Annotated in this window: 99 protein-coding genes and 3 tRNA genes (2 of these 102 running past the window's edge); 48 read left to right on the top strand and 54 right to left on the bottom strand. The window is 66.9% G+C overall.

The genetic code is table 11. From position 1 onward, the window contains the following. Window positions 1-974, top strand: partial view of an asparagine synthase B gene (gene asnB / locus AC1DCU_RS08960; protein WP_032975805.1) — the 3' portion only. It extends 718 nt beyond the left edge of the window; the window shows 974 of its 1,692 coding nt (coding positions 719-1,692); its start codon lies off the left edge, out of view; it ends in the stop codon at window positions 972-974. A gap of 108 nt (window positions 975-1,082) precedes the next feature. Beyond that, entirely contained in the window at window positions 1,083-2,471 is a 1,389-nt protein-coding gene (locus AC1DCU_RS08955; RefSeq protein ID WP_032975806.1) for a cation:proton antiporter domain-containing protein, read from the top strand. A gap of 117 nt (window positions 2,472-2,588) precedes the next feature. Here AC1DCU_RS08955 and AC1DCU_RS08950 read toward each other — a convergent pair whose 3' ends face one another. Next, window positions 2,589-4,919 (bottom strand): penicillin acylase family protein, encoded by a 2,331-nt coding sequence (locus AC1DCU_RS08950; protein ID WP_442251033.1) that lies wholly within the window; start codon window positions 4,917-4,919, stop codon window positions 2,589-2,591. A gap of 125 nt (window positions 4,920-5,044) precedes the next feature. Here AC1DCU_RS08950 and bfr point away from each other — a divergent pair, with 125 nt between their 5' ends. After that, entirely contained in the window at window positions 5,045-5,533 is a 489-nt protein-coding gene (gene bfr / locus AC1DCU_RS08945; protein WP_025877631.1) for a bacterioferritin, read from the top strand. Between the two features lie 253 nt (window positions 5,534-5,786). Here bfr and parC read toward each other — a convergent pair whose 3' ends face one another. Then, the gene (parC, locus tag AC1DCU_RS08940) at window positions 5,787-8,030 is read right to left on the bottom strand and encodes a DNA topoisomerase IV subunit A (protein ID WP_032975808.1); all 2,244 of its coding nucleotides are present in this window, start codon (window positions 8,028-8,030) and stop codon (window positions 5,787-5,789) included. A gap of 59 nt (window positions 8,031-8,089) precedes the next feature. Continuing rightward, window positions 8,090-8,998, bottom strand: a complete 909-nt coding sequence (locus tag AC1DCU_RS08935) for an AraC family transcriptional regulator (RefSeq protein ID WP_032975809.1) — start codon at window positions 8,996-8,998, stop codon at window positions 8,090-8,092. Between the two features lie 145 nt (window positions 8,999-9,143). Here AC1DCU_RS08935 and emrR point away from each other — a divergent pair, with 145 nt between their 5' ends. From emrR to emrB, 4 genes are read left to right on the top strand one after another with little or no spacing between them, the layout of a single operon-like run. Beyond that, the gene (emrR, locus tag AC1DCU_RS08930) at window positions 9,144-9,587 is read left to right on the top strand and encodes a multidrug efflux system transcriptional regulator EmrR (RefSeq protein ID WP_025877626.1); all 444 of its coding nucleotides are present in this window, start codon (window positions 9,144-9,146) and stop codon (window positions 9,585-9,587) included. After that, window positions 9,584-11,077, top strand: a complete 1,494-nt coding sequence (gene emrC / locus AC1DCU_RS08925; RefSeq protein ID WP_032975811.1) for a multidrug efflux transporter outer membrane subunit EmrC — start codon at window positions 9,584-9,586, stop codon at window positions 11,075-11,077. Before emrR ends, emrC begins: the two co-directional genes overlap by 4 nt. 11 nt (window positions 11,078-11,088) lie before the next feature. Then, window positions 11,089-12,267, top strand: a complete 1,179-nt coding sequence (gene emrA, locus AC1DCU_RS08920) for a multidrug efflux MFS transporter periplasmic adaptor subunit EmrA (protein WP_025877623.1) — start codon at window positions 11,089-11,091, stop codon at window positions 12,265-12,267. A gap of 8 nt (window positions 12,268-12,275) precedes the next feature. Further along, entirely contained in the window at window positions 12,276-13,862 is a 1,587-nt protein-coding gene (gene emrB, locus AC1DCU_RS08915) for a multidrug efflux MFS transporter permease subunit EmrB (protein ID WP_025877622.1), read from the top strand. 188 nt (window positions 13,863-14,050) lie between these two features. On the opposite strand, the gene AC1DCU_RS08910 is transcribed toward emrB, so the two are convergent. Then, window positions 14,051-14,137 (bottom strand) — tRNA-Leu (locus AC1DCU_RS08910). 50 nt (window positions 14,138-14,187) lie between these two features. Then, window positions 14,188-15,099, bottom strand: a complete 912-nt coding sequence (locus tag AC1DCU_RS08905) for a LysR substrate-binding domain-containing protein (protein ID WP_032975813.1) — start codon at window positions 15,097-15,099, stop codon at window positions 14,188-14,190. A gap of 96 nt (window positions 15,100-15,195) precedes the next feature. Between AC1DCU_RS08905 and AC1DCU_RS08900 the strand changes: the two genes are divergently transcribed. Then, entirely contained in the window at window positions 15,196-15,942 is a 747-nt protein-coding gene (locus AC1DCU_RS08900; RefSeq protein ID WP_032975820.1) for a sulfite exporter TauE/SafE family protein, read from the top strand. A 60-nt stretch (window positions 15,943-16,002) separates the two neighbouring features. Here AC1DCU_RS08900 and AC1DCU_RS08895 read toward each other — a convergent pair. Both AC1DCU_RS08895 and AC1DCU_RS08890 read right to left on the bottom strand, forming a co-directional pair. After that, window positions 16,003-16,089: transfer RNA gene (locus AC1DCU_RS08895), tRNA-Leu, on the bottom strand. 159 nt (window positions 16,090-16,248) lie between these two features. Further along, window positions 16,249-16,333 (bottom strand) — tRNA-Leu (locus tag AC1DCU_RS08890). Window positions 16,334-16,461: 128 nt separating this feature from the next. Here AC1DCU_RS08890 and rnr point away from each other — a divergent pair. The 3 genes from rnr to rlmB all read left to right on the top strand — a co-directional run bounded on the left by rnr (window position 16,462) and on the right by rlmB (window position 20,447). Next, window positions 16,462-18,921, top strand: coding sequence for a ribonuclease R (gene rnr, locus AC1DCU_RS08885; protein WP_025875411.1), 2,460 nt, complete (start codon window positions 16,462-16,464; stop codon window positions 18,919-18,921). A 167-nt stretch (window positions 18,922-19,088) separates the two neighbouring features. Continuing rightward, complete coding sequence (locus tag AC1DCU_RS08880) at window positions 19,089-19,574, top strand: GFA family protein (protein ID WP_025875409.1); 486 nt, start codon at window positions 19,089-19,091, stop codon at window positions 19,572-19,574. A 129-nt stretch (window positions 19,575-19,703) separates the two neighbouring features. After that, window positions 19,704-20,447: a 23S rRNA (guanosine(2251)-2'-O)-methyltransferase RlmB gene (gene rlmB, locus AC1DCU_RS08875; protein ID WP_025875407.1), complete on the top strand. Its 744-nt coding sequence runs from the start codon at window positions 19,704-19,706 to the stop codon at window positions 20,445-20,447. Window positions 20,448-20,593: 146 nt separating this feature from the next. Here the strand turns inward: rlmB and AC1DCU_RS08870 are convergent, their stop codons facing one another. From AC1DCU_RS08870 to AC1DCU_RS08860, 3 genes are read right to left on the bottom strand one after another with little or no spacing between them, the layout of a single operon-like run. Then, entirely contained in the window at window positions 20,594-22,033 is a 1,440-nt protein-coding gene (locus AC1DCU_RS08870; RefSeq protein WP_442251034.1) for an efflux transporter outer membrane subunit, read from the bottom strand. Next, window positions 22,030-23,988, bottom strand: a complete 1,959-nt coding sequence (locus AC1DCU_RS08865; protein WP_032975817.1) for a MacB family efflux pump subunit — start codon at window positions 23,986-23,988, stop codon at window positions 22,030-22,032. The genes AC1DCU_RS08870 and AC1DCU_RS08865 overlap by 4 nt, the downstream gene beginning before the upstream one ends. Continuing rightward, complete coding sequence (locus AC1DCU_RS08860; protein WP_025875401.1) at window positions 23,985-25,223, bottom strand: efflux RND transporter periplasmic adaptor subunit; 1,239 nt, start codon at window positions 25,221-25,223, stop codon at window positions 23,985-23,987. Before AC1DCU_RS08860 ends, AC1DCU_RS08865 begins: the two co-directional genes overlap by 4 nt. 205 nt (window positions 25,224-25,428) lie before the next feature. Here AC1DCU_RS08860 and AC1DCU_RS08855 point away from each other — a divergent pair, with 205 nt between their 5' ends. The 3 genes from AC1DCU_RS08855 to AC1DCU_RS08845 all read left to right on the top strand — a co-directional run bounded on the left by AC1DCU_RS08855 (window position 25,429) and on the right by AC1DCU_RS08845 (window position 30,789). Continuing rightward, complete coding sequence (locus AC1DCU_RS08855; RefSeq protein WP_032975821.1) at window positions 25,429-26,157, top strand: response regulator; 729 nt, start codon at window positions 25,429-25,431, stop codon at window positions 26,155-26,157. Between the two features lie 6 nt (window positions 26,158-26,163). Beyond that, a complete protein-coding gene (locus AC1DCU_RS08850; RefSeq protein ID WP_025875397.1) occupies window positions 26,164-27,555 on the top strand; it encodes an ATP-binding protein in 1,392 nt (463 codons plus the stop codon). A 213-nt stretch (window positions 27,556-27,768) separates the two neighbouring features. Further along, window positions 27,769-30,789 carry a two-component regulator propeller domain-containing protein gene (locus AC1DCU_RS08845; protein WP_442251035.1) on the top strand — a complete coding sequence of 1,007 codons (3,021 nt, stop codon included), beginning with the start codon at window positions 27,769-27,771 and terminating at the stop codon, window positions 30,787-30,789. Between the two features lie 346 nt (window positions 30,790-31,135). On the opposite strand, the gene rnt is transcribed toward AC1DCU_RS08845, so the two are convergent. The 16 genes from rnt to AC1DCU_RS08765 all read right to left on the bottom strand — a co-directional run bounded on the left by rnt (window position 31,136) and on the right by AC1DCU_RS08765 (window position 45,132). Continuing rightward, a complete protein-coding gene (gene rnt / locus AC1DCU_RS08840) occupies window positions 31,136-31,720 on the bottom strand; it encodes a ribonuclease T (protein ID WP_032951815.1) in 585 nt (194 codons plus the stop codon). 291 nt (window positions 31,721-32,011) lie between these two features. Further along, window positions 32,012-32,533 carry an HvfX family Cu-binding RiPP maturation protein gene (locus tag AC1DCU_RS08835; RefSeq protein WP_442251036.1) on the bottom strand — a complete coding sequence of 174 codons (522 nt, stop codon included), beginning with the start codon at window positions 32,531-32,533 and terminating at the stop codon, window positions 32,012-32,014. Between the two features lie 23 nt (window positions 32,534-32,556). After that, a complete protein-coding gene (locus AC1DCU_RS08830) occupies window positions 32,557-33,312 on the bottom strand; it encodes an HvfC family RiPP maturation protein (protein WP_280884153.1) in 756 nt (251 codons plus the stop codon). Further along, a complete protein-coding gene (locus AC1DCU_RS08825) occupies window positions 33,305-34,180 on the bottom strand; it encodes an HvfB family MNIO-type RiPP peptide maturase (protein WP_442251037.1) in 876 nt (291 codons plus the stop codon). The genes AC1DCU_RS08830 and AC1DCU_RS08825 overlap by 8 nt, the downstream gene beginning before the upstream one ends. Beyond that, window positions 34,167-34,517: an HvfA family oxazolone/thioamide-modified RiPP metallophore gene (locus AC1DCU_RS08820; protein ID WP_442251038.1), complete on the bottom strand. Its 351-nt coding sequence runs from the start codon at window positions 34,515-34,517 to the stop codon at window positions 34,167-34,169. The genes AC1DCU_RS08825 and AC1DCU_RS08820 overlap by 14 nt, the downstream gene beginning before the upstream one ends. A gap of 180 nt (window positions 34,518-34,697) precedes the next feature. Then, window positions 34,698-35,405, bottom strand: a complete 708-nt coding sequence (phoU, locus tag AC1DCU_RS08815) for a phosphate signaling complex protein PhoU (RefSeq protein WP_049465163.1) — start codon at window positions 35,403-35,405, stop codon at window positions 34,698-34,700. A gap of 64 nt (window positions 35,406-35,469) precedes the next feature. Then, window positions 35,470-36,300 (bottom strand): phosphate ABC transporter ATP-binding protein PstB, encoded by an 831-nt coding sequence (gene pstB / locus AC1DCU_RS08810; RefSeq protein WP_025875381.1) that lies wholly within the window; start codon window positions 36,298-36,300, stop codon window positions 35,470-35,472. Window positions 36,301-36,319: 19 nt separating this feature from the next. After that, window positions 36,320-37,183, bottom strand: coding sequence for a phosphate ABC transporter permease PstA (gene pstA / locus AC1DCU_RS08805; RefSeq protein ID WP_032951813.1), 864 nt, complete (start codon window positions 37,181-37,183; stop codon window positions 36,320-36,322). Then, window positions 37,183-38,151: a phosphate ABC transporter permease subunit PstC gene (pstC, locus tag AC1DCU_RS08800; RefSeq protein ID WP_025875378.1), complete on the bottom strand. Its 969-nt coding sequence runs from the start codon at window positions 38,149-38,151 to the stop codon at window positions 37,183-37,185. Before pstC ends, pstA begins: the two co-directional genes overlap by 1 nt. An 82-nt stretch (window positions 38,152-38,233) precedes the next feature. Continuing rightward, window positions 38,234-39,322, bottom strand: coding sequence for a phosphate ABC transporter substrate-binding protein PstS (pstS, locus tag AC1DCU_RS08795; RefSeq protein ID WP_025875376.1), 1,089 nt, complete (start codon window positions 39,320-39,322; stop codon window positions 38,234-38,236). 481 nt (window positions 39,323-39,803) lie between these two features. Then, window positions 39,804-40,823 (bottom strand): phosphate ABC transporter substrate-binding protein PstS, encoded by a 1,020-nt coding sequence (gene pstS, locus AC1DCU_RS08790; protein WP_025875374.1) that lies wholly within the window; start codon window positions 40,821-40,823, stop codon window positions 39,804-39,806. Between the two features lie 136 nt (window positions 40,824-40,959). Further along, window positions 40,960-41,739 (bottom strand): PA3715 family protein, encoded by a 780-nt coding sequence (locus AC1DCU_RS08785; RefSeq protein WP_442251039.1) that lies wholly within the window; start codon window positions 41,737-41,739, stop codon window positions 40,960-40,962. 110 nt (window positions 41,740-41,849) lie between these two features. Next, window positions 41,850-43,061, bottom strand: coding sequence for an OprO/OprP family phosphate-selective porin (locus AC1DCU_RS08780; protein WP_025875370.1), 1,212 nt, complete (start codon window positions 43,059-43,061; stop codon window positions 41,850-41,852). A gap of 229 nt (window positions 43,062-43,290) precedes the next feature. After that, the gene (gene nth / locus AC1DCU_RS08775; RefSeq protein WP_025875369.1) at window positions 43,291-43,980 is read right to left on the bottom strand and encodes an endonuclease III; all 690 of its coding nucleotides are present in this window, start codon (window positions 43,978-43,980) and stop codon (window positions 43,291-43,293) included. Beyond that, on the bottom strand, window positions 43,980-44,333 hold the full coding sequence (locus AC1DCU_RS08770) for a hypothetical protein (RefSeq protein ID WP_032975654.1): 354 nt from the start codon (window positions 44,331-44,333) through the stop codon (window positions 43,980-43,982). Before AC1DCU_RS08770 ends, nth begins: the two co-directional genes overlap by 1 nt. Window positions 44,334-44,337: 4 nt before the next feature. After that, the gene (locus tag AC1DCU_RS08765) at window positions 44,338-45,132 is read right to left on the bottom strand and encodes an enoyl-CoA hydratase/isomerase family protein (protein WP_025875367.1); all 795 of its coding nucleotides are present in this window, start codon (window positions 45,130-45,132) and stop codon (window positions 44,338-44,340) included. Between the two features lie 166 nt (window positions 45,133-45,298). On the opposite strand from AC1DCU_RS08765, the gene AC1DCU_RS08760 reads away from it, so the two are divergent. The 3 genes from AC1DCU_RS08760 (at window position 45,299) to AC1DCU_RS08750 (ending at window position 47,829) form a co-directional block, all read left to right on the top strand. Beyond that, window positions 45,299-46,000 (top strand): FKBP-type peptidyl-prolyl cis-trans isomerase N-terminal domain-containing protein, encoded by a 702-nt coding sequence (locus AC1DCU_RS08760; protein WP_025875366.1) that lies wholly within the window; start codon window positions 45,299-45,301, stop codon window positions 45,998-46,000. A gap of 129 nt (window positions 46,001-46,129) precedes the next feature. Continuing rightward, window positions 46,130-46,933, top strand: coding sequence for a CoA pyrophosphatase (locus tag AC1DCU_RS08755; protein ID WP_032975658.1), 804 nt, complete (start codon window positions 46,130-46,132; stop codon window positions 46,931-46,933). Further along, on the top strand, window positions 46,930-47,829 hold the full coding sequence (locus AC1DCU_RS08750) for a sulfurtransferase (protein WP_032975659.1): 900 nt from the start codon (window positions 46,930-46,932) through the stop codon (window positions 47,827-47,829). The genes AC1DCU_RS08755 and AC1DCU_RS08750 overlap by 4 nt, the downstream gene beginning before the upstream one ends. A gap of 175 nt (window positions 47,830-48,004) precedes the next feature. On the opposite strand, the gene AC1DCU_RS08745 is transcribed toward AC1DCU_RS08750, so the two are convergent. Next, window positions 48,005-48,571, bottom strand: a complete 567-nt coding sequence (locus tag AC1DCU_RS08745; RefSeq protein WP_032975661.1) for an N-acetylmuramoyl-L-alanine amidase — start codon at window positions 48,569-48,571, stop codon at window positions 48,005-48,007. A gap of 72 nt (window positions 48,572-48,643) precedes the next feature. Here AC1DCU_RS08745 and AC1DCU_RS08740 point away from each other — a divergent pair, with 72 nt between their 5' ends. Both AC1DCU_RS08740 and rlmKL read left to right on the top strand, forming a co-directional pair. Further along, a complete protein-coding gene (locus AC1DCU_RS08740; protein WP_025875362.1) occupies window positions 48,644-49,171 on the top strand; it encodes an alpha/beta hydrolase in 528 nt (175 codons plus the stop codon). Window positions 49,172-49,315: 144 nt separating this feature from the next. Then, window positions 49,316-51,454, top strand: a complete 2,139-nt coding sequence (gene rlmKL / locus AC1DCU_RS08735; RefSeq protein ID WP_025875361.1) for a bifunctional 23S rRNA (guanine(2069)-N(7))-methyltransferase RlmK/23S rRNA (guanine(2445)-N(2))-methyltransferase RlmL — start codon at window positions 49,316-49,318, stop codon at window positions 51,452-51,454. Between the two features lie 121 nt (window positions 51,455-51,575). Here the strand turns inward: rlmKL and AC1DCU_RS08730 are convergent, their stop codons facing one another. The 7 genes from AC1DCU_RS08730 to aptA all read right to left on the bottom strand — a co-directional run bounded on the left by AC1DCU_RS08730 (window position 51,576) and on the right by aptA (window position 60,376). Then, window positions 51,576-51,905: a DUF3325 domain-containing protein gene (locus AC1DCU_RS08730; RefSeq protein WP_442251040.1), complete on the bottom strand. Its 330-nt coding sequence runs from the start codon at window positions 51,903-51,905 to the stop codon at window positions 51,576-51,578. Beyond that, window positions 51,902-53,530: a PepSY-associated TM helix domain-containing protein gene (locus AC1DCU_RS08725; protein ID WP_032975663.1), complete on the bottom strand. Its 1,629-nt coding sequence runs from the start codon at window positions 53,528-53,530 to the stop codon at window positions 51,902-51,904. The genes AC1DCU_RS08730 and AC1DCU_RS08725 overlap by 4 nt, the downstream gene beginning before the upstream one ends. Then, complete coding sequence (locus tag AC1DCU_RS08720; RefSeq protein WP_032975664.1) at window positions 53,527-53,847, bottom strand: DUF3649 domain-containing protein; 321 nt, start codon at window positions 53,845-53,847, stop codon at window positions 53,527-53,529. Before AC1DCU_RS08720 ends, AC1DCU_RS08725 begins: the two co-directional genes overlap by 4 nt. 108 nt (window positions 53,848-53,955) lie before the next feature. Beyond that, complete coding sequence (locus AC1DCU_RS08715; RefSeq protein WP_032975665.1) at window positions 53,956-56,181, bottom strand: TonB-dependent siderophore receptor; 2,226 nt, start codon at window positions 56,179-56,181, stop codon at window positions 53,956-53,958. 488 nt (window positions 56,182-56,669) lie between these two features. Continuing rightward, window positions 56,670-57,956 (bottom strand): DUF445 domain-containing protein, encoded by a 1,287-nt coding sequence (locus AC1DCU_RS08710; protein WP_025875354.1) that lies wholly within the window; start codon window positions 57,954-57,956, stop codon window positions 56,670-56,672. Window positions 57,957-58,075: 119 nt separating this feature from the next. After that, entirely contained in the window at window positions 58,076-58,960 is an 885-nt protein-coding gene (locus AC1DCU_RS08705; protein WP_025875352.1) for a ParB N-terminal domain-containing protein, read from the bottom strand. Window positions 58,961-59,023: 63 nt separating this feature from the next. Continuing rightward, on the bottom strand, window positions 59,024-60,376 hold the full coding sequence (aptA, locus tag AC1DCU_RS08700) for an omega-aminotransferase AptA (RefSeq protein ID WP_032975670.1): 1,353 nt from the start codon (window positions 60,374-60,376) through the stop codon (window positions 59,024-59,026). Between the two features lie 154 nt (window positions 60,377-60,530). Here aptA and AC1DCU_RS08695 point away from each other — a divergent pair, with 154 nt between their 5' ends. After that, window positions 60,531-62,027, top strand: coding sequence for an aldehyde dehydrogenase (locus AC1DCU_RS08695; RefSeq protein ID WP_032975672.1), 1,497 nt, complete (start codon window positions 60,531-60,533; stop codon window positions 62,025-62,027). Between the two features lie 6 nt (window positions 62,028-62,033). On the opposite strand, the gene AC1DCU_RS08690 is transcribed toward AC1DCU_RS08695, so the two are convergent. Further along, window positions 62,034-62,687, bottom strand: a complete 654-nt coding sequence (locus AC1DCU_RS08690; protein WP_235189913.1) for a hypothetical protein — start codon at window positions 62,685-62,687, stop codon at window positions 62,034-62,036. A 147-nt stretch (window positions 62,688-62,834) separates the two neighbouring features. Here AC1DCU_RS08690 and AC1DCU_RS08685 point away from each other — a divergent pair, with 147 nt between their 5' ends. Then, window positions 62,835-64,115: an MFS transporter gene (locus AC1DCU_RS08685; RefSeq protein ID WP_442251041.1), complete on the top strand. Its 1,281-nt coding sequence runs from the start codon at window positions 62,835-62,837 to the stop codon at window positions 64,113-64,115. Here the strand turns inward: AC1DCU_RS08685 and AC1DCU_RS08680 are convergent, their stop codons facing one another. Next, entirely contained in the window at window positions 64,116-64,577 is a 462-nt protein-coding gene (locus AC1DCU_RS08680) for a bacteriohemerythrin (protein ID WP_025875341.1), read from the bottom strand. A gap of 85 nt (window positions 64,578-64,662) precedes the next feature. Next, complete coding sequence (locus AC1DCU_RS08675) at window positions 64,663-66,006, bottom strand: diguanylate cyclase (RefSeq protein ID WP_032975733.1); 1,344 nt, start codon at window positions 66,004-66,006, stop codon at window positions 64,663-64,665. Window positions 66,007-66,264: 258 nt separating this feature from the next. On the opposite strand from AC1DCU_RS08675, the gene AC1DCU_RS08670 reads away from it, so the two are divergent. Continuing rightward, entirely contained in the window at window positions 66,265-66,594 is a 330-nt protein-coding gene (locus tag AC1DCU_RS08670) for a hypothetical protein (protein WP_235189914.1), read from the top strand. Between the two features lie 82 nt (window positions 66,595-66,676). Here the strand turns inward: AC1DCU_RS08670 and AC1DCU_RS08665 are convergent, their stop codons facing one another. Continuing rightward, window positions 66,677-68,287, bottom strand: a complete 1,611-nt coding sequence (locus tag AC1DCU_RS08665) for an MASE1 domain-containing protein (protein ID WP_258954209.1) — start codon at window positions 68,285-68,287, stop codon at window positions 66,677-66,679. A gap of 198 nt (window positions 68,288-68,485) precedes the next feature. Then, a complete protein-coding gene (locus AC1DCU_RS08660; RefSeq protein WP_425602675.1) occupies window positions 68,486-69,763 on the bottom strand; it encodes an NAD(P)/FAD-dependent oxidoreductase in 1,278 nt (425 codons plus the stop codon). Between the two features lie 161 nt (window positions 69,764-69,924). On the opposite strand from AC1DCU_RS08660, the gene AC1DCU_RS08655 reads away from it, so the two are divergent. The 3 genes from AC1DCU_RS08655 to AC1DCU_RS08645 all read left to right on the top strand — a co-directional run bounded on the left by AC1DCU_RS08655 (window position 69,925) and on the right by AC1DCU_RS08645 (window position 73,278). Next, the gene (locus AC1DCU_RS08655; protein ID WP_282280272.1) at window positions 69,925-70,686 is read left to right on the top strand and encodes a gamma-glutamyl-gamma-aminobutyrate hydrolase family protein; all 762 of its coding nucleotides are present in this window, start codon (window positions 69,925-69,927) and stop codon (window positions 70,684-70,686) included. Continuing rightward, window positions 70,683-72,077 carry a glutamine synthetase family protein gene (locus AC1DCU_RS08650; protein ID WP_025875326.1) on the top strand — a complete coding sequence of 465 codons (1,395 nt, stop codon included), beginning with the start codon at window positions 70,683-70,685 and terminating at the stop codon, window positions 72,075-72,077. The genes AC1DCU_RS08655 and AC1DCU_RS08650 overlap by 4 nt, the downstream gene beginning before the upstream one ends. Before the next feature lie 91 nt (window positions 72,078-72,168). Further along, window positions 72,169-73,278 carry a polyamine ABC transporter substrate-binding protein gene (locus AC1DCU_RS08645; protein ID WP_032975677.1) on the top strand — a complete coding sequence of 370 codons (1,110 nt, stop codon included), beginning with the start codon at window positions 72,169-72,171 and terminating at the stop codon, window positions 73,276-73,278. Here AC1DCU_RS08645 and AC1DCU_RS08640 read toward each other — a convergent pair. Beyond that, window positions 73,275-74,675, bottom strand: a complete 1,401-nt coding sequence (locus AC1DCU_RS08640; protein ID WP_051584953.1) for a flavin-containing monooxygenase — start codon at window positions 74,673-74,675, stop codon at window positions 73,275-73,277. The genes AC1DCU_RS08645 and AC1DCU_RS08640 overlap by 4 nt on opposite strands. Before the next feature lie 267 nt (window positions 74,676-74,942). Between AC1DCU_RS08640 and AC1DCU_RS08635 the strand changes: the two genes are divergently transcribed. From AC1DCU_RS08635 to AC1DCU_RS08605, 7 genes are all read left to right on the top strand, one after another. Then, a complete protein-coding gene (locus AC1DCU_RS08635; protein ID WP_032975679.1) occupies window positions 74,943-76,118 on the top strand; it encodes an HlyD family secretion protein in 1,176 nt (391 codons plus the stop codon). Next, a complete protein-coding gene (locus tag AC1DCU_RS08630) occupies window positions 76,115-77,671 on the top strand; it encodes a DHA2 family efflux MFS transporter permease subunit (RefSeq protein ID WP_282280269.1) in 1,557 nt (518 codons plus the stop codon). The genes AC1DCU_RS08635 and AC1DCU_RS08630 overlap by 4 nt, the downstream gene beginning before the upstream one ends. Further along, window positions 77,671-79,224 carry an efflux transporter outer membrane subunit gene (locus AC1DCU_RS08625; protein WP_051584955.1) on the top strand — a complete coding sequence of 518 codons (1,554 nt, stop codon included), beginning with the start codon at window positions 77,671-77,673 and terminating at the stop codon, window positions 79,222-79,224. Before AC1DCU_RS08630 ends, AC1DCU_RS08625 begins: the two co-directional genes overlap by 1 nt. 110 nt (window positions 79,225-79,334) lie before the next feature. Next, window positions 79,335-80,471 (top strand): ABC transporter ATP-binding protein, encoded by a 1,137-nt coding sequence (locus tag AC1DCU_RS08620; RefSeq protein ID WP_032975681.1) that lies wholly within the window; start codon window positions 79,335-79,337, stop codon window positions 80,469-80,471. Beyond that, entirely contained in the window at window positions 80,468-81,400 is a 933-nt protein-coding gene (locus AC1DCU_RS08615; protein ID WP_032975682.1) for an ABC transporter permease subunit, read from the top strand. The genes AC1DCU_RS08620 and AC1DCU_RS08615 overlap by 4 nt, the downstream gene beginning before the upstream one ends. Then, entirely contained in the window at window positions 81,397-82,239 is an 843-nt protein-coding gene (locus AC1DCU_RS08610) for an ABC transporter permease subunit (RefSeq protein ID WP_025875316.1), read from the top strand. The genes AC1DCU_RS08615 and AC1DCU_RS08610 overlap by 4 nt, the downstream gene beginning before the upstream one ends. A gap of 63 nt (window positions 82,240-82,302) precedes the next feature. Further along, entirely contained in the window at window positions 82,303-83,667 is a 1,365-nt protein-coding gene (locus AC1DCU_RS08605) for an NAD-dependent succinate-semialdehyde dehydrogenase (RefSeq protein WP_117309949.1), read from the top strand. An 88-nt stretch (window positions 83,668-83,755) separates the two neighbouring features. On the opposite strand, the gene AC1DCU_RS08600 is transcribed toward AC1DCU_RS08605, so the two are convergent. The 7 genes from AC1DCU_RS08600 to AC1DCU_RS08570 all read right to left on the bottom strand — a co-directional run bounded on the left by AC1DCU_RS08600 (window position 83,756) and on the right by AC1DCU_RS08570 (window position 90,080). Next, a complete protein-coding gene (locus AC1DCU_RS08600) occupies window positions 83,756-84,790 on the bottom strand; it encodes a magnesium and cobalt transport protein CorA (protein WP_442251042.1) in 1,035 nt (344 codons plus the stop codon). Between the two features lie 6 nt (window positions 84,791-84,796). Beyond that, entirely contained in the window at window positions 84,797-86,038 is a 1,242-nt protein-coding gene (locus AC1DCU_RS08595; protein WP_442251043.1) for a lipoprotein N-acyltransferase Lnb domain-containing protein, read from the bottom strand. After that, the gene (locus AC1DCU_RS08590) at window positions 86,035-86,916 is read right to left on the bottom strand and encodes an HlyC/CorC family transporter (protein WP_032975685.1); all 882 of its coding nucleotides are present in this window, start codon (window positions 86,914-86,916) and stop codon (window positions 86,035-86,037) included. Before AC1DCU_RS08590 ends, AC1DCU_RS08595 begins: the two co-directional genes overlap by 4 nt. A gap of 64 nt (window positions 86,917-86,980) precedes the next feature. Beyond that, on the bottom strand, window positions 86,981-87,532 hold the full coding sequence (locus AC1DCU_RS08585; protein ID WP_032975686.1) for a hypothetical protein: 552 nt from the start codon (window positions 87,530-87,532) through the stop codon (window positions 86,981-86,983). 117 nt (window positions 87,533-87,649) lie between these two features. Then, window positions 87,650-88,135: an rRNA maturation RNase YbeY gene (gene ybeY, locus AC1DCU_RS08580; protein WP_032975687.1), complete on the bottom strand. Its 486-nt coding sequence runs from the start codon at window positions 88,133-88,135 to the stop codon at window positions 87,650-87,652. A 56-nt stretch (window positions 88,136-88,191) separates the two neighbouring features. Continuing rightward, a complete protein-coding gene (locus AC1DCU_RS08575) occupies window positions 88,192-89,058 on the bottom strand; it encodes a hypothetical protein (protein ID WP_235189917.1) in 867 nt (288 codons plus the stop codon). Window positions 89,059-89,096: 38 nt separating this feature from the next. Next, on the bottom strand, window positions 89,097-90,080 hold the full coding sequence (locus AC1DCU_RS08570; RefSeq protein ID WP_032975688.1) for a PhoH family protein: 984 nt from the start codon (window positions 90,078-90,080) through the stop codon (window positions 89,097-89,099). Between the two features lie 364 nt (window positions 90,081-90,444). Here AC1DCU_RS08570 and AC1DCU_RS08565 point away from each other — a divergent pair, with 364 nt between their 5' ends. From AC1DCU_RS08565 to AC1DCU_RS08555, 3 genes are read left to right on the top strand one after another with little or no spacing between them, the layout of a single operon-like run. Further along, on the top strand, window positions 90,445-91,401 hold the full coding sequence (locus AC1DCU_RS08565) for an HlyD family secretion protein (protein ID WP_032975689.1): 957 nt from the start codon (window positions 90,445-90,447) through the stop codon (window positions 91,399-91,401). Window positions 91,402-91,421: 20 nt separating this feature from the next. Then, on the top strand, window positions 91,422-92,345 hold the full coding sequence (locus AC1DCU_RS08560; RefSeq protein WP_032975691.1) for an ABC transporter ATP-binding protein: 924 nt from the start codon (window positions 91,422-91,424) through the stop codon (window positions 92,343-92,345). Beyond that, a complete protein-coding gene (locus tag AC1DCU_RS08555) occupies window positions 92,342-93,454 on the top strand; it encodes an ABC transporter permease (protein WP_032975692.1) in 1,113 nt (370 codons plus the stop codon). The genes AC1DCU_RS08560 and AC1DCU_RS08555 overlap by 4 nt, the downstream gene beginning before the upstream one ends. A gap of 165 nt (window positions 93,455-93,619) precedes the next feature. Here the strand turns inward: AC1DCU_RS08555 and miaB are convergent, their stop codons facing one another. Both miaB and AC1DCU_RS08545 read right to left on the bottom strand, forming a co-directional pair. Then, window positions 93,620-95,038, bottom strand: coding sequence for a tRNA (N6-isopentenyl adenosine(37)-C2)-methylthiotransferase MiaB (miaB, locus tag AC1DCU_RS08550; RefSeq protein ID WP_032975693.1), 1,419 nt, complete (start codon window positions 95,036-95,038; stop codon window positions 93,620-93,622). Window positions 95,039-95,198: 160 nt separating this feature from the next. Then, on the bottom strand, window positions 95,199-95,819 hold the full coding sequence (locus AC1DCU_RS08545) for a glutathione S-transferase family protein (RefSeq protein WP_032975694.1): 621 nt from the start codon (window positions 95,817-95,819) through the stop codon (window positions 95,199-95,201). Window positions 95,820-95,899: 80 nt separating this feature from the next. Here AC1DCU_RS08545 and AC1DCU_RS08540 point away from each other — a divergent pair, with 80 nt between their 5' ends. The 7 genes from AC1DCU_RS08540 (at window position 95,900) to AC1DCU_RS08510 (ending at window position 102,016) form a co-directional block, all read left to right on the top strand. After that, window positions 95,900-96,868 carry a helix-turn-helix transcriptional regulator gene (locus AC1DCU_RS08540; RefSeq protein ID WP_248149605.1) on the top strand — a complete coding sequence of 323 codons (969 nt, stop codon included), beginning with the start codon at window positions 95,900-95,902 and terminating at the stop codon, window positions 96,866-96,868. 46 nt (window positions 96,869-96,914) lie between these two features. Beyond that, the gene (locus AC1DCU_RS08535; RefSeq protein WP_442251044.1) at window positions 96,915-97,853 is read left to right on the top strand and encodes a lytic transglycosylase domain-containing protein; all 939 of its coding nucleotides are present in this window, start codon (window positions 96,915-96,917) and stop codon (window positions 97,851-97,853) included. Window positions 97,854-98,084: 231 nt separating this feature from the next. Continuing rightward, window positions 98,085-98,705 (top strand): ubiquinol-cytochrome c reductase iron-sulfur subunit, encoded by a 621-nt coding sequence (petA, locus tag AC1DCU_RS08530; RefSeq protein ID WP_025875286.1) that lies wholly within the window; start codon window positions 98,085-98,087, stop codon window positions 98,703-98,705. After that, window positions 98,705-99,964, top strand: coding sequence for a cytochrome b (locus AC1DCU_RS08525; protein ID WP_025875284.1), 1,260 nt, complete (start codon window positions 98,705-98,707; stop codon window positions 99,962-99,964). The genes petA and AC1DCU_RS08525 overlap by 1 nt, the downstream gene beginning before the upstream one ends. Next, complete coding sequence (locus AC1DCU_RS08520; protein WP_025875282.1) at window positions 99,957-100,706, top strand: cytochrome c1; 750 nt, start codon at window positions 99,957-99,959, stop codon at window positions 100,704-100,706. The genes AC1DCU_RS08525 and AC1DCU_RS08520 overlap by 8 nt, the downstream gene beginning before the upstream one ends. 134 nt (window positions 100,707-100,840) lie before the next feature. Then, entirely contained in the window at window positions 100,841-101,476 is a 636-nt protein-coding gene (locus AC1DCU_RS08515; protein ID WP_025875280.1) for a glutathione S-transferase N-terminal domain-containing protein, read from the top strand. 84 nt (window positions 101,477-101,560) lie between these two features. Then, window positions 101,561-102,016, top strand: coding sequence for a ClpXP protease specificity-enhancing factor (locus tag AC1DCU_RS08510; protein ID WP_032975698.1), 456 nt, complete (start codon window positions 101,561-101,563; stop codon window positions 102,014-102,016). A 37-nt stretch (window positions 102,017-102,053) separates the two neighbouring features. Here AC1DCU_RS08510 and AC1DCU_RS08505 read toward each other — a convergent pair whose 3' ends face one another. The 4 genes from AC1DCU_RS08505 to AC1DCU_RS08490 all read right to left on the bottom strand — a co-directional run bounded on the left by AC1DCU_RS08505 (window position 102,054) and on the right by AC1DCU_RS08490 (window position 104,684). Then, window positions 102,054-102,404: a DUF3301 domain-containing protein gene (locus AC1DCU_RS08505; RefSeq protein ID WP_025875275.1), complete on the bottom strand. Its 351-nt coding sequence runs from the start codon at window positions 102,402-102,404 to the stop codon at window positions 102,054-102,056. A 69-nt stretch (window positions 102,405-102,473) separates the two neighbouring features. Beyond that, entirely contained in the window at window positions 102,474-103,454 is a 981-nt protein-coding gene (locus AC1DCU_RS08500) for a DUF2272 domain-containing protein (RefSeq protein WP_025875273.1), read from the bottom strand. Window positions 103,455-103,566: 112 nt separating this feature from the next. After that, the gene (gene nadC, locus AC1DCU_RS08495; protein WP_032975701.1) at window positions 103,567-104,418 is read right to left on the bottom strand and encodes a carboxylating nicotinate-nucleotide diphosphorylase; all 852 of its coding nucleotides are present in this window, start codon (window positions 104,416-104,418) and stop codon (window positions 103,567-103,569) included. After that, the gene (locus tag AC1DCU_RS08490; protein WP_025875269.1) at window positions 104,415-104,684 is read right to left on the bottom strand and encodes a Trm112 family protein; all 270 of its coding nucleotides are present in this window, start codon (window positions 104,682-104,684) and stop codon (window positions 104,415-104,417) included. Before AC1DCU_RS08490 ends, nadC begins: the two co-directional genes overlap by 4 nt. Window positions 104,685-104,742: 58 nt before the next feature. Between AC1DCU_RS08490 and purE the strand changes: the two genes are divergently transcribed. Together purE and AC1DCU_RS08480 are read left to right on the top strand one after the other, a co-directional pair. Beyond that, window positions 104,743-105,246, top strand: a complete 504-nt coding sequence (purE, locus tag AC1DCU_RS08485) for a 5-(carboxyamino)imidazole ribonucleotide mutase (RefSeq protein WP_025875268.1) — start codon at window positions 104,743-104,745, stop codon at window positions 105,244-105,246. Continuing rightward, window positions 105,243-106,391, top strand: a complete 1,149-nt coding sequence (locus AC1DCU_RS08480; RefSeq protein ID WP_032975702.1) for a 5-(carboxyamino)imidazole ribonucleotide synthase — start codon at window positions 105,243-105,245, stop codon at window positions 106,389-106,391. The genes purE and AC1DCU_RS08480 overlap by 4 nt, the downstream gene beginning before the upstream one ends. Before the next feature lie 216 nt (window positions 106,392-106,607). Here the strand turns inward: AC1DCU_RS08480 and AC1DCU_RS08475 are convergent, their stop codons facing one another. Then, window positions 106,608-107,186: a superoxide dismutase gene (locus AC1DCU_RS08475; RefSeq protein ID WP_032975704.1), complete on the bottom strand. Its 579-nt coding sequence runs from the start codon at window positions 107,184-107,186 to the stop codon at window positions 106,608-106,610. A 119-nt stretch (window positions 107,187-107,305) separates the two neighbouring features. Here AC1DCU_RS08475 and grxD point away from each other — a divergent pair, with 119 nt between their 5' ends. The 4 genes from grxD to ppnN form a co-directional block, all read left to right on the top strand. Further along, on the top strand, window positions 107,306-107,626 hold the full coding sequence (gene grxD / locus AC1DCU_RS08470) for a Grx4 family monothiol glutaredoxin (protein ID WP_025875264.1): 321 nt from the start codon (window positions 107,306-107,308) through the stop codon (window positions 107,624-107,626). Continuing rightward, window positions 107,623-108,420, top strand: coding sequence for an SDR family NAD(P)-dependent oxidoreductase (locus AC1DCU_RS08465; RefSeq protein ID WP_025875262.1), 798 nt, complete (start codon window positions 107,623-107,625; stop codon window positions 108,418-108,420). The genes grxD and AC1DCU_RS08465 overlap by 4 nt, the downstream gene beginning before the upstream one ends. A 208-nt stretch (window positions 108,421-108,628) precedes the next feature. Beyond that, window positions 108,629-111,865 carry a TonB-dependent receptor gene (locus AC1DCU_RS08460; RefSeq protein ID WP_032975706.1) on the top strand — a complete coding sequence of 1,079 codons (3,237 nt, stop codon included), beginning with the start codon at window positions 108,629-108,631 and terminating at the stop codon, window positions 111,863-111,865. A gap of 252 nt (window positions 111,866-112,117) precedes the next feature. After that, window positions 112,118-113,211 carry the 5' portion of a nucleotide 5'-monophosphate nucleosidase PpnN gene (gene ppnN / locus AC1DCU_RS08455; protein ID WP_025875258.1) on the top strand. 295 nt of this gene lie beyond the right edge of the window, so 1,094 of the gene's 1,389 nt are visible here — the first part of the coding sequence; it begins with the start codon at window positions 112,118-112,120; its stop codon lies off the right edge, out of view.

Below are 113,211 nucleotides of genomic sequence, written 5' to 3'. Positions count from 1 at the left end.
GCGGGCTGGATTCGTCGCTGGTTGCCGCCGTGGCAGCACGTTATGCGCGTCGTCGCATCGAAGATGGCGGGCAGAGCGAAGCGTGGTGGCCGCGCCTGCATTCGTTCGCCATCGGCCTGAAGGGCTCGCCGGATCTGGCCGCTGCTGCGGTGGCCGCCGAAGCACTGGGCACGGTCCACCACGGCTTCGAATACACCTTCGAAGAAGGCCTGGACGTGCTGCCGGAGGTGATCCGCCATATTGAAACCTACGACGTCACCACCATCCGCGCCTCCACGCCGATGTTCCTGCTGGCGCGCCGGATCAAGGCGATGGGGGTGAAGATGGTGCTGTCCGGCGAAGGCAGCGACGAGATCTTCGGCGGCTATCTGTACTTCCACAAGGCACCGGACGCGCGCGAATTCCACCAGGAACTGGTGCGCAAGCTCGACGCCCTGCACAACTACGATTGCCTGCGCGCCAACAAGTCGATGATGGCCTGGGGCGTGGAGCCGCGCGTGCCGTTCCTGGACCGCGAGTTCCTCGACGTGGCGATGCGATTCGATGCCGCGCACAAGATGGTCGGCGCCGGTTTTGGTGGTCGCCGCATCGAGAAGGCGGTACTGCGCGAAGCCTTCCAGGGCTACCTGCCGGACAGCATCCTGTGGCGGCAGAAAGAGCAGTTCAGCGATGGCGTCGGCTATGGCTGGATCGATGGCCTGAAGGCGCACGCCGAAGCACAGGTCAGCGACCGCGTGTTGGCTGCGGCCGACAAGCGCTTCCCGCACAACCCGCCGCAGACCAAGGAGGCGTACTACTACCGTCACCTGTTCGAGCAGTTCTTCCCCAGCCATGCGGCGGCTGAAACCGTGCCGGGCGGCAAGTCGATCGCCTGTTCCTCGCCGGCAGCGATCGCCTGGGATGCCAGCTTCGCCGCCGCCGCCGACCCATCGGGCCGCGCCATCGCCGGCGTGCACGAGCAGGCCCTGGCCTGATCGGCCGCGCCGAGCGGCAGCCACACGGGTAGCGCCGGGCCATGCCCGGCGAGCCCTGCAGCGCATGGGCGGCGAGGGACGTATCATCAGCCCCCTGCACATTGGGGAATGTTCATGGACGTACAGACCGGAGGTCCCGTGAGGCCGACGAAGTGGGCTTGGCGCTACCTGGTGTGGGCCGGCGTGCCGCTGCTGGTCGGCCTGCTGCTGGCGCGCTATGCGGGCCCCGGGCTGCCGACGGTGGCCAGCAAGGCCGAAGCCGTGGTCGGCAGTGACTGGGCACATCACCTGGCCTCGCCGCTCGGCCTGTTCCTGCTGCAGCTGCTGGTGCTGCTGCTGGTCGCCAAGGGCGCCGGTGCGCTGTTGAAGCGTTTCGGCCAGCCGGCCGTGATCGGCGAGATGGCCGCCGGCCTGATGATGGGGCCGCTGTTGCTGGGCAGCCTGCTGCCGCAGGTGCACGGTGCACTGTTCCCGGCCGCTTCGCTCGGGCCGCTGGGTATGCTCAGCCAGCTGGGTGTGCTGATGTTCCTGCTGGTGGCTGGTGCCGAACTGGATCTGGGCGCGCTGCGTGGGCGCCGTCGATTCGCCTTCACCGTCAGCCACGCAGGCATCGCGGTGCCGTTCGTGCTTGGTGTGGTCCTGGCCATCTGGCTGTACCCGCAGCATGGCCCGCAGGGCGTGGGTTTCACCGCGTTCGCGCTGTTCGTCGGTATTTCGATGAGCATCACCGCTTTCCCGGTGCTGCTGCGCATCCTCGCTGATCGCGGCATCACCCACACACCGCTGGGGCAGACCGCCATCGCCTGCGCGGCGCTGGGCGATGCTACCGCGTGGTGCCTGCTGGCGCTGATCGTGGCGGCAGCGCAGGCCACCGGCTGGTTGCCGGCCAGCCTCAACCTGCTGTGCGTGGTGGCGTTCATCGCGCTGATGCTGGGACTGGTGAAGCCGTGGTTCGCCCGCCAGACCATCGCGCCGGGTCGCGAAGGGCGCTGGCTGCTGGGCATCCTGCTGCTGTCGCTGGCCAGTGCGCTGGTCACCGAAGTGCTCGGCATCCATGCGCTGTTCGGCGCCTTCGCTGCAGGCGTGGCGGTGTCGTCCAACGCGCAGCTGCGGCACCTGCTGGTGGCCAGGGTCGAACCGTTCGCGGTGACGCTGCTGCTGCCGCTGTTCTTCGCCATGACCGGCCTGCGCATGCGCGCCGATGCGTTGCAGACCAGTGACATCGCGTTGTGCGTCGTGGTGATCGCCATGGCCACAGTGGGCAAGCTGCTGGGCACCTGGAGCGCGGCGCGCAGTACCGGCATGACCTCGCGCGAAGCGTGGCGACTGGGTGCACTGATGAATACCCGCGGGTTGATGGAGCTGATCGTGCTCAACCTGGGCTACGAGCTGGGCCTGCTTGGCGACCGCCTGTTTGCGGTGCTGGTGATCATGGCACTGGTGACCACTGCGATGACCGGGCCGCTGTTGAACCTGATCGAGCGCCGCAAGGCCTGACCCGGTCGCGCCCGGTGGCGGTGCAGGGCATCCCCCGCGGCCTGATGGCAGGGTAGTGCCGGCCGCTGGCCGGCAGCCACGCACACGCGGCGGGCATCATGCCGTGGCCGGCCAGCGCTATCGCGCCGGTAGCAGCGTCAACGTGTGCTGCGCCTTGCCGGGCAGGAACGGGGTGGGGCGGCCATGCACCCAGTCCTCATGTCCGGCGCCCCAGTACGGCGACAGCGGATGGCCGCTCTGCCCACCCGGCATGTGCACGATGCCATCGGCCTCGTGGCCGGGCGAGACCACCATGCGCTGCGAGGCGCCGAACGCCGGCGTCTGTACACGCGGCATGTCACGGTCGCCGGGCAGGGGATCGGCCGGCATGCACAACCAGCGGCTGGCGAAGGCGGGCAGGGCGCGCGCGACCGGATGGCAGATCGCTGCGGTATTGCGCTCGCCCCAGATGCGGTGCGCCAGCGGCCCCTGCGCGGACAGCTCCGCTTCGGTACGGCGCGCCGCATCGGCCAGCAGCGCATCCCAGTTCGTGTACGCGGGCGGCAGCAGGTTGGCCGGGCGCTGCTGCAGCATCGGCCAGGCCACGCCTTCCAGCTGCGCCAGTCGCGGTGCCAGGAAATCCTCGCCCAGCGGTGCCCGGGCCGGTGCCAGCAGCGCATCGGTCAACGTGTCGAGTACCTGTGTGCGGAACTCGCGCACCACCCGGTAGCTGACCGAATCGATCGCGGCGCGACCCTCCCAATGGCTGCTGACCGTGCCCAACCGCTTCAGTGCCGGATCGTCGCTGTGTTCGACCACCTGGTGCAGCAGCACCCACCAGCGCTGCAGGAACACCGCGCGGTCGTCGAGCTGGATCGCCAGCAGGTCGTGCTCGTCGAAATGCTCCTGCGTGGCCAGCAGGTCGCGGATCTGCCGTCCGCGTGCGCCGAGGTCGTAGCCACCATTGCCGACCGTGGCCAGCGTCGCCTCGTCCACCACGCGGCTGTTGGCCGTCCACAGCCGATGCGAGGCGGGGTCGACCAGGCTCGGCGCGGCGTCGCTGCGGATCGGCCACGGCGCGCAGCCCGGGTTGCGGTGATTGTCATTGAAGCCCAGCGGTGTACAGCCCGGGCCACGGTCAGGCCGCGCGCCGATCAGGCGCCACGCGATACGCCCGCTGCGGTCGCCGATCACCAGATTCTGCGCGGGAATGCCGGCATGGTCGGCAATCTGCAGGGCCTGGTCCAGATCGGCGGCCCGTGCCATGTCGGCGAAGTCCATGCGCACCGCGCCCGGCAACTGCGCGACCCAGCGCAGGGCGTCGCCTCTGCCATCGGCGTGGGTGTGCAGGATCGGTCCCCACGCGGTTTCGCGTACCGGGAAACGCACGTCGGCACCGCCGGCCACGACGATCCGTTCCTCGTGCACGGTCACTGCAGCGTCCGCTGGCTCGGTGCGGAAGTCGGCAGTGTCGATGTAGCTGTTGGTGAAGCCCCAGGCCACGTGGCCGTTGCTGCCGACGATCACCGCCGGCACGCCCGGCAGCGAGAATCCGCTGACGTCGACCTGGCCACCCGCAGCCTGTGGATCGGGGTAGCGCAGGCGCACACGGAACCACAGGCTGGGGGCGCGCAGGCCCAGGTGCATGTCGTCGGCGACGATCGCACGGCCATCGGCGGTCAGCGCGCCGGCCACGGCGAAATTGTTGCTGCCGACCGCGTCGGCATCCTCGGCAGCCGCGCCGGTCGCGGCCTTCAGCGTGCGCAGGTCCAGCTGGCTGGCATCAGGCAGGGGGGCGTTGCCACGGGCAGCGCCGACCAGCGGCGCATCCCACTCGCTGCCGTCGTGCGCCAGCAGCGCATGCAGTGCCGGTGGCACCACCGCGCGGATGCGCTCCAGGGCGAGTTCGGACTGGTTGCTGGGGTCCTGCAGGTCGGCGTACATGGCCAGGCCTGCCAGCACGCTGTCGCTGGCCTGCCACGGTTGGGGCGCCTGCCGCAGCAGCAGGTAGGCCCATGGCCGTACCGCCAGGCTGCCCAGGCCCTGGTTGACCCCGTCCACATAGGCGCGCACGGCCGCAGGGTCGCTGCCCAGTGCGTCCTGCAGATGGGCCTCGGTGCGCGCGCGCAGGCGGTGTACGCGCATGCGCTTGTCGGCTTCGATCGCCTTCGCTCCGAACAGGGCGGACAGTTCACCCGCGGCACTGCGCCGCATCAGGTCCATTTCGAAATAACGTTCCTGCGCGTGAACACGGCCGAGCGCCCGCAGGGCATCAGTCTTGTTGCCGGCGGTGATGGTGACCACCCCCAGCGCATCGCGCTCCACGGTGACCTTGGTGGCCAGCCCGGGCAACGGGCGCTCGCCGTCCAGTTCGGCCAGGCTGCCGCGCAGCAGCAACCACAGGACCAGCACCGCGAGCAGCACGATTGCCACCAGCACACCCAGAATCCACCGCCACGTACGACGCATTACAGGTCCTTTCCGAGCAGGTCGGCCGATTGTAGCCGCAGGCGCAACTGCGACTGATTCCGATTAGATCACCGTATTTCCAGATGGGGCACCATGGGCGCCATCGATTCACAGGAGCTCCCCCCATGAAAGGCAACCCGGACGTCATCGCCTGCCTGAAGGAACTGCTGCGCGGCGAACTCGCCGCCCGCGACCAGTACTTCATCCACTCCCGCCGCTACGAGGACCAGGGCCTGTTCGCGCTGTACGAACGCCTGAACCACGAGATGGAGGAAGAGACCCAGCATGCCGACGCGCTGTTGCGCCGGATCCTGTTCCTGGGCGGCGACCCGGACATGCGCCCGCATGCCACCGAGCCCGGCAAGACCGTGGAGGAGATGCTGCGCAAGGACCTGGACACCGAATACGCGGTGCGCAACAACCTCGCCGCCGGCATGAAGCTGTGCGAGGAGAAGGGCGACTACGTGAGCCGCGACATGCTGCTGGCGCAGTTGAAGGACACCGAGGAAGACCACGCCTGGTGGCTGGAGCAGCAGCTGGGCCTGATCAAGCGCATCGGCCTGGAGCTGTACCAGCTGAGCAAGATCGACGGCAGCGGCGCCCCGGCGCACTGACCCCGATTGTCGTAGCGCCGGGTCATGCCCGGCTCTACCAGGAGCGCAAAGCAACGTCGCCCGCCAGCACCGGAGCACCGCCAGCCAGCCTTCGCCCGCCAGCTGCTCCACCGCCCGCCAGCCGACAAACAAAGAAGCCGGGGAATGCCCCGGCTTTTTTGTGTCTGATGCTCCGTTCCCGGTAGCGCCGGGCCATGCCCGGCGGGTTCCCGGTTGCCGGGCAAGGCGTGTCAATCAAGGTTGACACCTACCATCATTCGACCGACAACCCTTCCACCTTCTGCCAGCCACGCGGCAGCAGATGGCCACGGGTGGCGCGGGCGCCCAGATAGGCGTCGAGCTCGTTGAACTTCAGCCCCATGGTGCGCTGGCCGCTGCGGACCTGCAGGGTCTGGCCGGGGCTGATTGCCACGATGGCGACCACGCGTTCGGTGGCGAGCTTGGCCTTGGGGATCTCGATGATCTTGTTGCCCTTGCCCTTGTCCAGTTCCGGCAGGTCGTTGGCGGCGATCGCCAGCAGGTTGCCCGAACTGGTCACCGCGACGATGCGGTCGGTAGCGACGTTCGCCACCACCGATGGGGTCAGTACCGATGAGCCCGCCGACAGGTTCAGCATCGCCTTGCCGGCCTTGTTGCGACCGATCAGGTTCTCGAAGCGGGTGACGAAACCATAGCCGTGGGTCGAGGCCAGCACGAAGCGCGTATCTGGTTCGGCGCTGGCCAGGGTCACGAAGCTGGTGCCCGCAGCTGGCGAGAAGCGGCCGGTCAGCGGCTCACCGTTGCCGCGTGCCGAGGGCAGGGTATGCACCGGCGTGGAGTAGGCGCGGCCTTCGCTGTCCAGGAACGCGACCTGCTGGGTGCTGCGCGCACGCACTGCACCCTGCAGCGCATCGCCATCGCGGTAGGACAGGGTCGAGGCATCGATGTCGTGGCCCTTGGCGGCGCGGATCCAGCCCTTCTCGGACATCACCACCGTCATCGGCTCGCTCGGTACCAGCTCGGTCTCGTCGATGGCCTGCGCGGCCTGGCGCTGCACCAGCGGCGAGCGGCGCTCGTCGCCGAACTTCTTCGCATCGGCCTGCAGCTCGTCGCGGATCAGCTTCTTCAGCTTGGCCTTGCTGTCGAGGATGCTGAGGATCTTGTCGCGCTCCTTGGCCAGTTCGTCCTGCTCGCCGCGGATCTTCATCTCTTCCAGGCGGGCCAGCTGCTTCAGCTTGGTTTCCAGGATGTACTCGGCCTGGTCTTCGGACAGGCCGAAGCGTGCGATCAGCGCCGCCTTCGGTTCGTCCTCGGTACGGATGATGTGGATCACCTCGTCCAGGTTGAGGAACGCCACCAGCAGGCCTTCCAACAGGTGCAGGCGACGCTCGACCTTCTGCAGGCGGTGCTGCAGGCGGCGGGTGACGGTGCTGCTGCGGAATGCCAGCCATTCGCTGAGCAGCGTCTTCAGGTTCTTCACCTGCGGACGGCCGTCCAGCCCGATCACGTTGAGGTTGACGCGGTAGCTGCGCTCCATGTCGGTGGTGGCGAACAGGTGCCCCATCAACTGCTCGGCGTCGACGCGGTTCGAGCGCGGCACCAGCACCACGCGCACCGGGTTGGCGTGGTCGGACTCATCGCGGATGTCTTCCAGCCACGGCAGCTTCTTGGCGCGCATCTGCGCGGCGATCTGCTCGATCACCTTCGACGGCGACACCTGGAACGGCAACGCGGTGACCACCACGTTGTGCGCTTCCTTGATGTAGGTGGCACGCGCACGCACGCTGCCGTTGCCGGTCTCGTACATGTTCCGCAGATCGTTGGCCGGGGTGATGATCTCGGCGTTGGACGGATAATCCGGACCCTTCACGTGCTCGCACAGGTCGCGCACGCTGGCATCCGGATCGTCCAGCAGGTGCAGCAGCGCGCTGACGATCTCGTTGAGGTTGTGCGGCGGCACATCGGTGGCCATGCCCACGGCGATGCCGGTGGTGCCGTTCAGCAGCAGATGCGGCAGGCGTGCCGGCATCCAGGTCGGTTCCTGCAGGGTGCCGTCGAAGTTCGGTGCCCAGTCGGTGGTGCCCTGGCCCAGTTCGCCCAGCAGTACTTCGGCGATCGGGGTCAGCTTGGATTCGGTGTAACGCATCGCCGCGAACGACTTCGGGTCGTCGCTGGAACCGAAGTTGCCCTGGCCTTCGATCAGCGGATAACGGTACGAGAACGGCTGTGCCATCAGCACCAGCGCTTCGTAGCACGCGCTGTCGCCATGCGGGTGGTATTTACCGATGACGTCACCGACGGTGCGTGCGGACTTCTTCGGCTTGGACGCGGCATTCAGGCCCAGCTCGCTCATCGAATAGATGATGCGGCGCTGCACGGGCTTCAGGCCGTCGCCAATGAACGGCAGGGCGCGATCCAGGACCACGTACATCGAGTAGTCGAGGTAGGCGCGTTCGGCGTACTCGCGCAGCGGCAGTTGTTCGAAACCGTGGAACACGGGGCGGGCAAGATCGGTCATGCGGCGTTGTTACCTATGTCGGGAGGCGGTGACGGCGGTCGCCGCTCTCAATCCAGTGATTATCCGGATGCGGCGGGGGATGCCAAGCCGCGTGCAGGGTCAAGGCCCGGTTCCAGGCCGTGGCCGGCCCGTGCCAGGTAGCGTCCGGGCGGTAGCCCGAAGTGTCGCCGGAACACGGTGACGAAGGCGCTGGCGCTGCTGAAGCCCAGTGCGTGGGCGATGTCAGCCACGCTGCGGCCCTCGCTGAGCTGCCGCAGCGCCTCGGCCAGCCGCGCCTGCTGGCGCCATTGCGCAAAGCTCAGGGTGGTCTCGTCGCGGAAATGGCGGGTCAGGCTGCGCGGCGACAGGCCGGCCCAATGCGCCCACTGCGCCAGGCCGCGCTCGTCGGCCGGGTCGGCCAGCAGCTGCGAGGCGATCTTCAGCAGGCGCCGGTCGCGCGGCATCGGCAGGTGCATGCGCTGGCGCGGCGCGGCGCGTATCTCGTCCAGCAGAACGTTGATGATGTGCTGCCGTTCGCTGGTGCTTTCGTAGTCCTGCGGCCAGTCACAGATGCGTTCGGCCACTGCCTGCGCCAACCGCGAGATGCCCAGCACGCATGGGTCGGCGGGCAGTTCGGCGCACAGCGGTGCGGCCAGCACCATGCCCCAGCCGCGCAGGGGGCCATCGATGTGGACCGTATGCGGCTCGGCCGGCGGCATCCAGCCCGCCGAGCCTGGCGCCAGCGACCAGGTGCCATGCGAGGTGCGGGTGGTCAGCAGGCCGCGTTCGACGCAGATCAGCTGCGCGCGGACGTGGTGATGCCAGTCCACTTCGCGGGCCAGCCCCTGCGGGCTGTCGAAGCGGAAGGCGATGACCGGCGGGCCGTCATTGCGCTCGAACCAATCCAGTGCTTCTTCGCGCAGCAGGGTGGCAGGGCCGGGTTCGCCCGCCTTCACGTGGGCCGGGGGTGGCTTGAATGTGACATTCATTGGCTGGATTGTACTACCGGGCCAGTTGGGGGCGCCATTAAGGTGGCGCCTTCACCTGATCCAGCCCACTGCTGCAACACAGCATTTGATGCCAGATCGAATATTTCCATTGAGAAATATTTTTTTTGGAAGAGAATGCTCCCCCATGATCTGTCCTGCAACCACTCCCCCCAGCTTCGGCCTGCTGCTGCGCCAGGTGCGCGACGGCCTGGTCCGTCAGCTCGACGCGTCCATGGCCGAAGAAGACCTCGGCATCGGCTTCACCCACTACATCGGGCTGAAGGTGCTCTCGAACATGGCGCCGTGCACGGCCAACGAGCTGGCCCAGGCCATCGACCAGGTGCCCAGCGCGGTCACCCGCCTGCTGGACAAGCTGGAAGCGCTCGGTTGCGTGCGCCGCGAGCCGCATGCGCAGGACCGGCGTGCACTGCAGATCGTATTGACCGATGAAGGCCGCGCGCTGTGGGCGCGGTTGAAGCTGCGCGGCGACGCGGTGATGGATTACGCCCTGCGCGATCTGTCCGCCGACGAACGCACGCAGCTGCTGTCCCTCCTGACCCGAATCCGCGATTCCCTGACAACCCCATGAACCCGATCCCGCATCCCACTCTCCGCCGCTCCGGGCGCGCGCTGCTGGTTTCAGCGCTGGCCCTGGCCTTGGCCGCCTGCGCAAGCAGCCGTGGCCTTGACCCGCAGGGCCACGTGCTCGACGTGGACAGCCTGCACAGCGAACGTACCCTGGCCGACAGCGACCTGAGCGCAGCCGGTTTTCCTGCCCAGGACTGGTGGAAGGCACTGGGCGATGCGCAACTGGATGCGCTGATCGCCGAAGGCCTGGCCGGCCATCCGAGCCTGGACGCCGCCGACGCGCGCCTGCGCCAGGCACAGTCGCAGGTCGGCACCGCGCGCGCCGATCGCCTGCCCAGCCTCTCCGTGTCCGGTGGCTACACCGGCCTGCGCCTGCCCGAATCGATGGCTGGCGATGAAATCGGCGGCCACTACGCCGGCAGCAGCCAGATCGCGTTCGACTTCAGCTACGGCATCGACCTCTGGGGCGGCAAGCGCGCCGCCTGGGAGGCTGCCGTGGATGGCGCCCACGCCGCCACCGTCGAGGCCCAGGCCGCGCGCCTGAACCTGTCCACCGGCATCGCCCAGGCCTATACCGACCTGGCCTACGCCTGGCAGCTCAACGACGTGGCCGAAGAAGAACTGGCGCGCTCGCAGAAGTCGCTGCAGCTGACCCGGCAGCGTCGTAGTGCCGGCATCGACAGCGACCTGCAGGTGCGCCAGGCCGAAGCCCGCGTGCCGGCCGCACAGCAGCAGTTGCTGGCGGCGCAGCAGCGCATCGATGCCGGGCGCACGGCGCTGGCCGCGCTGGTCGGCAAGGGCCCGGACCGCGGCCTGTCGATCGAACGCCCGCGGGCGATGAACCCGCTGGCCCTGCAGTTGCCGGGCGTGGTGCCCAGTGAACTGCTCGGCCGTCGCCCCGACATCGTCGCCGCGCGCTGGCGGGTGGAAGCGGCCGACAAGCAGATCAAGGTCGCCAAGACCCGGTTCTACCCGAGCCTCAACCTGACCGCGCTGGCCGGCGTGGTCGCACCGAATGTCGGCGACCTGCTGCAGAGCAGTTCCAGCTTCGCCTACATCGGCCCGGCGCTGAGCCTGCCGATCTTCGAAGGCGGCAAGCTGCGGGCCAACCTGGCCAACACCGATGCGCAGTACGACCTGGCCGTGGCGAACTACAACCAGGCGGTGCTCGATGCACTGCGCGACGTGGCCGACCAGGTCAACGCGGTGCGCTCACTGGCGCAGCAGGCGCAGTCGCAGCAGCAGGCGGTGGATACCGCACGCGCTGCATTCGACCTGGCCCAGCAGCGCTATCGCGCTGGCATCGGCAGCTACCTGGACGTGTTGACCGCGCAGTCCACCCTGCTGCAGTCGCAGCAGCAGCTGGCCGGCCTGCAGTCGCAGCAGCTGCAGACCTCGGTGCGCCTGAGCAAGGCGCTCGGCGGTGGTTTCCAGCCCAGTGACGCTGATGCCGCACCGCTTGCTTCCCATTCCGATTCCTCGCATTCCTGAAGACGCCTGCCATGAGCCAGACCCAAGACACTGCGGCCCCCGCCGCCCCCAACCGCCGCGGCAAGCTGTTGCGCGGCCTGTTCGTGATCGTCGTGCTGCTGCTGGCGGCACTGGCGCTGTGGTACTTCATGTTCGGCCGTTGGTTCGAAGAGACCGACGACGCCTACGTGCAGGGCAACCAGGTGCAGATCACCCCGCTGGTGGCCGGTACCGTGGTCGCCATCAACGCCGATGACGGCATGCGCGTGGAGCGCGGCCAGCTGCTGGTGCAGCTGGACCCGGCCGATACCTCGGTGGCCCTGCAGCAGGCCGAAGCCAACCTGGCCAAGACCGTGCGCCAGACCCGCGGCCTGTACCGCAGCGTCGAAGGTGCGCAGGCGGACTTGAACGCACGCCAGGTGACCCTGAAGCGCGTGCGCGACGACTTCGCACGCCGCAAGGGCCTGGCCGCCACCGGCGCCATCTCCAACGAAGAACTGGCCCACGCCCGCGATGAGCTGGCAGCTGCCGAAGCGGCCGTGGCCGGTTCGCGCGAGACCGTCGAGCGCAACCGCGCACTGGTTGATGACACCGTGATCGCCACCCAGCCGGATGTGCAGGCTGCCGCCGCGCAGCTGCGCCAGGCCTTCCTCAACAATGCACGTTCGGGCATCGTCGCGCCGGTCACCGGCTATGTCGCCCGTCGTTCGGTGCAGGTTGGCCAGCGCGTGCAGCCGGGCAATGCGCTGATGGCGGTGGTGCCGACCGAGCAGATGTGGGTCGAAGCCAACTTCAAGGAAACCCAGCTGCGGCACATGCGCCTGGGCCAGGAAGTGGAGCTGAAGTCGGACCTGTATGCCGGCGACGTCAAGTACAAGGGCCGCATCGACAGCCTGGGCCTGGGCACCGGCTCGGCGTTCTCGCTGCTGCCGGCGCAGAACGCCAGCGGCAACTGGATCAAGATCGTGCAGCGCGTGCCGGTGCGCATCGCCATCGATGCCAAGCAGCTGGCCGAACACCCGCTGCGCATCGGCCTGTCGATGAAGGCCGAGGTGAGCCTGCGCGACCAGAAGGGCGAAGTGCTGCCGAGCGCAGCCGCCAAGGGCACGGTGTTCGACACCGACGTGTACGCCAAGCAGCTGCACGATGCCGATGAGGTGATCCACACGATCATCCAGGGCAACCTGCCGCAGCAGTCCAAGGCGAGCTGAGGTCGGCCATGTCCGCACAAGCTCCAGCTGCGCCCGGCTCTCCGGGCGCACCGGCGGCGCCGGGTGCGGCCGCTGGATTCCTGCCACCCAGTGTGGCCCTGTGCACCGTGGGCCTGGCGATGGCCTCGTTCATGCAGGTGCTCGACACCACCATCGCCAACGTCTCGCTGCCGACCATCGCCGGTAATCTTGGCGCCAGTTCGCAGCAGGCGACGTGGGTCATCACCTCGTTCGCGGTCAGCACCGCGATCGCGCTGCCGCTGACCGGCTGGCTCAGCCGTCGCTTCGGCGAGCGCAAGCTGTTCGTGTGGGCCACGCTGGCCTTCGTGATCACCTCGCTGCTGTGCGGCCTGGCCCAGAGCATGGGCATGCTGGTGCTGTCGCGTGCGCTGCAGGGCTTCGTCGCCGGCCCGATGTACCCGATCACCCAGTCGCTGCTGGTCTCGATCTATCCACGGGAGAAACGCGGGCAGGCGCTGGCGCTGCTGGCGATGATCACCGTGGTGGCGCCGATCTGCGGGCCGATCCTCGGTGGTTGGATCACCGACAACTACAGCTGGGAATGGATCTTCCTGATCAACGTGCCGCTGGGCATCTTCGCTGCGCTGGTGGTGGGCAACCAGTTGAAGGGGCGCCCGGAGCACGTCGAGAAGCCGAAGATGGACTACGTCGGCCTGGTCACCCTGGTGATCGGCGTGGGCGCATTGCAGCTGGTACTCGACCTGGGCAACGACGAAGACTGGTTCTCGTCGATGAAGATCGTGGTACTGGCCTGCGTTGCCGTGGTGGCGCTGACCGTGTTCCTGATCTGGGAGCTGACCGACAAGGACCCGATCGTCGACCTGAAGCTGTTCCGGCACCGCAACTTCCGTGCCGGTACGCTGGCGATGGTGGTGGCCTACGCGGCGTTCTTCAGCGTGGCCCTGCTGATTCCGCAGTGGCTGCAGCGCGACATGGGCTACACCGCGATCTGGGCCGGTCTGGCAACAGCCCCGATCGGTGTACTGCCGGTGATCATGACCCCGTTCGTGGGCAAGTACGCATCGCGTTTCGACATGCGCATGCTGGCCACCATCGCGTTCGTGGTGCTGTCGATGACCAGCTTCCTGCGTTCGGGTTTCAACCTGCAGGTGGACTTCCACCATGTGGCCGGCGTGCAGCTGATCATGGGCATCGGCGTGGCGCTGTTCTTCATGCCGGTGCTGCAGATCCTGCTGTCGGACCTGGATGGTCGTGAGATCGCGGCCGGTTCGGGCCTGGCCACGTTCCTGCGTACGCTGGGCGGCAGTTTCGCGGCGTCGCTGACCACCTGGCTGTGGGCGCGTCGCACGCAGGTGCATCACGCGGACCTGACCGAGCACATTTCGGCCTATCAGCCGGGCATGCAGGACCAGGTGGCGGCGATGGGGCAGGGCGACCTGCAACATGGCGCGGCGGTGCTGAACAACATGATCAACCACCAGGCATCGCAGATGGGCTTCAACGACATCTTCTTCCTGCTGGGCTGGATCTTCCTGGCGATCATCTCGTTCCTGTGGCTGGCCAAGCCGCCCTTCGGTGCGGGCGCGGGTGCCGCCGCCGGTGGCGGGCACTGATCGATCGCTGTTGCTGAAAAACAAAACCCCGCCGGAAGGCGGGGTTTTTGTTTGCAGTGCATCCACGCAGGCATGCGAATTCCAGTAGATCCACGCCATGCGTGGATGGACTGCCGCGCAGGCGATCGCGTTTCGAATACCGGACATGAAAAAACCCGCTTGCGCGGGTTTGATCATTGTCTGAGTCATGGTGCCCAGGAGAGGACTCGAACCTCCACGAAGTTGCCCCCGCTAGCACCTGAAGCTAGTGCGTCTACCAATTCCGCCACCTGGGCGACTCAGGAGGAGAATTTTGCAGGAAGGCTGGATATGTGTCAACACCATTTCACACATTTTTTTCTGCACCGGCTTCCGCGTCCACATCCAGATGCAGCAGCAGGCTGCGCATCGGTGGCGAGAGCGATTTCCAGTCGGCGAACGCGGCGCACAGCCGGCGTTGTGCCCATGCGTTGCCGAGTGCAACGGCGACGATGCCGGTGGCCCGCCGATGTTGCCGCGCGATCGTGCGCGGCGCGATGCCCACGCCGATGCCATGGCCCACCATCGTGCACAGGCCTTCAAAGGTCTTCATGCGGATGCGCACGTCGAGCGTGCGTCCGGCCTCTGCCGCCAGCTCTTCGATATAGGTCTGCAGCGCATTGCCGTCGGCCAGGGCAACGAAGGTCTCGCCCAGCACATCGCTGAAGTCGAGCGAGCGTCGCGCGGCGAAGCGATGGCCAGCCGGCAGCAGCATCATCAGCGGGTCTTCCGCAACCACATGGCGGTGCAACCCGTCGGCGGGGACGGCGTCACTGATGATGCCGGCCTCTGCCTGGCCGGCACGGATCGCGCGCACGACTTCATTGCTGGTGCGTTCGTGCAGTTCCACGCGCAGGCGAGGGCGCTCTGCCAGCCATGGGGCCAGCCGCGCGGGCAGGTAGTTGGTCAATGCCGCGGTGTTGGCGTACAGGTGCAGCGTGCCGCGCGCACCGTGGGCGAACGCCTGCAGTTCGCCGCGCAGCTGCGCCTGCTGCTGCAGGATCAGGCGCGCGTGATGGGCCAGTGCGGCACCCGCTTCGGTGAGGCTGATGCCGCGCGGGTGACGGGTCAGCAGCGCCGTGCCAGCGTCGGTTTCGATGGCGCGCAGGCGTTCGCTGGCCGATCCCAGTGCCAGATTCGCCTCCATCGCGCCGGCGGTGATGCTGCCGGCTTCGGCCACCGCCAGGAACAGGCGCAGATCGGCAATGTCCAAGCGCATGTCGTTTGCTCCGCTCGGCCCTGCCTTCGGCTGGTCCGAAGGCGCAGGCGGGAAGACCGCATTGTGCGCGCCTGCGGCGCCGGCTCCAATGGCGGCATGAACGAGACGACATACTTCTATGGGTTGCTGGTGGTGGTGTTCGTGCTGGCCGGGGTGGTCAAGGGCGTGACCGGCATGGGCCTGCCGACGGTGGCGATGGGATTGCTGGGCGGCGCGTTGTCGCCGGTGGCGGCGGCCTCGATGCTGTTCATTCCCACCTTCGTCACCAATGCCTGGCAGTTGCTGTCCGGGCCATCACTGGGCCGCACCCTGCGGCGGCTGTGGCCGATGATGCTGTCCGTGGTGGTGGTGACGCTGGGCTCGGCCGCGCTGCTGGTACGGGTGGATCGTGATGCCTCGCGCGCCGCGTTGGGCGTGGCGCTGGTGGTGTATGCGCTGTACGCACTGGTGGCGCCGGTGTTCCGCGTACCGCAGCGGAGCGAGCGCTGGCTGGGGCCGCTGGTCGGGGCGGTGTCCGGCGTGGTCACCGGCGCCACCGGCGTGTTCGTCATGCCGGCGGTGCCGTACCTGCAGTCGCTGGGCCTGCAGCGCGAGGAGCTGGTGCAGGCACTGGGCCTGGCGTTCACCGTCTCGACGATCTCGCTGACCACCGGGCTGGTGCTCAACGGTGCGTTTGGCGTGCAGCAACTGGGATTGAGCGCGCTGGCGGTGCTGCCGGCGCTGCTGGGCATGTGGCTGGGGCAGGTGATCCGCCAGCGCATCAGTGCGCGCGTGTTCCGTGCCTGCTTCCTCGGCTTCCTGCTGCTGCTGGGCCTGGAGCTGATGCTGCGTTCGTGGTGGTGATGCCGACCGGACGCCAGACAAGAAAAAACCCGCTTTCGCGGGTGTTTTTCATTCTCGACATGGTGCCCAGGAGAGGACTCGAACCTCCACGAAGTTGCCCCCGCTAGCACCTGAAGCTAGTGCGTCTACCAATTCCGCCACCTGGGCGTCGAGGAGGAGAATTATGGGGTGCCGTGACGGAGGTGTCAACACCCTTCTGAAATTCCTGCGTCCAACGCGCTCAGTAGATCCACGCCATGCGTGGATGGGTGCGGCAGCCGGATTACAGGCAAAAAAAATCCCCGCCGAAGCGAGGAGTTTTTTCGTTGGTGCCCAGAAGAGGACTCGAACCTCCACGGTTTTACCCGCTAGTACCTGAAACTAGTGCGTCTACCAATTCCGCCATCTGGGCGTTCCAGAGGCGCAATTGTGAAGATGAACACGCAGGCTGTCAACGATTTTGTGAACGTTTTTCACCCGATTGTTCAAAGACGGGCGCTGACCCGTTCTGCACGCCCACAGCGGCTACCATGGAGGGCGATGACTACCAAAAAACCAAGCAAGGGCGGGAGCAAGTCCCGCAGTGAAGCCCCCAACAAGGGCACCAAGCAGGGCACTGCCCGCAACAACAAGCCGGGCAAGCCGTTGCCGGGCTGGCTCCCCGCACTGGCCGAAGGCGGTGCACCGCCTCCGGGGCGTGGCCGCCGCAACGCCGAGCCGCCGGGCCCGGCAACGGGTCGCAAGCTGCCACCGGCGGGCAAGGTGATCGATGATCCCTACGCCTCCCGCGAAGCGGAAAAGTACGAACAACCCATTGCCAGCCGCGAGGCCATCCTGGCCCTGCTGGAACGCTGCGAAGGGCCGCAGACGGCTGAGGAACTCGGCGCGCGCCTGGGCCTGACCGCACCGGACCGTGCCGAAGCGCTGTCGCGCCGGCTTGGCGCCATGGTCCGCGACGGCCAGCTGGTGCAGAACCGCCGCGGCGGCTTCGCGCCCATCCAGACGTTGAACCTGGTCACCGGCGTGGTGATCGCCAATCCGGAAGGGTTCGGCTTCCTGCGCCCGGTCGAGGGCGGTGACGATCTGTTCCTGCCGCCCTATGAAATGCGCAAGGTGATGCACGGCGACAAGGTGCTGGCACGTGTCACCGGCATTGACCACCGCGGCCGTCGCGAAGGCAGCATCGCCCGCGTGCTCGAGCGCGGCATGACGCGCCTGATCGGCCGCTTCAGCGTCGAGATGGGCATCAACTACGTGGTGCCCGATGACAAGCGCATCCAGCGCAACGTGCAGGTACCGCCGGACCAGACCGGCGGCGCGAACGATGGCCAGCTGGTCGTCTGCGAACTGACCCAGGCACCGGACAGCCGCCGTCCGCCGATCGGTCGCATCATCGCCGTGCTCGGCGACAAGCTGACTGCCTCGCTGGTGGTGGAAACCGCGATCCACGGCCACGAGCTGCCGTTCGAGTTCCCGCAGGAGGTGCTGGACGAAGCCGCCTCGGTACCGCTGGTGGTCGAGCCGGCGATGATCGGCGGCCGCGTCGACCTGCGCAGCACGCCGCTGGTGACCATCGATGGCGAGGACGCCAAGGACTTCGACGACGCGGTGTACTGCGAGCCGAACGCCGATGGCTTCCGCCTGGTGGTGGCCATTGCCGATGTCTCCAACTATGTCCGTCCCGGCACGCCGCTGGACGATGAAGCACAGAAGCGCGCCACCTCGGTGTACTTCCCGGGCTTCGTGGTGCCGATGCTGCCGGAAACGCTGTCCAACGGCATCTGCTCGCTGATGCCGAAGGTCGACCGCATGTGCTTCGTCTGCGACATGCAGATCGACCGCGAGGGCCAGGTGACCGGCTCGCGCTTCTACGAAGCGGTGATGAATTCGCATGCGCGCCTGACCTACACACAGGTGTGGCAGGCGGTGGGCGAGGACGATGCCGGTGCGAAGGCCTTCATCGGCGACCTGCTGCCGCAGGTGCAGCGCCTGCACCAGCTGTACAAGGTGCTGTCCAAGGCGCGCAGCAAGCGTGGCGCGATCGAGTTTGAAAGCAGTGAAGTCCGCTTCGTACTCGACAACCGCGGTGAAGTCACCCAGGCCGGCATGCTGGTGCGCAACGATGCGCACAAGCTGATCGAGGAATGCATGATCGCGGCCAACGTGGAGGCGGCCAAGTACCTGCTGTCGCGCCATGTGCCGGCGCCTTACCGCGTGCACGAGAAGCCGCCGGAGACCAAGTACGCCGATCTGCTGGAATTCCTCAAGGAGTTCAAGCTGAGCCTGCCGCCGTGGTCGAAGGTGCGCCCGGGTGATTACACCAAGCTGCTGAAGAAGATCCGCGACCGTCCCGACGCCACGCTGCTGGAATCGGTGCTGCTGCGCAGCCAGAGCCTGGCCGTGTACAGCCCCGACAACAACGGCCACTTCGGCCTGGCGCTGGAAGCGTATGCGCACTTCACCTCGCCGATCCGTCGTTACCCGGATCTGCTGGTGCACCGGGCGATCAAGCATGCGCTGTCGGGCAAGCCGCTGGACAAGTTCACCTACACCGCCCGCGAGATGGCAGCACTGGCACTGCAGTGTTCCGAGCGTGAGCGTCGCGCCGATGAGGCCGAACGCGAAGTGGATGAGCGTTACCGCGCGGCATGGATGGAAAAACACGTCGGTGGCCAGTTCGACGGCGTGATCAGCGGCGTGACCAGCTTCGGCCTGTTCGTGGAGTTGGCCGACTCGAAGGTGCAGGGCCTGGTGCACGTGACCCAGTTGCCGCAGGACTATTACAAGTTCGACGCGACCCGCAAGACACTGACCGGCGAGCGTCGCGGCAGCAGTTACCGGCTGGGTGACCAGGTGCGCATCCTGGTGCTGAAGGCCAGCATGGAAGAACGCAAGATCGACTTCCGCCTGGTCGAGCACAAGGGCGAGGAAGAGGAAGCAGGCCCGGCCCCGCTGCCCGAGCGCGGCAAGCCAGCCAAGCGCGCGAAGAAGAAGTACTGAAAGGTGTGCCGACCAACGGTCGGCACCTGCCACGCCGGCGCCGACCATCCCGGTAGGCGCCGGTCCCGGGCGGCACGTCCCCATCGGTAGGTGTCGACCTTGCTCGACACGCTCCCCATCGGTAGGTGTCGACCTTGGTCGACACGATGTTCCGGAGGAAAGCAGCAATGCAGGGCCAACCCGAATACAGCGGCGGCTGCCAGTGCGGCGCGATCCGCTTCCAGGCGCGGGGCGAGCTCACCGACAGCTCGATCTGCCACTGCCGGATGTGCCAGAAGGCCTTCGGCGCCTACTACGCGCCGCTGGTGTCGGTGCGCGGTGTGCAGTTCAGCTGGACCCGTGGCCAACCGCGCTATTTCCAGTCGTCCAACGTAGTGCGGCGCGGCTTCTGCGCCGACTGCGGCACGCCGTTGACCTATGAGGCCCCCGATGGCGTGGCGGTGGCCGCCGGTGCGTTCGACCAGCCTGAACGACTGCCGCCAACCCTTCAGTACGGCGTCGAGCGCAAGCTGCCCTTCGTCGATGGGCTGGGCCGGCTGCCGGCACGCCGTACGGAACAGGACATGGCCGCGCTGGAATTCCTGGCCACGGTCGTTTCCCACCAGCATCCCGACCACGACACCCCGCACTGGCCGCCGCGCACGCGCGGGTAGCGCCGGGCCTTGCCCGGCGGGGGCGACGGACAACGGTCGCCGGGCATGGCCCGGCGCTACCGGCCAGCCGCCGCAGCGCCGCGTCCGCCGATGCTCTACCATAGCCACCCCCTTTCCGGTCCTGCCCGCATGAGCAAGAACAGCCAGTGGATCGTCGGCGTCAACGCCGTCGCCTCCTCCATCGAGAACGACGCCGAGAACGTCCGCGAAGTGCTGGTCGAGGCCGGTGCGAAGAACCCGCGCCTGGTCGAAATCGAGGAAAACGCCCGCCGCAAGGGCATCGACGTGCGCAAGGTCAACAGCCAGGCGCTGGACGGCGTGGGCGGTTCGGTGCGCCACCAGGGCGTGGCCGCACGCTATGCCGCCGCCCGCACCTACAACGAGAACGAGCTGGAAGGGCTGGTCACGGCTGCGGAAGGCAAGGCCCTGCTGCTGGTGCTGGACGAGGTGCAGGACCCGCACAATCTCGGCGCCTGCCTGCGCTCGGCCGCCGCTGCCGGCGCCACCGCCGTGATCATTCCCAAGGACAAGTCGGCCACGGTCAATGCCACCGTGCGCAAGACCTCGGCCGGCGCTGCCGACCTTATTCCGGTGGTGGCGGTGACCAACCTGTCGCGCTGCCTGAAGGACCTGCAGAAGCAGGGCGTGTGGATCTACGGCCTGGCCGGTGAGGCGACTGCGTCGCTGTACCAGCTGGACCTGAAGGGCAACATCGCCCTGGTGCTGGGCGGCGAAGCCGACGGCCTGCGCCGCCTGACCCGCGAAAACTGCGATGGCTTGGTCAAGATTCCGATGCCGGGCGAGATCGAGAGCCTGAACGTCTCGGTTGCTGCCGGCGTCAGCCTGTTCGAGGCCGTGCGCCAGCGCGGTTGATCGACAGCTGCGGAGACCTGATCGGGGTCAGATCCCTTTCCCACGGGAAAGGGATCTGACCCTTTTTTCTGATCCGCCGTGTCGACCAAGGGCGACACCTACCGGGCAGGCGGTAGTCGCCAACCTTGGTTGGCGCTCCGGACGCCTTACCCCGCACTCCCTCCCAGTGCCTTGAACAGCGTCACGTCGTTGTTCAACTGGCTCTGCCGCACCCGTGCCAGTGACAGTTCCGCGTCGCGCCGGGTCTGCTGCGCTTCCAGCCAGGTGCGCAGATCGGTGGCGCCCACGCGATAGCGCACTTCCTGCGCACGTTCCACTTCCACCGCTTCATCGTAGGACGCCTGCGACGCGGTTACCTGGCGCAGCAGCTGCTCGCGTGCGGACAAGGCGTTGTCCACCTCCGACAGCGCGGTGTACAGCGTCTTGCGGAAGTTGGTGGCGGCGATCTGGTAGTTGGTGCCGGCCACGTCCGTATCCAGCTGCGCGCGCTGCAGGTTGAGGAAGGGCAGCGACAGCCCAGCTCCCAGCGTCGCCACCGGATTGCGCAGCACATCGCCCAGCGAGGTGGCGCTGGAACCCAGGCTGCCGGTAAGACTCAGTGCCGGGTAGTACTGGGTGGCGGTCACCCGGATCGTCTTCAGGCTGTTGCGCAGCCGCAGTTCGGCCGCGCGCAGGTCGGGCCGGCGGCCGAGCAGGTCGGCGGGCAGGCCTTCGGCAATGCTCGGGCTCTGCGCCTCCAGCAGGTTCTGCGGTTCGTCCTGCTGCGGCCACGGCGTGCCATCCAGCAGCACGGTCAGCGCGTTGCGCACCTCCACCCGCTGTTGTTCCAGCGCACTCTGCGCCGAACGCTGCGACTGCAGGTTCTGCAGGGCCTGGCGTACTTCCAGGCGCGAAACCGCACCGGCATCGAAGCGCGCCTGTACCAGTTCGTGCGTGCGCTGCAGCCGCTCAAGGTTGGCCTGGCCGGTGGCGATGGACTGGTTGAGGTAGGCCAGTGCCCAGTACTGGTTGATGACATCGCCGATCACCAGCAGGGCGGTGTTCTGCCGGTCTTCTTCGCTGGCGTCGGCCTCCCAGCGGGCGATGTCGCGCTGGCTGCGCAGGCGGCCCCACAGATCGATTTCCCACCCCAGCGACACGCCGGTGGAATAGCTGCGGCGCCAGTCGTCGGCCTGGTCGGTGGCGCGGCTGCCGCTGCCGCTCACGCCGGACGACGAAGGCTGCGGCCACAGCGCGTTGCTGGCCAGCCCGGCCTGCAGGCGTGCACGCTGCACCGCCAGCCCGGCCGCACCGAGGTCGCTGTTGGCGGCAAGCGCCTGCGCGACGAGGCGGTCGAGGCGCTCATCGCCGAAGCCGGTCCACCAGTTGTCCTGGCGGATGTCGCGGGCCGGCGTATCCAGGCCACTGCGTGGGTCGTCGGCCGGTGCGTTGAGGGTCGCATCGCCACGACCATAGGTGGCGGCAACGCTGGGGTCTTCGACCGGATAGCGGCCCACGGAAGCGCAGGCGGAGAGTGCAAGCAGCACGGCGCCGGACAGCAGCAGGCGCGAGGGAGCGGGGAAGGGCAGTCGGGTCATCATCTTCATTCGCGGGCCAGGGCCTCCACCGGGTCGAGCTGGGCGGCACTGCGTGCCGGCAGGAAGCCGAACGCCACGCCGATCAGGGTCGAGCAGGCGAAGGCGGCAATGATGGAAGCGGTGGAGAACAGCACCTGGAAATCACTGGCGAACCGGCCGATCAACACGCCCATCAGCAGTGCCAGGCCGATGCCAAGCAATCCGCCGAGCAGGCATACCAGCACCGCTTCGATCAGGAACTGCTGGCGGATGTCGCTCTGCCGCGCCCCCACCGCCATGCGCACGCCGATCTCGCGGGTGCGCTCGGTCACCGAGACCAGCATGATGTTCATCACGCCGATGCCACCGACCAGCAGCGCGATGGCGGCAATGGCGCCGATCAGCAGGGTCATCGTGCGCGTGGTCTGTTCGATGGTGTCGCGGATCTCGGCGCTGTTGCTGAGGAAGAAGTCCTCGGTGCCGTGGCGCATGGTCAGCAGCCGGGTGATCGCTTCCTGTGCCGCATCCATCGGCGTTTCATCGTTCACCCGCACGGTGATGCTGGAAACGTGGCTCTGCCCGAGCATGCGCGACATCACCGTGGTGTAGGGCACGAACACGCTCAGGCTGGTGCTGCCGCCGAAACCGAAGCTCTGCTTCTTGGCCACGCCGACCACCCGCACCGGCACGTTGCCGAGCAGGATCACCTGGCCGATCGGATCGCTGTCGGGGAAGAACTGGGTCCGGGTGTTCTCATCGATCACCGCCACCTGGCCCAGCCCCTTCACCGCGTCGGTGTCGAAGAAGCTGCCGCTGAGCAGGCTCACGCCCTTCACCCGGAAGTACTGCTCGCCGACGCCGCTGATCTGCGCGGTGGCCGACTGGTTGCGGTAGCGCGCGGTGACCGAACTGGACACGCTGGGGGTGGCGCTGTCGACGTAGCTCTGCCGTGACAGGGCATCGGCATCGCTGGCCTTGAGGGTCTGCACCCGCGCCGAACGCATGTCGCCGAAGCCGCGACCGGGGTAGACGTCGATGGTGTTGGTGCCCAGCGCGCTGATGTTCTGCAGGATCTGCTGCTGCGAACCGTTGCCCAGTGCCACCACCGAGACCACCGAAGCGATGCCGATGATGATGCCGAGCATGGTCAGGAAGGTGCGCAGGCGATGGGCGTTCATCGCCAGCAGGGCCATCCGGAACGCTTCGGTGAAGCGGTCGCGGGCGGCCTGCCAGCTGCTGCCATGGGCCACGCCAGCGCTCGGCTCGCGTTGCGCACGGTAGCTGGGCGCGGCCGGATTGGCACGGTCGGCGATGATCTCGCCGTCGCGGATCTCGATGATGCGCTGTGCGTGCTCGGCCACGCTCATGTCGTGGGTGACGATGATGATGGTGTGGCCTTCGGCATGCAGTTCACCGAGGATGGCCATCACCTCTTCGCCGGATTTCGTGTCCAGGGCGCCGGTCGGTTCGTCGGCCAGGATCACCTCGCCACCGTTCATCAACGCGCGCGCGATCGACACGCGCTGCTGCTGGCCACCGGACAGCTGCCCGGGTTTGTGGTGCATGCGGTCGGCCAGGCCCAGCCGTTGCAGCAGCTGCTCGGCACGCGCGGTGCGCACCGGGCCGGGGCTGCCGGCATACACCGCCGGTACGGCCACATTGCCGCGTGCGTCGAGATCACCCAGCAGGTGGTAGCGCTGGAAGATGAAACCGAAGTGCTCGCGGCGCAGCTCGGCCAGCTCGTCGGGCGCCATTTTCCCGGTCTCGCGGCCCGCCACCTGGTAGCTGCCACGGGTCGGGCGGTCCAGGCAGCCGAGGATGTTCATCAACGTGGACTTGCCCGACCCGGATTGGCCGACGATCGCCACCATCTCCCCGGCATGGATGTCCAGGTTGACGTCGCGCAGCACGGCGATGACATCTTCACCGGCCGGGAATTCGCGTCGAAGGTCGCGCAGGCGCAGCAGTGGCGCCGTCATGCTCATCGGCGCCCCATGCCCGGGCCGCCGACCCGCATCTGCATGCCGCCACGGTTGCCGCCGCCAGCGGCTGCCGCAGCGCCGCCTTCGCCGACCACCACGCGCTCGCCTTCCTTCAGGCCGGACAGGACCTCGACGTTGGCGCCGTTGTTGATGCCGACCTTGATCTTGCGCGGCTGCGGCTGGCCCTTGTCGTCGACCACCCGCACGATGCGCTCGCCATCGCGCGACTTCGGTCCCAGTGCAACGGCCGGCACCATCAGCACGCCCTTGGCCTGCTTGAGCAGCACCGATACCTGTGCGGTCATGTCGATGCGCAGGGTGCCATCGGGGTTTTCGACGTCGAACAACGCGTTGTAGTAGACCGCGCTGCTGGAGCTGGAACTGGACGAGCTGCTGGAACTGGACGAGCTTTCGTTGGCGATCGACGCCGGTGCCGGATTGATCTGCCGCAGCGTGGCGTGGTACTTGCGGTCCGGGTCACCCAGCGTGGTGAAGTACACCGGCATGCCGGCCTTGATCTTGACCACGTCGGCCTCGGACACCTCGGCATTGACGGTCACCACGTCCAGCCGTGCCAGCATCACGATGGTCGGCGCGGTCTGGTTGGCGTTCACCGTGCGGCCTTCCTCGGCCACTACCGCCACCACGGTGCCGTCCATCGGCGCGACGATGCGGGTATAGGCCAGGTTGGCACGGGCAGTGCCCAGTTCGGTTTCGCGGCCCTTGATCTGCGCCTCGTAGGACTGCAGCTGCGCACGCGCGGTCTTCAGCTGGGCCTCGGCGGCGTCGTATTCCTGGCGCGAAGTGGCTTCGGCAGCCAGCATCTGCTGCTGGCGTGCGAACTCCAGTTCGGCCTGGCGCAGGGTGGCCTGCTGCACTGCGCGCTGCGCGGTCACCTGGTCCAGCGAGGCCTGCGCGTTGAGCACCTGGTTCTGCTGGGTGGTGGCGTCGATCTCGGCGATCAGGTCGCCTTCCTTCACCGTATCGCCCAGCTGCACCTTCAGCGATTTGATCTGGCCGGAGGCCTGCGCGCCGACGCTGACCAGCTTGTAGGCGTCGATCACGCCGGTAGCTTCCACCGTCTGCTCGATGTCGCCGCGGCTGACCGGGGTGGTCGCCAGCGCCGGTGCGGCAGGCTTGCGCAGCAGCCACCAGGCGGATACAGCGGCGATCAGGACAATCAGGGCGATCAACATCAGGCGACCCTTGCGGGTCGCGGGCAACAGGCGGGAGATCACGTGGCGGCTTCACTCTGGGGGCCGCAGCGGCGGCGTTGGTGGGCATTGTGAAGATCGAGCGACGCTGTGCTCAATCCTCGGGGTGTGTCTCTATGTAACACTGTCTGCGAGACTGCGTATCGGCAGGTATCCCGCACTGCAGGGGATACAGTGGTACGCATTGGCCTGGATGCGGTTCAGCTGCCGACACGGGATGATTCGCGACATGGAGACTGATAACCCGATGCACCGTTTGCTGATCGTCGATGACGACAACGATATCCGCACCCTGCTGGCCGAGCAGCTCGGCCGTGCTGGCTACCAGGTCAGCACCGCCGCCGATGGCACCAGCATGCGCCAGCTGCTGGAACGCGAACACGTGGACCTGATCGTGCTCGACCTCAACCTGCCGCGCGAGGATGGCCTGACCCTGTGTCGCGACCTTCGCGCGCGCTCGAACACGCCGGTGATCATGCTCACCGCGCGCGCCGAGCCGATCGACCGCGTACTCGGCCTGGAAATGGGCGCCGACGACTACCTGGCCAAGCCGTTCGAGCCGCGTGAACTGCTGGCGCGCATCCGCAACGTGCTGCGCCGTACCGAAGCGCTGCCGGCCAACCTGGAACCGCTGGCGGTGCGCCGTGCGCGTTTCTCACGCTGGATCTTCGACCTGGAGCATCGCCACCTGGTCGATCCGGACGGGCGCGTGGTGGTGCTGTCCGGCGCCGAATTCCGCCTGCTGCGGGTGTTCATCGCCCATGCCAACAAGGTGCTCTCGCGCGAGCAGCTGGTGGCCCTCAGCAGCGGCCGCAACTACGAAGCGCAGGACCGGGCGATCGACCTGCAGGTCAGCCGGCTGCGCAACAAGCTGGCTGATGACGGTGGCCCCGATGGCCTGATCAAGACCGTGCGCAACGAAGGCTATGTGCTGGCCTCGGCCGTCAACCTGGAATAAGCCGCGATGAAGCGCCTGCGCCACTTCCTGTCCTCGATGGTCGGACGGCTGTTCGTGATCCTGCTGCTGGGCATGAGCGTGGCCGCGATCGGCGCGACCATGCTGGCCAGTTCCAAGCGGCAGCAGGAATTCGAGCGGCAGAACCTGAACCGCATCGCCGACCGCCTGCAGGGCTACATCAACCTGCTCGACGGCAACCCGGAGCTGCGCGAGCGGCTGCTGGAGATCGGTGGCCCCAGCGTGCGGGCACTGCAGCCCGGCGCGCGCATCGGGCGGGCCGACAAGGCGCTGATGGAAGTACTGGAAGACCGCCCGGGCCCGGTGTCGCGGGCGCATGTGCACTTCGCCTCGTTCCGTTCGTGCATTCCCAAGCTGCAGGACCTGCTGCCGCCACCGCCGCCGGGCCACCGCAAGCCGCCACACGAACGCGATCCCACCTTCATCCCGCCCAAGTGCCGGGCGGTGGACGTGGTGCTCAACGACGGCACGTTGCTGAAGCTCGCCCTGGATTCGCCGGCGATCGCGCACAACGGCATCCTTGCCGTGGACCCGCTGTTCCTGACCCTGCTGGTACTGGCCATTGCCGTGCTGGCCTACGTGGTTGCACGCATGGCCAGTGCGCCGCTGCAGGAGCTGGCGGCCGCCGCCGAGGACCTGGGCGATGACCTGCAGCGGGCACCTTTACCGCTGCGCGGGCCGCGTGAGGTGCAGCGCGCCGCCGAAGCCTTCAATGCCATGCAGCATCGGCTGCAGCGCCACCTGGCCGAACGTACGCAGATGCTGGCGGCGATCACCCACGACCTGCAGACGCCGCTGACCCGGCTGCGCCTGCGCCTGGAAAACGTGACCGACGAGACGCTGCGCGAGCGCCTGATCGGCGACCTGGCTGCGATGCAGGCACTGGTACGCGAGGGGCTGGAACTGGCCCGGAGTGCGGAGAGTGCCGAACAGCGCGCCGCGCTGGACCTGGATTCGCTGCTGGAGAGCATCGTCGAGGACACTGCCGAGGACGGCGCCGACGTCGTCTTTGAAGGCCGCAGCGGCGCGGTGCTGATGCTGCGCCCGCTGGCGATGCATCGCTTGTTCTCCAACCTGGTGGACAACGCGGTGATGTATGCGCAACGCGCCCGGGTACGTGTCGAGCGCGGCGAGGGCACGATCACGGTGGTCATCGCCGATGATGGCCCCGGGCTGGCCGATGACCAGCTGGAAGCGGTGTTCGACCCGTTCGTGCGCGTGGAGACATCCCGTTCGCGCGAGACCGGCGGTGCCGGCCTGGGCCTGACCATCGCCCGCGCGCTGGCCGAGAAGGACGGGGGCCGACTGTGGTTGCGCAACCGCCCCGAAGGTGGGCTGGAAGCGGTGGTGCAGTGGTCGACCAGCGCCGAGGCGCGGTAGCGGCATTGATCCCGGACCCGGCCCGGTTGCGCCGGGCTGCCCGGGCGCGGTGACGCCGGTGACAGGGTTTGCCCTATCATCTGCGTACTTCCCCATTCTTCGTCCGATGAGCCTGCCTGTTCCTGCCGGCATGCCGCCCTGCGCGGTGCGGCTGTCCCTGTTCGCGTCTGCTGCCGCCACCGGCATCCGCAGCTGGCCGCCGCCGCTGCGCTGATGGGCGGGCAGGGGGCGGGCAGGCGCCGGGCGGGGCGCCACGCGGAGAACATCGGTCGCCTGCTGCGGGTGGGTGTGCTGTGGCTGTTGCTGGCGATTGCCACGCCACTGGCCGCGCAGAGTGGCGCGCCGCCGTTGCGCGACTACGCCATCGACGTGTGGACCTCGCGCAATGGTCTGCCGCACAACTCGCTGCGCGACATCGCGCAGACCCCGGAAGGCCACCTGTGGTTCGCCACCTGGGAAGGCCTGGTGCGCTACAACGGCCTGGATTTCACCGTGTTCGACCGCAGCACCCGGCCGGGGCTGCGCGACAACGGCATCGGCGCGCTGCTGGTCGACCCGCAGGGCGGTCTGTGGATCAGCGATTCGCGCGGCAATGTCAGCCACCGCGGCAGCGACGGCCAGTGGCGGGTCTGGGAACATCAACCGGATACGCCGCAGGTGCTGATCCAGTCCATGCAGATGGACAGCCAAGGGCGCCTGTGGCTGTTGTACGAGGGCAAGGGCATTGGCTATCTGACCCCGGACAAGGGCATCGTCTACCAGCGCCCGCCGCCGGACCTGCCGTTGGCGATGAGTTTCACCAAGATGGCGGTCGACGCGCAGGACCGAGTCTGGATCGGCACCCTTGACGGCCTGGTGCTGCGCGACACCGACGGCGTACTGCAGCGCGCGCCGGCGGCGTGGGGCGTGGACAAGGGCCTGTCGTGGCCCTATCGCGCGCCCGATGGGGCGCTGTGGATCGTCGCGGGCGAGCGCCTGTACCGGGTGGAGGATGATCGTCTGGTGCTGGTGCACCGGCTGCCCGGCCAGCTGCACTTGACCGCCATGYTGCAGGACCGCCATGGCGACCTGTGGCTGGGCACCGAGAACCAGGGCCTGCTACGCATCTCGGCGCATGGCCTGGAGCGCCTGCCGGCGGGCCTGAACCTGCCCGGCGGGCGCGTGGTCAGCCTGCGTGAAGACGCCGAGGGCAGCATCTGGGTGGGTGCCAATGGCGGCCTGTACCGCCTGCGCGAAACCCTGTTCAGCAGTTACACCGAACGCGATGGCCTCAGCGGCGACTACGTGCGCACGGTGCTCGAAGACCGGGACCGCCACCTGTGGGTGGGCAGCGCCAGCGGCCTGGACCTGCAGACCGCCGACGGTCGATTCCGCGCGATACCGCTGCACAACCGCGGTGGCAAGGCGCCTTCGGTGCTGAGCCTGGCGCAGGATGCCGGCGGCGATCTGTGGGTGGGCACCTTCGGCGACGGCATCTACCGCTTGCACGCCGATGGACGGCTTCGCCACAACTACGCGGCGGCCGATGGCCTGCCTGGCGGCAACATCCGTGCGATCAGCATCGCGCCTGACGGCGTGGTCTGGGCGGGGACGCAGAAGGGCGTGGTCCGCATCGAGGGTGACCAGGTAACCGTGCCCACCGTTCCTGGCATGCCGGGAGGCCTGACCACCGCGCTGGAACACGATCACCAGGGAAATCTGTGGATCGGCACCATTGAAGGCGTCCGCGTGCTGCGCGGTGACCAGGTGCAGTCGATCGACCTGGCGCCGCTGGGCGGTGGCCGCAGCGTGTTCGGCTTCCACCAGATCGGCGATGCGATGTGGATCAGCAGTGACCGTGGGCTGTACCGCTGGCAGGCGGGGACGCTGGCACGGGTGGGCCTGGAGCAGGGCATGCCGGTGGACGCGGTGTTCCAGCTGGTGCCCGACCGACTGGGCAACGTGTGGATCAGCAGCAACCGCGGAGTACTGCGCACCGACATGGCCACGCTCAACGCCGTGGCCGACGGACGCGCGCCGCGGGTCACGGTGGAGCGTTACAACGAGATCGACGGCATGGCCAATGCGCAGGCCAACGGCAGCTCCGGTCCCTCGGCGATCCTGCGCCAGGACGGCACGTTCTGGGTGGTGACCGCCGGTGGCTTGAGCACGGTCGATCCGCAGCGGCTGCAGCGTTTCCGTGAACGCCCGGCACCGCCTGCGGCAATCGAGAACGTACAGGTCGACGGTGCACCGGTGCACTGGGAAGGCCCCGAGCGCAACCTGATTCCCGGTGGGCGACGGCTTGCGGTGAGCTACGTGGGCCTGAGCTACCTGATGTCCGACCGCATCCGCTACCGCACACGGCTGGAGGGGCTGGACAACGGCTGGGTGGAACGTGGCCCGCAGCGCAGCGTGGAATTCGTCGGCCTGCCGCCGGGTGATTACACGCTGCACGTGGCCGCCGCGCACCCGGGTGGCAGTTGGGGGCATCAGGAAGCAGTGTGGAGCTTTACCGTCGAGCCGTTCTGGTGGCAGCGGCACAGCGTGCAGGCGCTGATCGGGCTGGTGCTGCTGTCCGCGCTGGTGGCGCTGTACCGCTTCCTGCTGCAGCAGTACAAGGCCAGCAACCTGCGCCTGGCACGGCGCGTGGACGAGGCCACCTTCGACCTGCAGGCGCAGACCGTGCACCTGCAGGCGCTGAACCAGGAGAAGACCGAGCTGGCCGAGCGCCTGGCGCGGCAGGCCGAGGCGTTCGAACGGCAGGCCCGCGAAGACGCGCTGACCCGGCTGGCCAACCGTCGCGGCTTCGACGAGGCGCTGGCCCGCGACTTCGCCCGCGCCCAGCGCAGCGGCCATCCGCTTTGCCTGGTGGTGCTGGACATCGACCACTTCAAGGACGTCAACGACCAGCACAGCCACAGCATCGGTGATGCGGTACTGGTGGAAGTGGCCCAGGTGATCGCTGCCGCCAGCCGCGATTCGGACCTGCCGGCACGCACCGGCGGCGAAGAATTCGCGCTGCTGCTCAATGACACCCGGCTGGAGGAAGCGGCGCAGCTGTGCGCGCGCCTGCGTGGCCTGTTCCATGACCACCCGGACTGGGCCGGCATCCCCGGCCTGCGGGTGACCTTCAGCGCCGGCCTGGTGGAACTGGACGGCGACGACCGCACCCCGGCACTGCTGTACCAGCGCGCCGACCGCGCGTTGTACCGCGCGAAGAGTGACGGCAGGGATCGCACGAGCATCGGTTGATCCAATGCAAAGCATCCACGCATGGCGTGGATCTACTGGCATTGCCGTACCAATCGGCGTGCCGACCAACGGTCGGCACCCACCAAAAAGGTGACTCACCACAGCCCTAGCCGGCAGGATCCATCGAGCGCAGCGACCCGCTGTTGCTCCCGCTTTTCTGATCTTTCCGTGGCGCCCGGGAAACTGTCCGTGGCCGGGCGGGTGGGCTGCACAGGGGCGTGAGCCGCATGGATGCGGCGACCGAGCTTACAGGGATGTACTTGCAGCGTCCCCTGCGCAGTCCACCCGCCCGGCCCGCCCAGGAATCGCTGTCAGCCCGCCACGAGGGGCTCCGCCGTTGGCTGCTTCACCGCGGCCAGGCGTTGGCGATCGTGCAGAACAACCGCGCCGTCTGCTCGGTGTCATACACCGCGCTGTGCGCCTCGTTGGCATCCCAGCCCAGCCCGGCCGCCGTGGCCGCGCGTGCCAGCACCGTCTGGCCATAGGCAATGCCCGCCAGGGTGACCGTGTCGAACACGCTGAAGGGGTGGAAAGGGTTGCGCTTGTGCCCGGTACGGGCCACCGCGGCGTTGACGAAGCCGAGATCGAAATGCGCGTTGTGGCCGACCAGGATCGCGCGCTGGCAGCCGTACTTCTTCATCGCTGCACGCACCGGAGTGAAGACGTGGTCCAACGCCGCCTTCTCTTCCTTGGCCAGCCGGAACGGATGGTCGAGGATGATGCCGGTCACTTCCAGCGACTTCGGGTCGATCTCCAGTCCCTCGGCCGGCACCACATGGGCGCTGGCGGTCTGGCCGGGGTAGAGCAGGCCGTTCTCGTCCATCTCGATCGGCACGGCGGCGATTTCCAGCAGCGCGTTGCGCTGGCTGTCGAAGCCGCCGGTTTCAACATCCACCACCACCGGCAGGAAGCCGCGGAAGCGTTGTGACATCGCGCGCTGCGCCTGGGGTACGTCGGAAACAGGGAGGGCGGCAGGTGCGGAAGTGGGGTCGGTCATGTACGGATTCTAGCAGAGCGACCCTGAGCGCCCGGGATCCCGGTAGGTGCCAGCCTTGGTTGGTACCCTGCGCGCCGACCAAGGTCGGCATCTACCGGACCGCGCGGCGTGCGCCGACCAAGGACGGCATTTACCGGACGGCGCGGCGTGCGCCGACCACGTCGCCCGGGATCCCGGTAGGTGCCAACCTTGGTTGGCACCCTGCGCGCCGACCAAGGTCGGCATCTACCGGAGCACAGGCCGCGCCGTGGGGCCCGACGGATACCAGCGCGCCAGCACTTCATCCACGCTCAGGCGCCCAGCACCGGTGAACAGCAGCGGCAACAGCATCGCCATGAACAGCACCGGCAGTTTGAAGTTGCCAAAGCCCTGATCGCTGATCGCATAGCCCATCGCCAGATCGCCCAGCGAGCTCCATTCGGCCGGCCAGTGCACCGCATACGTGGCCACAGCCGTCAGCACCAGCAGGCTGGCGGCCGCAACGCGGGTGCCGAAGCCCAACAGCAGGCACGCTGCGCCCACCAGTTCGAACCAGGTGGCCAATTGCCAGTTCAGCGCAGCGGGCAGCTGGTCGAACGGAAACGGGAAAGCATCCTGCAGATCGGCGAACCAGTTCTGCCCGTGCAGCTTCTCGCGCCCGGATTCGAAGAATTCCCAGGCAAGCAGCAGGCGCAGGCCAAGCGGGGCCAACCACGGGGCGAAACGGTCCAGCTGGCCGCGTGCGGCGGCCAGGGTCGGGGTCTTCATCGGTGCATCTCCTGGAAGGGGCGTCAGGGTGAAGCGGGGAGCGGACCGATCACGCCAGCACGCAGGAACTGCTGCAGCAGGTGCGCGCCAGGGGCGGCCAATGTCCCAGGATCGAGGTGGTGCAGGGCGGCCAGTTGCTGCAGCTGTTGTTGGCCGGTGGCCCCGGGGGACTCGCCGATCAGGGTCAGCAGATGCACTGCGAGGCTGGTCAGGGTGGCAAATCGCACCGCGCCATCAGCGTCGCGCCGCACCAGCAGGCCGGTGGGCTCTGCCGGTGGTTGCGACGGTGCATCTTCGCTACCCAGCTGATGCACCGGCCAGCGGTACAGCAGCGGCCAGGCCAGCGGTGAGCGGCGCAGCGGCACCTGCAGCGGATCGATGTTGCCCGGTTCCGGCAGCGGATCGGCCTGCAGCTGGTACAGCGCGGTCTCCACCCACTCGTAGTGGGCCAGTTCGGCAAGCGCCGGATGCGGCAGCTCCGGTTGCACCTGCAGCCACTGCACGAACTCGGCAGCCAGTTCGGTGAACAACGGGGTGTGGCAATGGTGGCTGGCGAAATAGTGGCGCACCAGTGCACTCCAGTCCGGTTCGCCCAGAAGGCGCACGCAGACCGGGAAGCCATTGCTCAACAACCCCAACAGATTGTTGAACAGCAGGCGTTCGTACACGGCCACCCGACGCGGGTCCATGCCGGGCGGCGCCGGTACCTGTGCCGGGTCGCGCAGGTGCGCGGTGAACGCGTGCTGCTGCGCACGCAGGCGTTCGGGGGCATCAGCCATGGGCGGCTCCGGCATGCGCGGCCTGCAGGCGGTGGATGGTCTGCAGTTCGCCCCGCAGCTCGGCGTAGGGCGGGAAATTGAAGTCGCGTTCGAGCAGGGTGGGGCGTGGGCCGATACGGGCGTAGGTGCGTGCCAGCAGGTCCCACACCGGGTCGATCACCGGGCTGCCATGGGTGTCGATCTTCAGGTCCGGCGCCTCGTCCAGGTGCCCGGCCACGTGCAGGCAGACGATGCGTTGTGCGGGCAGGCCGGCGATGAAGGCATCGGCGTCGTAGCCATGGTTGCAGGCATTGACGTAGACGTTGTTGACGTCCAGCAGCAGATCGCAGTCGGCCTCGGCCAGCACGGCAGTGGTGAAGGCCAGTTCGTCCATCGTCGGGTCCGGCGCCAGGTAGTACGACACGTTTTCCACGGCGATGCGGCGGCCGAGAATGTCCTGCACCCGGGCGATGCGGGCAGCGGTGTGGCGTATCGCTTCATCGGTGAATGGAATCGGCAGCAGGTCGTACAGGTGGCCCTCGTCGCTGCAGTAGCTCAGGTGTTCGCTGTACAGCGGCACTTGATGCTGGTGCAGAAACGCACCCACCTGCGCCAGCAGCTGGGTATCCAGAGGGGCACTGCCGCCCAGCGACAACGACAGGCCGTGGCAGCTCAACGTATGGCGCGCCGCCAGTTCGGCCAACGCGTCACCTGCGGGACCACCGACACCGATCCAGTTCTCCGGCGCGCATTCGAGGAAATCGAAATCGCCGGCCGGTGCATCGCGCAGGTCCTGCAGCAGGGCACGGCGCAGGCCCAGGCCCACGGCCGCCGCAGGAAGCGGCGACCTCGGGTGGACGACGCCGGCGCGGACGTCAGTGCTTGCCACCGCACTTGCCTTCGCCGCACTTGCCTTCGGCCGACTTCTTGTCACCGCCGGTCTTGGCCTTGGTGTCCGCACCGGCCGCTGCCTTGCTCTTGTCGCCGCCGCACTTGCCTTCAGCACTCTTGCCGTCGGCGCCACACTTGCCTTCGGCATGCTTGGCCGCATCGGCGGATTTTGCATCGGTCGCCTTCGCATCGGTGGCCTTGGCCGCCTGGCCGGCCACCAGGTAGCCCTGGGCGAGGTCGGTCATGCTCAGGGCCGAGGCGGAGGCGGTCATGCCGAGGCCTGCGGCCAGGGCGGTGGCGGTCAGCAGGGACAGCGTCTTGTTGGAGGTGCTCATCGGTCGTGCTCCTGGGTGGTGGGCGGGTGCCCGTGGTGAAGCGATGGTGCAGCGATCCTACTCAACGAATCCTCGCCGGGAATTCAAATTTTCGTGAGAAGTATTGCAGCGCCAACAAAAAGGCCGCTGTCACGAGGACAGCGGCCACCCTGGAGTCGAATCCGGTGTTGCAGTGCAGTATCAGATATCGCCCGCGCTGGAGGTCTCGTCGCGCTTCTGGCGCGGCGGCAGCGGCTGTTCGCCGTGCACCAGGAACCACACGTTCTCGGCGATGTTGGTGGCATGGTCGCCCACGCGCTCCAGGTTCTTGGCCATGAACAGCAGGTGGGTGCACGGGGTGATGTTGCGCGGGTCTTCCATCATGTAGGTCAGCAGCTCGCGGAACAGCGCGGTGTACTGCGCGTCCAGGCGGGCGTCGTCCTCGCGCAGTTCCAGCGCGGCATCGGCATCGTTGTCGCGGTAGGCGGCAATGGCGCGACGGACCTGCTGTGCGGCCAGGCGGCCGAGGGCGCGCAGGCCCTGGATCTGCGGCAGCGGCGGCACCTTGCCCAGCGCGATCGAGCGCTTGGCGACGTTGGCCGCGTAGTCGCCGATGCGTTCGATATCGGCCGGAATGCGCAGGCCGGCGAGGATCTCGCGCAGGTCGCGGGCCATCGGGCCACGCAGCGCCAGGCGCATCACGTCGTGGCTGATCTGCTGTTCCAGCGCATCGATCGCTTCGTCGTTGGCGATGATGCGATGGGCGGCGTTCTCATCGCGCTTCTCGATGACGTCCATCGACGCCTCCAGCTGGGCGACGGCCATCTCGCCCATGCGCACGATTTCGGCCACCAGGCGCTGCTGCTCTTCGTCGTAGCTTTTGACGATGTGGTCGTTGGGAAGGTTCATGTTCTGCAATCCAGGTAGAGCCAGGCGCGCCTGGCTGGGACAGGTGACGAAGCGTCAGCGCCGATCAGCCGAACCGGCCGGTGATGTAATCCTCGGTCTGCTGCTTGGACGGCTGCGAGAAGATCACTTCGGTGCGGTCGTGTTCGATCAGGTCGCCCAGGTACATGAAGGCGGTGTAATCGGACACGCGCGCGGCCTGCTGCATGTTGTGGGTGACGATCACGATGGTGTACTCGTGCTTGAGCTCTTCCACCAGCTGCTCGATGCGGCTGGTGGAAATCGGGTCCAGCGCCGAGGTCGGCTCGTCCAGCAGCAGCACCGACGGGCGCAGGGCCACGGCACGGGCGATGCACAGACGTTGCTGCTGGCCACCGGACAGGCCTAGCGCGCTCTGGTTGAGCTTGTCCTTCACTTCGTCCCACAGCGCGCCCTGGCGCAGCGCGTGCTCGACACGGTCGGCCATGTCCGCCTTGGACAGCTTCTCGTGGTGGCGGATGCCGTAGGCCACGTTCTCGAAGATGGTCATCGGGAACGGCACCGGCTTCTGGAACACCATGCCGACCTTGCTGCGCAGGCGGTTCATCGGGTACTTCGGCGACAGGATGTTCTCGCCGTCGAGGATCACCTCACCGCGCGCTTCCAGCTTCGGATACAGCGCGTAGATGCGGTTGAAGATGCGCAGCAGAGTCGACTTGCCGCAACCGGAGGGACCGATCAGCGCGGTCACGCGCTTTTCCGGGATCTCCAGGTTGATGCCCTTCAGGGCGTGGAACTTGTCGTAGTAGAAGTCCAGTCCACGCGCGGCGAGCTTGACCGGGGCCGGAGCGTGCAGGTTCTCGTGCGAGGCCGGCACGACGATGCGCTGCATCGGCACGGCGTTGGAAAGGTCGTTCATGGCGGTATCCACGGAAAGGTCAGTCATGGGAGATACGGTTGCGCAGCAGGATGCCGCGCGCAGAGAGGCTGACCAGCAGCACGAACACGGTCAGCACCAGCGCGCCGGCCCAGGCCAGCACCTGCCAGGATTCGTACGGGCTGCCGGCGAACTGGTTCATCACCACCGGCACCGAGGCCATCGGCTGGAACACGTTGCTGTTCCAGTACTGGTTCCCGAAGGCGGTGAACAGCAGCGGTGCGGTCTCGCCGGAAATGCGGGCCAGCGCCAGCAGGATGCCGGTGATGATGCCGGCCGAGGCACTGCGGTACAGCACCTGCACGATCACCTTCCACTGCGGAATGCCCAGCGAAAGCGCGGCTTCGCGCATCTGCGAAGGCACCAGGCGCAGCATCTCGTCGGTGGTACGCACCACCACCGGCAGCACGATGAAGGCCAGCGACAGTGCACCGGCGAAGGCGGAGAAGCTGCCGCCGGTCTGCATCACGTACAGGGTGTAGACGAACAGGCCCAGCACGATGGACGGGGCCGACAGCAGGATGTCGTTGACGAAGCGGACCACGGTGCCGGCCTTGCGGGCGTTGCCGTACTCGGCCAGCCAGGTGCCGGCCAGCACACCCAGCGGGGTGCCGATGCCGATCGCCAGCGCACACATCACCGCACTGCCGAAGAAGGCGTTGGCCAGGCCGCCTTCCTGCATCGGCGGCGGTGTCATCTTGGTGAACAGATCCAGGTTGATGCCGGCCAGGCCCTTGGAGGCCAGGGTGAACAGGATCCAGCCGAGGAAGAACAGGCCGAACAGCGCGGTGGCGCAGGACATCGCGATGGCGATGACATTGCCGATGCGGCGGCGCAGGTACAGGGAGTCAGCGGTGCTGGACATCAGTTGCCCTCCTTGCGGGACAGGCGCATCAGCATCAGGCGGGCGATGGCGAGCACCACGAAGGTGACGATGAAGAGGACGAAGCCGAGCAGCAGCAACGCCGAGCGGTAGGTTTCAGTGGCTTCGCCGAAGTCGTTGGCGATCAGTGCGGCGATGGTGGTGCCCGGTTCCAGCAGCGACGGCGACAGGCGCACGCTGTTGCCGATCACGAAGGCCACCGCCATCGTCTCGCCCAGTGCGCGGCCGAGGCCGAGGAACACGCCACCGATCACCGCCGAGCGGGTGTAGGGCAGCACGATGTCCCAGCTCACTTCCCACTTGGTGGAGCCCAGCGCGTAGGCCGATTCCTTCAGGCGGGTCGGCACGGTCAGGAACACTTCGCGCATCACCGAGGAGATGAACGGGATGACCATGATCGCCAGCACGAAGCCGGCGGTGAGCATGCCGATGCCCAGCGGCGGGCCCTGGAACACCGGGCCGATGATCGGCCATTCGCCCAGGGTTTCGTTGAGGAACGGGGTGACGTACTCGGTCATCACCGGCACCAGCACGAACAGGCCCCACATGCCGTAGATGATCGAGGGAATGCCCGCCAGCAGTTCGATGGCGGTACCGACCGGACCACGCAGCCAGCGCGGTGCCACTTCGGTGAGGAAGAAGGCGATGCCGAAGCTGACCGGCACGGCGATGACCATCGCGATCAGCGCGGTGACCAGGGTGCCGTAGATCGGGGCGAGGGCGCCGAACTTGTTTTCGACCGGATTCCAGTCGGAGGAGAAGAAGAAGCTCAGGCCCTGCATCTGCAGGGCGTGGCGACCACCCCACAGCATCGACAGTGCGGCGCAGGCCAGCGCGATCAGGACGAAGATGACGGTGCCGACCAGCACCCATCGGAACAGTTTGTCGTTGCGGGCATCACGCGTATCACGCGTGGACGGGGCGGCTACAGGCTGGGCGATGGCATTCATGGGGACGGCAGGGCCAGGAAGGGGCGGGGCAGCACGATGTGCAGGAGACGGTGCCCGCACGTGGCGGGCACCGTCGGGTCCATCACTTCAGTTCGGTCGCCCAGTAGGCTTCGATCTGCTTGACCAGCTCGGCCGGCAGCGGCACGTAGTGCAGTTCGTTGGCCTGGGTCTGGCCGCTTTCGAAGGCCCACTTGAAGAAGGCCAGCGCATCCTGGTTGCGCTTGGCATCCTTCGGCTTCTTCTGCATCAGCATGAAGTTGGTGGCGGTGATCGGCCACGCCTGCTCGCCCGGGGCGTTGGTGATGACCAGGTTGAAGTCCTTGGCGCTGGCCCAGTCGGCGCTGGCGGCAGCGGCGGCGAAGGTTTCAGCGTTCGGCTGCACCCAGGTGCCGGCCGCGTTCTGCAGCGAGGTGTACGGCATCGCGTTCTGCAGGGCATAGGCCAGTTCGACGTAGCCGATCGAGCCCTTGATCTGCTTCACGTAGGAAGCAACGCCTTCATTGCCCTTGCCACCCACACCGTCCGGCCACTGCACCGAGGTGCCTTCGCCGACCTTGCTCTTCCACTCCGGGCTGACCTTGGACAGGTAGTTGGAGAAGTTGAAGGTGGTGCCCGAACCATCCGAACGGTGGACGATGGTGATCTTGCCGTCCGGCAGGGTCACGCCCGGGTTGGCGGCGACGATGGCCGGGTCGTTCCAGGTCTTGACCTTGCCCAGGAAGATGTCGGCGAGCAGGGCGCCACTGAGGCGCAGCTTGCCGGCTTCCAGGCCGTCGATGTTGACCACCGGCACCACGCCGCCGATGGCCGACGGGAACTGGGCCAGGCCGGCCTGGGCCAGCTCGTCGCTGCTCAGCGGCTTGTCGGACGAACCGAAATCAACGGTGCCGGCCTTGATCTGGGCGATGCCACCACCGGAACCGATCGACTGGTAGTTGATCTTCGCGCCGGTGGCGGTGTTGTAGTCGGCCGACCACTTGGACACCAGCGGGAAGATGAAGGAGGCGCCGGCACCGGAGACCTCAGCGGTCACCTTGTCGCCGGCAGCGGCCGGAGCAGCGGCGCCGTCAGCGGCCGGCTGCTGTGCGGCCTGCTTGTCGCCACCGCAGGCAGACAGGCCCAGGGCGATGGCCAGGGAAAGGGCGGCAAGGCTGGCCGAGTGCAGTTTCATGGTCACTCCATAGCGGGGTAGAGCCGACGGTGTCGGCGGATGCGGCTATGAAATGATGTTTTTGTTACAGCCGTATGACGTCCATGACAGAGGTGTCCTGGATCACGTTCTGGCAAGGGTTTCGCGGGATTCACGGTTGGCTGCCGGGTCGGCTGACAGCCCCAACTGCGCTTCTGCGCGGTCCCCAGCGCGGCGGAGGGCCGGGTAACCGTTGCCCCCGCTCCTGCCTTCCATGACCCCACCGCGCCCCGATGAACCATCAGGCGGCGATGGGCCGAGCCTACAAGGACGTACTTGCGGCCGTCCTGCGCAGCCCGGCCCATCGCCGCAGCAACTCATCAAGGGAAGCGCAGCGCCTTTCACGACCAACCCTACAAAGAAGAAGAGCGCCGGACCCCGAAGGATCCAGCGCCCGGTGGGGCCGGCGGGGGAGAGAGGACCCGCCGGCCCCGTTCCTGCGGGGGAACGCCTTGCAACGAACTCAGTACTTCAGGTTCTGCGTCCAGTAGGTCTCGATCTGGCGCACCAGCGCGTCCGGCAGCGGCACGTAGTCCAGCTGCTTGGCCTGCGCATCGCCATTCTTGTAGACCCAGCGGAAGAACTCCTGCGTGGCCTTGGCGCCCGCCACGTTCTTCGGCTGCTTGCGCACCAGGATGAAGTTGGTGGCGGTGATCGGCCACGCATCAGCGCCCGGGGCGTTGGTCATCACCAGGTAGAAGTCACGGGCGTTGGCCCAGTCGGCGCTGGCCGCAGCGGCCGAGAACGAGGCGTCCGACGGCTGCACGATCTTGCCGGCCGCATTCTTCATCGCCGCGTAGGACATCTTGTTCTGCAGCGCGTAGGACAGTTCGACATAGCCGATGCCGCCCTTGATCTGCTTCACGTAGGCAGCAACGCCTTCGTTGCCCTTGCCGCCGATGCCGGCCGGCCACTGTACCGAAGTGCCTTCACCGACCTTGCTCTTCCACTCCGGGCTGACCTTGGACAGGTAGTTGACGAAGTTGAAGGTGGTGCCCGAGCCGTCCGAACGATGAACGATCGTGATCTTGCCGCTGGGCAGGGTCAGGCCACTGTTGAGGGCGGCGATGGCCGGGTCGTTCCAGGTGGTGATCTTGCCCAGGAAGATGTTGGCCAGGGTCGGGCCGTCCAGCTTCAGCGCGCCGGGGGCGACGCCAGCAACGTTGATCACCGGCACCACGCCACCGATCACCGACGGGAACTGGGCCAGGCCGGCGGCAGCCAGCTCTTCCGGCTTCAGCGGCGCGTCGGACGAACCGAAGTCCACGGTCGCTGCCTTGATCTGGGCGATACCACCGCCGGAACCGATCGACTGGTAGTTGACCTTCTTGCCGGTAGCGGTGCTGTAGTCGGCCGACCACTTGGACATCACCGGGTAGATGAACGAGGCGCCCGCGCCGGTGACATCGGCGGCGTTGGCGGCGAACACGGACGACGCGGCCAGAATGGCGACGGCGGCGCGCGACTTGAAGGCGTGGATCACGGGAGAGACTCCTGGGGTGGTCGAGGGGCGGCTGCCCGACGTTTCGGTGCACATTCCATAACGGTTCCATGACACGCCCGCGTCTGTCATATGACGCGAACGTGACAGCCGTCATGGCGGTGCCCAAGCCCGCCCTTCAGAGCCCGCGCAGCGCCTCCGGAACGGCATAGCGACCGTCGCGGGGCTGCAGTGTCCAGCGCTGTACGGGTGCCGTCGTGTCGGTGGCATGGCAGTCGTCACCGGTGGCGACGCTGATCGTATCGGTGCGTTTTTCGCGCACCACGATCGGCGCCAGGCCAGCGGCATTGGCACTGCCCATCTCCAGCGTGCGCTCGAAGCGGCTGAACTCGCCGGCGCAACGCGTATCCCATTCGCCGCGACTGCCACTGACGGCCAGCGGGGCAAGCACCCGGCGCAGCTGCCGGCCCTCGCGTACGAACAACTGCAGTTCGGTCTGCGCGAACGGGTTGGGTCCTGAGCTGCCGCTGTAGTCCATGCGCACGCCGAACGCGCGGGTGGCGGGGTCCAACTGCCAGCGTGCTGTGTCCAGGCGCAGGCCGGTAAAGCGCAGCGCATCACTGCTGACCGCATCGGCCACGCGGGTCCAGGCCAGCGGCTGGCCACTGGCGGTATCGATCAGCAGCAGGTCCAGGTCGCCACCGCGCACGTCTTCCGAGGCGGGGGCGGTCCATTGGGCGACGGCCAGCAGGGTCGTGCCGGGCTGCGCGGGCCACGCGCGGCAGGCCGTGCTGTCCGCATCGGTGAAACGTGCCGTGACCGGCAGCGCGCCGGCCGGCAACTGCCGATACGCGGCCTCACGCACGGTATCCGCATCGTCACAGGCAAACGCAGTGGCGGGCAGGGCAGCGAGCAGGACACCGCAAAGCAGGCGGCGCAGGCGGAGCGAAGAAGGCATCCCGAAGGTCCTTGTCGACAGGGCAGGGCATCATCGCGCGGCCACCGCCTGCCCACAACGACGAAGGCACGGCCTGGGCCGTGCCTTCGTTCGAACGCGTGCTTCCGGTATTACCAGAAGAACTGCGCGCGGGCTTCCAGGATGTTCGGATCGTCGTTGACGAAGCCGCGGGCGGTCGAGCTGTACTTCTTGCTGTCGACCATCACGTAGTTGAGCATCAGCTTGAAGTTCGAGCGCCAGTACCAGTTCGCGCCGACAGTCCAAATGTCCATCTTGCCGCCGAGCACGCCATCGACGATCGGCGGACGGCCGGCCACCGGATTGGCGGCGAGGTTGCCGTCGTTCAGATCCATGTGGTCATAGCGCACGCCCAGCTGCCACTGGCCGCCGGCCGGGTTGTTCGGCAGGCCGGTGCCCGGGGTGCCGCCCTTGTAGCTCCAGCTTTCGCCGGTGACATTCCACACGCCGCTGACGTAGTAGCCGTCGGTGGTGTAGTTGTCATGGGCGTAACGCTTGGCCTTGCTGGTGTAGTACTCGGCCTGGGCCTTGAACGGGCCCTGGAAGTACATCGCCTCGGCGCCGATGGTGCTGACGCGGTCGGTGTCGGTCATGTTGCCGCCATCGACCAGGCGCGCGGTGGCCAGGTCGGCGTTCGGGCGGGCACGCACGCGCAGGGTGTCTGCGTCGGTGTCGTAGTCGACGTAGCTCAGGCCGAAGTGCAGGACCTGGCCCTTCTCGTTGATCGGGGCCCAGGTGCCACGCGCGCCGTAGCCGCTGCCGTGGGCCAGGTTGCGGGTCAGTTCGCGGCCGAAGGCGCTGGCGGTGACCGACCAGTTGTCCTGGCCGTAGCTGTAGGCACCGCCCAGGCGACGGGCGACAGCGTAGGTGTTGGTGACCGCAGCCTTGGAGATGAAGTCGTTGTTCTTGGTGCTGGACAGTTCTTCCAGGCTGTTGGGCTGCTTGAACTGGCCGACCTGGATGAAGTGGTTGGCGTTGCCCAGCAGCTTGTACTTCACGTTGGTGTCGAGGAACTTGTCGGCCTTGGCGTCGTAGCCCACGACCCATTCCACGTTGCCCGGGCCCTTGCCCTTCAGCACCAGCTCGGCGCGACGCAGTTCGAATTCGCTGTTCTTGCCGTTGCCGGCGTCACCGCCGTTGAGGTCCACGACGTCATTGTCGTACCAGTTGCCGTCGGCCTGGACCAGGCCTTCGAAGGTGATTTCCGAACCGCCGATCACATCGATGGCGACTTCGGCGTGGGCGGCCGGCACGTACAGCGCAGCAGCCACGGCGATCGTCAGGAGCTGGTGATGCAGTTTCATGGAGAGGAGCCTTGCAGGCAGGTGGGAAGATGCGCGCAGGCTAAAACGTGAAGATTGCGTAAATGTGACAGTTCGCGCACGGCGGCGATCCGCCGCAGGCCCCGTCACGGCTGGGCCTGCCATTGAAACCGGTTACGTATGACGCGCGGATTGCGCCCCGGTTGCAGTAGAGCCACGCCATGCGTGGATGGATTTTCCAGCCAATCCACGCCATGCGTGGATGGCGCCGTCACTCCGCGGGGGTCTTGTCCTTGAACCGGCACAGGTCGGCAATCACGCAGCCCGGGCAATCCGGTTTGCGCGCTTTGCACACGTACCGGCCGTGCAGGATCAGCCAGTGGTGCGCGTCGAGCAGGAACTCGGCGGGAATCGCTTTGACCAGTCGATCTTCAACCTCGCGCACGTTCTTTCCGGGCGCAAGTCCAGTGCGGTTGGCGACACGGAAGATGTGCGTGTCCACCGCCATCACCGGTTCGCCGAAGGCGGTGTTGAGCACCACGTTGGCGGTCTTGCGGCCGACACCGGGCAGGGCTTCCAGTGCGTCGCGATCGCGTGGCACTTCGCCACCGTGCTTCTCAAGAAGCAGCGCGCAGGTGGCGATCACGTTCTTCGCCTTGGCGTTGAACAGACCGATGGTGGCGATGTACTTCTTCAGTCCCTCTTCGCCCAGCGCGAGGATCTTCGCCGGCGTGTTGGCAACCGGGAACAGGCGTCGGGTGGCCTTGTTGACGCCGACGTCGGTGGCCTGTGCAGACAGCGCGACCGCCACCAGCAGTTCGAACGGCGAGCTGTATTCCAGCTCGGTCTTCGGATGCGGATTGAGCTCGCGCAGGCGGGTGAACATTTCCACCACGTCGGCACGCGGCATCGTACCGCCGCGGCGCGCAGGTGCGCGCGCGGTCTTCTTCGCGGTCGCCATTACTGCTCCTTGCCGGCGGCGCGGGCCTTGGCCCGGGCGAGGATGGCGGCCGCGGCGGCAGGCAGGGCGGGTTTGACGTCCGGTGCCGGCGCGGGCGTCCGGCGCGCATCACGCTCGGCCTCGCGGCGGGCCAGGCGCACGGCGCGTGCGCGGAAGCGTTCGCGCGCCGCCCATGCACGCTGCAGTTGCAACTGCATCTGGCACAGGCGGTCGGGCAGGTCCGGATGATCGGGCAGCAGCCGCTCATCGCCAGCGCGCACGACGTAGTCCATCAGTCCAGCCTGCAGCGCACCATCGGGATCGTCTGCCTGGACCCGGGCGAACAGCAGCACGGGGTTGGGTCGGGATGCCATGGCGTCAGCGGTTCTGGAAGGCGGGGGGGCGGCGCTGCAGGAAGGCGCTGGTGCCTTCGCGCATGTCCTCGGTGGCAAACAGCAGGCCGAACTGCGCACTTTCGTATTCCAGGCCGGCTTCCAGGCTGCATTCGCCGCCCACGTGTACCGCGTCGAGCAGGCCACGCAGCGCCAGCGGCGCCGACTGTGCCAGCTGCCGGGCCAGGGCCTGCACGCGGGCATCGAGCTCGGCGGCGGGCACCACTTCGTTGACGATGCCCAGGGCCAGTGCGCGCGCGGCGTCGATCGGGGTGCCCAGCAGGCACAGTTCCAGCGTGGCCGCGCGACCACACAGGCGCAGCAGGCGCTGGCTGCCGCCGAAGCCGGGAATCAGGCCGAGATTGATCTCCGGCTGGCCGACCTTGGCCGAATCAGCGGCGATGCGCAGATGGCAGGCCATGGCCAGTTCCAGCCCGCCGCCCAGCGCAAATCCGTTCACCCGGGCGATCACCGGCTTGGGCATGCGTTCGATGCGGCGCATCAGGGCCTGGCCGAGCAGGGAGAAATCACGTCCCTGAACCGCGCTCAAGGTGTTCATTTCCGCGATGTCGGCCCCGGCCACGAACGCCTTGGGGCCAGCCCCGGTCAGCACCACCACCCGTACCGCCGGGTCGGCGGCGGCGTCGCCAAACGCCTCGGCCAGCGCCTGCAGGGTGGCGGCATTGAGGGCGTTGAGCTTGTCCGGACGTTGCACGGTAATGGTGCGGACGGCGCCATCATCGCTGACGTCGACCGGGTGGGGAGCGGGGGCCTCGACCACGGGAAACTCCTGGAACGTTAAAAAAAAGTGAGATTGAACTCTGTAAACGCAGACAGGTCATAGCCTGCGTGGTGAGTAGCGGTTACACGTTGTGGCCGTTATCCTAACCCGTCGCCTCAGGGCGGCGCAGAACGTCCCTGAGTTACCACCCCTGGAGAACTGTTTGATGAAGTTGCGTTCTATCGCGGTCGCCGTCGCGGCCCTGGCCCTGACGGGCAATGCCTTCGCCCAGGACATCGCGTCCGAGAAGGGCAAGCTGAGCTACTACTTCGGTTACGACTACGGCAACAACCTGGCGGAGCTGACCGGTCGCGGTGAGCAGCTGGACATCAACTCGGTGGTGAAGGGCCTTCAGGACGCCTACGCCAAGAAGCAGCCGGCCATTACCGCCGAGCAGCTGAAGCCGGCCGTTGAAGCGTTCCAGAAGCGCGAGCAGGGCCGTGCCCAGGCCGCCAAGGCCGAGTACGAAAAGGCTGCTGCCGAAAACAAGACCAAGAGCGATCAGTTCATGGCGCAGAACAAGGCAAAGGCGGGCGTGCAGACCCTGCCGAGCGGCGTTCAGTACCGTGTGATCGAAGCCGGCAAGGGTGCCAAGCCGACCCAGGCCAGCACCGTGCAGCTGGAAGTGGCCGGTCCGTTCCCGTACGGCCAGCGCCCGACCGAAGCCCGCCCGGCCCAGCAGATTCCGTCGATCAAGGTCAGCGAAGTCGAAATGAAGGCCATGCGTGAGACCCTGCTGCAGATGCCGGCAGGCTCGAAGTGGGAAGTCTCGCTGCCGCCGGATCAGGCCTACGGCGCCGACCCGCGCACCCCGTTCCCGCCGAACGTGGCTGTGCAGTTCGAGATCAAGCTGATCAGCGTCAAGTAAGAAGAAACAGCGTCAACATCAACGCGCCGGTGAATCCACCGGCGCGTTTTTGTTTCTGCACCACGCTGCAGCTGTGCGGGGCCCATCCCAAATTCAGCCCATTCGCGCTACTGTTGACCGGTGCAAATAATGGAAGAAACGGCGCGTGCTGTCGCAAGCCCCTGCATCAACGTCTGCAAGCTGGATCGCAACCGGCTCTGCGCCGGGTGCGGGCGGCATATCGACGAAATCGCACGGTGGTCGTCGATGAGCGACAGCGAACGCGGCCACATCCTGCAGCGTGTGCTGCCCCTGCGCCAACAGCTGCAGCAGTCGCTGCGAGGGTCGTTGGCCGATCATGAGCGGCTGCTGCGCGCGCTGCATCCGCTGGCCGAACCGCCGGCAGGTGACGGCTGGAACCGCAGTGAACTGGATGACCTGCTGCCTCCGGGCCCACCGGTCGAGGCGGCGGTGTTGGCTGGCATCGTGCCGCGCGCCAACGGTGCGCAGGTGATCCTGACCCGGCGTACCGAAACCCTGCGGCAACATGGTGGCCAGGTTGGCTTCCCCGGTGGCCGTACCGAGCCCGATGATCGCGATGCGCTGGCTGCCGCACTGCGCGAAAGCCAGGAAGAAATCGCGTTGGCGCCGACACAGGTGCAGGCATTGGGATATCTCGATCCGTTCGTGACCATCACCGGCTACCGGGTGACCCCGGTGGTGGCAGTGATCGATCCGGATTTCGTGGCGGTCCCGCAGCCCAGCGAAGTGGCCGAGGTGTTCGAAGTGCCGCTGGACTATCTGATGGCCGCCGACAACCTGCGCCAGGTCGAAATCAACCATCGCGGCCGCGTCCGCCATGTCCTTGAATATGGCTGGCCCGGCCAGCGCATCTGGGGCGCCACCGCGGCCATCCTGTACAACCTGCGTCGCCGCCTGGAGCAAGTGCAATGAAGCCGATCGACCCGCCGTGGACCACCCTTGTCGATGTTGCGACCCTGGCTGCGGCCTTGGGCGATGGGGTACGCGTGGTCGATGCCCGCGCGACCGCAAGTACCGTGCGCGTGGTCGACGCGCGTGCATCGCTGGCCGACCCGCAGGCGGGCAACAGCCTCTACGCGCAGGGACACATTCCCGGCGCAGTGCATGCCGATCTCAACCGCGACCTGTCCGATCTGACGCGGGTGGGCCATGGCCGCCACCCGTTGCCCGACAGCGATGCGTTCGCCGCACGACTGGGGCAATGGGGCATCGGCACCGACACGCAGGTGGTGGTGTATGACGGCAGCGATGGCAGCATGGCCGCCGCGCGCCTGTGGTGGCTGCTGCGCCTGATCGGGCATGCGAACGTGGCCGTACTCGATGGCGGCATCGCCGCCTGGCAGGCCGCCGGCCAGCCGCTGGCGACCGGCAGCAGCCAGGTCATCGCGTTGCCCGCGTATCCGGGGCGCTTCGATGGCAGCCAGGTTGCCAGCGCGGACGAGATCGAATCACGCCTCAAGCATGCGCCGGGCTGGCTGGTCGATGCCCGCGCGGGCGAGCGGTTCCGCGGTGAGGTGGAGCCGCTGGACCCGGTCGCCGGCCATGTGCCGGGCGCGGTCAATCGCCCGTTCGCGTTGAACGTGCTGGACGGCCGCCTGCGCGATGCACAGGAACTGCGTGCCGAACTGCAGGGCGTGATCGGCAACCAGGACCCGCAACGCGTGGTGCTGATGTGCGGTTCGGGCGTGACCGCCTGCCACCTGCTGCTGGCGATGGAAAGCGCGGGCCTGTCCGGCGCACGCATCTACGCGGACTCATGGAGTGGCTGGGTCAGCGACAGCAGCCGCCCGGTCGCCACCGGCGCCTGAGCAAAGCGGGTTGGTCGATTTGACGTTCATCCACGCATGGCGTGGATCCACGTGTCGACCAAGGTCGACACCTACCAACAGCCGCGGGACCCACCCCGCCATCCCACCGAATGCCAGCTTTTGACGTTGACGTTGACGTTGCCTGTGCGGGTGCAGGGCGCAGCCCTGCCGGCGCTTACTCCAACCCCTGCAACGGCACCTTCGCCAGCACCCGCGCCCACGGGAACAACGGGCCCGGATCACGCTTGCGCGCCACGGTCACCGCCGGGTCATCACTGGCCGGCACCTGCTCCAGGTCCAACTGGTCATGTCCGGCAATCCGCCGCAGCGACGGGTAACGAGCCACCAGTGCCTGCAGCAACCGTTCCAGCGCCAGCAGCTGCGCTTCGGTGTACGGCTCGTCCATCGCCTGGTGGCGGCTGTCGAGCCAGTGCGGGTAGCGCCCCGAATTGACCAGTTCGATGCCCACGGTATCGGCATTCATGCCGCGCACGTGGTGGGCGATGCGCTCCGGCGCCACGTACTGCACCACGCTGCCGTCGCGGTCGATGTAGAAATGCCCGCTGTTGCCGGCGCCGCTGTCGTACAGCACGCGCTCGCCGTACTCCCGGGCGGTCGCCAGGTCGGGCAGTTCGGTGCAGTGGATCACCACCATTGCCAGGCTGGATGGATCGCGCAGTGGCAGGCGGTCGTGGTAGGGCAACGGCTGCAGCTGCAGGCCGGGCAGGAGCGGTTTGGGCATGCGGCGATGCTAGCATTGCCGGATGAAACTGCCTTCCCTTCTGCTGTCGATCCGCTCCGTGGGAGCGCACGCATGAGCCGCGGTCACTGCATCCTGTCCCACGGCTTCGAGAGCGGCCCGGAGGCGACCAAGGTCACCGCGCTGGCCGAAGTCGCCGAGCGACTGGGCTGGACCCATGAGCGCCCCGATTACACCGACCTGGACGCGATGAGCCAGGTCAGCCGCGTTGGCGATGTGCGCACCCGCCTGCAACGCCTGATCGAGCGCACGGCCGCTGCCGCTGCGCAGGGGCCGGTGGTGCTGGCCGGCTCCAGCCTGGGCGCCTACATCTCCGCCATCGCCTCGCTGCAGGTGCCGGTGGCCGGCCTGTTCCTGATGGTGCCGCCCACCACCATGGGCCCGATGCCGGCGCTGGATGCCGCGCCGGTGCCGACCACGGTGGTGCAGGCCTGGCATGACGAGGTGGTGCCGGCCGCCGGAGTCATCGCCTGGGCGCAGGCGCGCTCGGCGCAGCTGCTGCTGGTGGACGATGGCCATCGCCTGGAGCACCACGTGGAAGCCTCTGCGCAGGCCTTCGAGCGCCTGCTGCGGCAGCTGTGAAGCCCGGGCGCACGGCGCGCCCGCCCGCATTGACTACAATGGCAGCCCCGCCGCCCCCGGCGCGGGCCTGCCGGCCGTGTCCACGGCCCTCCCTTCCGAATGGCCCGGCCCCCTGCCGTGCCTGACCACCTGCGAACCGATCCCGTGAAATTTTTTGTCTCCTGCGCCAAGGGCCTGGAATACCTGCTTGCCGATGAGCTGTCGGCCCTGGGCCTGGAAAAGGCCACTGCCACCATCGCCGGCGTCAACGCCGATGGCGAACTGGAGCAGGCGCTGCGGATCGTGATGTGGTCGCGGCTGGCCAGCCGCGTGCTGTGGCCGATCGACGAATTCGAATGCCCGGACGAGCAGGCGCTGTACGACGGCGTGCGTGCGCTGCCGTGGCACGAACACATCAAGCCGGAGATGACCCTGGCGGTGGACGCGCATGTGTCCGGCGACAAGATCACCCATGCCCGTTTCGCCGCGCAGCGGATCAAGGACGCCATCGTCGACCGCATGCGTGACGAAGGGCTGGAGCGCCCTTCGGTCAACACCGACCTGCCGGACGTGCGCGTCAACCTGTCGCTGCGCAAGGGCCGCGCCTCGCTGTCGATCGACCTCGGCGGCGGCCCGCTGCATCGCCGCGGCTGGCGCGGTGCGGCGCATGACGCGCCGTTGAAGGAAAACCTGGCTGCCGCGCTGCTGATGCGCGCGCAGTGGCCGCGCCTGCACGCTGCCGGTGGCGGCCTTCTGGACCCGATGTGCGGCAGCGGCACCCTGCTGATCGAAGGCGCGCTGATGGCGGCCGATGTCGCCCCCGGCCTGATGCGCCATGGCAGCCTGCCGCCGAGCCGCTGGCTGGGCTTCGACAAGGCTGCCTGGAAAACCATCCAGAGCGAAGCGCGTGATCGCGAAGCGGCCGGCCTTGCCGCGCTGAAGCCGGTCATCCACGGCAGCGACATCGACCCGGTGGCGATACAGGCCGCGCGCGAGAACGCCGAAGTTGCCGGCGTCGCCCATGCCATCCGCTTCACCCGCGCCGATGTGGCTGACCTGCCCACCCCGGAGCAGGAGATCGGCGCGGTGGTCTGCAACCCGCCGTATGACGAGCGCCTGGCCGCCGATCCGGCGCTGTACCGCAAGCTGGGCAATGCCCTGCAGAAGGCCGTGCCGCAGTGGCGCGCCAGCCTGCTGTGCGGCAATGACGAACTGGCCTTCGCCACCGGCCTGCGTGCGGGCAAGAAGTACCAGATGTTCAATGGTGCGCTGGAATGCGCACTGATCGTCTGCGATCCGATCGCGGTGCCGGGCCGCGACCCGGCACAGGTGCGCGAGCTGAGCGAAGGCGCGCAGATGGTGGCCAACCGCCTGCGCAAGAACCTGAAGAAGTTCAAGAGCTGGCGCGCGCGCGAAGGCATCACCTGTTTCCGTGCCTACGATGCCGATCTGCCGGAATACGCAGCGGCCATCGACGTGTACGAGGAAGATGGCGGCCAGCGCCGCACGTTCCTGCATGTACAGGAATACGCTGCACCCGCTGCGATTCCCGAGAACGACGTGCGCCGCCGCCGCAATGAATTGCTGGCCGCTGCGCGCGAGGTGTTCGGCGTCCCGCCGGAACAGGTATCGATGAAATCGCGTGAACGTGGCAAGGGCGGCAGCAAGTACGGCCGTTTCGAGCAGCGCGAGGAGTTCCTCGTGGTGCGCGAGAACAACGCGCTGCTGCAGGTGAACCTGTTCGATTACCTGGATACCGGCCTGTTCCTCGACCATCGCCCGCTGCGCCGGCTGATGGCCGAGCAGGCGCGCGGCAAACGCTTCCTCAACCTGTTCTGCTACACCGGCGTGGCCAGCGTGCAGGCGGCGGTGGCCGGTGCGGCCAGCACCACCAGCGTCGACCTGTCGGCCACCTACCTGCAGTGGTGCTACGACAACCTGGCCTTGAACGGGCAGGGCGGCAATCAGCACCTGCTGGTGCAGGCCGATGCGATGGCCTGGCTGGAAGGCGATCGCGGCCAGTACGACGTGATCTTCTGCGACCCGCCGACGTTCTCCAACTCGGCCCGCGCCGAGGACTTCGACGTACAGCGCGAGCAGGTGAAGATGCTGCGTGCGGCCGTCGCGCGACTGGCGCCGGGTGGCGTGCTGTACTTCTCCAACAACTTCCGCCGCTTCAAGCTGGAAGAGAACGCCATCGCCGAATTCGCCCAGTGCCGCGAGATCAGCGCCAGCACCATCGGCCCGGATTTCGAGCGCAATGCGCGCATCCATCGTGCGTGGGAGCTGAAGCGCCTGGCGTGACGCGTCGCCGGGCATGGCCCGGCGCTACCCACGTGCGCGCAGAACGGTAGCGCCGGGCCATGCCCGGCGAGCGTGGGTCCGGTAGATCCACGCCATGCGTGGATGCGGTCCACCGCACGGGTTACAACAGCGCCACCACCAGCCCGATCACCGGCAACGCGATCGCCAGCGGCGCGATCCATTTCGGCCGGTAGGGGTACAGCGCGAACGCCAGCACGATTCCACCCAGGGTGAGCTCGCCGAGCCACAGCACCGGGCCCATCGCCCAGCCGTGGTCGACCACGCACAGTGCGAAAGCCACCGTCAGCAGCACCCAGCCCAGCACCCGCCATTGCGTGCGCCGTGCCGGTGATGCCGCGGATTTGCCGTGCAGTTCCTGCTGATGCTTTTCCATCGCCAGCGACAGCGCGGTGAACGCTGTGAACGACAACCCCAGTACCAGCAGCATCATGCGCTGGCCTCCGCTTCCACTGCATCGGCCGGTGCCTTTGTCGCTGCAGCGGCCGCCGCGCGTTTCTTCTTCTCGGCGGCAGTCAGCGGCGGCGTCCAGCGTTGCATGCGCCAGCCGCACAGGGCCAGCATGACGCCGAAGGCGATCATCGACAGGTCGAAACCGGCCAATGCCCAGTCACCGTTGAACAGCGTCACGCCCAGGTGCGCGTGGGTGGTCAATGCGTTGACCACCGGAATCAGCGCGAACGCGGCCGCGCCGATGTACAGCTGCCACGCCCACATCATCCGCTTGGGCCAGATGAAGGCTGCCAGCAGCGAGGCGCCCCACGCGTAGAAGAACACGTTCGCTTCGGCGTTGGAGCGCTCGGCCAAGCCCAGCGGCAGCAGGCGGTTGCCCCAGAAATAGGCGGCGAAGGCGATCGGCAGACCGGCCACGGCGCCGATGTTCAGTGCATCGACCAGGCGCAGGCCGAAGCCGGTGCGACCGCTCTTGGCATGCTTCGGCCGCTCCTTCACCGCCCACAGCACCACGCCGCTGGCCACCATCAGGCAGCCGGTCAGGCCGGACAGGAAGAACAACGCGCGCAGGCCCCAATCGGCAAAGCGGGCCAGGTGCAGGCCATACAGCACGCCACGGGTGGCGGTGGCGCCACCGGAAGGCGGCGTTTCCTGCAGCAGCGCGCCAGTGACCATGTCATAGCGCAGCGCCGGGGTATCGATGGACAGGCGTTTGCCATCGCGCTGGCGGATGTCGATCACCGCATTGGCGGCACCGGGATTGGCAACGCTGAAACCGGCGACCTCGGTGCCGTGCCAATGCGTGCGGGCACTGTCCAGCAGCTGCCGCAGCGGCAGGGGGGCAGCCTTGCCTTCGGCGGGCGCGGTGACCTCGGGCAGGCCACCAAAGGCCTCCGCGTAGAACGCATCCTGGTCGGTGCCGTAGGCCACGTTCACTCCCCACGGCAGGTACATGATCATCAACGTGACGATGCCGGTGTAGGTGATCATCGCGTGGTAAGGCAGGGCCATCACCGCGCTGACGTTGTGGAAGTCCAGCCAGGAGCGCAGGCCCTTGTCCTTCCGGAAGGTGAAGAAGTCCTTGAAGATCTTCTTGTGGGTGATCACGCCGGTGATGATGGCCACCAGCATGAACATCGCGCAGAAGCCCACCAGGTAGCGCGCCCACAGCACGGGAATGTAGTGCAGGTCGAAATGCAGGCGGTAGAAGAAGTCGCCGCCACGGGTCTCGCGGGCCTTCAGCTCGGTGCCGGTGTTCGGGTCCAGGGTGGCATCACCGAAGGCGCCGCGTCGGCCCTTGCTGGGGTCGGCCAGCTCGGCCGGCAACCGCCAGAACATCTGCATGGCCGGATTGCGTGGCTGCGGCAGGGTGACGAACCAGCTCTCGGCCTGTGGTGCGTTGGCCAGCAGGTAGTCGGCCGCGCGCTGCGCCGCTTCGTCGGTGCTTACCGTGCTGCGCGGCAGCTCCGGGCGCATCCAGCGGCTGATTTCCTCGCGGTAGTAGCTGGCGGTGCCGGCCATGAAGATCAGCAGCAGCAGCCAGCCGACCAGCAGGCCGGTCCAGGTATGCAGCCAGGCCATGGATTGGCGGAATCCATTCTTCATGCCCACGCTCCCAGCAGGCGCGAAATGCCGGCCAACAGCAGGGTGGGGGCAAGAATGCCGACCCAGGCACGCAGCGCACTGCGCGTGGCGAACGCCCACAGCGCGGCGCAGGCGGCGACCAGGATCGCCAGCAGCATGCCGGTCAGCACGGCCTGGCCGCGCGCGCCCGGCAGCGCCAGCGCACAGAACACCGTGGTCATCGAGGCAAGCGCGTAGCCGCCGAAGATGGCGGCAAGGGATCGGGACAGCACGCCCCATCGCGGGTTGGCGAAGAAGGTGCTGAGGCGGGGGCTGGCGGTTGCGGGCGAGCGGTCCACGGCGGTCCTGCAGGTTGAATGAAGAGAAGGCCGGCGCACCGAAGCACGCCAGGGTTGGCCATCCGTGGCCGGGTGCCGGTCGCAGAACCGGCACCATCCATCAGGTCATCAGAGTTTCCAGCGCAGCGTCACGCTGACGTTGCGGGGTTCGCCCCAGTACACGCCCTGGTAGAAGCCGACGTTGTTGTAGTACTTCTTGTCCAGCAGGTTGCTGATGTTGAGCTGGGCGCTGAAGTTCTCGTTGAAGCGGTAGCCACCGGCCAGGTTCAGCAGGTAGAACGCGTCCTGGGTGATGCGCGCACTTTCGGTGCGGCCGGTGGTCAGGTAGTCGGCCGTCGGCTTGGTGCTGTTGTTCCAGATGCGGCTCTGCCAGGTCACGCCACCGCCCAGCCAGAAGCGGCCTTCGATGCCGCCCGGCCGCCAGCTGGTGTTGAGGCGGAAGGTTTCCTGCGGGGTGGTGGTCCGTTGCAGCACACCCGCGGCGTTGCGGATCCGGGTACGGGCGAAACCGGCCGAGATGTTCCACTGCTCGCCGATGCTGCCCTGGGTTTCCAGTTCCCAACCCTTCACCTTGTTGCCCTTGCCGGTCGAGCGATAGGCCTGGCCGCCATCGGGCAGCGAGTTCAGCGGCACCGAATCATCGATCTCGGCCACGTTGTCCTGCTTGCCTTCAAACACGGCGGCCGAGGCGTTCAGCAGGCCACCGAAGAATTCAGCCTTGACGCCCGCCTCGTACATGTCGCCGACCACCGGCTCAAGGTAGTTGCCGTTGCGGTCGCGGTAGTTCTGCGGCTTGAAGATGTCGGTGTAGCTGACATAACCGCTGAACATCGAATTGAAGTCGTAGACCAGGCCGGCGTACGGGGTCAGCGTGTCGTCGGGCTTGTAGCCGGTGCGGGTGGTGCGGTTGCGGTTGCCGTTGGCGTCGTAGCCGTAGCCCCACTGTCGGGTTTCCCAGCTGCCATAGCGGGCGCCGACCACGGCCAGCAGCGGGTCGGCCAGGCGCAGGCGCGCGGCGATGTAGGCGGCGCGCTGGCGCAGCTCGTTTTCCGAGGAAAGACGGCCGTAGCGTGTCACCGGCAGGACCGGCACCTTGCCGGTCCAGTTGCGCCAGTCGGGAACCTGCATGTAGCCCGGTGCGCTGGTGTCGAAGCTGGTCGCTTCGGATTCGCCCTTGCGCACGGACTGGCCCAGCCCGAACACCAGCTCATGCTCGCGGCCGAACAGCTGGAACGGGCCGCCGACGTTGACGTCGAACACGTCCATCGTGCTGTGTTCGTTGAAGTGCGAGACGTAGGCGGTGACGCCGGTGCCGTCCGCGCGCGGGTAGCCGGCTGCGCCGTACCAGACGCTGCCATCGGTATCACGCACGGCATGGCTGACGTTGCCCTTCAGCGACCAGCCGCTGCCCAGCTGCTGTTCGAGGCGGGCGAAGGTGGTCTTTTCAATGATCGGCCATTCGCTCCACGACGCCGACAGATTGGTCGAGCGCGGCAGGTTGGCCGGGTTGCCGTCAGCACCCCAGTAAGGCACCACGCCCCAAGTCACGCCCGTGGTGTGCGGTGACTGGTATTCATAGCCCAGCTCGAACAGGGTGCTGCCGGTCAAGTCGGCCTGGACGATGCCGTAGAACACGTCCTTGTCGAGCTTGTAGACATCGCGGAACGAATCGCTCTGCTGCTTGGCCGCGACCACGCGTGCGCGGATGCGCCCGTCCCACGCCACGGGACCGCCCAGGTCGGCTTCCAGGCGCTGGTTGCCCCAGCGCCCCACGGTCAGGTTGCTGCTCATCTGGAAGGTGTCGGTGGGGCGCTTGCGCACCATGCTGATGGTGCCGGACGGATCACCGGCGCCCGTGGTCAGGCCGGTGGCGCCGCGGATCACTTCGATGCGTTCGTAGATGACGTTGTCGGTGTTGGTCTTGATCGACCCACCGAAGGTGTTGAGCATCCCGTCGATCTGGAAGTTCTCGATCGTGTAGCCACGCGAAACATAGCTGATGCGCTCGCTGTCGGTGACCGACACGCTGACCCCGGTGACCTGGCCCATCACGTCGGACAACGAGAACAGCCCCATGTCATCCAGCCGTTGCCGGGTGATGACGGTGACCGACTGCGGCGTCTCGCGCAGCGACAGATCCAGCTTGGTCGCGCTGCGGGTGTTCTTCACCGTGTAGCCGTTTGCGATCTCGCCGTCAGCGGTCACCTTCACCGTGTCCAGCGTGCGCGCATCGGCAGCGAGCGGTGCATCGGCGTGGGCCAGCGGAGCGATCATCACAGCGGTCAGGGCCAGGGCCAGCAGGGTTGGGCGGGGAGTATTCAGGGGAGAAGCCATCGGTGCGATTCCATGCAGGACAAAAAACAGGCGATGGCAAACGCACCCATGGCAGCCATGCGCTCCGCGCACGTCACCCAGCGTGATTCCCATCGACGGCGCGCCACCTGCGGCAGGCAGGCGACCCAGTGGTCGGGGGATGTACACGGGCGAAGGGGCGGGTGGGCGCGTGCTTCCGTGCCCCGCTTGGCTAAGCGTACAACCGATCAGTAAATGATAGGCATTCGCATTTCGTTAAGCAAGTGTGACAGCCCCATTCGTCCCCCGAACATGTGGATCCAGGCAGATCGAGGGGAAACGGTCGAAGGCGGGGCGCTGTGGGTTTGCGGGGTGTGAGCCGCATGGATGCGGCGACCAAGCCCCCAGGGATGGGTTCACGGCGGCCCCGCAAACCCACAGCGCCCTGCCATCCCGCAGGAAACCAGCTGTGGCTGTTGCTCTGGCTCCCGCCTCTGCGGGTGCCGGGCGCAGCCCGGCCGGGAACCCCCTCAGAACCGGAACAGCACCGTAGCCGCATGCAGCAGCAGCCCGATCAGCCCACCCACCAGGGTGCCGTTGAAGCGGATGAACTGCAGGTCGCGGCCCACGCTCAGTTCCAGCTGCTCGACCAGATGACGCTCGTCCCAGCTCTTCACCGTCTGCGCGATATGGGTGGTGACGCCCTCGCGCAGGCGCCCGGTGAGCCGCTGCGCGCCTTCCAGCAGGTGCTGGTTCAATGCCTCGCGCAACGCCGGGTCCGATTGCAGGCTGTCACCCAGCGAGGCCAGGCTGCGCTGCAGATGACCGACCAGTGCCGAATCCTCGCGCTGCAGATCGCCGCGCAGGCTGGCATGGATGCGCGACCACAGGCCCTGCACGTAGTCCTGCAGGGCAGGGTGGTCGATCATTTCCTGCTTGAGCTGTTCGATGCGCTCGGCCAGTGCCGGGTCTTCGCGCAGGCGCTGCACGTAGTTGCCCAGCCATTGTTCGTAGTCCTGGCGCAGCGGGTGCTGCGGCTCGGCCAGCACCTGCTGCAGCTCCTCAAGCACCGCGCGCGCCAGGCGTTCGGCAAGGCTGTCGCCGATCTCATCGATCGGCTTGACCCAGTTCACCGTGCTCGACAGCGTCGGCCATTCGCGCTGGATGTAGCGCACGATCAGCTGCGAGGCGCGCTCCTTCACTTCCGGTTGCTCCAGCCAACGCCCCAGCCGTTGCAGGCCTTCGTCCAGCACGCGCTGGTGGCGGCCATCGGCGGTCAGCAGGCCCAGCAGTTCGCCGGCGGTGGCAGCGGCGTTCCACTGCCTCAGCTGCTGCACCACGAAGCTGTGCAGCTGCCGCCGCACCGCAGCTTCATCGAAGAAGTCCAGCGCCTGCAGCGCCCAGCCACGGGCCATGTCGGCCAGCATCCGTGAACGCGCGGGATCGGCCAGCCAGCTGCCGAGGCGGCTGGCTGGATCGAATACCTGCAGCTTGGCCAGCAGCACCGTCGGTTCCAGGAACTGGTCACGCACGAACAAGGCCAGGCTGTCGCCGATGCGTTCCTTGCTACGCGGAATGATCGCCGTATGCGGAATCGGCAGGCCCATCGGCCGCCGGAACAGGGCAACCACCGCGAACCAATCGGCGAGCGCGCCAACCGCGGCGGCCTCGCAGAAGGCCGAGACCCAGGCCCAGATGCCGCGCTCGCCCTGCCAGTGGCTGACCGCGAAACCCGCCAGCATCAGCAGCAGCAGGCCAAGGGCGAGGGTTTTCAGGCGCCGCAGCTGGGCGCGGCGCGGATCGATGGCAGACGTCATGCCCGAAGTCTACCCGCAGGCCGGTGAGTACCCGGTAGTGCAGGCCGCTGGCCGGCAACCCATGAACGTTGGAAGCACCTTGCAGCTGCCGGCCAGCGGCCGGCACTACCGGGGGATGCTCAGAGCGTTTCCAGCTGCCTGCGCAGATGGGCCAGCTGCGCGCGCAGGGTGTCGTTCTCGCGGGTCAGGGCAACCACGCGGCGGCGCAGCGCCGGGGCATCCTCGCCAAGCTGCTCCAGCGCGGCCAGCACCTCGGCATCGCGGCTGGCGATCTCATCCTCGTTGGCCTCTTCGAAGTCCATTTCCGCCGACTCCGGTTCAGGCTTCGGCGCACGCGGCTTGCGCTTGGACTCACGCACGCGCTTTGCAGCCTGCTTCAGTTCATCCTTGCCACCGGCAGCCGCCGCGCGCTGCTCTTCTTCCGGCAGGTCGGCCACGGCGGCGGCGGCGCTGATCGAGATCATGCCGGCCTTCACCGCTTCCACCACCTCGGCCGCAGCCTGGGCGTGGATGCGCTCGATCATCCCCACCTGGCTGGTGCTCAGCTTGGCTTCGCGGGCCAGTTCGGCGCGGCTGATCTTCGGCGCCGGTTCCCACGGCGGGCTGTCTTCACCGGCCTCGTCGGCGGGCTCGGCGGTGCCGTCGCTTTCGCGCTGCAGCTGCGCCTGTTCGACCTGCTTGCGCGCGGACAGGATGTCGCGCTTGCGCAAGGCCAGCACGCCGCGCTGGAAATCGGAAACGCTGCGCCGGCCCAGGTGCTGCTCGATCATCCATAGGTGCACGTCTTCCATGCTCTGGAAGCGGGTGTTCTGCACGGTGTTGAACGGCAGTCCATGCTTCTGGCAGATGCCGAAGCGGTTGTGTCCATCCACCAGTACGTCGCCCCACAGTACCAGCGCATCGCGGCAGCCTTCGGCGAGGATGCTGCGCTCCAGCGCCTCGTGTTCGTCGGCGGTGAGCGGGTCGATGTAGGCCTTGAGTTCTTCTTTGACGACGATGTTCATGGGCACGGCAACAGGCAGGAGCGGAACCGCCCATTGTACCCGCTCGCCAGCACCTCCCTGGCCTCAGGCGGTGGCCCGGATCATCTCGCCCAGGGTGCCGGTGATCCGGTCGATCTGTGCCTTGTCCACGATCAGCGGCGGTGACAACGCGATGATGTCGCCGGTGCAGCGGACCAGCAGGCGCCCGTCGTGGAAGCAGCGGCGGAACACCTCGTAGCCACGGCTGCCGGGGGCATCCTTGCGCGGTGCCAGCTCCACCGCACCGACAAGGCCGAAGTTGCGGATGTCGATCACGTTCGGCAACCCCTGCAGGGCGTGCAGGCGCTCCTGCCAGTATTCGCCCAGCTCGATCGCGCGCTCGAACAACCGTTCCTCGGCGTAGATGTCCAGCGTGGCCAACGCCGCCGCGCAGGCCAAGGGGTGGCCCGAATACGTATAGCCATGGAACAGCTCGATGGCCTGTGGCGGACCCTGCATAAAGCTGGCATGCACGCTGTCGCCGACCAGCACGCCTCCCAGCGGCACCGCGCCGTTGCTGGCGCCCTTGGCGAAGGTCAACAGGTCCGGGGTGACCCCGAAACGCTGTGCGGCGAACGCCATGCCAACCCGGCCGAAGCCGGTGATGACCTCATCGAACACCAGCAGGATGCCGTGCTGGTCGCAGATCTCGCGCAGTCGTTGCAGATAGCCCGGCGCCGGCAGGATCACCCCGGCCGAGCCGGCGATGGGTTCAACGAACACCGCGGCAATGGTGGACGGATCGTGCAGGGCGATCAGCCGTTCCAGATCGTCGGCCAGCTCTGCGCCCTGGCGTGGCAGGCCCTTGCTGAACGCATTGCGTGACAGGTCCAGGGTATGCCGCAGGTAGTCCACGCCGCCGAGCTGCAGGCCGAACTGGCGGCGGTTGTTGGGCAGCCCGCCCAGTGCCATGCCGCCGAAGCCGACCCCGTGGTAGGCCTTCTCACGGCTGATGAAACGCGTGCGATGTCCCTCGCCGCGCAGGCGGTGGTGGGCCAGCACGATCTTCATCGCTGAATCCACCGCCTCCGAACCCGAGCTGGTGAAGAACACGTGGTTCAGCCCGGCCGGGGCCAGTGCCGCCAATCGCTGCGCCAGGGCGAAGGCCGGCGGCGAACCCATCTGGAAGGCCGGCGAGTAATCGAGGGTGGCGGCCTGCTCGGCGATCGCTTCGACGATGCGTCGGCGCGCGTGCCCTGCATTGCAGCACCACAGGCCAGCGGTGCCATCGAGGATGGCGCGCCCATCGACGTCCTCGTAGTGCATGCCCTCGGCACGTACCAGCATGCGCGGCGCGCCCTTGTACTGGCGGTTGGCAGTGAACGGCATCCAGTACGCGTCCAGTGAATCGGGGCGCTGGGTGGCCAGGTCGTGCAGGTCGCTTGCAGGGGTTTTCATGCCGGCTCCGTCGGGTCCGATGGGTGCGACTCTAGCGCAGCCGCGTCACGGTTCTGTCGGCAGGCATGGCCCGGCGAGCGCGCAGCGCGGTCGATCACGGTGGGGTCGCGGCCGCGCCGGTATAAACAAGGAACGTTGATTGCTGGAGCGACCCATGGCCGACTTCCCCGACCGCAGCCACTGGCAGGCCCTGCGCAGCCGCGTGGCGATTCCTGCGCAAGCGTTCATCGATGGCCGCTACGTGGATGCCGCCAGCGGCGCGCGCTTTGATTGCATCAGCCCGATCGACGGGCGTGTACTGGGTGCGGTGGCCGACTGTGATGCACAGGACGTCGAGCGTGCGGTGGCCTCGGCGCGCTGCGCGTTCGAGGCAGGCCACTGGTCGCAGGCCAGCCCCGCCCATCGCAAGCGCGTGCTGCTGGCGCTGGCCGCGCTGGTGGAGACGCACGCCGATGAGCTGGCCCTGCTGGAAACGCTGGACATGGGCAAGCCGATCCGCGATGCGCGTCGCATCGATCTTCCCGGCGTGGTGCGCTGCCTGACCTGGACCGCTGAAGCGGTGGACAAGCTGTACGGTGAAATCGCCCCCACCGGTCCGCACGAGCTGGGCCTGGTCACGCGCGAGGCCGCAGGCGTGGTGGCGGCCATCGTGCCGTGGAATTTTCCGCTGCTGATGGCGTGCTGGAAGATCGCGCCGGCATTGGCGATGGGAAATTCAGTAGTGCTGAAACCCTCCGAGCGCTCGCCACTGAGTGCGTTGCGGCTGGCCGCACTGGCGGCCGAAGCGGGATTGCCGGACGGCGTGCTCAACGTGCTGCCCGGTCACGGCTCACGCGTGGGCGAGCCGCTGGCCCTGCACATGGACGTGGACGTGCTGGCCTTCACCGGCTCCACCGCTACCGGCGCCAGGCTGCTCGAATACGCGGGGCGCTCCAACCTCAAGCGGGTCTGGCTGGAATGCGGTGGCAAGAGCCCGCACGTGGTGTTCGCCGACGCGCCGGACCTGGATGCAGCCGCCAAGGGCGTGGCGCAGGGCATCTTCTTCAACCAGGGCGAAGTCTGCACCGCCGGTTCGCGGTTGCTGGTGCAGCGTTCGATCCGCGATGACTTCGTGCACCAGGTGATCGCCTACGGCCAACGCATGCAGCCCCGCCATCCGCTGGAGGCCGATGCACCGATGGGGGCGCTGGTCGATGCCGCGCACGTGGACAAGGTACTGGCCGACATCGCCCGGGCCGAAGCCGATGGCGCGCGCCTGCTGCTGGGCGGCCAGAGAGCCGAAGTGGAGGCGGGCGGTTGCTACGTGCAGCCGACGGTGTTCGACCAGGTACGCCCGGAACAGGCATTGGCCCGCGAGGAAGTGTTCGGCCCGGTGCTGGCGGTGCTCGGCTTCGATGACGAAGCCGAGGCCGTGCGCTTGGCCAACGACAGTCGCTATGGACTGGCCGCCGGCCTGTGGACGCGGGATCTTGGACGCGCCCATCGCGTAGCCCGCCAACTGCGCGCGGGCAGCGTGTGGGTGAACGGCTGGGATGGCGGTGACATGACGGCACCGTTCGGTGGCTACAAGCAGTCCGGCAACGGTCGTGACAAGTCGCTGCACGCCTTCGACAAGTACAGCGAGATCAAGGCCACCTGGATCCAGCTGTAGACCGCGCTACCGGCAGCTTGCACTGACCTGCAGCACCGCCTCGCGCAGCAACTGCCGGTCCACTTCCTCCACTGCGTTCTGGAAGTAGTGCATGTCCTGCTGGCCCAGCGTGCACGGGTCAACCATGTAGCCCGGTGGCCAGGTGCCGAGCATCTGGGCAACACCCTGCAGGATCTGCTCGGGCGTCATTTGCCGGTGGATCCGGAAAGGTGGGCGACGGGGGGCGAACGCCGCATGCACCTCACGGCGGCCGATCAGCTTTGCGGCCACACCCTCGGCAGTGATGCCATCGCCACCATCGATGCTGCCAGCCGGCAGCCTCAGATTCAGTGGTTGGTTGCGCGCAGCCGCGCTGCGTTGCCGATCGACATGCGCTGAGCGCTGCTCGGCCTGCGCAGTAGGAAGCGCGGGGGCGTGCGGAATCTGGTGCGGCGCAGCCGACGGCCGTGATGCATCGACAACCTGAGGGCTCATCGGCGGCGCTTCCGGCGGCAGCCAACGCAGGCTGATCCGCGAATTGTCGTGTGCGATCAAGGCGATGCGCCCCGCATGCAACAGCCACCACAGCATCAGCAGATGCACCAGCAGCACCGCCAGCCATGCAGCCAGGCGAGGCAGCAGCGGGGAATCGGAGCATGACTGCGGGGCGGCAGAACTCATCGGTGAAGCATCCATGCAGGGACCGGTGGTGCAGCGTAGCGGCCCCCCGGAAAGAATTCGTTGGCGTCGGTGTCGCCTGAAACCATTGCCCCGGCGGGGCGGCCAAGCGTGGCAGAATCGGTCGATCCGCCGTTACCCGCCTTGCCGATGTCGACGATCACCGCTGCCGCGCCACCCGTGAATTCTCCCCGCCGTGTCCTGCTGGCCAGCCTGATCGGCACTACCATCGAGTTCTTCGACTTCTACATCTACGCCACCGCCGCGGTGCTGGTGTTCCCGCACCTGTTCTTCCCGGAAAGCAGCGACCAGGCCGCCTTGCTGCAGTCCCTGGCCACCTTCGCGGTGGCGTTCATCGCACGCCCGGTGGGCTCGGCGGTGTTTGGTCACTTCGGGGACCGTATCGGCCGCAAGGCCACCCTGGTGGCCGCGCTGCTGACCATGGGCCTGTCCACGGTCGCCATCGGCCTGCTGCCCACCCATGCGCAGATCGGCCTGTGGGCGCCGGCACTGCTGGCGCTGTGCCGCTTCGGCCAGGGGCTGGGCCTGGGCGGCGAATGGGGTGGGGCGGTGCTGCTGGCCACCGAGAACGCACCACCGGGCAAGCGCGCCTGGTACGGCATGTTCCCGCAGCTGGGTGCACCGATCGGCTTCCTTCTGTCAGCCGGCATCTTTCTGCTGCTCGGTCGCTTTCTGGGCCAGGACGATTTCCTGCAATGGGGCTGGCGCATTCCGTTCGTTGCCAGCGCGCTGCTGGTCGGCCTTGGCCTGTGGGTGCGGCTGAACATCCACGAGACACCGGATTTCAAGCGCGCGCTGGAGCGCAAGGCGCCGGTGCGCCTGCCGATGTGGACGGTGCTGCGCGACCATCCGCTGCCGATGCTGCTGGGCACGCTGGGTGCGTTCGCCACCTTCGTGCTGTTCTACCTGATGACGGTATTCAGCCTCGGCCATGGCACCGCCGTGCTCGGCTACAGCCGCGAGCAGTTCCTGCTGATGCAGATGGTGGCGATGCTTTTCTTCGCCGCCGGCATTCCGCTGTCGGCACGCTACGGTGATCGCTGGGGAACGCGCCGCACGATGGCCATCGCCAGCCTGCTGATCATCGGCTTCGGTGTGCTGTTCGCGCCGTTGTTCCAGGCCGGCAGCCCGTGGCTGGTACTGACGTTCCTGTGCCTGGGCCTGTTCCTGATGGGGCTGACCTACGGCCCGTGCGGCACGTTCCTGGCCGAAATCTATCCGGTGGAAGTGCGCTACACCGGTGCCTCGCTGTCGTTCAACCTGGCCGGCATTCTGGGCGCAGCCCCGGCGCCGTACCTGGCGACCTGGCTGGCCGAGCGTTATGGGCTGGTCGCGGTCGGCTACTACCTGAGCCTGACCGCAGTGATCACCCTGTGCGCGCTGCTCGCCCTGCAACGCCGCCAGCGCTGATCAGCCGAAGAAGCGCTTGAGCGTGCGGCCCAGCCAGCCGCCGCTCTGGTGCTCGCGGGCAAACTGGTTCAGGTGCTGCTTGACCTGTTCGGCATAGGCCTGGTCGTCGCCGCGGATGTGGTTGAACAGCCAGCGCGAGAGCATGGTGCGCAACTCGTCACTGATGTCCTCACCGGCCTGGAAGCGCATGCGGTATTCCGATACCCGCTTGATGAAGACCTCATGCACACGCTTGTGCGCGGCACAGAACGGGTAGCCTGCCTCCTCCATCAGCTCTTCTTCGAATGCGAAGTGCGACATGGTGTAGTCCACCACCTCGTCGATCACTTCGCCCACCGCTGCCCGCTGCAGGCTGGTCTGCGCCACGTGCAGGTGGTTGAGCATTTCGATGATGCGGCGGTGTTGCTGATCGATCACATCGATGCCGATGTTCAGATCGTCCTGCCAGACCAGTAGTGCCATCCCCGGCTCCCCTTCATGCTGATGTCGGGGCCGACTGTAGAGGCGCCGCCCACGGGCGGCGTTGATCTGGATCAAGGCATGCCTGTCAGGACAGCGCAGCCTCGCGCGGGCGCAGCGGGCTGGCCACCGTGGTGCAGCTGACCCGGTTGCGGCCTCCGGCCTTGGCCAGGTACAGCTGGCGATCGGCCTCGGAAATCAGCCGGTGCAGCGCATCACGCTGCGGCCGCAGGCAGCACAGGCCGATGCTGACCGTCATGCGCAGCGTGGCACTGCCGATGTCCACTTCCAGCGCGGCGATGCGCTGGCGCAGCTCCTCGAAATAGAGCAGGGCTTCGTCCTGTTCCATGTCCGGCACCAGCAGGCAGAACTCCTCGCCGCCGAAGCGCGCGATCAGGTCCTGGCCGCGCGCGTGGTCGCCGACAGCACGGGCTACCGCACGCAGCGCATCGTCACCCGCTTCGTGGCCGTGGGTGTCGTTGATGTGCTTGAAATGGTCGATGTCGATCATCGCCACCGCCACGCACTGGCCATGCAGCTGCAGTTGCGGCAGCTGGCGCTGGCTCTGTTCCAGGAAGCAGCGGCGGTTGGGCAGGCCGGTGAGGAAATCGCGGGTAGCGAGGTCCTGCAGCGTGCCGATCAGTTCCAGCTGGTCCACATTCTGCGAGACGCGGCAGAAGAACTCTTCACGCGAGAAGGGTTTGCGCAGGAAGTCATTGGCGCCGTTCTTCAGGAAGCGCGGAATGAGCGACGCATCGGTATTGCCGGAAATGCCGATCACCGCCACCTTGTCGCGCGAGCGCAGGGTACGCAGGCGGCGGGTGAACTCCACGCCCTGCATGCCCGGCATCTCCTGGTCGACCACGGCCAGGCGGATCGCCGGGTGCGCCTCGATCGCCGCCAGGCCTTCGCTGCCATCGGCCGCCTCGTACACCTCATGACCGTACATGCGCAGCAGGGCGGCGGCATAGCCGCGTGCGGACGGCGAGTCGTCCACCACCAGCGCGGCGATGCGCCGGTTGCGTTCCAGGCGCTGCACCAGCCAGACCAGATAGTCGATGCTGCCCGGAGTGTTCTTCAGCACGTAATCGATGATCTGCTGCTGCAGCACGCGCTTGCGCAGGTCCTCGTCGTACACGCCGCTGACCACCACGGTCGGCAGGTTGCGCTTGAGGAAGAACTCGACCACCGCGTCGCGGTCGCCATCGGCCAGCACCAGCCCGGTCAGCACCAGGAACCAGCCGCCTTCTTCACTGAGCAGGCGATCGGCTTCGGCCAGCGAGCTGGCCACCACCACCGGCAGCTCCAGGCGCTGTTCGATGGCTTCGCGCAGCATGCCGGTGAAGGCACGGGAATTTTCCACCAGCAGGATGCGCTGCGGCAGCGGATCGGCCAGGTCGCCATCGACAGCGGCCTGCGGCAGGACGGGCATGATGCGGTGGCTCACGTGGGAGGGCTCGGCACCGATAGCGGCGGTTTCAGGTGCAACTTTAGGACAAAAACGTCCGTACCCGCTGCCTGGCACATTGATTGGATGGGAAGCGGTTAGTATCTGCTGGAGGTTCCTGACGTTAACTTCGACCTGGAGGTCACTGTGCGATTTTCATGTTTTGGTGCGACCACTGCATTTTTGATTCTCGCCGCTGCCCCGGCATTCGCGGGCGGTCCGTCGGACTTCCATGGAAAGCCGTTGGCAACTGCTGGACTGGGTCAGGCAAGTCCTGCCGCGATCAATCTCAGTCAAGACCCCAGCTGGCAGCTGTTTGGATTCCAGCGCGATGGGATCACCTATCTACAGGTGAATGACCTGCTCGGAAACGTGCAGTTGATCATCGGCAATGCTGGAGGCACATACTGGGTGCTGCCGGCAGGCAACAACGCGGCCCGGGTTTCGCTGCCCCAGCAGCAGATCCAGATACCGGCAGGTGCCACCCGCTCGCAGATCTACAGCGCCAGTGATTTCTCGCTGGTGCGTTACCGCAGCGGCAGCGACGTTATCTGGTCGGTCGAAACACCGTAAAGACAGTGAGGAGCGCAGCGGCGTCGGGGTCTCCGCGCCGCTGCGATTGCCACGATGGACGCGGCCGAGCAGACCCCGGGCGTCAGGTCTGGGTCTGCGAGTTTCCCTGCCCGAAGGCCGTTACGTGATCCATCGCGTTGAACGATGCCATGCCGAGGGCGGCGGAATCATCCGTTTCCACCATCGCCATCCGTATCCGGTTCCGATGGCACTGCACTGTCCCGCCATACGCAATCGTCCGGCCAGCCAAGCGCTCGACCGTGGCGGTAACGGTGGACGGTGACAGGTTGCGGTATGAATCCAGTAGTGCGACCGTCATCAGGATGCCGCGGCGTCCGCCTGTCTGGCCGCAACGTACGCGGATGCGGATCTGGCCTGATTCACTGTTGATCAACAGCGAAACAGCATCGGTGAGTGCGCGATAGGCGGCTAGCTGCAGGCCGACGCTGAGCTGGCAGGGATCGCCGAGCAGGCGAGGGCGCATCACCCGATGGCTCAGGTCCCAGCTTTCACGTACGCCGCCGGCCTGGAGGGCGACATAGAGCCCGAGATGTTCCAACGCGGCCGGATAGACCATGCTGGTCTGTTCCCTGAACTGTCGCGAATGGACCGAAGCCATGTGCAGAAGGCTGTTCGCTATAGTGGGATGGCCCTGAGCATTGAGCCAGTTCACCACCTCGCTGAGCGAGGTGTCGATACCGTCCCCCAGTTTCCTCAGGTGCCGCGCGCGCTCGCGGAGATCTAGCTCGCTTGCCACCAGTGAATTTCGCGCATGCTTGAGCGCATCCCTTTCACCCACTTCGCCCAATCGCGAACGGTGGTAGTAGTGGGTAATGCGCGACCCCAGCACCAACAGTGCAGCGCCGGTGACCGCCATTATCTGCTGGGTCGCGAAGGCGGCTGGATCGAATGCTCCCGTGTAGGGACTGGGCGTGGTGAGGCCGATGATCAGGTTGAGCGAGGGCACTCCGATCGCCGCACCTCGCCAGCCGTACAGGCAGGTAAGCACGACGACTGGCAGCGCCATCAGCAGCTGCATCGACGTCTTGGCATTGACTTCGTCCAGGGGCAGCTGTGCGGCATACAGACCAATCATCGCCATCATCGTCAGGGCGGCGAGTGCAGGCGGGGCAAAGCCTGACGTCCACCGGGCGTTGCTGGTCCGTCGTGTCCACAGCAACGCGAGCGGCGCAAGGGTCAGAATGCCGATGAAGTCGCCAACCACCAAGCGTGCGATGCTGGCAAGCACCGGCATCTCGGGGGGTGTCGGCCAGAGAAGGTGTGCCAGCATCAGATTGAGCGCGGTGACCACCAGCGCCGAAGCCGCCGCGACTGAAATCAGCCACGCATTCTTCGTGGTCACCATCATCTTCCGGTGGAGATGCACGATCAGCATCACGGCAGGCATCAGCAGTGCCGAACCAAGTACGATCCAGGCCAGCCCATACTTCTCGATCATTGGCACGCGCATCTGCGCAAAGTAGGCATATTCGCCCAGCAGCAGGTATGGCCACCAACGCGGGGGGAACAACAGCACTGCAGCGACGCGGACGCCGGCCGGCAGATAGAACTGGTCGAGCGACAACTGGCGCGACGCCCAGCATGCAACGGCGTACAGCAGCGCAAGGACCAGCCCCGCCGGGCGGATACGCAACTTCAGCTGCAGGCCTTCATTCCACCAGTTCAATCGCACTACCCCTTCACAGTACGTTCCCTGTCAGCATCCATTCGCCGCGGGACCCGGTTCTTAGCGACGGTATCGACACGCGTTCGATTATGCAATCGCCTCAGCGCTCGGCCCGGCAAGTGAGAAAGTCATCACAGGAATGCCGGCGGCGACGAGTTTCACAGTTTTCGGGGGGCGGTAGATTCAGCTCGCTTCCTGATCAGCTCACCACAACGCATCCCGCAGCTTGTACCAGGACATGGCCGCCACCAGCAGCGGCATGCGCAGCAGGCGTCCGCCGGGGAAGGGGCCATGGCGCAGGCGCTGGAACACGTCCAGCCGCTCGCTCTGGCCAACGATGGCTTCGGCGATCACTTCACCGGCCAGCCCGGCCGCTGCCACGCCGTGGCCGGAGAAGCCCTGCGCGAAGTACACATTCCCATCCAGCCGGCCCCAGTGCGGGGCACGGTTGCGGGTGATGTCCACATAACCGCCCCAGACCTGCTGCAGCGGGATGTCGGCCAGTTGCGGGAACACCTCGTGCATGCGCCGCTGCATCACCCGGTGCAGGCCCGGCGGCGGCAGCGCGGAATAGCTGGCGCGGCCACCGAACAGCAGGCGGTGGTCATGGCTGAGCCGGAAATAGTCCAGCGCCCAGGCCGTGTCGGAGACCGCCATGTTGTTCCCGATCAGGGCGCGGGCGCGTTCGGCCCCCAGCGGTGCACTGGCGCCGATATACGTACCGACCGGCATGATGCGCCGCTCAAGCTCGGGCACCAGCCCCTGCAGCAGGGCGTTGCCGGCCACCACCAGCTGCGGCGCGCGCACGCTTCCGTGGTCGGTATGCAGCACCGCATGTGCGCCGCGTTGAATGCGCGTCACCGGCGATTGTTCGTGGATGACCACCCCGGCTGCGCGCGCGGCATCGGCCAGCCCGCGGGCGTAGGCCAGCGGATGCAGGTGGGCGCTGAGTGGGTCGAACATCGCCGCGCGGTAGCGCGGGCTGTCCAGTTGCCCACGCAGGGTATCGCGCTCCCACCACTGCATCGGGTAATCGTAATGTCGCTGCAGGTGTTCGCAGTTGGCGCGCAGGTCGCGCTCGTGGCGTGCGCGGATGGCAACGCTGGCGTGGCCCTCCACCCAATGGCACTCGATGCCATGCCGGTCGATGCGCGCGCGCATCGCCTGTACCGCCTCGCGCGACCAGTCGAACAGGCGGCGCGCATCCTCGTGGCCGAGCTGGCGTTCCAGCTCGTCCACTTCGCAGCCGTAGCCGACCAGCGCCTGGCCACCATTGCGGCCTGAGGCTCCCCAGCCGATCCGCTGCGCTTCCAGCACCACCACCCGCTGGCCGCGCAGGGCCAGTTCCAGTGCGGCGGTGAGGCCGGTATAGCCGGCGCCCAGTATCGCCACATCGGCACGCAGTTCACCGCGGAACGGCGGCAATGCGGGCGGTTCGGGCAGGCTGCAGGCGTACCAGCTGGGCGGGAAGGCGGCGCTCACCGGCGGCCTCGCAGGAGCGGGAAAGGGCGTCGGAGCGGGGGAGGACGGTCGGGCTTCACGCCGATAGTTTGGCCCAAGCCGGGCGCCCGTGGTGTGAGGGCAGCGGCTTGCCGATGCCGATGCCGGGCGCGTACCTTGATGCCACGCCAAGGAGTTTCCCCATGCGCCGCCTACCCTGGGTGGGCCTGCCCACCGACAGCACCGTGCTCGGCCATCATCGTTTCGCGGTGGCCGGGGAAAAATATGTGCGTGCGTTGGTTGACGCTGCGCAGGCAACACCGCTGGTGCTACCGAGTCTGCAGCCGCCGCTGCCGGCGCGCGATTGGCTGCAGGGCCTGGATGGCCTGCTGCTGACCGGCGCGGTCAGCAACATCGAGCCGCAGCATTACGAAGGGGGTCGCACCTGGAACGGCAACCGGCATGACCCGGCGCGCGACGCCACTGCGTTCGCGCTGCTGCACGAGGCGCTGGCGTTGGATCTACCCGTGCTGGCGATCTGCCGCGGATTCCAGGAGTTGAATGTGGCGCTCGGTGGCACGCTGCATCCGCAGGTGCATGCAGTGCCCGGCCTGGCCGACCATCGCGAAGACCCGCAGGCGCCGGTGGAGGAGCAGTATGGGCCGGCCCATGCGATCACCCTGGCCGATGGGGGGTGGCTGGCGCAGTGGTGTGCCGCCGATCGGGTGCAGGTCAATTCCGTGCACGGGCAGGGCATCGCACAGGTCGCCGAAGGCCTGCAGATCGAGGCCTGGGCCGATGATGGCCTGGTCGAAGCAGCGCGCAGCCCGCGCCATCGATTCGTGCTCGGCGTACAGTGGCACCCGGAGTGGCGTGTCATGCAGACGCCGTTCTATCACGCTATTTTCCGTGCGTTCGGCCAAGCTTGCCGGCAGCACCAACAGAATCGACTGGAATCCCCATGAGTTCCCGAACGCGCCCGCGCAAGACGGCCACGCCCCCGCCCCCGCAGGAAAGCAGCCTGCTGCGCTGGCTGAAGGAGCGGCGCATCACCGAGGTCGAATGCCTGGTTCCGGACATCACCGGCAATGCGCGCGGCAAGATCATCCCGGCCGACAAGTTCTCGCACGATTACGGCACGCGCCTGCCCGAAGGCATCTTCGCGACCACCGTCACCGGCGAATTTCCGGACGATTACTACGACCTGACCTCGCCGTCGGACTCGGACATGATCCTGCGCCCCGACCCGGACACCGTGCGAATGGTGCCGTGGGCGACCGACCCGACCGCGCAGGTCATCCATGACTGCTACACCAAGAACGGCGAGCCGCATGAGCTGGCGCCGCGCAACGTGCTGCGCCGGGTGCTGGATGCGTATACCGAGCTCGGCCTGCGGCCAGTGGTCGCGCCCGAGCTGGAATTCTTCCTGGTGCAGAAGAACACCGATCCGGATTTTCCGCTGCTGCCCCCGGCGGGCCGCTCCGGTCGCCCGGAAACGGCGCGGCAGTCGTACTCGATCGACGCGGTCAACGAGTTCGATCCGATCCTCGACCTGATGTACGACTACTGCGATGCGATGAAGCTGGACGTGGATACGCTGATCCACGAATCCGGCGCGGCGCAGCTGGAGGTCAACTTCACCCACGCCAATGCGATGGATCTGGCCGACCAGGTGTTCCTGTTCAAGCGCACCATGCGCGAATCGGCGATGCGCCATGGGGTGTATGCCACCTTCCTGGCCAAGCCGATGGAGAACGAGCCGGGCAGTGCGATGCACATCCACCAGAGCCTGCTGCGCATCAGCGATGGCCAGAACGTGTTCACCGGCGAGCACGGTGGTGAGGACTTCAGTCCGCTGTTCGCCCATTACCTGGCGGGCCTGCAGAAATATGTGCCGATGGCCATGGCGTTCTTCGCGCCGAACGTGAATTCCTACCGGCGCCTGGTGTTCGGTGAGGTCTCGCCTAGCAACGTGCACTGGGGCTTCGACAACCGCACCTGCGGCCTGCGGGTGCCGCTGGATACGCCGGAGAACATGCGGGTGGAAAGCCGCTTTGCCGGCTCCGACGCCAACCCTTACCTGGCGATGGCCGCGACCCTGGCCTGCGGGCTGCTCGGCATCCGTGAGCGCCTGGCGCCGGATGCGCCGGTGACCGGCAGCGCCAAGGAACTGGGCTACGACCTGCCGCGTTCGCTGGGTGAAGCGCTGGACGGGCTGGAGCAGTGCAGCGAGCTGCAGGCCCTGCTCGGCGAGCGCTTCTGCCGCGCCTACACCTCGGTCAAGCGCAAGGAATACGAGACCTTCTTCCGCGTGATCAGTTCGTGGGAACGCGAGTTCCTGCTGCTGAACGTGTGAAGGCCGCGAATAGAAAAATCCCTCGCCGGGGGGTAGGCTGGCACCCGTCGCCGGCCCGGCCGGCCCCCCTTTCCGCATTCTGGAGCACCCGATGAAGCTGCGTATCCTCACGCTCGGCCTGGCCTCCGCCATGCTTTCCGCCTGTGGCGGCGGCAACGGCGGCGGACAGGACAGCCAGGTCCTGAACGTCTACAACTACAGCGACTACATCGCCGAAGACACCATCCCCAACTTCGAGAAGCAGAGCGGGATCAAGGTCACCTACGATGTGTTCGACAGTGACGAGATGGTCGAGACCAAGCTGCTGGCCGGCAACAGCGGCTACGACGTGGTGGTGCCGACGCTGAACTTCTTCGGCCGGCAGATCCAGGCCGGCGTGTTCCTGCCGCTGGACAAGTCGAAGATCCCGAACCTGGCCAATCTCGACCCGGCGGTGATGAAGCGCATCGCTACCCAGGATCCGGGCAACCAGTACGGTGTGCCCTACATGATCGGCACCACCGGCATCGGCTACAACGTGGACATGCTGAAGGAGCGCTTCGGTGGCAGCACCGACATCGCCAACAGCTGGGACCTGGTGTTCAAGCCGGAAAACATCAGCAAGATGAAGGACTGCGGCGTGACCATCCTGGACACGCCGGCGGACATGATTCCGATCGCGCTGCACTACCTGGGCCTGGACCCGCACAGCGGCGATCCGGCCGACCTGCAGAAGGCGGCGGACCTGCTGAAGTCGATCCGCCCGTACGTGCAGAACTTCCACTCCTCGCAGTACGTGGGCTCGCTGGCCAACGGCGGCACCTGCCTGGTGGTGGGCTGGTCGGGTGACATCATCCAGGCCCGCGACCGTGCGGCCGAGGCCAGCAATGGCGTGCACGTGGCCTATTCGATCCCGAAGGAAGGCGCGCCGCAGTGGTTCGACATGCTGGCCATCCCGAAGGATGCCAAGCATCCGGAAGCGGCCTACGCGTTCATCAACTATCTGCTGGAACCGAAGGTGGCCGCGGCCAACACCAACTTCATCCACTACGGCAACCCGGTGCCGACCGCGACCCCGCTGGTGGACGAGGCGATCCGCACCGACCCGACCATCTACCCGCCGGCCGACGTGGCCGCGAAGATGTTCACCTATTCGATCAACACGCCGGAGACCGACAAGCTCTACACCCGGCTGTGGACCGAGGTGAAGACCGGTCGCTAAGCGTTTCCGGTAGCGCCGGGCCTTGCCCGGCAGCTGCCTTGCCCTGCGCCGGAGCCGGTACTGCCGGCCCGGCCAAGGTGCCGCTGGATGGCGGGCAACAGGTCGCGCGCATCGCGACCGCCGTTGCACAGGAATGATGAGCTCATCCGCTGCAGGTTGTGCATCCCGATGAAGAACAGGCCAGGCTGCGGGGAGACACCGAACTCGCCGAGCGGATAACCGTGTTCGTCCAGCACGCCGTCCACATGCAGCCACGGCCATTCGGCGACGAAGCCCGTGGCGAGGACAACCGAGCGGATGCCGGCAGCGTTCAGATCAAGTTCGCGCGGCGAGGCGTCCGGCTCCCAGTGCAGGTACACCTCTTCGGGAATGTAGCGGGCATCATCGGTGCGCGGTTCGGGCCGCGTGGCGTAGTACCCGCTTGCCAGTGAATCGAGATAGGCGTACTCGGCCCGCGTTGCTTCGACCGCAGTGCGCAGCTGTGGGCGGACATCGGCGAAGCGCGCGATGTCCGCGTCGAAGCCCTGCAGGCGGCCCAGCAGCGTGATGCCCTCGCGATGCATCGACAGCAGGCTGATCGAGCTGCCCAGGCCTGCGCGTCCCTTGCCGGAAATCAGCGGGAACTCTGCGGTCCGGGCCTTGCGCAGCGCGTCCGGCTCCCCGGCGAGTACCCCGGCCGATTCACTCACATGCTGGTGGATGCGTCCGGCCATGTCCCACCAGGTCATCGAATCCTTGCCGCGCAGCCGGCGCGTATGCGAATGGCGCTCGGCCAGCGACCAATACACGGTGCGGCCGCTGGCGCGGAGATCCTGGGCGATCTGCGCGCCGGACTGGCCGCCGCCGATGACCAGCACAGCGCCGTCGGGAAGCTGCCGGCAATTGCGGTAGTTGCTGGAGTGCAGTACCGCCAGCGCCGGCCCGGGCGCAAAGGGAACGCGGGGCATCCGGGGACGGCCGTATTCGCCGGTGGCCACCACCACCGCAGCGGCCTGGATCGGCCCGCGGCTGGATTCGATGGCGTAGCCGCCCGCCTTGGGCGTGACACGCAGGACCGCGCAGCCTTCGTGGATCGGCAGTGACCTTTCGCAGGCGTAGTCGCGGAGCCGCTGGATCACTTCCGGTGCAGCCATGAAGCCCTCCGGGTCGTCGCCCGCATAGGCGTGGCCATGCAGGGCCATCGTCGCGTTGGCGGTGTTGGTCTGGAAGGAATCCCAGCGCCGCCGCCAGCTGGCGCCCACGGTTTCCGCCTCCAGTACGCGATGCGCGAGGCCGGCCTCCTGCAGGACCGCGCTGAGTGACAGCCCGGCCTGGCCGGCGCCGATGATCACGACGTCACGCGGCGTAGATGCGGACGGGCAGCAGGGGAGAACCGGTGATGATTTGGAGTGGGCCATGTCGGATTCACTGGAGGGTCGAGGTGATTCCCCAATGACAGCGCGTGCCGGGTCAATGATTTCTGCTCTGAAAAACGTTGCATCTGCATGGATTGGCCGCGGACCAAGGCGAAGGCGTTGGTCGCCGGGCGTCGGTGCCGTTGCACCAACGGGCCATTGGCGACAAGCCGGTGGTCGGGTCTCACGCTGATGCGATCGCCACGTTCACTCCGCGTCGGCGCCGCCTGCCCTACCTTCCCGTACGGCACTGACCACCGCCACGAGACGATGACCGAACAGCCCCAGCGCGACGACAGCGCCCACGATGATGAAAACGAGCGGCGGAAGGAGCACGCCAAGCCCTCACCGCTGAAGAACCCCAAGGTCCGGTGGATGCTGGCGATCATCGGCATCCTCGTCGTGCTGGTGCTGATCGCTTGGCTGGCCTATCACCTCCTGGTCGGCCGCTACCTGCAGGACACCAACAACGCCTACCTGCAGGCCGACGCGGTGGCGGTCGCCCCGCGCATCAACGGCTACGTCACCGAGGTGCTGGTGCAGGACAACCAGTGGGTCAAGGCCGGCGAACCGCTGCTGCGCATCGACCCGCGCACCTACCGCGCCACCCTGGACCAGGCCGAGGCGGTGATCGCCGTGCGCGAGGCCGATATCGCGGCCGCCGCCGCCGGCGTGCAGGGCCAGCAGTCCAGCCTGCTGCAGGCCCGCACCCAACTCACCGCTGCCACCGCCTCGCTGCGATTCGGCAAGGCCGAGCTGGCCCGCTTCACCCCGTTGGCTGCCAGCGGTGCCGACACCCACGAACACGTGGAAAGCCTGCGCCACGACGTCGAACGTGCACAGGCCCAGTACGATGCGGCCAGGGCGCAGATCCAAGGCGCGCAGAGCCAGATCGAAGCCAGCCAGGCGCAACTGGAACAGGCCCAGGCCGGCCTGAAGCAGGCCCAGGCCGATGCCGCGCAGGCGCGGGTCGCCTTCGAGGACACCGAGCTTCGCGCGCGCATCGACGGCCGGGTCGGCAACAAGACCGTACAGGTGGGACAGTTCGTCGCTGCCGGCACCCGCACCATGACCATCGTGCCGGTCGAGTCGCTGTACCTGAGCGCCAATTTCAAGGAAACCCAGGTGGGTCTGATGCGTGCCGGACAGCCGGCCGAGATCAAGGTCGATGCACTGCCGGGCACTACCCTGCACGGCACTGTGGAGAGCATCTCGCCCGGCACCGGCTCGCAGTTCGCGCTGCTGCCGCCGCAGAACGCCACCGGCAACTTCACCAAGGTCGTGCAGCGCGTGCCGGTGCGCATCCGGGTGGATGCCGGTGCCGAGGCGCGCAAGGTGCTGGTGCCGGGCATGTCGGTGGAAGTGACCGTGGACACCCGCAACGCCAGGGACGCGCGTGAGCGCACCCGGGACGAGGCAGGGGCCACGGCCGCGCCGGCGCGATGAATGCCACCACTGCCTCCGCAGCGCCCGCCGCCGAGGGCAAGGCCGATGCCGGTGCGTGGCTGGCCGTGGCGGCCGGCACCATCGGCTCGTTCATGGCCACGCTGGACATCTCCATCGTCAACGCGGCACTGCCCACCATCCAGGGCGAGGTCGGCGCCAGCGGCACCGAAGGCACCTGGATCTCCACTGCCTTCCTGGTCTCGGAAATCGTCATGATTCCGCTGACCGGCTGGTTCGTGCGCACGCTGGGCCTGCGCACCTTCCTGCTGATCTGCGCCACGCTGTTCACCGCATTCTCGGTGATGTGCGGCCTGGCCGATTCGCTGCCGATGATGATCGCCGGCCGGGTAGGGCAGGGCTTTGCCGGCGGTGCGCTGATCCCTACTGCGCTGACCATCGTCGGCACGCGCTTGCCGCCGAAACAGCAGCCGCTGGGCACTGCGCTGTTCGGCATGACCGTCATTCTCGGCCCGGTGATCGGCCCGCTGCTGGGCGGCTGGTTGACCGAGAACGTCAGCTGGCACTACGCCTTCTTCATCAACGTGCCCATCTGCGCTGGCCTGGTTGCCTTGCTTCTGCTGGGCCTGCCGCATGAGAAATCGAACTGGGTCGGGCTGCTGCGCGCCGACTGGCTGGGCATCGTCGGCATGACCGCCGGCCTGTCCGCGCTTACCGTGGTACTGGAAGACGGCCAGCGCGAGCGCTGGTTCGAATCGAGCATGATCGTAGTGCTCAGCATCGTTTCGCTGCTGGGGTTCGCGCTGCTGGCGCTCTCGCAGTTCATCAGCAAGGAGCCGGTCATCCGCCTCAACATCCTTTTCCAGCGCAGTTTCGGCGCGGTGTTCGTGATGGTGATGGCGGTGGGCATGATCCTGTTCGGGGTCATGTACATGATCCCGCAGTTCCTGGCGATCATCGCCGGCTACAACACCGAACAGGCCGGTTACGTGCTGCTGCTGGCCGGCCTGCCGACCATCCTGCTGATGCCGTTGATGCCGAAGATGCTGGAAACGGTGGACGTGCGCATCATGGTGTTTGGCGGGATGCTGTGCTTTGCCGCCGCCTGCTTCGTCAATCTGGGCCTGACCCCGGACAGCATCGGCCCGCACTTTATCATCGGCCAGCTGTTGCAGGGCTGCGGGCTGGCGCTGGCGATGATGGCGCTGAACCAGGCCGCCATCACCTCGGTGCCGCGCGAATACACCAGCGATGCCTCGGGCCTGTTCAACGCCGCGCGCAATCTGGGTGGTTCGATCGGCCTGGCCATCATCTCCACCTTCCAGGAGCGCCGCACCACATTGCACGTCGATGCCATCGGCAGCAGCGTCACCGCCAATTCGACCGTGGCCCAGGATGCGCTGCATGCTTACGGCCAACAGCTCGGCGACGCCACGCAGGCGCTGGCGGTGCTGGCGCAGACCGTGCAGATGCAGGCAATGGTGATGGCCTACAACGACCTGTTCTGGATCTTCGGCCTGATCGTGGTGGCGACCCTGCCACTGGTTTTCCTGCTCAAGCCCCTGCCCAAGGGCGTTCCATTGGCGATGCACTGATGACTTCGACGACCTTGCCCCTTCTCCCGGCCCTGTCCCTTCGCCTGCGCCGCCTGTGGCCAGCCACGGTGCCGCTGCTGCTGGCCAGTTGCATGCTGGGGCCGGATTACGTGAAGCCGGACGTTGCCGGCAATGCCACCGCACAGGCACGGCTGCCGCGCGCCGCGCAGGCTGACGTGCAGCCGGCCACGCCACCCAGCCAGTGGTGGCGCGCGCTGAATGATCCGCTGCTGGACCAGCTGGTGGACGAGGCGCTGCGCAACAGCCCCAACCTGCGTGCGGCCCAGGCCAAGCTGCTGGCCTCGCGCGCGCTGCAGCGCCAGCGTCGCGCCGAGCAGCTGCCCAAGGTGGGGGCAGTGGCCGGCTACGCCAACGTCACGGCGCCCGATTCCCTGGAAAACAGCGTACGTGGCCTTGGCGAGAACATCGCCGGCGTGGCCGAGGCCAACGGCCGCCCTCAGGAAGCCGCGCAGCTGCGCCAGCAGTTCGCTGATATCGATCTTGATACCGAACTGTACGTGGCCGGCTTCGACGCCAGCTGGGAACTGGACCTGTTCGGGCGCCGGCGCCGCGCAGCCGAGCAGGCCGCCGCCGAGGCCGAGGCCAACGCGGCAGCACTGGCCGACGCACAGGTGCAACTGGCCGCCGAGTTGACCCAGGTCTACCTGGGCTACCGCAGCAGCCGCGAGCGTATCGCCCTGGCCGAACACAACCTCCGCGCCGCCGATGAAAGCCTGCAGCTGACCCGCCAGCGCCGCCAGCGCGGCGCAGATTCGGACCTTCAGGTGGAACGGGCGCAGGCCCAGCTGCAACAGCAGCAGGCCGCGCTGCCGTCACTGCAGGCACAGGCCGATGAGGCGCGCGATGTGCTGGCCCTGATGGTTGGCCGCGAGCCCGGTGCACTGGATGCGCGGCTGGCGGCGGACCAGCCGCTGCCAGCGCTGCCGGCCCGCGTGCCGGTGGATGATGCGGGCGCGCTTATCCAGCGCCGGCCGGATGTACGCAAGGCCGAGCGCGAGCTGGCAGCTTCGTCGGCGCAGATCGGCCAGGCTCTCTCGGCGTACTTTCCGCAGGTGACGCTGTTGGGCAGCATCGGCGCCGGAGCCACCTCGCTGTCCGACCTGGGGCGGGATTCGGCGGCCACGATCGTTGCTCCGTTCCTGCGCTGGTCGCTGTTGGATTTCGGCGTGAACAAGGCCCGTGTAGCGCAGGCCCGGGCCGGCAACGAGGCCAGGCTGGCGGCCTACGAGGGCACGGTGCTGGCGGCGCTGCAGGATGCGAACACGGCGCTGGCGCGGTTCGGCGCTGCGCGGCAGCAGTTGCAGGCCAGTGTCCGCGCCGAGGCCTCGGCCGACCGCTCGCTGCGCCTTATGCGCCAGCGTCGGCAGGCTGGGGCGACCTCGCAGATCGACCTGCTGGACGTGCAGCGCCAGCGCCTGCAGGCCCAGGATGCCGCCGCACAGGCGCGCCTGCAGCTGCTGGTGCGCTATGTGGCCCTGCAGAAGAGCTTGGGCCTGGGCTGGCAGGAGGCGCCGCCGGTGGCCATCCGCTGATTGCCCCGATGGCATGGCGAGGCGGCCGCCCGCCACAGCCCGTCATATCCCCATCGGCCCCCGGCCGGTAGAATGGCGGCCGCTGTCCACCGCCCGCTCCCGGAGCCCCCATGCCCGTTGAAGCCCAGCCGGAAGCCGCCGTCGTCGAAGCGAGCGGTGTGCCCGGCTATCTCTCCATTCGTGATCTGCGCAAGGAATTCGATGGCTTCGTCGCCGTCGACGACGTCAACCTGGACGTCCGCAAGGGCGAGATATTTGCGCTGCTCGGTGGCTCCGGCAGCGGCAAGTCGACCCTGCTGCGCTGCCTGGGCGGCTTCGAGACACCCACCAAGGGCAGCATCACCGTCGATGGCCAGCAGATGGACGCGCTGCCGCCGTACCAGCGGCCGGTCAACATGATGTTCCAGTCCTATGCGCTGTTCCCGCACATGACCGTGGAGCAGAACATTGCCTTCGGCCTGAAGCAGGACGGACTCGGCCGCGAGACCATCGCCAAGCGCGTGGGCGAGATGCTCGACCTGGTGCAGATGGGCCATCTTGGCAAGCGCAAGCCGCACCAGCTGTCCGGCGGCCAGCAGCAGCGCGTAGCGCTCGCGCGGTCGCTGGCCAAGGGGCCCAAGCTGCTGCTGCTGGACGAACCGATGGGCGCGCTGGACAAGAAGCTGCGCTCGCAGATGCAGCTGGAGCTGGTCAGCATCATCGAGTCGTCGGGCGTGACCTGCGTGATGGTCACCCACGACCAGGAAGAGGCGATGACCATGGCCACCCGCATCGCGGTGATGGACGCCGGCTGGATCCAGCAGGTCGGCAAGCCCGACGAGGTCTACGAGCAGCCGGCCAACCGCTTCGTCGCCGAGTTCATAGGCTCGGTCAACCTGTTCGACGGGGTGATCGACGAGGACCTGCCCGAATACGTGACCGTGCGTTCGCCGCTGTTCCCGGCGCCGGTCTACATCGCCCACGGCATCACCTGCTATGAAGGGCAGCCGGTCGCGTTCGCGCTGCGCCCGGAGAAGGTGATGATCGGCAAGGATGAGCCGGAAGGGCACACCAACAAGGCGCAGGGCGTGATCGAGGACATTGCCTATTTCGGCAGCCATTCGGTCTACCACGTGCGCCTGCCCAGCGGCGCCAAGGTGCTGGCCAACTTCGCCAACTCGCAGCGCTGGGCCAGCGATGGCCTGACCTGGGGTGACGAGGTGTGGGTGCACTGGCGCGACAACGACGGCGTGGTGCTGACCTCATGAGCGCCGCCGGCCTGAAGCGCTGGCTGCCGGGGCTGCGTGCCACGGTGATCGGCATTCCGTACCTGTGGCTGCTGCTGTTCTTCGCGGTGCCGTTCCTGATCGTGCTGATGATCAGTTTCTCGCACAGCCGGGTCGGCTCGCCCCCGTACACCTGGCTGCTGCAGTACGTCGATGGCGGGCTCTCGCTCAAGCTCAACCTCGAGAACTACCTGGCGCTGTTCCGCGATTCGATCTATGCGCAGGCGTTCCTGAGCTCGATCAAGATCGCCGCGATCTCGACCTTCCTCACCCTGCTGATCGGCTATCCGATGGCCTATGCCATCGCCCGCCTGTCGCCGGCCGCGCGCAACGTGGCGATGATGCTGGTGGTGCTGCCGTCCTGGACCTCGTTCCTGATCCGCGTCTATGCATGGAAAGCGATCCTGGACCGCAACGGCCTGCTCGACCAGTTCCTGCAGTACACCGGCCTGCAGTCGCTGATGACCTCGATGGGCCTGCCGAAACTGCAGCTGATCGACACCCCGACCGCGGCCTACATCGGCATCGTGTACTGCTATCTGCCGTTCATGGTGCTGCCGCTGTACGCCAACCTGGTCAAGCATGACCACCGACTGCTGGAAGCAGCCTACGACCTCGGCGCCAAGCCGTGGCAGGCGTTCCTGCGCATCACCCTGCCGCTGTCGAAGGCGGGCATCATCGCCGGCTGCATGCTGGTGATGATCCCGGCGATCGGCGAATTCGTGATCCCGGAAATGCTGGGTGGCTCGGAAACCCTGATGGTCGGTCGCCAGCTGTGGAACGAGTTCTTCAACAACCGCAACTGGCCCGGTGCCTCGGCAATGGCGGCGGCGATGATCCTGTTGCTGCTGGTGCCGATCCTGCTGTTCAACCGATCCCAGCAGCGGTTGCTGGAAGGGAAGCAGGCATGAGCCCGCGTTCTGCCAAGGGCCTGGGCCTGGGCGTGCTGCTGCTCGGCTTCGCTTTCCTGTACCTGCCGATCCTGCTGTTGATGTTCTATTCGTTCAACAGCTCGCGGTTGGCCATGGTCTGGGCCGGGTTCTCCACCCGTGCCTACAGCGACCTGTTTGCCGACCGCGCGCTGATGGATGCGATGTGGACCAGCCTGGTGGTCGCGTTCTGGACCGCCTGTACCGCCACCGTGCTCGGCACGCTGGCGGCGATGGTGATGACCCGCTTCAAGCGTTTCCGCGGCAAGCCGTTCTTCGGTGCGCTGGTGACCGCGCCGCTGGTGATGCCGGACGTGATCCTCGGCTTCTCGCTGATGGCGCTGCTGGCCTCGATGGGCGCGATACCGGGCTTCCCGGCGCGCGGCCTGGCCACCATCTGGATCGCCCACGTCACCTTCACCCTGTGCTTCGTCACCGTGGTGGTGTCCTCGCGCCTGCAGGAGATGGACCTGTCGCTGGAAGAAGCGGCGATGGATCTCGGCGCGAGCCGGCTGACCGTGTTCACCCGCATCACTCTGCCGATCATCGCCCCGGCGCTGGTGGCCGGTTGGCTGCTGGCGTTCACCCTGTCGCTGGATGACGTGGTGGTGGCCAGCTTCGTTGCCACGCCGGGCTCGACCACGCTGCCGATGAAGGTGTTCGCCTCGGTACGCATGGGCATCAGCCCGAAGATCAATGCGCTCGCCACGCTGCTGGTGTCGGCAGTGTCCATCGCTGCGGTGATCGGCTGGTACATCAATGCGCGTGCGGAGAAGCGACGCCAGCGCGACCTGCAGCTGGCCCGCCAGGACAACGGCTGAGCCGGCAACATCCGGCTCACGGCGGCCGGCGCACAATGGGGGTCTACCTGATGGAGACCCCCCATGACCGTCGAGATCATCAACCCGGCCACCGGCCAGGTGACCTACCGCCATGAGCTGATGGATGCCGCTGCCATCGAGCAGCGCCTGCAGGCCGCAGCCGAGGCGTTCCCACGCTGGGCCGAGCGCTCGCTGCAGGATCGCGGGGCGATCCTCAAGCAGATTGCCGGCCAGCTGCGCTCGCGCCGCGATGACCTGCAGCAGGCCATGACCAGCGAGATGGGCAAGCTGAAGGCCGAGGCCCTGGCCGAAGTGGAAAAGTGCGCGACCACCTGTGAGTTCTATGCCGACCATGCCGCCGACTATCTGAAGCCGCAGCTGATCGACACCGAGGCCCAGCGCAGCTACGTGCGCTATGAACCGATCGGCTGCGTGTTCGCGGTGATGCCGTGGAATTTCCCGATCTGGCAGGTGTTCCGCTTCCTGGCCCCGGCGTTCATGGCCGGCAACGTGGCGCTGCTCAAGCACGCCAGCAACGTGCCGCAGTGCGCCGACCTGATCCTGGCGGTGTGCCGCGATGGTGGCCTGCCGGACGGTGTGTTCGACGTGCTGCACATCGACAACGACCAGGCTGCCGACGTACTGCGCGATGCACGGGTGAAGGCAGTCACCCTGACCGGCAGCGAGCGGGCAGGGCGCTCCATCGCGTCCAATGCTGGCAGCCAGTTGAAGAAGTCGGTGATGGAGCTGGGCGGCAGCGACGCCTTCGTGGTGCTCGATGATGCCGACCTGGACAAGGCGGTTGCCGCCGCGGTGAAGTCGCGCTTCGACAACAGTGGCCAGACCTGCATTGCCGCCAAGCGCTTCATCGTGGTTGAAGCGGTGGCCGATGAATTCACCCGGCGCTTCGTCGAAGCCGCAGGCGAGCGTCAGTACGGCGACCCGAACGAGCGCGGCACCACGCTGGCGCCGATGGCCCGTGCCGATCTGCGCGACGAACTGCACAAGCAGGTGCAGGCCAGCGTCGCCAAAGGCGCGCGGGTGCTGATCGGCGGCGAACCGATCGCCGGTTCGCATGCGGGCTACCCGGCCAGCGTGCTCGACCAGGTGGGGCCGGGCATGCCCGCCTATGACGAAGAACTGTTCGGGCCGGTCGCTGCGGTCATCCGGGTCAAGGATGAATCCGAAGCGCTGCGCGTGGCCAATGACACCCGCTTCGGCCTCGGCGGCAGCGTGTGGACGCGTGACCCGGTGCGTGGCGAGTCCTTCGCCCAGCGCATGGAATGCGGCGCGGCCTTCGTCAACGCCATCGTCAAGAGCGATGCGCGGTTGCCGTTCGGCGGCAGCAAGGAGTCAGGTTTCGGCCGTGAACTGGCCGACCACGGCATCCATGAGTTCATGAACATCAAGACCATCTACGTGGCTTGATGATCACCCAATGCGCCACGACAGGTACGCCAGGTGTCGACCGTCGTGGCCTACCGGTTCGGTGGGTATCGACCGTTGGTCGATCGTCCTACAGCCACTTCACCCGCTTGAACAGCCGGTACAGGCCAATGCAGATGCCACCGACAGTGACAATCATCAGCGGGTAGGCCCACGGCTGGTTCAATTCCGGCATGTGGCTGAAATTCATGCCATACCAGCTGGTGATCAGCGTCGGTGCGGCCAGCAGCGCGGCCCATGCACCCAGCCGCTTCACCGTCTCCCCCTGGGCCAGCGTCACCAGTGACAGGTTCACGCTCAGGGCCGTGCCCAGCATCTCGCGCAGCGTATCGATGACATCGCTGATGCGCACCGCGTGGTCGTGCACGTCGCGGATATACAGCTTCACTTCGTCCGGGAACAGCTCGCCCTGGTAGCGGCGCAGCTGTGCCAGTACATCCTGCAGAGGCGCCACCGCCATCCGCATCTTGTTCAACTCGCGCTTGAGCTCATACAGGCGCACCACCGTGCTGCGCTTGTAGCTGTCGGCGAAGATGTCCTTCTCCAGCAGTTCCAGGGTGTCGCGGAAGCGGTTGGTGATGGGCAGGTAATTGTCGACCACGAAGTCGGCCACGGCGTACAGGCAGTACGAGGGGCCCATTTTCAGCAGCTGTGGTTCGCGCTCCACGCGCGCGCGCACCGGTGCGTACGAGAGCGAGGCGCCATGGCGAACGGTCACCAGGAACCGTGGGCCGAGGAAGGCGTGGGTCTCGCCGTACTGGATGCGCTCGTCAACCATCTGCGCGGTGGTCACCACCACGAACAACGAGTTGCCGTAGGCCTCCACCTTGGGGCGCTGGTGCGCGTTGCGCGCATCTTCGACGGCCAGGTCGTGCAGGCAGAATTCTTCCTGCAGCTTCAGCAGTACATCTTCGTTCGGATCGTACAGGCCGACCCAGACGAAACCATTGTTGCTGGCGATGACATCGCTGATCGCATCCAGGCTGATGTCGTGGCGTTTGCCGTCGTCATCGTAGTGGACGCAGTTGATGACGCAGGTGGGATTGGCTGCGGCGGAGGCGGCAGCAGGGGCGGGCAGTGGGGCGGGCAATGACATGCCCGCCATCGTGCGTCAGTGCTGCGTTTCCGACAAGTGAGGACGGCGCCCCAGCGCCCAGGCCAGCGCCGCGTGGACCGGCAGCAGCAGCACGATCCACTGCACGTTGTACTGCGCCTGCAGGCTCAGCCAGTGCAGCACCAGGGCAGCCACGGCCTGCACCGCCACCAGCCACAGCACGATCCTGAACATGCGGCCGGGCACGCGCCGCCGCAGCAGGCTGATCGCCCCCGGCAACAGCAGCACGCACAGCGGCGACAGCAGCAGCAGGTTGCGGTTGGCCCAGGCAGCGTAGTGCGTGCTGAAGCCCCACAGGAACACCAGCAGGCCACCGGCGATGGTGCACAGCAGCCACAGCGGCAAGGCCAGGCCGGCCAGCAGGCGCGTACGCCTGCGTAGCGCCAGCACGCCGACCGCAATCACCAGGCCACACAGCAGCCACGGCCACCAGTGGCGCGCGAATTCCTTCGGTTCGGGATCGATGCGGTGCGGCAGCAGTTCCTGCTCGGACTGCACCAGCGGGCGGCCGTCGCTGTTGCGGGCCTGCCGCAGGGCATCGGCCAGGCGCATCGGCACGAAGGCTTCCTGCCAGCGCGACAGCGGTTGGTCGGCAAACGGACCCAGGCCGATATCGAAGCCCAGCCACATCCACGGGGCCGGGGACGCCAGGCGTACCGACTCGCTGCGATAGGTGTTGCCACGCGAACGGCCCGACAGCTGTGAATGCAGGCCGCCGCCCAGTGCCTTGTCCAGCGTGTCGCGCACCATCGTCGCGCAGTTGGCGGTGTAGTAATCGTAGTGGTAGCGCGCATTTTCCGGCTTGGCCCGTTCGGCCAGGTCGGCGGCCAGCGAGCGTGCCTGGTCAGGGGTGATATCCAGCCACTGCACGCTGGCACCGCGGCCGGTCTCGTCGTAGTACGACAGGTCCTGCTGCAGTGGCAGCGCCACCAGGTAATACATCATGTCGCCACGCACGAAGCGGCCGATGAAATCCTGTTCGGACGGATCGAAGTAGCCGAAGTTGTACGAGATCGCCTCGCCGCTCACCGGGTCCAGCACGACGATGGCATCGTGGCCGAAGCGCTCGAAGAACACGGTGCCGGGCTGCATGGTGACCACACCAACGCGCGGGGCAGGGGCATCACTGGCCGTCGAAACGACCGGCGCCGCCGCCTGCGCGAACGCGGTCAGTGGCAGGGTCGTGGCCAGCACGCAAAGTGCCAGCCACACCGTCAGGATCAGGCCACGGTGCTTCAAGCGTCGTCCTGCGCGTCCGGTGCCAGCACCGTTACATGGAAGGCCTGGACCCGGCGCGCATCGGCGCGGGCTACGCGGAACATGAAGCGGTCCAGCGCCAGTTCGTCACCGACTTCCGGCAGATGGCCCACCGCTTCGGTTACCAGGCCACCGATGGTGTCGTAGTCCTCATCGGAGAAGGTGGCACCGAAGCGCTCGTTGAAATCGCCGATCGGCGTGAGCGCATCCACCACGTACTGGCCATCGGCCTGGATGGCGATCTGCGCCGAGAAGTCCTCGGCCTCGTCGTGTTCGTCGTCGATCTCGCCGACGATCTGCTCCAGCACGTCCTCGATGGTGACCAGGCCGGCGACACCGCCGTACTCGTCCACCACGATCGCCATGTGGTTGCGCGACAGGCGGAATTCCTTCAGCAGCACGTTGAGCTTCTTCGCTTCCGGAATCAGCACCGCCGGGCGCAGCAGCTCACGCACGTTGCCCGGACCGTTGTCGGCAACCACGCCGCGCAGCAGGTCCTTGGCCAGCAACACGCCAAGGATGTCGTCCTTGTTCTCGCCATGCACCGGAAAGCGCGAATGGCCGGACTCGACGACCTGCTTCATCAACTCCAGGAAGGGCGCCTCGACCGGCAGCGAGACCATCTGCGAACGCGAGATCATCACGTCGCCCACGGTCAGCTCGGCCACCGAAATGGCACCTTCCATCATCTTCAGGGTATCTGCGGCGATCAACCCTTCTTCCTGCGCGGTGTGCAGGACAGCGACCAGCTCGTCGCGGGTGTGGGGTTCGCCGGAAAAAGCAGACGTCAGGCGTTCAAGCCAGCCGCGCTTCTTTTCGCTGTGCTCCACGAAGGAGCTACTACTGTCGTCTTCTGACATCTCTGGAAAAAAGGCACCCGGCAGGCCGGGCGATGACCCAAGTCTAGCAGGATGTGGGGGCCTGTCAGTGACCGTCGGCCGCCGGGGCGGTGGCGGCCGGGCCCTCGTCCTCGGCCGGCAGGTCCAGGCTGTAGGTGCAGCCGGCCAGAGTCCTGCCGGGGTGGCTGGCGACGGTGGATACGCTGAGGATGATCGACTCGATCTGCGCCTCCCCGGTCTTCGGGTCCGTCACATCGCGGCTGACCAGCTCGCGCCCGGCCATGAACTTGCCGTCCTGGTCGTAGCCGATCTCCAGGGCCAGCTGCTTGGCCAGCGGCCGCGGATCGGCCTGGTCGAGCACGGCCATGATGCTGGCGCCGGCCACGGCCACACGCTCGGTCTGCTGGCCGAACACGGTGATCGGGCTGGCCAGGCGGTACTCGCTCATGAACTGGTTGCCCTGCGGCAGCGGCTGCAGGCCATGCGCCACGGCCTTCAGCGGATCGGCCAGCAGCGGTGCCAGCGCGGCGTGCTCGGCCACGCCCTGGCGGCATTCGATCAGCGCAGGGAGGTCCAGTGGCGCGGCGGAAGCGGTGGAGGCAACGAGTAGCAGGGGCAGGGCAGTACGCAGCAGCACAGGCGAGGTTCCGTGGTAGAGCCGAGCCCATGCTCGGCTGCATTCTGGTCGGTTCTGCGGGGCGCATGGCCCACTGCGCCCGAGCATGGGCTCGGTCACGCAGGGGCTGGCCCGGTTTCAGCGCTCGCCCGCGTACGGGTCGTCGATGCCGAGCTCGGCCAGGATCTCGCGCTCCAGCTGTTCCATCGCCTCGGCTTCCTTGTCGTCCTCGTGGTCCCAGCCGAGCAGGTGCAGCACGCCGTGCACGGTCAGGTGCGCGTAGTGGGCGTTGAGCACTTTGCCCTGCTCCCCGGCTTCACGCGCCACCACCGGTGCGCAGATCACCAGGTCGCCCAGCAGCGGGAACTTGACGCCCTTGGGCAGGCCCTCCGGCACGTCGGCCGGGAAGCTCAGCACGTTGGTGGCGTAGTCCTTGCCCCGGTAGTGCCGGTTCAACGACTGCCCTTCCTTGCTGTCGACCACGCGGATGGCCAGGTCGGCCTCGCGGATGCGGCCCTTCAGCGCAGCCGCCACCCATTTGCGGAAGCTGACGGCCGAGGGCAGCCCGGCACGGGGCAGGGCGTAGTTGACGGCTACATCGAGGCGGACGGGACCCTTGGTCATGGCAACACCGGCATTTCAGATCGAACAGGAGGTCACAGTATCGCGCGTGTCGCCGTTCACTGCGACTTCCAGTCGCCGGCTTCGTAGGCGATTTCGATCACCGACGCCTTGGCCGCACGCGCCTGGATATCGGCATTGCCGGTCGATGCGTGGCAGTTGTAGCCGTTCTGCAGGGTCACCTGTCTGGCCAACTGGATTGCCCCCTGCTCCGGCGCTGCATCGGGATCCACATACAGGGTAGTGTTGGCACAGCCGCCTACGTTGGCCACTTCCAGTGCCGGAATCAGCCTGCGCGTGGCGCGATCAGCGAGGACATCGAATGCCTCGCGTGGGAGGACGGACTGGTTGGCCGAGATGCGCAGCTTGAAGAAATGCAGCTGTTTATAGAACAGATAGCCATTGGAATGCAGCGGCTGGTTGCTGGACACCTGCAGCAGGCCCAGGCGCAGCTTCTCGCCTCGGACCTGCTCTGCCTTGGCAATGGCCTGGATCACCGCCGCGTCGATGCCATTGGCACCTTTCGCAGGAACTGCTTCGGCCGACAGCGGGAAGGGCTCCTGTCCCAGCTCCTGCAGGTCCGCGTAGATGCCGGACGCAACCGCCTGCCTGAGGTCCGCCTGCAAGGCCTGCATGCCGCGGTCCACGGCAACCTGCGGGTCCAACCGGCCCGCCGGATACACGAAAACACTGATCGCCGCCTCCGGGTTCAGGCGGCTGCGGTAACTGAATCCGGCCCCCGCCAATCTGTCGTCCGGGTTGTAACTGCTGCGCACCAGCGTGAAATCCTCCACCTGGTAGGGAGCAATCACATAACTGGATTCAACGTACGCCCGCGCTTCGGCGGCGGGCGGGGGAGAGGCGAGTGCAGGGACCGGCCCGAGGGCCAGCAGGCACAACGACAGCAGCAGACCCGGGCGAACCATGACACGTCCTTATGTGCACAGGAGCCCGGAGTGTAGTGTCATTCCGCTCCAGGTTGAATCTGGTGCAGGTCGCGGCGGTCGTAGGCACTGACGATGCGCGCCACCAGCGGGTGGCGGACCACGTCGCGGGCTTCGAAGAAGGTGAAGCTGACGCCCTCCACGTCGCGCAGCACGTCGATCGCATCGCGCAGGCCGGACTTCACATGCTTGGGCAGGTCGGTCTGGGTCAGGTCGCCGGTGACCACGGCGGTGGAACCGAAGCCCAGACGGGTCAGGAACATCTTCATCTGTTCGATGGTGGTGTTCTGCGCTTCGTCCAGGATCACGAACGCATCGTTGAGCGTGCGGCCGCGCATGTAGGCCAGCGGCGCGATCTCGATGACGTTCTTTTCCAGCAGCTTGAGCACCTTTTCCACGCCCAGCATTTCATACAGGGCGTCGTACAGTGGGCGCAGGTACGGGTCGACCTTCTGGCTGAGGTCGCCGGGCAGGAAGCCCAGCTTCTCGCCGGCCTCGACCGCCGGACGCACCAGGATCAGGCGCTGCACGCGCGATTCGTTCAGTGCTTCCACCGCGCTTGCCACGGCCAGGAAGGTCTTGCCGGTACCGGCCGGGCCGATGCCGAAGTTGATGTCGTGGCTGACGATCTGGTGCAGGTAGCGGCTCTGGTTGGAACCCCGGCCGCGCACGGTTCCGCGCTTGACCTTGATCGCCACGTCCTGTGCTTCGTAGGAGCGGTCGGCGATCTGTTCGATGTTGGCCGCGTTCAGCCGCAAGTGAATGGCGTGGTTGTCGAAGGTGGTCTCTGCGGCTTCTTCGTACAACGCCTCGATCAGTTTCTGCGCCTCGGCGCTGGCCTCGGCCGGGCCGCTGATGCGGAACACGAAGCCGCGGTTGGCGATTTCCACGCCAAGCTTCAGTTCGATCTGGCGAAGGTGGCCGTCGAACGGGCCGCACAGGTTGGCCAGCTGCGCGTTGTCTTCCGGCGACAGGGTGAAGTCTCGATGCTCGATGCTTTTCATTGCTTGGGGTGGGGCGGGGTCGCCGTCCACCGCGATGGAGTCAGGGACGACAAGGGTAACGCGCAAGCCGGCATGACGACAGTTCTCCACACCGGGTGTGGACCGGCGCCGAAGAAACCTGTGGATAGACCTTCGCAGTGCTTGTGCCACAAGGAAGATGATGCGGTGGTGAAAATTGTGCCAGTGCCTGCAGGGTTTTCCACATGCGGTGTGGACGGTGTTGCCACGAACCTGTGGATAGGTGGCAGCGAGCCTTGCGGCAGTGGCGTTGGGAGCGGCTGATCAATTATTGGCCAGCGCTGATCTGGATCATTGCGGGTGCACAGGGAGCATGGCACCGTGGCGCCATCGCAGGAGGTGGCGCATGGCCGTGGGCACGTGGGTGCGCAGGATGGGGTTGCTGGGCAGCTGCCTGCTGGCGGGGTGCGGCGAAGCACCACCAGCAGCACTGGGTACGCTTGAATGGGACCGGATCAGCGTGCCCGCACCGGCGGCTGAAGTGATCAGTACCGTTGACGTGCGCGAGGGGCAGGCGGTCAAGGCGGGCGCGCTGCTGATGCGCCTGGACCCTGTCCGTGGCGCAGCCCAGCTCGACGCCGCACAGGCCGAAACGGCACGCGCGCAGGCACAGCTCGAGGAACTGCAGGTGGGCCCGCGTCCGGAGCAGATCGCCCAGGCGCAGGCACAGCTCACCGCGCTGCGCGCGCAGGCGGCGGAAGCCACCGCTTACTACCGCCGGGTGCAACCGTTGGCCCGTCAGCGGTTGGTGGCTGCCGCTGATCTGGACCGGGCCCGCGCGGCCGCCGACAACGCCGTGGCCAGCGTGCGTGCTGCCGAACAGGCATGGCTGCAGCTGCAGCGCGGCAACCGTCGTGAGGACATCGCCCAGGGCCAGGCCGCCTCCAGGGCGACACAGGCACAGGAGGTCGTGCAGGCCGTCAACCTGCAGAAGCTGCAGCTGCGCGCGCCGCGCGATGGCGTGGTCGATGCGTTGCCCTACAGGCAAGGCGACCAGGCACCGATCGGTGCACCGTTGGTGGTGATGCTGGTGGGCGAACGGCCGTATGCGCGCGTGTACCTGCCGCAGCCGTTGCGCCTGCAGGTGAAGGTCGGGCAGGCCGCGCTGGTGCAGCTGGACGGCGCGAATACCGTATTGAAAGGGCATGTGCGGTCGATCCGCAGCGAACCTTCCTTTACCCCCTATTACGCGTTGACTGGTGATGACGTCTCGCGGCTGAGCTACCTGGCCGAGATCGAGATCGACGACAGTGCCGACATGCAGGCGCTGCCCGCCGGGCTGCCGGTGCAGGTGCGCTTCTGAACCCGGTCGATGACATCGCCGTGCGTGCGCGGGGCCTGAGCCGCCGTTTCGGCGACCTGCTGGCGGTGGACAACGTCGATCTGCAGGTGCCGCGTGGGCAGGTATACGGTTTCCTCGGCCCGAACGGCTCGGGCAAATCGACCACCATCCGCATGCTGTGCGGGCTGCTTGAGCCGAGCGCGGGCGAGATCGACGTGCTGGGCCTGGCGATCCCGGCGCAGGCCGAGGCGTTGCGCCGCCGCATCGGCTACATGACCCAGCGTTTTTCGTTGTACGAAGACCTGTCGGTGCGGGAGAACCTGGAATTCCTTGCCGCCATCCAGGATCTGCCACGCGCGCAGGCGCGGCAACGGGTCGATGCGCTGCTGCTGGAGTATCGCCTGCAGGACCGCCAGGTGCAGTTGGCCGGCACCCTCAGTGGTGGGCAGAAGCAGCGGCTGGCGCTGGCCGGTGCGGTGATCCATGCGCCGGAACTGCTGTTCCTGGATGAGCCGACCAGTGCGGTCGATCCCGAGTCGCGTCGCGATTTCTGGGAGGCGCTGTTCGAACTCGCCGATGCCGGCACCACGGTGCTGGTGTCCACCCATTACATGGACGAGGCCGAACGCTGCCACCGGCTGGCGATCCTTGATCGCGGTGCCCTGGTAGCCGATGGCACGCCGGCCGAACTGTGCGCGCAGCTGCAGGGTCGCACCCTGGCCGTCACCACTGCGCAGCCCCGGCAGGCCAGCCGCGCGCTGGCGGCGCTGCCGGGCGTGCTCAGCGTGGCGCAGATCGGCACCGAGCTGCGTATGCTGTGCAGTGAGGGCGCGGCCGATACCGCCGTGCTGGCGCAGGCCCTTGCCACCGCCGATCCGCAGGCCAGCATCGAACCGGTGGCGCCCAACCTGGAAGACGTCTTCGTTTCCGCTACCCGTGGCCGCGGCCGGGAGCCGGCGGCATGAGCCTGCGACGGCTGTGGGCGATCATGCTCAAGGAGCTGCGCCAGCTGCGCCGCGACCGGATCACCCTGGCGATGATCATCGGCATCCCGGTGATGCAGCTGCTGCTGTTCGGCTATGCGATCAACCTCAACCTGCGGCACCTGGATGCAGGCATCGCCGACCAGGTCAACAGTGCGGCTTCTCGCGCGCTGGTGCAGGACATGGTTGCCACCGGTGTGATCGCCCCGCGCGCACAGGCCTATACGCCCGACCAGCTGATGGAGGCGTTGCGACGGGGCCGGATCAGCGTGGGCATCGTGATTCCCGCCGATTTCGAACGACGCCGCTACGAAGGCCGCGAGGCGGTGCAGGTGCTGGTCGACGGCAGCGACACGGTGGTGCAGAGTGCGGCGATCCAGTTGGCGCAGGTACCGCTGGACACGCGCCCGACCAGCAACACGCGGCCGCTGCGCGAGGGCAGTATTGCCAGCGGGCCGGTAAGCGTCATCAGCTTCTACAATCCGCAACGACGGTCAGCGGTGAACATCGTGCCCGGCCTGATCGGGGTGATCCTGACCATGACCCTGGTGATGTTCACTGCAGTGGCGGTGGTACGCGAGCGCGAACGCGGCAACATGGAGCTGCTGATCGCCACGCCGGTATCGCGCAGCGAACTGATGGTCGGCAAGGTATTGCCATACGCAGCGATCGGTCTGCTGCAGACCACCCTGGTGCTGCTGCTGGGCACGTGGTTGTTCGAGGTCCCGATCCGCGGCAGCCTGCTGGATGTCTATCTGGCCGCCGTGCTGCTGGTGCTGGCCAACCTGGCGCTGGGCCTGTTGATTTCAACCCGGGCGCGTTCGCAGTTCCAGGCCATGCAGATGACCCTGTTCCTGTTTCTGCCCTCCATCCTGTTGTCGGGCTTCATGTTCCCGTTCGCCGGCATGCCCCGGCCGGTGCAGTGGCTGGCTGAAGTATTGCCGCTGACCCATTTCCTGCGCCTGGTACGCGGCATCATGCTGCGCGGGGCTTCGCTGTGGGAGCTGTGGCCGGACGCGCTGGCACTGCTGGTGTTCATCGTGGCGATGATGACCCTGGCCATCCTGCGCTTCCGCAAACGCCTGGATTGAAGCACGCCGACCAACGGTCGGCATCCACCCCGGGAGGTGCCGACCGCTGGCCGGCATCAATTGCGGTGGGTGCCGACCGTTGGTCGGCACACCTCAATCCCTCGGTGGGTGCCGACCGCTGGCCGGCATCAATTCCGGTGGGTGCCGACCGTTGGTCGGCACACCTTATTCCGTCACCACGCGCCCGCGCAGTGAGTTGGTCATCGCTTCGGTGATCACCACGTCCACGAACTGGCCGATCAGGCGCGGGTGCGCCGGGAAGTTCACCGAACGCATGTTCTCGGTCTTGCCGGTCAGCTCGTTGGGGTTCTTGCGCGAAGGGCCTTCCACCAGCACGGTCTGTACGCTGCCGACCATCTTTTCGGAGATCTGCGCGGCATGCGCGTTGATCCGTTCCTGCAGCCGCGACAGGCGCGCATGCTTTTCCGCGTCGCTGATCGTGTCTTCCAGGTCTGCAGCCGGCGTGCCCGGGCGACGCGAATAGATGAAGGAGAAGCTGTGGTCGAAGCCGATATCCTCGATCAGCTTCATGGTCTTCTCGAAATCAGCATCGGTCTCGCCGGGAAAACCGACGATGAAGTCCGAACTGATCGAGATATCGGGGCGCACCGCACGCAGCTTGCGGATCTTCGACTTGAATTCCAGCGAGGTGTAACCGCGCTTCATCGCCGACAGCACGCGGTCGCTGCCTGCCTGCACCGGCAGGTGCAGGAAGTTGGCCAGCTGCGGCACGTCGCGGAACGCGTCGATCAACGAATCGCTGAACTCCAGTGGATGCGAGGTGGTGAAGCGGATGCGACCGATGCCGTCGATCTCGGCGATGGTGCGGATCAGCAGGCCGAGGTCGGCGAGCTCGCCGTCACCATAGGGGCCACGGTAGGCGTTGACGTTCTGGCCGAGCAGGTTGATCTCGCGCACGCCCTGTGCCGCAAGCTGTGCCACTTCCACCACCACGTCTTCGAACGGGCGGCTGACTTCGGTACCACGCGTGTAGGGCACCACGCAGAACGAACAGTACTTGGAGCAGCCTTCCATGATCGACACGAACGCCGATGCGCCATCGGCACGCGGTTCGGGCATGCGATCGAACTTCTCGATTTCCGGGAAGCTGATGTCCACCTGCGGGCGCTGCTGCTCGCGACGGGCGCGGATCAGTTCCGGCAGGCGGTGCAGCGTCTGCGGGCCGAACACCAGGTCGACGAACGGCGCACGCTTGATGATCGCCTCGCCTTCCTGCGACGCCACGCAACCGCCTACGCCGATGATGACCTCGCGGCCCTGGTTCTTCAGGCTCTTCCAGATGCCCAGCTGGCTGAACACCTTCTCCTGCGCCTTTTCGCGGATCGAGCAGGTGTTGACCAGGATGACGTCGGCGTCTTCCGGGCGATCGGTCAGTTCCAGACCATCGCTGGCGGCGAGCACGTCGGCCATCTTGGCCGAGTCGTACTCGTTCATCTGGCAACCGTGGGTCTTGATGTACAGCTTGCCCTTCACCTGGTCGGGCTTGCGCGGACCAGAGGGCAGGGCAACGAGCGGAGTGCCGCCCTGGGCGGCGGGCGGAAAGACGTCTGGCGTCCCGGTCATGGCGCTTAATCCATTCGGGTGGCGGGAAAGGGGGCGATTCTACCCGCATCCCAGGGCGTGCGCCCGGCGCAACGCCAGCGGCGCCGCACTGGGCGCTCGCGGGGCATGGCCCCGCGCTGCCTGCATCCCGTCCCGTTCGGTAGCGCCGGGCCGGGTGCCCTCACGCCGCGATCAGCTCCGCATCGATCTGCCGCGAACGATCAAACGCGGTCATCGCGCTCATTCGATCGATGTAGGCGGCCGTCGCCGGTGCTGGCTGCACCAGGCCGAACGCACTGGTCCATGCCAGCGCATTGCCCCACAGCACGTCGGCCGCACTCATCACCTCGCCCAGCAGGTACGGTCCCTGCGTGAGCTGCGCTTCGATCACCTGCAGCACCGTATCGGCATCGTTATAGGGCGACATCGCATGCGGCGGCGGATCGCGGCGCATCGCCCGGTCGATCATCGCCGGCTCGAAACAGGCGCCATAGAAGGCCATCCAGCGCAGGTAAGGGCCGCGCAGGGTGTCGCCGATCGGCGGTGCCAGCCCGGCTTCCGGGTACAGGTCGGCCAGGTACAGGTAGATCGCCACCTGCTCGGTCACCAGGGCGCCGTTGTGGACGATGGCCGGCACCTTGCCCATCGGGTTGATAGCCAGATAGGCCGGGGCCAGGTTGGCACCGGCCTTCAGGTCCAGCACCTGCATGCGGTAGTCGGCGCCCAGCGCTTCGAGCAGGGCGACAGCGCCGCTCGAGCGTGAACGGGCGGCGTGGTAGAGGGTGATCTGGCGTGACGTCATGGCATTGCTCCCTGCAGGTGGTGGTGAAGTGGGGCCCATGCTGGGGCACAATTGCGGACGACTTCTGTCCGCGATCCGTCATGCGCCATACCGCCCATCGCCTGCTTCGCCTGATTTCCCTGCTGCAGGCCCGCCGTCACTGGTCCGGCGCCGAGCTGGCCGAGCGCATGGGCGTGGACCGGCGCAGCATCCGTCGCGATGTCGAGCGCCTGCGTGAGCTGGGGTATCCGGTACAGGCCTCGGCCGGTGTAGGTGGCGGCTACCGGCTGGGCGCCGGTGCGCCGGTGCTGCCGATGCTGCTGGATGAGGAGGAGGCCACCACACTGGCGATTGCCCTGCGCGCGGCGTCGGCCACGGTGTCCGGCATCGACGACACCGCACGCGGCCTGCTGTCCAAGCTCGACCCGCTGGTGCCCGCGCGTCGCCGCCAGCAGGCCGGCGAAGTACATGCCGCCACCGCAACCCTGTCCGACCTGCCGTCCACCGACGCGCGCCTGCTCGGGCGACTGGCCCAGCATTGCCGGCAGGCCGCGCGGCTGGCCTTCGAATACCGCAGCGCGCAGGACGCGGTGACGCAACGCGAAGTCGAGGCCCAGCACCTGGTCAACTACGGACGGCGCTGGTATCTGCTGGCCTGGGACCTGGGGCGGCAGGACTGGCGCACGCTGCGCGTGGACCGGATGGGCGCAGTGCGTTCGCTGCCAGAGCCTGGCCTGCATCGGCGCACTCCGGCGCCACCGGATGTGATGGTGCGGCAGGCGGTCAGCCAGGCGCCGTTCGCGCTGCAGGCCGTCCTGCGCCTGGCCGGCAGCGAAGCGGAGCTGACCGGGCGCATTCCGCCCTGGTGCGGTGTGCTGGAGGCCGACGGGCCAGAACACTGCCTGTTGCGGATGGGCGCGGAGAGCCGCGGCATGATGCTGGCGCAGATCCTCAGCCTGGATCGCCTGCCGGTGGCGGTGTGGACCACGCCGGCCGAGCTGCGCGAGGAGCTGGCCCAGCGCCTGGCCGGGCTTGGCCAGGTCCTGGCCGTGCCCGCCGTCACGGTCTGAGCCGGCGCCCTTGGCAAGCCGCAGCGAAGCTGGGACACTCGCGGCCATGAAGGGGAGACTGGGGATAACGGCGATCATCATCGCTGCGCTGACCGCTGCGCCGGCCAGCGCCGGTACCCTGTACAAGTGCCTCGGCGCCGACGGTGTCACCAGCTATGTCAGCAAGCGGGTGGCCGGTGCCCAATGCAGCACCATCAGCTACACCCGCAGCGCGGGCAGGGCAGCGCGCGCTCCCGTTGCCACGCCGGCGCCGGCGCTGCTACCAGCACCTGCGGCACCTGCTGCAGTGGTGGCCAGCGCCGAGCGTAATCCGGTCGCGGTCGCCGCCGCTGCGGCCAGTCCCGCTGTCGCAGCGACCCCGGCACCCGCAACGACCTCTACGCCGGCCAGTCCACGCGGCGGCAGGATGGTCAGCGGACAGGTCTATTCGTACATGCAGGACGGGGTGCGCCACTACACCAGCGCACGCCCGACCCAGGTCGCCAACCTCGGCCCGGTGCGGACCATCCGCTACAGCTTCATGGAGCGCTGCTACGCCTGCGGGGTCAATCCGCGCGTCGATTTCGGCAGCGTGCGCCTGAACACCACGGCCTTCCAGAGCGAGATCACCTCGGCCGCACGCGAATTCGGGGTGGAAGAGGCCGTGGTACGCGCGATCATCCATGCCGAGTCGGCCTACAACCCGACCGCACTCAGCCGTGCCGGCGCCCAGGGCCTGATGCAGCTGATGCCGCCCACCGCCGCGCGCTTCGGCGTCAGCGATTCCTACGACGCGGGGCAGAACATCCGTGGCGGTGTGCAGTATCTGGCGTGGCTGTTGAAGCGTTTCAATGGAGACCTGACCCTGGCCGCTGCCGGCTACAACGCGGGCGAGGGCGCGGTCGATCGCCATCGCGGCGTGCCGCCCTACAGCGAGACCCAGTATTACGTGCGCCGGGTCGGCCAGCTGGCCGAGCGCTATCGCACGGTGCTGAGCAAGCAGTAGGTGCCGACCGTTGGTCGGCACACCGTTAACAGGTAGGTGCCGGCTGTCAGTCGGCACACCTTTGAACAGGTAGTGCCGGCCGCTGGCCGGCAACCCAACAAACTATGTTGTTGCAATGCGTTGTGTGGCGCGCAACGGTTCCGCTACACTCGACCGAGATTCAATGCGGCTCTGGCCCCCACCGGAACCGCTGGCAGCCTTAAAGCTACCTAATCAATATCGGAGTGCCGGATGGCCAACGATGGGGTACACGATCCAGTCAACACCGGACGTCGGCGTTTTCTTACTGCCACCACAGCTGTGGTGGGCGCCGTCGGCGTCGGATTCACCGCAGTTCCTTTCATCAAATCCTGGAACCCCAGTGCCCGCGCCAAGCTTGCCGGCGCACCGGTGGTGGCCGACATCAGCGCCCTGCAGGAAGGCCAACGCCTGATCGTGGAATGGCGTGGCCAGCCGATCTGGATCGTCAAACGGTCCAAGGCGATCCTTGACGCGCTGCATGGGCTGGATGGCCGCTTGAAGGACCCCGAGTCCGGCGAGAAGGACCAGCAGCCGGAGTACGTGCTCAAGCAGAACCCGGAGCTGCGCTCGATCAAGCCCGAGATCTCGGTGCTGGTCGGTCTCTGCACGCACCTGGGCTGTTCGCCGGAAATGGTGGGTGAAATCCGCCCCGAGCCCTACGATCCGCAATGGAAGGGCGGCTATTTCTGCCCCTGCCACAAGTCGCGCTTCGACATGTCCGGCCGCGTCTTCAAGGACGTGCCCGCACCCATCAACCTGAAGGTGCCCGCGCACCACTACCAGGACGACAACACCATCATCATCGGTGTCGATCCGCAGGGGGCTGCCTGATGTCCAACATCCTCAGCCGTACCGCCACCGGCGTGGCCGACTGGGTCAATGCCCGCGCGCCGGGGTTGATGCCGATCTACCGCAAGCACGTCAGCGAGTACTACGCGCCGAAGAACTTCAACATCTGGTACTACTTCGGCTCGCTGGCGCTGCTGGTGCTGGTCAACCAGATCGTCACCGGCATCTTCCTGACCATGCACTACAAGACGAATGCCGCCGAAGCATTCGCCTCCATCGAATACATCATGCGTGACGTGGAGTGGGGCTGGCTGATCCGCTACATGCACTCCACCGGTGCCTCGCTGTTCTTCATCGTGGTCTACCTGCACATGTTCCGCGGGCTGCTGTATGGCAGCTACCAGAAGCCACGCGAACTGGTGTGGATCCTGGGCATGCTGATCTACCTGGTGTTGATGGCCGAAGCCTTCATGGGCTACGTGCTGCCGTGGGGCCAGATGTCGTTCTGGGGCGCCAAGGTGATCATCTCGCTGTTCGGCGCCATTCCGGTGATCGGCAACGGCCTGACCGAATGGATCATGGGCGATTACCTGCCCAGCGACGCCACGCTCAACCGGTTCTTCGCACTGCACGTGATCGCGCTGCCGCTGGTCCTGCTGCTGCTGGTGGTGCTGCACCTGGGCGCGCTGCATGAAGTGGGATCGAACAATCCCGATGGCGTGGAGATCAAGAAGGGCCCGAAGGGCAACCGCTGGTCACCGAACGCGCCGACCGACGGCATCCCGTTCCATCCCTACTACACACTCAAGGACGGCGTCGGTGCGGGCTTCCTGCTGATCATCGCGGCCTTCATCATCTTCTTCGCACCGGCCTTCGGTGGCCTGTTCCTGGAACACGACAACTTCACCGAAGCCAATCGCCTGGTCACCCCCGAGCACATCAAGCCGGTCTGGTACTACACGCCGTACTACGCGATGTTGCGGGTGGTGCCGAACAAACTGGGTGGCGTGATCGTGATGTTCTCGGCCATCGCCATCCTGTTCCTGGTGCCCTGGCTGGACCGGGCCAAGGTCAAGTCCTACCGCTACCGCGGCTGGCTGTCGCGCGGCCTGCTGGGCATGTTCGTGGTGTGCTTTGCGTGGCTGATGGTGATCGGTTCCGGTCCTGGTACCGATGCACACGAGACCTATGTCGGGCGGGTGCTGACCTTCCTGTACTTTGCCTTCTTCATCACCATGCCGATATGGACAAGGCTGGACAAGACCAAGCCGGTACCGGAAAGGGTGACCACGCATGACTGAGCGCTGGATGGTCCGGCTGGCCCTGGCGGCCGCCCTGATGCTGGGCAGTACCCTGGCCATGGCCGCCGAGGGCGGCACCAAGCTCCTGCAGGCCGGTAACGACCTGGGTGACCGGGCGTCGCTGCAGCGCGGCGCCCAGTTGTACATGAACTACTGCAGTGGCTGTCATGCACTGAAGTACCTGCGCTATTCGCGGATGGGCGAGGACCTGGGGCTGAGCGAGGAAGAGGTGATGAACAACCTCAACTTCACCGGCTCGGCGATCGGCGATCCGGTGCCTGTGGCGATGCCCAAGGAGCAGGCCGAAAAGTGGTTCGGCAAGATGCCGCCGGACCTGAGCCTGATTTCCCGGGTGCGCGGCAGCGACTGGATCTACACCTACCTGAAGTCGTTCTACCTGGACAGCAGCCGCCCGCTGGGCTGGAACAATGCGCTGTTCGCCAACGCATCCATGCCCAATCCGTTGTGGGAGATGCAGGGCCTGCAGCATGCGGTACATGGCAAGGCCGAAGCAGCGGGCATGGACCCGCCGGTGACGGGCCTGCGCATCGAAAGCCCGGGTTCGGTCGATGCGGCGCAGTACGACCAGGCCGTGCGCGACATCACCAACTTCCTTGAATACGCCGGCGAGCCGGCCGCGCTGAAGCGGCAGCAGCTCGGTGTCTGGGTGATCCTGTTCCTGGCCCTGCTGACCTTCCTGGTGTACCTGTTGAAGAAGGAATACTGGAAGGACGTGCACTGATCCAGGGCCGGCCATCGCAACGGGCCTATTGGCTTTTGTGATGGTCGGTTGCACACTCGGGGAGGAGTCGACCGTCAGCACGGTGCTGGCGGCGCCGATACGGCAGGCGGTCTCCTGTCGTAGGAGAGCCTTTGATGGCGGCGAGCGTACGCATGCGCAATACACTGACGCTGTTTTCCTCGAACGACGATGTACTGTGCCACCGTGTGCGCCTGGTGCTGGCGGCCAAGGGCGTGAGTTTCGACTTCGTACCGGTGGATCCACAGAACCCGCCGGAAGATCTGATCGATCTCAATCCGTACCACTCGGTGCCGACCCTGGTCGAGCGCGAGCTGGTGCTGTATGCCGCGTCGGTGGTCAGCGAGTATCTGGACGAGCGCTATCCGCATCCGCCGCTGATGCCGGTTGACCCGCTGTCGCGCGCGCGGATCCGCCTGGCCATGCTGCGTATCGAACACGACTGGGTGCCGCAGGTGCAGGCGATCCAGCTGGGCAACAAGACCCAGGCCGAGGCAGGGCGAAAGCGGCTGAAGGAACTGTTGACGGCCTCGCTGCCGTTGTTCAAGGCCAGCAAGTTCTTCCTCAACCCGGAAATGAGCCTGGCCGACTGCGCGATGGCGCCGATCATCTGGCGCCTGCAGTCGCTTGATGTGCCGTTGCCGAAGGACGGCAAGGCGATCGAGGACTATGGCAACCGGATCTTCCGCCACCCCGGTTTCGTCCGCAGTCTGACCGATCAGGAAAAGAAACTGCGCGATCTGCCGGGCTGATCCGCCATCCGCTTTCCCGTCTGCACGCCGACCGGCGTGCAGGCGATCCGCCCCGGCCGGGGCGTCGGGCGCTACACTTCACGCATGACCGAAGACTTCTTCCACATGACCAGCCACCGACCGTACCTGTTGCGGGCCCTGGTGGAATGGATCAATGACAACCAGCTGACGCCGCACATCCTGGTCGACGCCGGCGTTCCCGGCGTGCAGGTTCCGCCTTCAGCCATCAAGGATGGCCGGGTGGTGCTCAACATCGCCGAACGCGCGGTGGTACGGCTGGTGATCGACAACGAGTCGGTGAGCTTCTCGGCGCGCTTCTCCGGCACCAGCTATCCGGTGCAGGTGCCGATCAGCGCCGTACTGGCGGTATATGCCCGCGAAACCGGGCAGGGCATGGCCCTGCCGGATGACATTCCCGGTGGCGATCCGGCGCCGGCCAGTGATGAGCTGCTGCACGACGATGAGCAGGCGCCGCCGGACGACACGCCGCCCGCTGGTCCGCCGCCGAAAGGCCGTCCGACCCTGCGCGTGGTCAAGTAATGGTGGGGCCGACCGTTGGTCGGCACACCTTCAGCCCCTACACATCCTCGGCCTCTTCGTTGTCCGCACGGATCTGGCTGATCCGTGCCGCGCCCGGGCCGGTAAATGAAACCAGCTGGTCGCCGCGCAGCACCATGCGGCCGACATGGCGATCGATGCCGTCGTAGGAATACTCGAACTTGAAGGTGCGCTCGAAGCCGAGGCGTCCGTCTTCCCCGCGCGACAAGCGCAGGCCCGTGGCGTGCACCGCCTGGTCCAGCCACTGCACATCGGCGGCACGGCAGGCGTTGCGGCCCAGCTCGATCGCACGTTCGGCGGCCGAACGCGCTGCGTTCCAGAAGAAGTAGACGATACCGCCGGCAATGAGCAGGAACAGCAGGGTGGGCATGGCATCAGCCGTCAGGTGTCGATCCGCCAAAGATGGCGACGAATGGCGACCGGATCAAGCGGCATCTGCTCAGCGATTGTTGCCAGGCTCCGTTGTCGGCTGCAGCGGCACCGGTGTCGGCGCAGCGGGTATCGCCGGCGGAAGCGGTGCGACCCGCGGCGCAGTGGCATTCAACTGCAGCAGCGCGGCCCAATCCTGCCGGTTGAAGCTGCATTCGTCCTCACGGCCCGGGGTGCAGGTCGGGTCGATGCCGGTGGTGTCGCGCTCGCGCGGCGGCGGCAGCTTGATCGTGCCGGTGCGATCCAGTTGCAGCAGGCGCATCGCCACGGTGTTCATGACATTGCCGCCCACCAGGTAGAGCGTCTGGTCGCCACCGAGGTTGGCCGCCACCACCACTTCGCAATGCGACTTCCAATGGCCGACCGAGCCGTTGCCCAGGGCCTGCACCAATCCGCTGTAACTGAGCGTGCTGCTGCGGTCGCGCAGGAAGCACAGCAGATCGCCCGGCGCAGGCTTGGCGGTGGCAGGGTCCACCAGGCGGTAGGGCACGCCGGAAGGGCCCGCCTGGTAGGCGGCGCGGATGTAGTCGATATGGCGTGGGGAAGTATTGAAGCCGGGTACGCCGGCACGCACCATCACCCAGGAAATGAAGGCCGCCGACCACGGATTGTCGATCAGGAAGGCGCGGCAATCGCTGTCGGTGTAACGCGTGCCCAGCGGCGCCAAGCAGCTGCTGGCGCCGGGCTGGCTGCCCAGCGCGTTGAGCGTGCCGCTTTCGCGCCAGTAGCTGGTGACCCGTTGCCAGGCGATCAGGCCGTTGTCGGCCAGATGATCGCCTTCGGCCTCGGTGACACTGAGGCTGGCGGCGCGGCCGTCACGGTCGATGAAGGGGCGATACCAGAGCCGATGCTCGTTGCAGGCGGTGTTGCGGATGGCGACCGCCAATGGGCTCAGGCCGAAACGCGGTGGGACATCGCAGGCTTCGACAGCGGCGGCCGAGAAAGGCGTCGCGGCCAGCAGCAGGCAGGCAGGCAAGAGCATCCGGCGCATGCGCGGCTCCTGTGGGGGATGGCCGCAGCGTCGCAGCGCCGTTGTGAACGCCGGGTGTGAGAACGGTGGTGCCGGCCGTTGGCCGGCAACATCACGATCCGCGAATCCACCCTCAACCCGGTGGCGGACCCAGTTTCAACGACAGGTCGATTGCCTGCACGTGTTTGGTCAGGCCGCCGATGGAAATGCAGTCCACGCCATCTTCGGCGATCGAGCGCAGGCCGCCGAGGCCGACGCTGCCGGACACCTCCAGTGGAATGCGGCCTTCGGTGATGCGCACCGCTTCGCGCCGCAGTTCCGGGCTGAAGTCGTCCAGGAGGATGCGTTCACAGCCGGCTTCCAGCGCCTGCCGCAGCTGTTCCAGGTCCTCGACCTCGACCACCAGCGGCAGCTGTGGCCATTGCTGGCGGGCGGCCGACACAGCGGCAGCCAGTGAACCGGCCGCGCGGATGTGGTTCTCCTTCAGCATCACCGTGTCGTACAGGCCGAAGCGGTGGTTGTCGCCACCCCCGCACCGCACCGCGTATTTCTGGGCCAGGCGCAGGCCGGGCAGGGTCTTGCGGGTATCAAGAATGCGCGTGCCTGTACCTTCCACCGCAGCAACGTAGCGGGCCGTGGTGGTGGCAGTGCCGGACAGGGTCTGCAGGAAATTCAGCGAGGTGCGTTCGGCGCTGACCAGACTGCGGCTGCGCCCATGCAGCAGGGCCAGCACGGTGCCGGCGCTGACGCTGTCGCCTTCGGCCACCCGCCACTCGATCTGCACGTCCGCATCGAGTGCGCGATGGGTGGCATCGAACCACGCACGGCCCGCGATCACCGCATCCTGCTTGCATAGCAGGTAGGCGCTGTCGGGCTGGTCGGGCAGCAGGGCGGCGGTGACGTCACCGCTGCCCAGGTCCTCGGCCAACGCGCGGGCGACATCGGCCGCGACGACGGCTGGATCCGGCGTCGGCAGCGCGCTCATGCGGCCGGGAAGTCGGCGATCTGTGCGGTCGGGATGGCTTCTTCGGCCAGCAGCACCGGGATGCCGTCGTCGACGCGGAACACCTGCTTGCGGTCGCGGGTGACCAGGGCTTCGCGCAGCGGCTGCGCCAGCGGGTTGCCATCGGCGCGGTTGACGGAACCGGCGGCGATCGCCCGGTTGAGGGCTTCCAGGCCCTTGCCATCCAGCAGGGACAGGGGCTGGCGGGTGTCGGGCGACACCAGCAGGTCGAGCAGCTTGCGATCCATGGTTCTTCGTCTTGCGTGGAAGATGGCTAGAATACGTCTTTAAGGCAGGTGACGGCCAATGACCCCCAACCCGATCGCGCCGCTTGTCGGCATCGTCATGGGTTCCCGCTCCGACTGGGARACCATGCAGCACGCCGCCCAGAAGCTTGAAGCTCTGGGTGTTCCGTTCGAAGTGAAGGTGGTGTCCGCGCATCGGACGCCGGATGTGTTGTTCAGTTATGCCGAGCAGGCCGGTTCGCGCGGGCTGCGCGCGATCATCGCCGGCGCCGGCGGTGCCGCGCATCTGCCGGGCATGATCGCGGCCAAGACCGCGGTGCCGGTGCTGGGCGTGCCGGTGCAGTCCAAGGCCCTCAACGGCATGGATTCGCTGCTGTCGATCGTGCAGATGCCGGCCGGCATCCCGGTCGCCACCTTCGCCATCGGCAATGCCGGCGCGTCCAATGCCGCACTGTTTGCCGCCGCGATGCTGGCCAGCGACCAGCCGGCCATCGGCCAGGCGCTGGACAGCTTCCGCGCGCGCCAGACCGAAGACGTGATGGCTCACGACGATCCGCGCCAATGAGCCTGACCGTCGGCATCCTCGGCGGCGGCCAGCTCGCCCGCATGATGGTCCTGGCCGGTGCGCCGCTGGGACTGCGCTTCGAACTGTATGATCCGGCGGCCGACGCCTGCAGTGGCCCGCTGGCACCGCTCACCGTGGGGGCCTTCGATGATCGCCAGGCACTGGCGGACTTCGCCGCCAAAGTCGATGTGATCACCTTCGATTTCGAGAACGTGCCGGCGGACAGCGCGCAATGGCTGGCCGACCGCGTGCCGGTCTACCCGCCGCCGTCGGCGCTGGCGGTGGCCCAGGACCGGTTGAGCGAGAAGACCCTGTTCCAGCAGCTCGGCATTCCGCTGCCGGCCTTCGCCGATATCCGCAGCCGCGACGAGCTGGCTGCCAGGGCCGCCGAATTCGGCCTGCCGTGCATCCTCAAGACCCGCCGCCTGGGCTACGACGGCAAGGGTCAGTTCCGCCTGCGCAGCGAAGCGGACATCGATGCGGCATGGCAGGCCCTGGGGGCGCAGGTCGAGCGCACCGGCCTGATCCTCGAGGGCTTTGTCGCCTTCCAGCGCGAAGTCAGCGTGGTTGCCGTGCGCGGCCGCGATGGCAGCTTCCAGGCTTGGCCGGTCACCGGCAACTGGCATGTCGACGGCGTGCTGTCGGCCAGCGTGGCACCGGCGGTGCTGTCCGCTGCCGAGCACGAAGCAGCGATCGGCTATGCCCGTCGTGTTGCCGAACACCTGCAGTACGTGGGTGTGTTCGCGCTGGAACTGTTCTGCCGCGACGGTGAACTGCTGGCCAACGAGATGGCGCCGCGCGTGCACAATTCCGGGCACTGGACCATCGAAGGCAGCGAAACCTCCCAGTTCGAGAACCACCTGCGTGCGGTGCTCGGCCTGCCGCTGGGCAGTACCCGCATGCTCGGCCATGCCTGCATGCTGAACTGGCTGGGGGCAATGCCCGACCCGACGCCGGTGCTGCAGCAGGCCAGTGGCCATTGGCACGATTATGGCAAGGAATCGCGTGACGGCCGCAAGGTGGGTCACGCCACCCTGCGTGATGATGATGCCGATGCACTGGCCGATGCGCTGGAGCAGGTAGGCCTGGAGCTCGACCGCCAGGCCCAGGTGGCCCCCGCGGTACACGCGTTGCGTAACGGCTGACCAAGGTGATGCCGGCCGTCGGCCGGCAGGCGCCGCTGAACCCGGTAGTGCCGGCCGCTGGCCGGCGGCGCCCACCAAGGTGGGCATCTACCAGAGCAGGGCCCACCAAGGTGGGCATCTACCAGAGCGGGGCCGACCAGGATGGGCATCCACCACGGCCAGGCGTGATGCCGGTAGCGCCGGGCCATGCCCGGCGGATACGGATGCCCGTCGGTCTCAGCGCAGCTGGCTCTCGGCGAATTCCCAGTTCACCAGTTGCCAGAATGCTTCCAGATAGCGTGCACGATCATTCTGGTAGTCGGTGTAGTACGCGTGCTCCCAGACATCGCAGCAGAGCAGCGGCGTGCTGTCGCCGGTCAGCGGCGTACCCGCATTGCGGGTGGCCTGCAGGCCGAGCTGCCCGCCGGGGTGCTGCACCAGCCACACCCAGCCGGAGCCGAACAGGCCAAGCGCGGTTCGATTGAACTCTTCGCGCAGACGCTGGCCGTCGCCGAACTGGCGCTTGACCAGTTCGCCCAGGCGGCCCTGCGGCTCGCCACCGCCGCGCGGGCGCAGGCACTGCCAGTAGAAGCCGTGGTTCCACGCTTGGGCGGCGGCATCGAACAGCGCGCCCTGGGCGTGGCGGACAATGTCCTCCAGTGTGGCTTCTTCCCATTCGGTGCCGACAATGGCGGCATTGACCGCCTCGATGTAGGCGCGATGGTGGCGACCGTGATGCAGTTCCACGGTCTGTGCCGACAGGTGCGGCTGCAGGGACGAGGGCAGGTAGGGCAGGGCGGGCAGTTCGACGGGCATGGACAGGTTCGTGGCCAGGGGGCGGCGGCAGCCGGTACCATCGGCTTACAATGGCAGCTACCGTGGGCAGTCTAGCCGACCATCACGGTTGGTTTGTCCGGCGAAGCAAGGAGTGAGGTGTGGCGGTAATGCAGCAAATCCAGGCCGAGGTGGATCGTTACCCGCTCGTGCTGTTCATGAAGGGCACCCCGCAATACCCCATGTGCGGCTACTCCAGCCGCGCCGTGCAGGCCTTGATGGCCGCAGGCGCCGTCGCGCTGCGCACGGTCAATGTGCTGGAAGAGCCGGAGATCCGCGCCAATCTGCCGCGCTTCTCCAATCTGCCCACCTTCCCGCAGCTGTTCATCAACGGCGAGTTGATTGGCGGCTGCGACATCGTCATGGAACTGTTCGAAGCCGGCGAGCTCAAGCGCATCGTCGAAGAGGCTGCGCAGGGATGAGCGCCTGGCCATCGACGTCACCGGCAGACGGGGCGCTTGATGGCCGCCCATTGCAGGACCGTGTGGTGCTCATTGCCGGTGCGGGCGGCGGGCTCGGCAGCGCTGCCGCTGTTGCAGCCGCTGAGGCGGGGGCGACCGTGGTCCTGCTGGGGCGCAAGCCACGAAGGCTGGACCGGGTCTACGCCCAGGTGCAGGCGGTTGGGCCGGAGCCCCTGTTGTACCCGTTGGACCTGGAAGGTGCCGGTCCCGACGACTATGCCGAACTGGCCCAGGCGGTGGCGCAGGAGCTGGGGCGCCTTGATGGCCTGCTGGTCTGCGCGGCCCACTTTCCCGGCCTGACCCCGTTCGAGCTGGCCGACCCGGCCAGCTTCGCCCGCGCCGTGCACGTCACCCTGACCGCTCCGGCTTGGCTGGCCCAGGCCTGCCTGCCGTTGCTGCGCCAGCGTGAAGATGCGGCGCTGGTATTCACCGTGGATGCCCCTGAGCGGGTGGGGCAGGCGTACTGGGGCGGCTACGGTGTCGCCCAGCACGGCCTGCGCGGGCTGATCGGCAGCCTGCATGACGAGCTGGCCCGCAGCCCGGTGCGGGTGAGTGGCCTGTATCCTGGCCCCTTGCGTACCGCCCTGCGTGCGCGGGCCTATTCGATCGACCAGGACCCGGCCGCATGCGGCCCCGAGGCCGCCGCGGCAGCGGCCGTGACCCTGTTGTCCGCTGCCGGACTGGCGTGGCGCGGGCAGGTGCTCGATGCGGGCAATCCGCCATCGACGAGTGAAGACGTTCGTAAAGCGGAATGAAGATTCCGTCACGATAGCGTTGCGATCCGGTGCCGTTTGTCGCACAACCGTCACATTGAAAGCGTAGCGTGTTAATCTAGTGTTAACCGTTGCGGCAGCTGCCGTTCACGGTAGGGAACCCCAGATAAATGTCCGAACAGCCGCCCGCAAGGCTGCTTGGATGCGCTTTTTTTCCGCCATCGCCAACTCGCATCGAGGCTACCGAACAATGACTCACCCATTCCGGATGTCCAAGCTCACCCTTGGTCTCGTGGCTGCGCTCGCCGCCGCTCCCGCCTTCGCCCAGAGCACCTCTGCCGGTGTCGGCGGCCAGGTCGTGTCCAATGCGGGCGCGCCTGTTGCTGGTGCTGAAGTCACCATCACCCACACCGAATCGGGCACCGTTTCGCGTGCGACCACCGATGCGTCGGGTCGTTACAACGCGCGCGGCCTGCGCGTGGGTGGTCCGTACACCATCACCATCACCAAGCCGGGTGAGGGCACCAAGACCGAAGAGGGCGTGTACCTCAACCTGAACCAGGTCAACACGGTCAACGCCAACCTGGCCGGCGATGTTGCCGCCACCAATCTGGATGCCGTCCAGGTCGTGGCTGCCGCAGTGGGCAGCGACCTGTTCAGCGCCTACAAGATGGGCACCGGCACCAACGTCAACCGCGAAACGCTGGAGTCGCTGCCGTCGGTGAACCGCAACATCCAGGATTACATCCGCCTCGATCCGCGCATCTCGCAGGTCAGCAAGGCCGACGGTGCCATCTCGGTCGGTGGTCAGAACACCCGTTACAACGCGATCCGCATCGATGGCATCGGTGCCGGCGATCCGTTCGGCCTGGAATCCAACAACCTGCCGACCGAGCGTCAGCCGGTGTCGATGGATGCGATCCAGGAAATCAACATCGACATCGCCAACTACGACACCACCATTGCCGGCGGTACGGGCGCGGTGATCAATGCGGTGACCAAGTCGGGTACCAACAACTTCGGCGGCACCGTGTATTACGCGTACCGCGACAAGGACATGGTCCGCAAGAACCTGGACGATGTCCGCTTCAACGGTTTTGATGACGAAAAGACCTACGGCATGACCTTCGGCGGCCCGATCGTCAAGGACAAGCTGTTCTTCTTCGCCAACTACGAAAAGATGGAGCGTTCGGCCCCGGGCGTCAGCCTGACCGATTCGCCGTACGGCAAGGGCACCATCACCGATGCCGACATCACCCGCGCGCAGCAGATCGCGACCGGTTACGGCTTCGACGCAGGTTCGCTCAACGCCCCGGCCAACAAGACCGAGGTCGAAGAGTACGCGCTGAAGATCGACTGGAACATCAACGAGAACCACCGTGCCGCGGTGCGTTACAACAAGCTCGAGCAGAATGTTGTCCGCTTCCCGCAGATCAGCAACAGCGCGGTTTCGCTGAGCACCTTCTGGTACCAGCAGCCGAAGACCTACGAATCCTGGATGGGCGAGCTGTTCAGCGACTGGTCCGAGAATTTCTCGACCGAGTTCAAGATCTCGCACAAGGAATACACCTCGGTCCGTACCACGCCGTCGAGCCTGCCGCAGATCCAGATCCGTGGTTTTGGCGCCAGCGGCAATGACTCGCTGTACTTCGGTACCGAGCAGAACTCGCACGTCAACGCGGTCGAGAGCAAGGAGCTGAGCGCCTTCGGTGCCGCCACCTGGTACGTCGGCGACCACACCGTCAAGTTCGGCTTCGACTACTCCGACAACGACCTGCTGAACTACTACGGTCGTAACGTCAACGGCGCGTATGTGTTCAACAACCTCAGCGATTTCGCTGCAGGTCGCGTCAACCAGTACGTTGTGCGTGCGCCGCGCGCCGGCGGCAGCTACGACGACATCCCGGCCAAGTACACGCTGAAGAACACCGGCCTGTTCATCCAGGACAGCTGGGCCATCAACAGCAACCTGACCGTGCAGGCCGGCGTCCGCGTCGACATGCCGGACTTCGGCACGCAGAAGCTGTACAACCCGCGCATCATGGAACTGTACGGCTACGACAACACCCAGCTGCCCGACAGCAAGCTGGTGCAGCCGCGCTTCGGCTTCAACTACACCTTCGACAGCGATCGTCCGACCCAGCTGCGCGGCGGTGTGGGCCTGTTCGGTGGCGCGGCCCCGAACGTGTGGCTGGCAGGTGCCTACCAGAACACCGGCCTGAACTACACCGAGTACACCGTTCGTAACCAGACCGGCATTTTCACCCCGAACACCAATCCGCCGTACATCCCGGCTGCGGGTGCCGGTGCTCGTCAGAACGTGGACATCGCTGCGCCTGACCTGAAGCTGCCGTCGGTGTGGAAGTCCAACATCGCCTTCGATCACGAGCTGCCGTGGTATGGCATCGTTGCGTCGGCTGAGTTCCTGTACACCAAGGTCAAGAGCGCGATCTACTTCGAGCGACTGGACCTGTACAACGCTTCGGGCGTTGCAGCGACCCGCATCGGCCAGGATGGTCGCGAGCTGTACTGGAATGACGCAGGCTACGTGCCGTGCGCCGGCGCCAACTGCTCCATCCGTGAAGGCAGCAACGGTGCGGGCGGCAAGTTCAATCGTCCCTCTGACATGGGCGACGTGCTGCTCATGAAGAACACCGACAAGGGCAGCAGCCGCCAGTTCACCGCCGGTCTGAACAAGCCGCTGACCGAGAACTGGGGCTGGTCGCTGGCCTACACCTACACCGCCGCGAAGGAAGTCAGCCCGCTGACCAGCTCGCAGAACACCTCCAACTGGGGCAGCACCCTGATCGGTACCGCCAACGAGAACGTGGCCTATGATTCGCGCTACGCGATCAAGGACCGCGTGACCGGTTCGATCAACTGGAAGAAGGCGTTCTTCGGCAACTACAACACCACCGTGGGCCTGTTCTACGAAGGTCGTTCGGGTCGTCCGTTCAGCTACATCTACTACAACGACATGAACGGCGATGCCGCCGCCACCACTGGCGCCGGTTACTTCAACGACCTGTTCTACGTGCCGAATGGCCCGGGCGACGTCAAGTTCACCGGCGGTGCGGCGATGGAGAAGGCCTTCTTCGACTGGCTTGCCGCCAACCCGCAGCTGGAGAAGTACCGCGGCGAGATTGCTCCGGCAAACGCCTTCCGTACCAAGTGGGTGAACAGCTTCGACCTGCACATCGCCCAGGAATTCCCGGGCTTCGTGAAGGAGCACAAGGGTGAGCTGGCGCTGGACATCATGAATGTCGGCAACCTGCTCAACAAGAAGTGGGGCCGTATTGAAGATTACGGTTTCAACTCCACCTCCCGCGTGGCCAGCTACGCAGGTATCGATCCGGCAACCGGCAAGTACATCTACAACTTCACCGGCGCCACCGATACCCCGACCATCCAGGAAAACAACAACGACAAGGGCAACACCGGTGTGTCGCGCTGGTCGATGCAGCTGACCCTGAAGTACAAGTTCTGATCCGTCAGAGCCTGATGCAGTAAAGGGAAACGGCCGGGGAAACCCGGCCGTTTTCCGTTCAGGCGAAAGTCCTTGCGGGAGGTGGTGCATCGGCGTAGCATCCAGACACGTGCGCGGCGCAGATGCCGCCGAAGCGGTCCCGGAGCGGCGAACGCGGGACGCACCTATCCAACGGTCGGGCTTCCCGGCCGTTTTGCTTTTTAAGGGGGCGGCAGTACAGTCGGACACCTTAAAGGAAGCAGAAAAGTGGATATGACAACGAATGAAAAGGCAGCGCGGACGCTGCCGGTGCAGGACGCGCGGATCTACCCGCGTGGTGGCCTGGATGTGCTGTCGCGGGCCGAGGTTGCGCGCCTGCGCGACGCCTCCAGTGGTGGCATGCACGAGCTGCTGCGCCGCTGCGCGCTGGCGGTGCTGACCAGTGGCAGTGCCTCCGATGATCCGCGCGCCGCGCGCGATCTTTACCCCGATTTTGACATCCAGGTCGCACAGCAGGATCGCGGCGTGCGCATCGACCTGGCCAATGCGCCGGCGATGGCGTTCGTCGATGGCGAGATCATCCGCGGCGTGGCCGAGCTGCTGTTCGCGGTGGTCCGTGACCTGGCGTACATGGCCATCGAGATGGGCCCGGCCTACGCGGCCGAGCTGGAGTCGTCCGAGGGCATCACCAATGCGGTGTTCGGGCTGCTGCGCAATGCGCGCATCCTCAACCCGGGTGACCCGAACCTGGTGGTCTGCTGGGGCGGCCACTCGATTTCGCGCGACGAGTACCTGTATACCAAGCAGGTCGGTTACGAGCTGGGCCTGCGCGGCCTGGACATCTGTACCGGCTGCGGCCCGGGCGCGATGAAGGGCCCGATGAAGGGCGCCACCATCGCCCACGCCAAGCAGCGCCGGACCGTGACGCGCTACATCGGCCTGACCGAGCCGGGCATCATCGCCGCCGAGTCGCCGAACCCGATCGTCAACCACCTGGTGATCATGCCGGACATCGAGAAGCGCCTTGAGGCCTTCGTCCGCATCGGCCACGGCATCATCGTGTTCGCCGGTGGCGTGGGTACCGCCGAAGAGATCCTGTACCTGCTCGGCATCCTGCTGCGCGAGGAGAACAAGGACCTGCCGTTCCCGCTGATCCTGACCGGCCCGACCGTCGCTGCGCCGTACTTCGAGCAGATCGACCGTTTCATCCGCCTGACCCTGGGCGACGCCGCGGCCGAGCGCTACGAAATCGTCATCGGCGACCCGGTGGCGGTGGCCAAGAAGATGTCGGCCGGCATCAAGCGCGTGCGCGAGCATCGCCTGGCGCAGAAGGATTCGTTCTTCTTCAACTGGTCCATCGAGATTCC

The sequence above is a fragment of the Stenotrophomonas sp. 10L48 genome (assembly GCF_056395105.1).
This window is presented reverse-complemented; position numbering and strand designations above follow the sequence as displayed.

Bases quoted from the DNA above. Each gene is read 5' to 3' on its own strand.
- AC1DCU_RS08935 (WP_032975809.1), bottom strand. From the start codon at position 8,998: ATGAATGTCACATTCAAGCCACCCCCGGCCCACGTGAAGGCGGGCGAA.
- bfr (WP_025877631.1), top strand. From the start codon at position 5,045: ATGAAAGGCAACCCGGACGTCATCGCCTGCCTGAAGGAACTGCTGCGC.
- AC1DCU_RS08630 (WP_282280269.1), top strand. From the start codon at position 76,115: ATGAATGCCACCACTGCCTCCGCAGCGCCCGCCGCCGAGGGCAAGGCC.
- ybeY (WP_032975687.1), bottom strand. From the start codon at position 88,135: ATGACCAAGGGTCCCGTCCGCCTCGATGTAGCCGTCAACTACGCCCTG.
- AC1DCU_RS08950 (WP_442251033.1), bottom strand. From the start codon at position 4,919: ATGCGTCGTACGTGGCGGTGGATTCTGGGTGTGCTGGTGGCAATCGTG.
- emrC (WP_032975811.1), top strand. From the start codon at position 9,584: ATGAACCCGATCCCGCATCCCACTCTCCGCCGCTCCGGGCGCGCGCTG.
- AC1DCU_RS08835 (WP_442251036.1), bottom strand. From the start codon at position 32,533: ATGAAGACCCCGACCCTGGCCGCCGCACGCGGCCAGCTGGACCGTTTC.
- AC1DCU_RS08730 (WP_442251040.1), bottom strand. From the start codon at position 51,905: ATGATGCTGCTGGTACTGGGGTTGTCGTTCACAGCGTTCACCGCGCTG.
- AC1DCU_RS08750 (WP_032975659.1), top strand. From the start codon at position 46,930: ATGAAGCCGATCGACCCGCCGTGGACCACCCTTGTCGATGTTGCGACC.
- AC1DCU_RS08510 (WP_032975698.1), top strand. From the start codon at position 101,561: ATGACCGAAGACTTCTTCCACATGACCAGCCACCGACCGTACCTGTTG.
- AC1DCU_RS08625 (WP_051584955.1), top strand. From the start codon at position 77,671: ATGACTTCGACGACCTTGCCCCTTCTCCCGGCCCTGTCCCTTCGCCTG.
- AC1DCU_RS08770 (WP_032975654.1), bottom strand. From the start codon at position 44,333: ATGGCATCCCGACCCAACCCCGTGCTGCTGTTCGCCCGGGTCCAGGCA.
- aptA (WP_032975670.1), bottom strand. From the start codon at position 60,376: ATGAAAACCCCTGCAAGCGACCTGCACGACCTGGCCACCCAGCGCCCC.
- AC1DCU_RS08635 (WP_032975679.1), top strand. From the start codon at position 74,943: ATGACCGAACAGCCCCAGCGCGACGACAGCGCCCACGATGATGAAAAC.
- petA (WP_025875286.1), top strand. From the start codon at position 98,085: ATGGCCAACGATGGGGTACACGATCCAGTCAACACCGGACGTCGGCGT.
- emrR (WP_025877626.1), top strand. From the start codon at position 9,144: ATGATCTGTCCTGCAACCACTCCCCCCAGCTTCGGCCTGCTGCTGCGC.
- nth (WP_025875369.1), bottom strand. From the start codon at position 43,980: ATGGCGACCGCGAAGAAGACCGCGCGCGCACCTGCGCGCCGCGGCGGT.
- AC1DCU_RS08785 (WP_442251039.1), bottom strand. From the start codon at position 41,739: ATGCCTTCTTCGCTCCGCCTGCGCCGCCTGCTTTGCGGTGTCCTGCTC.
- AC1DCU_RS08710 (WP_025875354.1), bottom strand. From the start codon at position 57,956: ATGACGTCTGCCATCGATCCGCGCCGCGCCCAGCTGCGGCGCCTGAAA.
- AC1DCU_RS08760 (WP_025875366.1), top strand. From the start codon at position 45,299: ATGAAGTTGCGTTCTATCGCGGTCGCCGTCGCGGCCCTGGCCCTGACG.
- AC1DCU_RS08535 (WP_442251044.1), top strand. From the start codon at position 96,915: ATGAAGGGGAGACTGGGGATAACGGCGATCATCATCGCTGCGCTGACC.
- AC1DCU_RS08600 (WP_442251042.1), bottom strand. From the start codon at position 84,790: ATGGCGGGCATGTCATTGCCCGCCCCACTGCCCGCCCCTGCTGCCGCC.
- AC1DCU_RS08605 (WP_117309949.1), top strand. From the start codon at position 82,303: ATGACCGTCGAGATCATCAACCCGGCCACCGGCCAGGTGACCTACCGC.
- AC1DCU_RS08645 (WP_032975677.1), top strand. From the start codon at position 72,169: ATGAAGCTGCGTATCCTCACGCTCGGCCTGGCCTCCGCCATGCTTTCC.
- AC1DCU_RS08740 (WP_025875362.1), top strand. From the start codon at position 48,644: ATGAGCCGCGGTCACTGCATCCTGTCCCACGGCTTCGAGAGCGGCCCG.
- AC1DCU_RS08675 (WP_032975733.1), bottom strand. From the start codon at position 66,006: ATGCCCGTCCTGCCGCAGGCCGCTGTCGATGGCGACCTGGCCGATCCG.
- AC1DCU_RS08475 (WP_032975704.1), bottom strand. From the start codon at position 107,186: ATGCCCGTCGAACTGCCCGCCCTGCCCTACCTGCCCTCGTCCCTGCAG.
- miaB (WP_032975693.1), bottom strand. From the start codon at position 95,038: ATGACCGGGACGCCAGACGTCTTTCCGCCCGCCGCCCAGGGCGGCACT.
- AC1DCU_RS08565 (WP_032975689.1), top strand. From the start codon at position 90,445: ATGGCCGTGGGCACGTGGGTGCGCAGGATGGGGTTGCTGGGCAGCTGC.
- parC (WP_032975808.1), bottom strand. From the start codon at position 8,030: ATGACCGATCTTGCCCGCCCCGTGTTCCACGGTTTCGAACAACTGCCG.
- phoU (WP_049465163.1), bottom strand. From the start codon at position 35,405: ATGAACCTTCCCAACGACCACATCGTCAAAAGCTACGACGAAGAGCAG.
- AC1DCU_RS08500 (WP_025875273.1), bottom strand. From the start codon at position 103,454: ATGCGCCGGATGCTCTTGCCTGCCTGCCTGCTGCTGGCCGCGACGCCT.
- AC1DCU_RS08850 (WP_025875397.1), top strand. From the start codon at position 26,164: ATGAAGCGCCTGCGCCACTTCCTGTCCTCGATGGTCGGACGGCTGTTC.
- AC1DCU_RS08695 (WP_032975672.1), top strand. From the start codon at position 60,531: ATGGCCGACTTCCCCGACCGCAGCCACTGGCAGGCCCTGCGCAGCCGC.
- AC1DCU_RS08865 (WP_032975817.1), bottom strand. From the start codon at position 23,988: ATGAGCATGACGGCGCCACTGCTGCGCCTGCGCGACCTTCGACGCGAA.
- rnt (WP_032951815.1), bottom strand. From the start codon at position 31,720: ATGTCACAACGCTTCCGCGGCTTCCTGCCGGTGGTGGTGGATGTTGAA.
- AC1DCU_RS08690 (WP_235189913.1), bottom strand. From the start codon at position 62,687: ATGAGTTCTGCCGCCCCGCAGTCATGCTCCGATTCCCCGCTGCTGCCT.
- AC1DCU_RS08880 (WP_025875409.1), top strand. From the start codon at position 19,089: ATGCAGGGCCAACCCGAATACAGCGGCGGCTGCCAGTGCGGCGCGATC.
- AC1DCU_RS08480 (WP_032975702.1), top strand. From the start codon at position 105,243: ATGAGCCTGACCGTCGGCATCCTCGGCGGCGGCCAGCTCGCCCGCATG.
- AC1DCU_RS08620 (WP_032975681.1), top strand. From the start codon at position 79,335: ATGCCCGTTGAAGCCCAGCCGGAAGCCGCCGTCGTCGAAGCGAGCGGT.
- AC1DCU_RS08515 (WP_025875280.1), top strand. From the start codon at position 100,841: ATGGCGGCGAGCGTACGCATGCGCAATACACTGACGCTGTTTTCCTCG.
- AC1DCU_RS08745 (WP_032975661.1), bottom strand. From the start codon at position 48,571: ATGCCCAAACCGCTCCTGCCCGGCCTGCAGCTGCAGCCGTTGCCCTAC.
- AC1DCU_RS08460 (WP_032975706.1), top strand. From the start codon at position 108,629: ATGACTCACCCATTCCGGATGTCCAAGCTCACCCTTGGTCTCGTGGCT.
- AC1DCU_RS08725 (WP_032975663.1), bottom strand. From the start codon at position 53,530: ATGAAGAATGGATTCCGCCAATCCATGGCCTGGCTGCATACCTGGACC.
- AC1DCU_RS08870 (WP_442251034.1), bottom strand. From the start codon at position 22,033: ATGAAGATGATGACCCGACTGCCCTTCCCCGCTCCCTCGCGCCTGCTG.
- AC1DCU_RS08615 (WP_032975682.1), top strand. From the start codon at position 80,468: ATGAGCGCCGCCGGCCTGAAGCGCTGGCTGCCGGGGCTGCGTGCCACG.
- AC1DCU_RS08820 (WP_442251038.1), bottom strand. From the start codon at position 34,517: ATGAGCACCTCCAACAAGACGCTGTCCCTGCTGACCGCCACCGCCCTG.
- AC1DCU_RS08490 (WP_025875269.1), bottom strand. From the start codon at position 104,684: ATGGATCGCAAGCTGCTCGACCTGCTGGTGTCGCCCGACACCCGCCAG.
- pstB (WP_025875381.1), bottom strand. From the start codon at position 36,300: ATGAACGACCTTTCCAACGCCGTGCCGATGCAGCGCATCGTCGTGCCG.
- AC1DCU_RS08465 (WP_025875262.1), top strand. From the start codon at position 107,623: ATGAGCGCCTGGCCATCGACGTCACCGGCAGACGGGGCGCTTGATGGC.
- AC1DCU_RS08640 (WP_051584953.1), bottom strand. From the start codon at position 74,675: ATGGCCCACTCCAAATCATCACCGGTTCTCCCCTGCTGCCCGTCCGCA.
- AC1DCU_RS08955 (WP_032975806.1), top strand. From the start codon at position 1,083: ATGTTCATGGACGTACAGACCGGAGGTCCCGTGAGGCCGACGAAGTGG.
- rlmB (WP_025875407.1), top strand. From the start codon at position 19,704: ATGAGCAAGAACAGCCAGTGGATCGTCGGCGTCAACGCCGTCGCCTCC.
- AC1DCU_RS08780 (WP_025875370.1), bottom strand. From the start codon at position 43,061: ATGAAACTGCATCACCAGCTCCTGACGATCGCCGTGGCTGCTGCGCTG.
- rnr (WP_025875411.1), top strand. From the start codon at position 16,462: ATGACTACCAAAAAACCAAGCAAGGGCGGGAGCAAGTCCCGCAGTGAA.
- AC1DCU_RS08590 (WP_032975685.1), bottom strand. From the start codon at position 86,916: ATGTCAGAAGACGACAGTAGTAGCTCCTTCGTGGAGCACAGCGAAAAG.
- AC1DCU_RS08755 (WP_032975658.1), top strand. From the start codon at position 46,130: ATGGAAGAAACGGCGCGTGCTGTCGCAAGCCCCTGCATCAACGTCTGC.
- AC1DCU_RS08855 (WP_032975821.1), top strand. From the start codon at position 25,429: ATGGAGACTGATAACCCGATGCACCGTTTGCTGATCGTCGATGACGAC.
- pstA (WP_032951813.1), bottom strand. From the start codon at position 37,183: ATGTCCAGCACCGCTGACTCCCTGTACCTGCGCCGCCGCATCGGCAAT.
- AC1DCU_RS08525 (WP_025875284.1), top strand. From the start codon at position 98,705: ATGTCCAACATCCTCAGCCGTACCGCCACCGGCGTGGCCGACTGGGTC.
- AC1DCU_RS08545 (WP_032975694.1), bottom strand. From the start codon at position 95,819: ATGACGTCACGCCAGATCACCCTCTACCACGCCGCCCGTTCACGCTCG.
- emrA (WP_025877623.1), top strand. From the start codon at position 11,089: ATGAGCCAGACCCAAGACACTGCGGCCCCCGCCGCCCCCAACCGCCGC.
- emrB (WP_025877622.1), top strand. From the start codon at position 12,276: ATGTCCGCACAAGCTCCAGCTGCGCCCGGCTCTCCGGGCGCACCGGCG.
- AC1DCU_RS08900 (WP_032975820.1), top strand. From the start codon at position 15,196: ATGAACGAGACGACATACTTCTATGGGTTGCTGGTGGTGGTGTTCGTG.
- AC1DCU_RS08610 (WP_025875316.1), top strand. From the start codon at position 81,397: ATGAGCCCGCGTTCTGCCAAGGGCCTGGGCCTGGGCGTGCTGCTGCTC.
- AC1DCU_RS08650 (WP_025875326.1), top strand. From the start codon at position 70,683: ATGAGTTCCCGAACGCGCCCGCGCAAGACGGCCACGCCCCCGCCCCCG.
- pstC (WP_025875378.1), bottom strand. From the start codon at position 38,151: ATGAATGCCATCGCCCAGCCTGTAGCCGCCCCGTCCACGCGTGATACG.
- pstS (WP_025875376.1), bottom strand. From the start codon at position 39,322: ATGAAACTGCACTCGGCCAGCCTTGCCGCCCTTTCCCTGGCCATCGCC.
- nadC (WP_032975701.1), bottom strand. From the start codon at position 104,418: ATGAGCGCGCTGCCGACGCCGGATCCAGCCGTCGTCGCGGCCGATGTC.
- AC1DCU_RS08570 (WP_032975688.1), bottom strand. From the start codon at position 90,080: ATGAAAAGCATCGAGCATCGAGACTTCACCCTGTCGCCGGAAGACAAC.
- AC1DCU_RS08715 (WP_032975665.1), bottom strand. From the start codon at position 56,181: ATGGCTTCTCCCCTGAATACTCCCCGCCCAACCCTGCTGGCCCTGGCC.
- AC1DCU_RS08680 (WP_025875341.1), bottom strand. From the start codon at position 64,577: ATGGCACTACTGGTCTGGCAGGACGATCTGAACATCGGCATCGATGTG.
- AC1DCU_RS08540 (WP_248149605.1), top strand. From the start codon at position 95,900: ATGCGCCATACCGCCCATCGCCTGCTTCGCCTGATTTCCCTGCTGCAG.
- AC1DCU_RS08905 (WP_032975813.1), bottom strand. From the start codon at position 15,099: ATGCGCTTGGACATTGCCGATCTGCGCCTGTTCCTGGCGGTGGCCGAA.
- AC1DCU_RS08555 (WP_032975692.1), top strand. From the start codon at position 92,342: ATGAGCCTGCGACGGCTGTGGGCGATCATGCTCAAGGAGCTGCGCCAG.
- AC1DCU_RS08575 (WP_235189917.1), bottom strand. From the start codon at position 89,058: ATGGTTCGCCCGGGTCTGCTGCTGTCGTTGTGCCTGCTGGCCCTCGGG.
- AC1DCU_RS08520 (WP_025875282.1), top strand. From the start codon at position 99,957: ATGACTGAGCGCTGGATGGTCCGGCTGGCCCTGGCGGCCGCCCTGATG.
- AC1DCU_RS08655 (WP_282280272.1), top strand. From the start codon at position 69,925: ATGCGCCGCCTACCCTGGGTGGGCCTGCCCACCGACAGCACCGTGCTC.
- AC1DCU_RS08830 (WP_280884153.1), bottom strand. From the start codon at position 33,312: ATGGCTGATGCCCCCGAACGCCTGCGTGCGCAGCAGCACGCGTTCACC.
- AC1DCU_RS08505 (WP_025875275.1), bottom strand. From the start codon at position 102,404: ATGCCCACCCTGCTGTTCCTGCTCATTGCCGGCGGTATCGTCTACTTC.
- AC1DCU_RS08705 (WP_025875352.1), bottom strand. From the start codon at position 58,960: ATGAACATCGTCGTCAAAGAAGAACTCAAGGCCTACATCGACCCGCTC.
- AC1DCU_RS08685 (WP_442251041.1), top strand. From the start codon at position 62,835: ATGTCGACGATCACCGCTGCCGCGCCACCCGTGAATTCTCCCCGCCGT.